At 67.1% G+C, this 112961-nt stretch carries 107 protein-coding genes, 1 pseudogene and 2 riboswitches (1 of these 110 running past the window's edge); of the genes and pseudogenes, 49 read left to right on the top strand and 59 right to left on the bottom strand.

Going from position 1 to position 112961, the window contains the following annotated elements:
- From F1609_RS15920 to F1609_RS15885, 8 genes are all read left to right on the top strand, one after another.
- Positions 1 to 284, top strand: the 3' end of a protein-coding gene (locus F1609_RS15920; RefSeq protein WP_167077384.1) for an alkaline phosphatase family protein. 1156 nt of this gene lie to the left of the window's left edge; only the last 284 of its 1440 coding nucleotides appear in the window; its start codon lies beyond the left edge, outside the window; the stop codon is at positions 282 to 284.
- A gap of 48 nt (positions 285 to 332) precedes the next feature.
- A complete protein-coding gene (locus tag F1609_RS15915) occupies positions 333 to 698 on the top strand; it encodes a DUF2946 domain-containing protein (protein WP_167077383.1) in 366 nt (121 codons plus the stop codon).
- An 88-nt stretch (positions 699 to 786) separates the two neighbouring features.
- Positions 787 to 1002 (top strand): hypothetical protein, encoded by a 216-nt coding sequence (locus F1609_RS15910; protein ID WP_167077382.1) that lies wholly within the window; start codon positions 787 to 789, stop codon positions 1000 to 1002.
- A complete protein-coding gene (locus tag F1609_RS15905) occupies positions 999 to 3089 on the top strand; it encodes a TonB-dependent receptor (protein WP_167077381.1) in 2091 nt (696 codons plus the stop codon). The genes F1609_RS15910 and F1609_RS15905 overlap by 4 nt, the downstream gene beginning before the upstream one ends.
- An 89-nt stretch (positions 3090 to 3178) precedes the next feature.
- Entirely contained in the window at positions 3179 to 4180 is a 1002-nt protein-coding gene (locus tag F1609_RS15900; protein WP_167077380.1) for an acyl-CoA dehydrogenase family protein, read from the top strand.
- Entirely contained in the window at positions 4168 to 4932 is a 765-nt protein-coding gene (locus tag F1609_RS15895; protein ID WP_167077379.1) for a PIG-L deacetylase family protein, read from the top strand. Before F1609_RS15900 ends, F1609_RS15895 begins: the two co-directional genes overlap by 13 nt.
- Entirely contained in the window at positions 4929 to 5531 is a 603-nt protein-coding gene (locus tag F1609_RS15890; protein WP_229421910.1) for an SAM-dependent methyltransferase, read from the top strand. The genes F1609_RS15895 and F1609_RS15890 overlap by 4 nt, the downstream gene beginning before the upstream one ends.
- The gene (locus F1609_RS15885) at positions 5528 to 6226 is read left to right on the top strand and encodes a glycosyltransferase family 2 protein (RefSeq protein WP_167077378.1); all 699 of its coding nucleotides are present in this window, start codon (positions 5528 to 5530) and stop codon (positions 6224 to 6226) included. The genes F1609_RS15890 and F1609_RS15885 overlap by 4 nt, the downstream gene beginning before the upstream one ends.
- Before the next feature lie 24 nt (positions 6227 to 6250).
- Here the strand turns inward: F1609_RS15885 and F1609_RS15880 are convergent, their stop codons facing one another.
- From F1609_RS15880 to F1609_RS15870, 3 genes are read right to left on the bottom strand one after another with little or no spacing between them, the layout of a single operon-like run.
- On the bottom strand, positions 6251 to 6565 hold the full coding sequence (locus tag F1609_RS15880) for a hypothetical protein (RefSeq protein ID WP_167077377.1): 315 nt from the start codon (positions 6563 to 6565) through the stop codon (positions 6251 to 6253).
- Entirely contained in the window at positions 6566 to 7006 is a 441-nt protein-coding gene (locus F1609_RS15875; protein WP_167077376.1) for an acyl-CoA thioesterase, read from the bottom strand.
- Between the two features lie 20 nt (positions 7007 to 7026).
- Positions 7027 to 8007, bottom strand: a complete 981-nt coding sequence (locus F1609_RS15870; RefSeq protein WP_167077375.1) for a GlxA family transcriptional regulator — start codon at positions 8005 to 8007, stop codon at positions 7027 to 7029.
- A 78-nt stretch (positions 8008 to 8085) separates the two neighbouring features.
- Here F1609_RS15870 and F1609_RS15865 point away from each other — a divergent pair, with 78 nt between their 5' ends.
- Together F1609_RS15865 and F1609_RS15860 are read left to right on the top strand one after the other, a co-directional pair.
- On the top strand, positions 8086 to 8688 hold the full coding sequence (locus F1609_RS15865; protein ID WP_167077374.1) for a DJ-1/PfpI family protein: 603 nt from the start codon (positions 8086 to 8088) through the stop codon (positions 8686 to 8688).
- 10 nt (positions 8689 to 8698) lie between these two features.
- The gene (locus F1609_RS15860; RefSeq protein WP_167077373.1) at positions 8699 to 9010 is read left to right on the top strand and encodes a cupin domain-containing protein; all 312 of its coding nucleotides are present in this window, start codon (positions 8699 to 8701) and stop codon (positions 9008 to 9010) included.
- Positions 9011 to 9019: 9 nt separating this feature from the next.
- Here the strand turns inward: F1609_RS15860 and F1609_RS15855 are convergent, their stop codons facing one another.
- The 7 genes and pseudogenes from F1609_RS15855 to F1609_RS15825 form a co-directional block, all read right to left on the bottom strand.
- Entirely contained in the window at positions 9020 to 9760 is a 741-nt protein-coding gene (locus tag F1609_RS15855; protein ID WP_167077372.1) for an SDR family oxidoreductase, read from the bottom strand.
- Positions 9757 to 10350: pseudogene (locus F1609_RS15850) on the bottom strand (oxidoreductase); the annotation flags it as partial. The gene F1609_RS15855 and the pseudogene F1609_RS15850, both read right to left, overlap by 4 nt.
- Before the next feature lie 76 nt (positions 10351 to 10426).
- A complete protein-coding gene (locus F1609_RS15845; RefSeq protein ID WP_167077370.1) occupies positions 10427 to 11104 on the bottom strand; it encodes a type 1 glutamine amidotransferase domain-containing protein in 678 nt (225 codons plus the stop codon).
- A gap of 98 nt (positions 11105 to 11202) precedes the next feature.
- Positions 11203 to 11811 (bottom strand): TetR/AcrR family transcriptional regulator, encoded by a 609-nt coding sequence (locus tag F1609_RS15840; protein WP_167077369.1) that lies wholly within the window; start codon positions 11809 to 11811, stop codon positions 11203 to 11205.
- A gap of 137 nt (positions 11812 to 11948) precedes the next feature.
- Entirely contained in the window at positions 11949 to 17732 is a 5784-nt protein-coding gene (locus F1609_RS15835) for a YDG domain-containing protein (protein WP_167077368.1), read from the bottom strand.
- A 15-nt stretch (positions 17733 to 17747) separates the two neighbouring features.
- Positions 17748 to 19391 (bottom strand): ShlB/FhaC/HecB family hemolysin secretion/activation protein, encoded by a 1644-nt coding sequence (locus F1609_RS15830; protein WP_229421909.1) that lies wholly within the window; start codon positions 19389 to 19391, stop codon positions 17748 to 17750.
- Between the two features lie 456 nt (positions 19392 to 19847).
- Positions 19848 to 21944 (bottom strand): TonB-dependent receptor, encoded by a 2097-nt coding sequence (locus tag F1609_RS15825; protein WP_167077366.1) that lies wholly within the window; start codon positions 21942 to 21944, stop codon positions 19848 to 19850.
- A 192-nt stretch (positions 21945 to 22136) separates the two neighbouring features.
- A riboswitch (cobalamin riboswitch) is annotated at positions 22137 to 22354 on the bottom strand.
- A gap of 246 nt (positions 22355 to 22600) precedes the next feature.
- Here F1609_RS15825 and F1609_RS15820 point away from each other — a divergent pair.
- Genes F1609_RS15820 through F1609_RS15805 form a run of 4 tightly spaced genes read left to right on the top strand, consistent with a single transcriptional unit; the run spans position 22601 to position 27413 of the window.
- The gene (locus tag F1609_RS15820) at positions 22601 to 23689 is read left to right on the top strand and encodes an SGNH/GDSL hydrolase family protein (RefSeq protein ID WP_167077365.1); all 1089 of its coding nucleotides are present in this window, start codon (positions 22601 to 22603) and stop codon (positions 23687 to 23689) included.
- Between the two features lie 14 nt (positions 23690 to 23703).
- Positions 23704 to 24378 (top strand): hypothetical protein, encoded by a 675-nt coding sequence (locus F1609_RS15815; protein WP_167077364.1) that lies wholly within the window; start codon positions 23704 to 23706, stop codon positions 24376 to 24378.
- 5 nt (positions 24379 to 24383) lie between these two features.
- Positions 24384 to 26840, top strand: coding sequence for an apolipoprotein N-acyltransferase (lnt, locus tag F1609_RS15810; RefSeq protein ID WP_167077363.1), 2457 nt, complete (start codon positions 24384 to 24386; stop codon positions 26838 to 26840).
- A 27-nt stretch (positions 26841 to 26867) separates the two neighbouring features.
- Positions 26868 to 27413, top strand: a complete 546-nt coding sequence (locus tag F1609_RS15805; protein WP_229421919.1) for a DUF4303 domain-containing protein — start codon at positions 26868 to 26870, stop codon at positions 27411 to 27413.
- Here the strand turns inward: F1609_RS15805 and F1609_RS15800 are convergent.
- Positions 27410 to 27748 (bottom strand): hypothetical protein, encoded by a 339-nt coding sequence (locus F1609_RS15800; RefSeq protein ID WP_167077361.1) that lies wholly within the window; start codon positions 27746 to 27748, stop codon positions 27410 to 27412. The genes F1609_RS15805 and F1609_RS15800 overlap by 4 nt on opposite strands.
- A 151-nt stretch (positions 27749 to 27899) precedes the next feature.
- Here F1609_RS15800 and F1609_RS15795 point away from each other — a divergent pair, with 151 nt between their 5' ends.
- Together F1609_RS15795 and F1609_RS15790 are read left to right on the top strand one after the other, a co-directional pair.
- Positions 27900 to 31979: a hypothetical protein gene (locus tag F1609_RS15795; RefSeq protein WP_167077360.1), complete on the top strand. Its 4080-nt coding sequence runs from the start codon at positions 27900 to 27902 to the stop codon at positions 31977 to 31979.
- A 142-nt stretch (positions 31980 to 32121) separates the two neighbouring features.
- The gene (locus F1609_RS15790; RefSeq protein ID WP_167077359.1) at positions 32122 to 32466 is read left to right on the top strand and encodes an RNA polymerase sigma factor; all 345 of its coding nucleotides are present in this window, start codon (positions 32122 to 32124) and stop codon (positions 32464 to 32466) included.
- 79 nt (positions 32467 to 32545) lie between these two features.
- On the opposite strand, the gene F1609_RS15785 is transcribed toward F1609_RS15790, so the two are convergent.
- Complete coding sequence (locus F1609_RS15785; protein ID WP_167077358.1) at positions 32546 to 33094, bottom strand: RNA polymerase sigma factor; 549 nt, start codon at positions 33092 to 33094, stop codon at positions 32546 to 32548.
- A gap of 190 nt (positions 33095 to 33284) precedes the next feature.
- A complete protein-coding gene (locus F1609_RS15780; protein ID WP_167077357.1) occupies positions 33285 to 33827 on the bottom strand; it encodes an RNA polymerase sigma factor in 543 nt (180 codons plus the stop codon).
- A gap of 300 nt (positions 33828 to 34127) precedes the next feature.
- On the opposite strand from F1609_RS15780, the gene F1609_RS15775 reads away from it, so the two are divergent.
- From F1609_RS15775 to F1609_RS15730, 10 genes are all read left to right on the top strand, one after another.
- The gene (locus F1609_RS15775; RefSeq protein WP_167077356.1) at positions 34128 to 35120 is read left to right on the top strand and encodes an FHA domain-containing protein; all 993 of its coding nucleotides are present in this window, start codon (positions 34128 to 34130) and stop codon (positions 35118 to 35120) included.
- Positions 35121 to 35146: 26 nt separating this feature from the next.
- Entirely contained in the window at positions 35147 to 36481 is a 1335-nt protein-coding gene (locus F1609_RS15770; protein WP_167077498.1) for a FliI/YscN family ATPase, read from the top strand.
- Positions 36478 to 36957 (top strand): hypothetical protein, encoded by a 480-nt coding sequence (locus tag F1609_RS15765; protein ID WP_167077355.1) that lies wholly within the window; start codon positions 36478 to 36480, stop codon positions 36955 to 36957. The genes F1609_RS15770 and F1609_RS15765 overlap by 4 nt, the downstream gene beginning before the upstream one ends.
- A complete protein-coding gene (locus F1609_RS15760; protein WP_167077354.1) occupies positions 36947 to 37546 on the top strand; it encodes a hypothetical protein in 600 nt (199 codons plus the stop codon). Before F1609_RS15765 ends, F1609_RS15760 begins: the two co-directional genes overlap by 11 nt.
- A 110-nt stretch (positions 37547 to 37656) precedes the next feature.
- Positions 37657 to 38604, top strand: a complete 948-nt coding sequence (locus F1609_RS35240) for a FliM/FliN family flagellar motor switch protein (RefSeq protein WP_167077353.1) — start codon at positions 37657 to 37659, stop codon at positions 38602 to 38604.
- Complete coding sequence (sctR, locus tag F1609_RS15750; RefSeq protein WP_167077352.1) at positions 38601 to 39260, top strand: type III secretion system export apparatus subunit SctR; 660 nt, start codon at positions 38601 to 38603, stop codon at positions 39258 to 39260. The genes F1609_RS35240 and sctR overlap by 4 nt, the downstream gene beginning before the upstream one ends.
- A gap of 22 nt (positions 39261 to 39282) precedes the next feature.
- A complete protein-coding gene (gene sctS / locus F1609_RS15745; protein WP_167077351.1) occupies positions 39283 to 39546 on the top strand; it encodes a type III secretion system export apparatus subunit SctS in 264 nt (87 codons plus the stop codon).
- A 1-nt stretch (position 39547) separates the two neighbouring features.
- Positions 39548 to 40333 (top strand): type III secretion system export apparatus subunit SctT, encoded by a 786-nt coding sequence (gene sctT, locus F1609_RS15740; RefSeq protein WP_167077350.1) that lies wholly within the window; start codon positions 39548 to 39550, stop codon positions 40331 to 40333.
- Positions 40330 to 41436, top strand: a complete 1107-nt coding sequence (gene sctU, locus F1609_RS15735) for a type III secretion system export apparatus subunit SctU (RefSeq protein ID WP_167077349.1) — start codon at positions 40330 to 40332, stop codon at positions 41434 to 41436. Before sctT ends, sctU begins: the two co-directional genes overlap by 4 nt.
- Positions 41426 to 41809 (top strand): hypothetical protein, encoded by a 384-nt coding sequence (locus F1609_RS15730; RefSeq protein ID WP_167077348.1) that lies wholly within the window; start codon positions 41426 to 41428, stop codon positions 41807 to 41809. The genes sctU and F1609_RS15730 overlap by 11 nt, the downstream gene beginning before the upstream one ends.
- 9 nt (positions 41810 to 41818) lie before the next feature.
- On the opposite strand, the gene F1609_RS15725 is transcribed toward F1609_RS15730, so the two are convergent.
- Positions 41819 to 42913: a type IV pilus twitching motility protein PilT gene (locus tag F1609_RS15725; RefSeq protein ID WP_167077347.1), complete on the bottom strand. Its 1095-nt coding sequence runs from the start codon at positions 42911 to 42913 to the stop codon at positions 41819 to 41821.
- A 236-nt stretch (positions 42914 to 43149) separates the two neighbouring features.
- Between F1609_RS15725 and F1609_RS15720 the strand changes: the two genes are divergently transcribed.
- The 6 genes from F1609_RS15720 to F1609_RS15695 all read left to right on the top strand — a co-directional run bounded on the left by F1609_RS15720 (position 43150) and on the right by F1609_RS15695 (position 45653).
- Positions 43150 to 43305 (top strand): hypothetical protein, encoded by a 156-nt coding sequence (locus F1609_RS15720; RefSeq protein ID WP_167077346.1) that lies wholly within the window; start codon positions 43150 to 43152, stop codon positions 43303 to 43305.
- 112 nt (positions 43306 to 43417) lie between these two features.
- The gene (locus F1609_RS15715) at positions 43418 to 43573 is read left to right on the top strand and encodes a hypothetical protein (protein ID WP_167077346.1); all 156 of its coding nucleotides are present in this window, start codon (positions 43418 to 43420) and stop codon (positions 43571 to 43573) included.
- Between the two features lie 67 nt (positions 43574 to 43640).
- On the top strand, positions 43641 to 43823 hold the full coding sequence (locus tag F1609_RS15710; protein WP_167077345.1) for a hypothetical protein: 183 nt from the start codon (positions 43641 to 43643) through the stop codon (positions 43821 to 43823).
- A 27-nt stretch (positions 43824 to 43850) separates the two neighbouring features.
- Positions 43851 to 44000 carry a hypothetical protein gene (locus F1609_RS15705; protein ID WP_167077344.1) on the top strand — a complete coding sequence of 50 codons (150 nt, stop codon included), beginning with the start codon at positions 43851 to 43853 and terminating at the stop codon, positions 43998 to 44000.
- Positions 44001 to 44442: 442 nt separating this feature from the next.
- Positions 44443 to 44868: a hypothetical protein gene (locus tag F1609_RS15700; protein ID WP_167077343.1), complete on the top strand. Its 426-nt coding sequence runs from the start codon at positions 44443 to 44445 to the stop codon at positions 44866 to 44868.
- A 329-nt stretch (positions 44869 to 45197) separates the two neighbouring features.
- The gene (locus F1609_RS15695) at positions 45198 to 45653 is read left to right on the top strand and encodes a GNAT family N-acetyltransferase (RefSeq protein ID WP_187363039.1); all 456 of its coding nucleotides are present in this window, start codon (positions 45198 to 45200) and stop codon (positions 45651 to 45653) included.
- Here the strand turns inward: F1609_RS15695 and F1609_RS15690 are convergent.
- The 12 genes from F1609_RS15690 to F1609_RS15635 form a co-directional block, all read right to left on the bottom strand.
- Positions 45647 to 45973: a type II toxin-antitoxin system RelE/ParE family toxin gene (locus tag F1609_RS15690; protein ID WP_167077497.1), complete on the bottom strand. Its 327-nt coding sequence runs from the start codon at positions 45971 to 45973 to the stop codon at positions 45647 to 45649. The two genes, F1609_RS15695 and F1609_RS15690, sit on opposite strands and share 7 nt — an antisense overlap.
- Entirely contained in the window at positions 45970 to 46254 is a 285-nt protein-coding gene (locus F1609_RS15685; protein ID WP_167077342.1) for a type II toxin-antitoxin system Phd/YefM family antitoxin, read from the bottom strand. Before F1609_RS15685 ends, F1609_RS15690 begins: the two co-directional genes overlap by 4 nt.
- 138 nt (positions 46255 to 46392) lie before the next feature.
- Positions 46393 to 46821 (bottom strand): lytic transglycosylase domain-containing protein, encoded by a 429-nt coding sequence (locus tag F1609_RS15680; RefSeq protein WP_167077341.1) that lies wholly within the window; start codon positions 46819 to 46821, stop codon positions 46393 to 46395.
- Positions 46818 to 48146, bottom strand: a complete 1329-nt coding sequence (gene pilV, locus F1609_RS15675) for a shufflon system plasmid conjugative transfer pilus tip adhesin PilV (RefSeq protein WP_167077340.1) — start codon at positions 48144 to 48146, stop codon at positions 46818 to 46820. Before pilV ends, F1609_RS15680 begins: the two co-directional genes overlap by 4 nt.
- Positions 48147 to 48157: 11 nt before the next feature.
- Positions 48158 to 48610, bottom strand: coding sequence for a type IV pilus biogenesis protein PilM (pilM, locus tag F1609_RS15670; RefSeq protein WP_167077339.1), 453 nt, complete (start codon positions 48608 to 48610; stop codon positions 48158 to 48160).
- A 29-nt stretch (positions 48611 to 48639) separates the two neighbouring features.
- Positions 48640 to 49164: a type 4 pilus major pilin gene (locus F1609_RS15665; protein WP_167077338.1), complete on the bottom strand. Its 525-nt coding sequence runs from the start codon at positions 49162 to 49164 to the stop codon at positions 48640 to 48642.
- Between the two features lie 60 nt (positions 49165 to 49224).
- Entirely contained in the window at positions 49225 to 50301 is a 1077-nt protein-coding gene (locus F1609_RS15660; protein WP_167077337.1) for a type II secretion system F family protein, read from the bottom strand.
- Positions 50291 to 51934, bottom strand: a complete 1644-nt coding sequence (locus F1609_RS15655; RefSeq protein ID WP_167077336.1) for a GspE/PulE family protein — start codon at positions 51932 to 51934, stop codon at positions 50291 to 50293. The genes F1609_RS15660 and F1609_RS15655 overlap by 11 nt, the downstream gene beginning before the upstream one ends.
- Complete coding sequence (gene pilP, locus F1609_RS15650; protein WP_167077335.1) at positions 51931 to 52500, bottom strand: type IV pilus biogenesis protein PilP; 570 nt, start codon at positions 52498 to 52500, stop codon at positions 51931 to 51933. Before pilP ends, F1609_RS15655 begins: the two co-directional genes overlap by 4 nt.
- Complete coding sequence (gene pilO2 / locus F1609_RS15645) at positions 52490 to 53776, bottom strand: type 4b pilus protein PilO2 (protein WP_167077334.1); 1287 nt, start codon at positions 53774 to 53776, stop codon at positions 52490 to 52492. Before pilO2 ends, pilP begins: the two co-directional genes overlap by 11 nt.
- A gap of 10 nt (positions 53777 to 53786) precedes the next feature.
- The gene (gene pilN, locus F1609_RS15640) at positions 53787 to 55457 is read right to left on the bottom strand and encodes a PilN family type IVB pilus formation outer membrane protein (RefSeq protein ID WP_167077333.1); all 1671 of its coding nucleotides are present in this window, start codon (positions 55455 to 55457) and stop codon (positions 53787 to 53789) included.
- The gene (locus tag F1609_RS15635) at positions 55454 to 55909 is read right to left on the bottom strand and encodes a toxin co-regulated pilus biosynthesis Q family protein (RefSeq protein WP_167077332.1); all 456 of its coding nucleotides are present in this window, start codon (positions 55907 to 55909) and stop codon (positions 55454 to 55456) included. Before F1609_RS15635 ends, pilN begins: the two co-directional genes overlap by 4 nt.
- Positions 55910 to 56184: 275 nt before the next feature.
- Between F1609_RS15635 and F1609_RS15630 the strand changes: the two genes are divergently transcribed.
- Positions 56185 to 56883 carry a response regulator transcription factor gene (locus F1609_RS15630; protein ID WP_167077331.1) on the top strand — a complete coding sequence of 233 codons (699 nt, stop codon included), beginning with the start codon at positions 56185 to 56187 and terminating at the stop codon, positions 56881 to 56883.
- 17 nt (positions 56884 to 56900) lie between these two features.
- Here F1609_RS15630 and F1609_RS15625 read toward each other — a convergent pair whose 3' ends face one another.
- The 4 genes from F1609_RS15625 to F1609_RS15610 are packed head-to-tail and all read right to left on the bottom strand — an operon-like array spanning position 56901 to position 60027.
- Positions 56901 to 57383 carry a hypothetical protein gene (locus F1609_RS15625; RefSeq protein WP_167077330.1) on the bottom strand — a complete coding sequence of 161 codons (483 nt, stop codon included), beginning with the start codon at positions 57381 to 57383 and terminating at the stop codon, positions 56901 to 56903.
- Positions 57374 to 59356: a type III secretion system outer membrane ring subunit SctC gene (sctC, locus tag F1609_RS15620; protein ID WP_196785441.1), complete on the bottom strand. Its 1983-nt coding sequence runs from the start codon at positions 59354 to 59356 to the stop codon at positions 57374 to 57376. The genes F1609_RS15625 and sctC overlap by 10 nt, the downstream gene beginning before the upstream one ends.
- On the bottom strand, positions 59353 to 59778 hold the full coding sequence (locus tag F1609_RS15615; protein WP_167077329.1) for a hypothetical protein: 426 nt from the start codon (positions 59776 to 59778) through the stop codon (positions 59353 to 59355). The genes sctC and F1609_RS15615 overlap by 4 nt, the downstream gene beginning before the upstream one ends.
- 15 nt (positions 59779 to 59793) lie before the next feature.
- Entirely contained in the window at positions 59794 to 60027 is a 234-nt protein-coding gene (locus F1609_RS15610) for a hypothetical protein (protein WP_167077328.1), read from the bottom strand.
- Positions 60028 to 60235: 208 nt separating this feature from the next.
- Between F1609_RS15610 and F1609_RS15605 the strand changes: the two genes are divergently transcribed.
- The 5 genes from F1609_RS15605 to F1609_RS15585 are packed head-to-tail and all read left to right on the top strand — an operon-like array spanning position 60236 to position 63022.
- A complete protein-coding gene (locus tag F1609_RS15605; protein WP_229421908.1) occupies positions 60236 to 60676 on the top strand; it encodes an EscF/YscF/HrpA family type III secretion system needle major subunit in 441 nt (146 codons plus the stop codon).
- Positions 60677 to 60678: 2 nt separating this feature from the next.
- On the top strand, positions 60679 to 61494 hold the full coding sequence (sctJ, locus tag F1609_RS15600) for a type III secretion system inner membrane ring lipoprotein SctJ (protein WP_229421907.1): 816 nt from the start codon (positions 60679 to 60681) through the stop codon (positions 61492 to 61494).
- A gap of 3 nt (positions 61495 to 61497) precedes the next feature.
- Entirely contained in the window at positions 61498 to 62091 is a 594-nt protein-coding gene (locus F1609_RS15595; RefSeq protein WP_167077326.1) for a hypothetical protein, read from the top strand.
- 38 nt (positions 62092 to 62129) lie between these two features.
- Complete coding sequence (locus F1609_RS15590) at positions 62130 to 62756, top strand: FliH/SctL family protein (RefSeq protein ID WP_167077325.1); 627 nt, start codon at positions 62130 to 62132, stop codon at positions 62754 to 62756.
- 29 nt (positions 62757 to 62785) lie between these two features.
- Complete coding sequence (locus F1609_RS15585) at positions 62786 to 63022, top strand: hypothetical protein (RefSeq protein WP_167077324.1); 237 nt, start codon at positions 62786 to 62788, stop codon at positions 63020 to 63022.
- Positions 63023 to 63251: 229 nt separating this feature from the next.
- Here the strand turns inward: F1609_RS15585 and sctV are convergent, their stop codons facing one another.
- The 6 genes from sctV to F1609_RS15555 all read right to left on the bottom strand — a co-directional run bounded on the left by sctV (position 63252) and on the right by F1609_RS15555 (position 68412).
- Positions 63252 to 65345: a type III secretion system export apparatus subunit SctV gene (sctV, locus tag F1609_RS15580; RefSeq protein ID WP_167077323.1), complete on the bottom strand. Its 2094-nt coding sequence runs from the start codon at positions 65343 to 65345 to the stop codon at positions 63252 to 63254.
- A gap of 58 nt (positions 65346 to 65403) precedes the next feature.
- Positions 65404 to 65688, bottom strand: coding sequence for a hypothetical protein (locus F1609_RS15575; protein ID WP_167077322.1), 285 nt, complete (start codon positions 65686 to 65688; stop codon positions 65404 to 65406).
- Positions 65685 to 66110: a hypothetical protein gene (locus tag F1609_RS15570; protein ID WP_167077321.1), complete on the bottom strand. Its 426-nt coding sequence runs from the start codon at positions 66108 to 66110 to the stop codon at positions 65685 to 65687. Before F1609_RS15570 ends, F1609_RS15575 begins: the two co-directional genes overlap by 4 nt.
- Positions 66107 to 66466: a hypothetical protein gene (locus F1609_RS15565; protein WP_167077320.1), complete on the bottom strand. Its 360-nt coding sequence runs from the start codon at positions 66464 to 66466 to the stop codon at positions 66107 to 66109. The genes F1609_RS15570 and F1609_RS15565 overlap by 4 nt, the downstream gene beginning before the upstream one ends.
- 11 nt (positions 66467 to 66477) lie before the next feature.
- Entirely contained in the window at positions 66478 to 67668 is a 1191-nt protein-coding gene (locus F1609_RS15560) for a hypothetical protein (RefSeq protein WP_167077319.1), read from the bottom strand.
- 342 nt (positions 67669 to 68010) lie between these two features.
- Positions 68011 to 68412: a hypothetical protein gene (locus F1609_RS15555; protein WP_167077318.1), complete on the bottom strand. Its 402-nt coding sequence runs from the start codon at positions 68410 to 68412 to the stop codon at positions 68011 to 68013.
- Between the two features lie 196 nt (positions 68413 to 68608).
- Here F1609_RS15555 and F1609_RS15550 point away from each other — a divergent pair, with 196 nt between their 5' ends.
- Together F1609_RS15550 and F1609_RS15545 are read left to right on the top strand one after the other, a co-directional pair.
- The gene (locus F1609_RS15550; RefSeq protein WP_167077317.1) at positions 68609 to 69463 is read left to right on the top strand and encodes a 4'-phosphopantetheinyl transferase family protein; all 855 of its coding nucleotides are present in this window, start codon (positions 68609 to 68611) and stop codon (positions 69461 to 69463) included.
- A gap of 23 nt (positions 69464 to 69486) precedes the next feature.
- Entirely contained in the window at positions 69487 to 70344 is an 858-nt protein-coding gene (locus F1609_RS15545; RefSeq protein ID WP_167077495.1) for a DMT family transporter, read from the top strand.
- 15 nt (positions 70345 to 70359) lie between these two features.
- On the opposite strand, the gene F1609_RS15540 is transcribed toward F1609_RS15545, so the two are convergent.
- The 5 genes from F1609_RS15540 to F1609_RS15520 all read right to left on the bottom strand — a co-directional run bounded on the left by F1609_RS15540 (position 70360) and on the right by F1609_RS15520 (position 75552).
- Positions 70360 to 71952, bottom strand: coding sequence for a methyl-accepting chemotaxis protein (locus tag F1609_RS15540; RefSeq protein ID WP_167077316.1), 1593 nt, complete (start codon positions 71950 to 71952; stop codon positions 70360 to 70362).
- Positions 71953 to 71980: 28 nt separating this feature from the next.
- Positions 71981 to 72742: a substrate-binding domain-containing protein gene (locus F1609_RS15535; RefSeq protein WP_167077315.1), complete on the bottom strand. Its 762-nt coding sequence runs from the start codon at positions 72740 to 72742 to the stop codon at positions 71981 to 71983.
- A 674-nt stretch (positions 72743 to 73416) separates the two neighbouring features.
- Positions 73417 to 75036: a PepSY-associated TM helix domain-containing protein gene (locus tag F1609_RS15530; RefSeq protein WP_167077314.1), complete on the bottom strand. Its 1620-nt coding sequence runs from the start codon at positions 75034 to 75036 to the stop codon at positions 73417 to 73419.
- Positions 75033 to 75302, bottom strand: coding sequence for a hypothetical protein (locus F1609_RS15525; protein WP_167077313.1), 270 nt, complete (start codon positions 75300 to 75302; stop codon positions 75033 to 75035). The genes F1609_RS15530 and F1609_RS15525 overlap by 4 nt, the downstream gene beginning before the upstream one ends.
- Complete coding sequence (locus F1609_RS15520) at positions 75292 to 75552, bottom strand: hypothetical protein (RefSeq protein ID WP_167077312.1); 261 nt, start codon at positions 75550 to 75552, stop codon at positions 75292 to 75294. The genes F1609_RS15525 and F1609_RS15520 overlap by 11 nt, the downstream gene beginning before the upstream one ends.
- A gap of 256 nt (positions 75553 to 75808) precedes the next feature.
- A riboswitch (cobalamin riboswitch) is annotated at positions 75809 to 76039 on the top strand.
- A gap of 174 nt (positions 76040 to 76213) precedes the next feature.
- On the opposite strand from F1609_RS15520, the gene F1609_RS15515 reads away from it, so the two are divergent.
- From F1609_RS15515 to F1609_RS15495, 5 genes are all read left to right on the top strand, one after another.
- Entirely contained in the window at positions 76214 to 78313 is a 2100-nt protein-coding gene (locus F1609_RS15515; RefSeq protein WP_167077311.1) for a TonB-dependent receptor, read from the top strand.
- 109 nt (positions 78314 to 78422) lie between these two features.
- Positions 78423 to 78794, top strand: a complete 372-nt coding sequence (locus F1609_RS15510) for a DUF2946 family protein (protein WP_167077310.1) — start codon at positions 78423 to 78425, stop codon at positions 78792 to 78794.
- Positions 78795 to 78946: 152 nt separating this feature from the next.
- A complete protein-coding gene (locus F1609_RS15505) occupies positions 78947 to 81100 on the top strand; it encodes a TonB-dependent receptor (protein ID WP_167077309.1) in 2154 nt (717 codons plus the stop codon).
- Between the two features lie 8 nt (positions 81101 to 81108).
- Positions 81109 to 82695, top strand: a complete 1587-nt coding sequence (locus tag F1609_RS15500; protein ID WP_167077308.1) for a PepSY domain-containing protein — start codon at positions 81109 to 81111, stop codon at positions 82693 to 82695.
- A gap of 179 nt (positions 82696 to 82874) precedes the next feature.
- Positions 82875 to 83483: a DUF8467 domain-containing protein gene (locus tag F1609_RS15495; RefSeq protein ID WP_167077307.1), complete on the top strand. Its 609-nt coding sequence runs from the start codon at positions 82875 to 82877 to the stop codon at positions 83481 to 83483.
- Positions 83484 to 83618: 135 nt separating this feature from the next.
- Here the strand turns inward: F1609_RS15495 and F1609_RS15490 are convergent, their stop codons facing one another.
- Positions 83619 to 85406, bottom strand: coding sequence for a sialidase family protein (locus F1609_RS15490; protein ID WP_167077306.1), 1788 nt, complete (start codon positions 85404 to 85406; stop codon positions 83619 to 83621).
- Positions 85407 to 85732: 326 nt separating this feature from the next.
- On the opposite strand from F1609_RS15490, the gene F1609_RS15485 reads away from it, so the two are divergent.
- Entirely contained in the window at positions 85733 to 87082 is a 1350-nt protein-coding gene (locus F1609_RS15485) for a retropepsin-like aspartic protease (protein WP_167077305.1), read from the top strand.
- Between the two features lie 66 nt (positions 87083 to 87148).
- Here the strand turns inward: F1609_RS15485 and F1609_RS15480 are convergent, their stop codons facing one another.
- Positions 87149 to 88180, bottom strand: coding sequence for a zinc-dependent alcohol dehydrogenase (locus F1609_RS15480; RefSeq protein ID WP_167077304.1), 1032 nt, complete (start codon positions 88178 to 88180; stop codon positions 87149 to 87151).
- A gap of 369 nt (positions 88181 to 88549) precedes the next feature.
- Here F1609_RS15480 and F1609_RS15475 point away from each other — a divergent pair, with 369 nt between their 5' ends.
- Together F1609_RS15475 and F1609_RS15470 are read left to right on the top strand one after the other, a co-directional pair.
- Positions 88550 to 90316, top strand: a complete 1767-nt coding sequence (locus F1609_RS15475; protein ID WP_167077303.1) for an oleate hydratase — start codon at positions 88550 to 88552, stop codon at positions 90314 to 90316.
- A gap of 171 nt (positions 90317 to 90487) precedes the next feature.
- Entirely contained in the window at positions 90488 to 91342 is an 855-nt protein-coding gene (locus F1609_RS15470; protein ID WP_167077302.1) for a Crp/Fnr family transcriptional regulator, read from the top strand.
- A 118-nt stretch (positions 91343 to 91460) separates the two neighbouring features.
- On the opposite strand, the gene tssA is transcribed toward F1609_RS15470, so the two are convergent.
- From tssA to tssE, 16 genes are read right to left on the bottom strand one after another with little or no spacing between them, the layout of a single operon-like run.
- Positions 91461 to 92576, bottom strand: coding sequence for a type VI secretion system protein TssA (gene tssA / locus F1609_RS15465; RefSeq protein WP_167077301.1), 1116 nt, complete (start codon positions 92574 to 92576; stop codon positions 91461 to 91463).
- Positions 92573 to 96706 (bottom strand): type VI secretion system protein, encoded by a 4134-nt coding sequence (locus F1609_RS15460; RefSeq protein WP_167077300.1) that lies wholly within the window; start codon positions 96704 to 96706, stop codon positions 92573 to 92575. The genes tssA and F1609_RS15460 overlap by 4 nt, the downstream gene beginning before the upstream one ends.
- Complete coding sequence (locus tag F1609_RS15455; protein ID WP_167077299.1) at positions 96703 to 97470, bottom strand: DotU family type IV/VI secretion system protein; 768 nt, start codon at positions 97468 to 97470, stop codon at positions 96703 to 96705. The genes F1609_RS15460 and F1609_RS15455 overlap by 4 nt, the downstream gene beginning before the upstream one ends.
- Positions 97467 to 98798, bottom strand: a complete 1332-nt coding sequence (gene tssK, locus F1609_RS15450; RefSeq protein ID WP_167077298.1) for a type VI secretion system baseplate subunit TssK — start codon at positions 98796 to 98798, stop codon at positions 97467 to 97469. Before tssK ends, F1609_RS15455 begins: the two co-directional genes overlap by 4 nt.
- A 16-nt stretch (positions 98799 to 98814) precedes the next feature.
- Complete coding sequence (locus F1609_RS15445) at positions 98815 to 99336, bottom strand: hypothetical protein (RefSeq protein WP_167077297.1); 522 nt, start codon at positions 99334 to 99336, stop codon at positions 98815 to 98817.
- A gap of 41 nt (positions 99337 to 99377) precedes the next feature.
- Complete coding sequence (locus tag F1609_RS15440; protein ID WP_229421906.1) at positions 99378 to 100787, bottom strand: cation:dicarboxylate symporter family transporter; 1410 nt, start codon at positions 100785 to 100787, stop codon at positions 99378 to 99380.
- Between the two features lie 9 nt (positions 100788 to 100796).
- Positions 100797 to 102092 carry a dicarboxylate/amino acid:cation symporter gene (locus F1609_RS15435; protein ID WP_187363038.1) on the bottom strand — a complete coding sequence of 432 codons (1296 nt, stop codon included), beginning with the start codon at positions 102090 to 102092 and terminating at the stop codon, positions 100797 to 100799.
- 22 nt (positions 102093 to 102114) lie between these two features.
- Positions 102115 to 102996 (bottom strand): substrate-binding periplasmic protein, encoded by an 882-nt coding sequence (locus F1609_RS15430; RefSeq protein ID WP_167077295.1) that lies wholly within the window; start codon positions 102994 to 102996, stop codon positions 102115 to 102117.
- Complete coding sequence (locus F1609_RS15425; protein ID WP_229421905.1) at positions 102993 to 103178, bottom strand: hypothetical protein; 186 nt, start codon at positions 103176 to 103178, stop codon at positions 102993 to 102995. The genes F1609_RS15430 and F1609_RS15425 overlap by 4 nt, the downstream gene beginning before the upstream one ends.
- A gap of 18 nt (positions 103179 to 103196) precedes the next feature.
- Entirely contained in the window at positions 103197 to 103583 is a 387-nt protein-coding gene (locus F1609_RS15420) for a DUF4280 domain-containing protein (RefSeq protein ID WP_167077294.1), read from the bottom strand.
- Positions 103583 to 104260: a toxin-antitoxin system YwqK family antitoxin gene (locus F1609_RS15415; RefSeq protein WP_167077293.1), complete on the bottom strand. Its 678-nt coding sequence runs from the start codon at positions 104258 to 104260 to the stop codon at positions 103583 to 103585. The genes F1609_RS15420 and F1609_RS15415 overlap by 1 nt, the downstream gene beginning before the upstream one ends.
- Positions 104261 to 106297, bottom strand: a complete 2037-nt coding sequence (locus F1609_RS15410) for a type VI secretion system Vgr family protein (protein WP_167077292.1) — start codon at positions 106295 to 106297, stop codon at positions 104261 to 104263.
- On the bottom strand, positions 106294 to 108918 hold the full coding sequence (gene tssH, locus F1609_RS15405) for a type VI secretion system ATPase TssH (RefSeq protein ID WP_167077291.1): 2625 nt from the start codon (positions 108916 to 108918) through the stop codon (positions 106294 to 106296). Before tssH ends, F1609_RS15410 begins: the two co-directional genes overlap by 4 nt.
- Complete coding sequence (tssG, locus tag F1609_RS15400) at positions 108908 to 109927, bottom strand: type VI secretion system baseplate subunit TssG (RefSeq protein WP_167077290.1); 1020 nt, start codon at positions 109925 to 109927, stop codon at positions 108908 to 108910. The genes tssH and tssG overlap by 11 nt, the downstream gene beginning before the upstream one ends.
- Complete coding sequence (gene tssF, locus F1609_RS15395; RefSeq protein ID WP_167077289.1) at positions 109915 to 111663, bottom strand: type VI secretion system baseplate subunit TssF; 1749 nt, start codon at positions 111661 to 111663, stop codon at positions 109915 to 109917. The genes tssG and tssF overlap by 13 nt, the downstream gene beginning before the upstream one ends.
- An 11-nt stretch (positions 111664 to 111674) precedes the next feature.
- Complete coding sequence (tssE, locus tag F1609_RS15390) at positions 111675 to 112130, bottom strand: type VI secretion system baseplate subunit TssE (protein WP_229421904.1); 456 nt, start codon at positions 112128 to 112130, stop codon at positions 111675 to 111677.
- A 497-nt stretch (positions 112131 to 112627) separates the two neighbouring features.
- On the opposite strand from tssE, the gene F1609_RS15385 reads away from it, so the two are divergent.
- Positions 112628 to 112927 (top strand): transposase, encoded by a 300-nt coding sequence (locus F1609_RS15385; RefSeq protein WP_167077288.1) that lies wholly within the window; start codon positions 112628 to 112630, stop codon positions 112925 to 112927.
- Positions 112928 to 112961 lie beyond the last annotated feature (34 nt).

Below are 112961 nucleotides of genomic sequence, written 5' to 3'. Positions count from 1 at the left end.
GGCTGGCGGTGCTGGCCCGCCTGCTGCGCCGCAAGCTCGGTTTGCGCACCTTGATGAACGTGATCGGCCTGGACGCGTCGATCGTCAAAGGCTCGCATGGACGTCCGGTCGACGACCCGGCCATGGGCCCCCTGATCATGACCGACGCCCCCGGCGCGCTGGCCGGCGGCGCGGTGGACGCGCGCGAGGTCAAGCAAATCGCCTTGTCGATCCTGTTCAAAGAGCCAGGCCTGGCGCAGGTGGACAGCGGCGAAGAGCTGGCGCAGGGCGCCGCAGCGATCTGAACGTTTTTGCCAGTGGGCAAACAGCACGCGCGCAGCTATAATGCCCGCATGAGCACCCTGGCAAAGCGACAAACACTGCACATCTGGATCGCCTTCCTGGCCATTCTGTTCAGTGCCTTCGCGCCCGCCATCGGCAGCGCCGCCATGGCCTCCGCGACGATGGAAGTATGTACCAGCGAAGGCGTCAGGCTGATCCAGGTCGACGCCAACGACGACGGCTCGGCGCATCACGCAATGCAGCACTGCGCCTTCTGCACCACCCACGCCGGCACGCATCTGCCGCCGGCGCCGCCCACCGGCATGCTGATGGTCGATATCGGCCGCAGCCCCTACCCATCGCTGTTCTACCGCGCGCCGCAACCGCTGCACGCCTGGTCCGCGGCCAACCCGCGCGCCCCTCCCCTCCTCGCCTGACCGTCCGTACCAGTCTGGCCACCGGCATGCCGGGGCCTTGTGCCGCCTTTTGCGCGGCAACCTGAAACCTGTGTGACGAGGATTTACCTTGAAACCGACCCCTGTCGCTTCGGCGACCACGCTCGCCATCGCGCTGCGCACGCTGCGCTGCTTTAACGCCGCCGCCTTCACCGCGCTGGCCTTCTTCTACTTTGCGTCGTACTGCCTGCCGGCGGCGCCCTTCTTCGCACTGCAACTCGTGCCGGCCGCCGCCACGCCCCTCTTCACCACGCCATCGCTTTCCGCCAGCAAGGACGCACCATGAAACACCTTCACCTTCCCACCCTGCTGGCACTGGCCGGCGCGGCCCTCAACGCCGGCGCCCAGGGCGCACCCGACGGCCCGATCGAACCACGCATGCGGGTCATCGTCTCGGCCATCGGCGAAGGCTGGCGCGCACCGCACAACGGCAGCGGCGACGCCGCCTCGCTGCTGGGCGCCACGCCCGGCTACAGCGTGGCCCAGGGCGGCGGCGTCTCCGGCCTGCCTTTCATCAACGGCCTGGGCGACGACCGCCTGAAAATCCGCATCGACGGCATGGAAATCACCTCCGCCTGCGCCAACCACATGAACGCGCCGCTGTCGTACATCGACCCGACCCAGATCGGCCACATCGAGGTGCTGGCCGGAGTCACGCCGGTCAGCGCCGGCGGCGACAGCACCGGCGGCACCCTGACCGTCAAGTCAAACGCGCCAGTCTTTGCCGACCAGGCCGAGCGCCTCGTCACCAGCGGCAAATTCACCCTGGGAGGGCGCAGCAACGGCGAGGCGGTCAACGCCGGCCTGTCGGCCAGCATCGCCAGCGAGCGCATGAGCGTCGGCTACAGCATCGCCCAGGCGCGCGGCCACAGCTACGAGGACGGCAGCGGCCAACGGGTGCTGGGCAGCCTGTACCGCAGCACCAACCAGTCGGCCGTGCTGGCCCTGCGCGGCGACGGCCAGCGCGTGACCCTGCGCGCCGGCACGCAGCGCATTCCCTACCAGGGCTTCCCCAACCAGTACATGGACATGACCGGCAACGACGTCACCTTCGCCAACCTGAACTGGCTGTCGACCTTCGGCTGGGGCGACCTGGACGCCAGCGCCTACTGGCAGTCCACCAAACACGACATGGGCTTCTTCACGCCCGAGCGCCCCGGCACCATGCCGATGCTGACCGACGGCCGCAATGCCGGCTATGTACTCAAGCTCAGCGTCCCTGCGGGCGATGCCGTCAGCGTGCGCCTCGGCCACGAACTGCACACCTTCCGGCTGGACGACTTCTGGCCCGCCGTTCCCGGTTCGATGATGATGGGACCGCACACCTATGTAAACATCAACGATGGCCGGCGCGACCGCATCGCGGTCTACGGCGAAGCCGAAACCCGCCACGGTGCGCGCTGGACCTCGCTGTTCGGCGCGCGCTGGGAATCGGTGACGATGGATGCCGGCGCCGTCCAGCCGTATTCGAGCAACATGATGAACGCGGCCGACGCGGCGGCGGCCAGGGCCTTCAACGCGCGCGCGCGGCGCCAGCGCGACGGCAACCTGGACCTGACCGCGCTGGCCCGCTTCGAAGCGGACGCCAATACCACCTACGAGCTGGCGGCGGCGCGCAAGACGCGTTCCCCAAATCTGTACGAGCGCTATTCGTGGGGCCGCGGCACGATGGCCATGACCATGACCAACTGGTTCGGCGATGGCAACGGCTATGTCGGCGACATCGCCCTCAAACCCGAAACGGCCACCACGCTGGCGTTTACCGCGCACTGGCATGGCGGCGGGGCGAACGGCTGGTTCGTCAAGCTCAACCCCTACTACAACCGGGTCAGCGACTATATCGACGCCGATACGCTGGGCCAGTTCAATCCGTACATGATCAAGAGCGCGCGCGGCGCCCTGCTGCGCTTCGCCAATCACGACGCCAGGCTGTATGGCGCCAATTTGTCATGGCGCATGCCGCTGACAGGCGCGCTGGCATTCACCGGCAACGCCGCCTACACGCGCGGCAAGCGCGCCGACGGCGGCGACCTGTATCACATCGCGCCGCCCAACGCCCTGCTCTCGCTCGACTACAGCAGCGGCGCCCTGAGCGGCCAGTTCGAGTCCAAACTGGTGGCGCGCAAGGACCACGCCGATGCGCGCCGGCTGGAGCCGCACACGGCAGGCTACGCGCTGCTCAACGCGCGCACCGGCTACCAGCTGCGCAAGAACGTGCGCCTGTCGGCCGGCGTGACCAACCTGCTCGACAAGCAGTACGCCGATCCGCTCGGCGGCGTTTATCTGTCGGGCCTGATCGCGCAGCGCGGGGCCTTGCAGGCCTTGCCCGCGCACGGCCGCTCGCTGGAACTGGGAATAAGTGTTGGTTTTTAACTCCTTCCATTGAGCAAAATGGTGCGTGAACGCACACAGCTTTGAAGGTGCCCGTGAGAACCTAGGCAGTCTTGCCACAGGACTCCTTCATGAAGCGCACCATCTTATCCGCAGCACTGGACGCAGGTAGCGGCCAAGCCGTCATAGACCAATTGCAGCGGCTGGTCCATGACCGGCTGGACCGCCTGCCCCTGCCCGGCGCAGGCGCGACGCTGGAGCGCTGGCAAGCCCTGGCGCTGGTCGGGTCGCACAACCTCAGCCTGGCCAAGCTGTACGAAGGCCACACCGACGCCCTCGCCATCCTGGCCGAGCTGGACCAAAGCGACGGCCCGGCGCACGCCATCTGGGGCGTCTGGTGCGCCGAACCGCCGCAGGCGCGCCTGGCGCTGGTCGAGGGTGGCGACGGAAGCTTCCATGTCAATGGCAGGAAATCCTGGTGCTCCGGCGCCCACGGAGTAACGCATGCCCTGGTCAGTTGCTGGAACGCCGCCGGCGAAGCCTGCCTTGCGGCGGTCGACATGCGCCACTCGGGCGTCACGGTCAGCAGCGACGGCTGGCCGGCGGTCGGCATGCGCGACAGCGCCAGTGTCGATGTGCTGTTCGAGCGCGTGCCGGCGCGCCTCATCGGCCAGCCTGGCGCCTACCTGGCGCGGCCCGGCTTCTGGCATGGCGGCGCTGGCGTGGCCGCCTGCTGGTACGGCGCGGCGACCACGCTGGCGGCGCAGTTGTGGGCAGCATGCGCCGACGCTCCCGAACACGAGTTGCGCCTGGCCCAGCTGGGCGAAATCGACGTCGCCCTGGCGTCTTGCGCGGCGCTGATCCGCAGCACCGCCGACGCGATCGACCGCGCCCCCCAAGCCGACGCCATGCGGGACGCGCTGCGCGTGCGCCTGGCCGTGGACAGCGCCGCCACGGCAGTATTGTCGCTGGCAACGCGCGCCCTGGGCGCCGGCCCCTTGTGCAAGGACGCGCGCTTCGCGCAACTGGCGGCGGACTTGCCGGTGTTCCTGCGCCAGGGCCACGACCAACGCGATTTCGCCGCACTCGGCAAACAGATCAGCCACCTGGAGCATGCACCATGGCAGTTGTGACCCAGTCCGGCTCGCGCCATATTTCCGGCGCCGGCACCACGGCCGAGGCCTGGCACGCCTGCGGCCTGCTGGCAGCGGTCCCTTTCATCGCAGCCGCCGAACTGGTGCCGCCGGGCGCGCGCGCCATCATCGTCGCGCCCCACCCCGACGACGAAACCCTTGCGTGCGGCGGCTTGATCCAGGCTTTGCACGCGGCCGGGCGCGACGTGCGGATCATGTCGGTCACCGACGGCAACGCCAGCCACCCTGGCTCGGCGCTGTGGCCGCCGGCGGCGCTGGCCGAACGGCGCGCGCAAGAGCTGCGCGCGGCGCTGGACCGCCTGGGAATGCCGGCGCTGGCGGCGCAGCGCCTGCACGTGCCCGACGGCGCCGTGGCGCAGCATGAAGCGGCGCTGCATCGCGCCATCGCCATGTGCATGCAGCCGGGCGACGTGCTGCTGACCACCTGGCGTTTCGACGGCCATCCCGACCACGAGGCGTGCGGGCGCGCCTGCGCCGCCGCTGCGGCCGCGAGCGGGAACCGGCTGATCGAGTTTCCGGTGTGGGCCTGGCATTGGGCCACGCCGGATTCGTCGGCCCTGCCCTGGCCACGCGCCAGGAAACTGCTGCTCGCGCCAGACCAGAAGGAGCGCAAACGCCGGGCCGCCGCCGCGTTTTGCAGCCAGACCGAAGAACGCGACCATGACGGCCCGGTGCTGCCCCAATCGGCCCTGGCGCGCCTTGTCACCCATCAGGAACTCTACTTTTTATGACATCGATGACGCAAGCGGGACTGGACCATTTCGAGCGCCTCTACAGTGCCAGCGACGACCCCTGGCGCGTGCGCGAGAGCTGGTACGAACAGCGCAAGCGCGCCCTGATCCTGGCCGCGCTCCCGCTCAAGCATTACCGCAACGCGTATGAACCCGGCTGCGGCAACGGCGAATTGAGCGCGGCACTGGCGCAGCGCTGCGCGCGCTTGCTGGCCAGTGACGCCAGCCCGGCGGCCGTGGCCCTGACCGAAAAGCGCCTATCCGGCCCAGGCGAAGCAAGCGTCGAGCGGCACGTGCTGCCGCGCGACTGGCCCGCACCCGAACGCGGGCCGTTCGACCTGATCGTGGTCAGCGAACTGGCGTACTACCTGGGCCCGGACGGCTTCGATCAACTGCAAGCGCGCATCCTTGCCAGCCTGGCGCCGGAAGGCACGCTGGTGTTCTGCCACTGGCGCCACCCGTTCGACGACCGCCTGCAAGGCACCGAGGCCCTGCACGACGCCATGACGGCGCTGCCCGCACTGGCGCACGCGCTGCATCATCGGGAAACCGACTTCCTGCTCGATATCTGGACGCGCGCGCCGGGAGAGGCGGCATGATCGGCATCGTCGTCCCTGCGCACAACGAAGAAGTCCTGCTCGGCGCCTGCCTCGACGCCCTGATCGCGGCGGCAGCGCACCCCGCGCTGCTCGGTGAAGCGGTCGAGATCGTGGTCGTGCTGGACGACTGCGACGATGGCTCGGCCGACGTGGTGGCGCAGCGCGCGGGCGGCGCCGGCTGCACCATCACCGCGATCGCCCTCACCTGCCGCCAGGTCGGCACCGCGCGCGCCACGGGCGCCCGCCATCTGCTAGCCGCCGATGCGCGCTGGCTGGCGTTTACCGACGCCGACACCCGCGTTACACCCGACTGGCTGGTGCAGCAGCTGGCGCTCGACGTGGACGTAGTGTGCGGCACGGTGGCGGTAGACGACTGGAGCGCGCACGCGTCGCATGCGGCGCAGTTGCAGGCGCATTTCAAGCGCACCTATCACGACCGCGACGGCCACCATCATATCCACGGCGCCAACCTGGGCGTATCGGCCGCGGCCTACCGCAGCGCGGGCGGCTTCGAGCCGGTCGCCTGCCATGAAGATGTGCTGCTGGTGGCGGCCCTGCAGCGCAGCAGCGCGCGTTTTGCGTGGAGCGCAGCGCCACGGGTGGTCACCAGCGCCAGGACCGATGCGCGGGCGCGCGGCGGCTTCGGCGACACCATGGTGGCGATCGTGGCGAGCGACTTTGCCCGCCCGGCGTAGGCGCTTGTTGGGGTGCCGCGCGGTTCAAGCCAGGTCGGCGTACCACTGCGCGTAAGGCGTATTGGCGACCATGCGCCGGTTGAAATCAAGCGCGCCATCGGTCCACCACACCGGCCCCCGTTCGCCCAGGGCGCGCTTGGCGGCATCGACCGCCGCGCGGGCGGCGCGCTCGGCGTCGGCGTCACCGGCTTTTTTGGCGGCACCGACCTGGCGCCTTGCCGTCATGAGCTGATCGACCAACTGCTGCCTTAGATCCGGCGCCAGGTCGGGATTACTGGTGCGCCACAGGCGGCCGGCAACGACAAAATAGCGGCCGTCGGGCGTGGTCGGATACTTCACTCACTCACCCGCTTGCGCCACGCTCGGCAAATAGGCGTCCAGGAACTCGGGCGGCATGCGGCGCACCTTGCCGCTGCTGATGTCGATGCACACCAGATCCCAGCGCCCGCGCAGCACGGTGGCGCCATCGCGCTCCCGGATCAGTTGAAAGCGGCGTTCCATCGCAATCTTGCCGTCGCCGCCGGTCAGCCACGTCGCCAGGGTCAACGACTCGCCCAACACCGTCGGCAACAGGTACTCGTACTCGCCGCGCCGGATCGCCATGGCCCGGTCGAGGCGGCGGTAATCGTCCAGGTCCAGGCCAAGCTGCTCCGAATGCGCCCAGCCGATCTGCTCGCACCAGCGCACATAAACGGCATTGTTGGTGTGATCGAGTCCGTCGATATCGCCCGCTTGCGGCGTGATCGCCTGCACGAATGGATTTTCATAGTCCCAGTCCAAAACAGTCCCTTTTCAAAAGATCAGCCGAAGCGCGCCTGGTAGTCGCTCGGTACCACGCCCAATTGCGCGGCGAAGGCACGCCGCAGATTGTACTCGTTGCCGAAGCCGCTCTGGCTGGCGGCGCGCTTGACCGTCATGCCGGGGCGCTCCAAGAGGCCGCAGGCCGCTTCCATGCGCAGCCGCAGCAGCAACTGCGCCGGCGACAGGCCGGCCGCCTGGCGCAGCTGGCGATGCAGGGTGCGCACCGACAGCGCGCATGCCGCCGCCATCTGCTCGACGTCGATCTGCTGGCGCAGGCGCGGGCGCAGCCAGTCGGTCAGCTGGGCGTGCACATCCTGCGGATCGGCCTGCGCCAGAAGCTGGGAACTGAACTGGCGCTGGCCGCCAGGGCGCTTGAAGTACACCACCATGCGCTTGGCGACCGCCAGGCCGGTAGCGCGGCCCTGGTCTTCTTCCACAAGACTGAGCGCCAGGTCCATGCCGGCGGCGATGCCGGCCGAGGTGTACAGCGCACCGTCCTTGATATAGATCGCGTCGTCGTGCACGTCGATGGCCGGGAACTGCGCCTGCAACAGCGCCGCGTCGCGCCAGTGGGTGACGGCGCGGCGCCCGTCCAGCAGGCCCGCGCGCGCCAGAACGAAGGCGCCGGTGCACACCGCGCAGCAGCGCGCCACCCGGCCTGCGGCGCGCGCCACCCAGCGCGCCATGGCCGGGTCGTGAGCGCCGTGGTCCGCCAATTCGACGCCGCTACCACCGGAGACAATCAGCGTGGCCCCGGCCAGGTTGCGCCCGGCCGGCGGCAGCGGCTCGGTCAGCACCGTCACCCCGCAGCTCGACGCCACCGGGCCGCCGCCGGGCGCGATCATGCGGATTTGGTAGGACTGCGGCAGCAGCGCGTCGCGCGCCTCGTCGTTGGCGCTGCCGAAGACCTGGGCGGGGCCGGTCGCGTCCAGCAGGGCGAAGCCGGGGAAGACCAGCAGCCAAATGTCGATTATGTTCATGTGGCAGATATTCCACCATCAATGTCATTTATGTCAATCGCGCCCGTGACATGATGGGTTTTCTTTCAAGGAGCGAGCATGACACGCACCATCGGTATCTATGTTTTTGACGACGTTGAAGTACTCGACTTCGCCGGGCCTTACGAAGTGTTCACCTGCGCCACGCGCATGGCCGCCAAGCTCACGCCGGATGCGGCGGCACCGTTCCGGGTGCGCACCATCGGCGCGACGACGGCGATGCTGCGCGCGCGGGCCGGCCTGAGCGTGCTGCCGGAAGCCGATTTTACCGATGCCGGCGCCATCGATGTGCTGATCGTGCCGGGCGGCGTAGTCACAAAGGAACAGTCCAAGCCTGACGTCATCGCCTGGATCGCCGCCACCGCCGCCAGGTCGGAACTGACCGCGTCGGTCTGCACCGGTGCCATCCTGCTGGCGCAGGCGGGTCTGCTCGACGGGCAGGAGGCCACCACCCACTGGGCCGACGTGGAGGAGCTGCGCGCAGGGTTCCCGCTGGTACGGGTGCTCGAGCGGCGGCGCTGGATCGACAACGGCGCCATTGTCACCTCGGGCGGCATTTCGGCCGGCATCGACATGTCGCTGCACCTGGTCGAACGGCTGGCGGGGCGCGAACTGGCGCTGCGCACGGCGCACCTGATGGAATACGATTGGAACGAGGGATGAGGGGGCGAAGATGAGAATCGTGCGCAGCAAGGACTACGTTGGCGCGCGCGCCTGGGACGCGCAGCTGATCGCCGCCATGCAAGACGCCACCGTGCGCCTGCACTGGACCGACCAGCCCTACCCCTGGCACGTCAACGACGGCCAGGAGGTGTTCGCGGTGCTCGATGGCGAAGTGGCGATGCACTACCGCGAAGATGGGCGCGAGCTGGTGGCGCACCTGGGCGCGGGCGACATTTTCTACGCCGCCGAGGGCGACGCCCACAGCGCGCACCCGCTGGGACAGGCGCGCATCCTGGTCATCGAGCGCGCCGGCAGCGTGTGACGGCCGCGCTCAGAACACCTGGATGGTCGGGCGCAGCACGATTTCGTTGATATCGACATCGGCCGGCTGCTCGATCGCAAAGGCGATCGCGCGTGCCACCGCAGAGGCGGGAATGGCCTGCTTGTAGAAGTCGAGGATCGCCTCGGCCGAGGTGCCGGAAGTGCTGTGTTTCAGCTCGCTGTCCACGGCGCCCGGCGCAATCGAGGTGACCCGGATCTTGTCGCCGACTTCCTGGCGCAGGCCTTCCGAAATCGCCGAGACGGCAAACTTGGTGCCCGAATACACCGTGCCGCCCGGTGCGAACACCTTGGTGCCCGCCACCGAGCTCAGGTTGATGATATGACCGCTCTCCTGCGCGATAAAACGCGGGAGCACAGCGGCGATGCCGTACAGGGTGCCTTTCAGGTTGACGTCGATCATCTGGTCCCACTCGTCGGTGTTCACTTCCGACATAGGACGGATCGGCATCAATCCGGCGTTGTTAATGAGGACGTCGACCTTGCCGAAATCGGCCACCGTGGCGGCAACCACCGCCTCGACCTGCTTCTTGTCGGTGACGTCCATGCTGTAAGCGCGGGCCATCCCGCCGCTGGCCTCGATGGCGGCAACCACCTCGTCGAGTTTGTCCTTGCGGCGCGCGGCGATGGCCACTTTGGCGCCCTGGCTTGCCAGCAGGCGCGCCACTTCGGCGCCGATGCCGGTGCCGCCGCCCGTGATCAGGACGACCTTGTCTTGAATACCTTTGCTCATGCTGCTTTCCTTGTGATTGCGGCAGAATCTGCCTGTGAATACGTGGGGTAGTCGGTGAAGCCTTTTTCCGTTCCGCCATAGAGCGAGCCGGCGTCGACGGCGTTGAGCGGCCAGCCGTTCGCCAGGCGAGCCGGCAGATCGGGGTTGGCGATGAAGGTGCGGCCGAAAGCGACCAGGTCGGCAACCTTGGCGTCGAGCAGCGCGGCGGCGCGTTCGGCGGTGTAGCCTCCCGCGTACATGATGCGACCGGAAAATGCCGCCCTGACCGCGCGCCGGAACGTCACCGGCATCTCGGGCGCATTTTCCCAGTCCGCCTCGGCGATCGACAGGTAGGCCACGCCGGCCTGCTCCAGTACCTTGACCGCTTCGAGGTAGGTCTGCTGAGGATCGTCTTCCACGAAGCCGAGATACACGCGTTCGTCGTCGGTACTGGTAAACAAGGGCGAAAAGCGCACGCCCATGCGCTCCGGCCCGACCACGGCGGCGACAGCGGCCACCACCTCGCGCAGGAAGCGCAGCCGGTTTTGCAGCGAGCCGCCGTATTCGTCGCTCCGCGTATTGGCGTGGTCAGAGATGAACTGATTGACCAAAGAGTGACTTGTTTTGCATGGTGTTCCTTGTTAATGACGCTGTCCACCGGCGCGGCGCCGGTGGACAGCCAGATACTTAGGCCAGTCGCTTGACCAGCACGGCGGCCCCTTCCGCCGACGACGCCGGGTTCTGGCCAGTGATCAAGAGGCCGTCGGTGACCACGTACGAGCCCCAGTCAGCGCCTTTGGAATACACGCCGCCGTTCGCCTTGAGCATGTCTTCCACCAGGAACGGCACCACATCGGTCAGGCCGACGCCGTCTTCTTCCGTGTTGGTGAAGCCGGTGACCTTTTTGCCTTCGACCAGCGGACGGCCGGCCGGGGTTTTGACATCGCGCAGCACGCCTGGCGCATGGCAGACCAGCGCCACCGGCTTGTTGGCGGCGATGAACGCTTCGATCAGGGCGATCGAATGCTTGTCCTTGGCCAGGTCCCACAGCGGGCCGTGGCCGCCCGGATAGAACACCGCGTCAAAGTCCGATTGCTGGACACTGTCTAGACGCACGGTCGCTGCCAATTGCGCGATCGCTTCGGCATCGGCCTCGAAACGGTGCGTCATCTCGGTCTGGTTGGCCGGTTCGTTGCTCTTCGGATCGAGCGGTGGCTGGCCGCCTTCGGGCGAGGCCAGCACCAGTTCGACGCCAGCATCCTTGAATGTGTAATACGGCGCGGCCAATTCTTCCAGCCAGAAGCCGGTTTTGCGGCCAGTGTTGCCAAGTTCGCTATGCGAGGTCAGTACGATCAGAACTTTCATGGTATTTCTCCTAAGTAGATCAAAATGTGGCGCCGAGTAGACCGGTCGTCTAGTTCAAGGGCGAAAAAATCGGCGGTTGAACCGCCATCAAGCTCCCCTTACTCCGGGGAGAGGTGCAACAGTTGGCGCGTGGTCGACAGCGCCCAGTCGAACGGCTGGGTATTGCGGCCGATCTTCACCATGATGCTCGCGCCCAGCCACAGCTGGTACAGGCTGTTGGCGGTTGTATCGACATCGCTGTCGATCGACAGCGATCCTTCCGCCACGCCGGCCTCGATCGCACCGGCCAGGCGGGACACGATGCCGGAGGTGCCGCGCTTGAGCGACAGGCGCATCGCCTCGGACAAGTCCGCCACTTCCGCGCCCAGCTTGACGGCCAGGCACTTGCCCTGGCATTCGAAGGACGATTGCGCGGCCTGCCAGCTTTTCCAGTAATTCATCAGGCGCTGTGCCATGTCGATGCCGGGCGCGCTGAGCGTGGCGTCGATTTGCGCGAGGTAGTCCTCGAAATAAGCTTCAAGCAAGGCTTCCCCGAACGCATCCTTCGACCCGAAGTAATGATAGAAGGAGCCTTTCGGCACCCCCGCGGCGAGCAGGATCTCGTTCAGGCCGACCGCCGAGAACCCCTTCGCGGCCATGATGCGCTGGCCGGTGGCGAGGATGTTGCCGCGCACATCGGCAGAGTCGGATGCAGTTCTTGTGTTCATGTGTTCACTATAACCGAGATTAGACCGGTCGTCTAGCTCATTCTCAACTGGGCGTTGCAGAAGAATCCCGGCGGACGAGCACGTCAAGGCCCGCCTGGAATGGCGACACGACCTTGAGTGCACGCGCAGGATTCGCGCTATTGGCCGCTCTGCGCCAGCACCATGGTCCAGCGCTGGCCGTCAATGACGATCAGAACCTCGAACGGCAGCGCGCCGGCCGGAGCGGCCGAGACATCGAAGCTTTGGGTCTGCGCGTTGTAGACCAGCCAACCCGGCAAAGGCGACGCGTCGGTGCGGGTAACCTGCACCGACGCACCGCCAACGGCCATCGCTGCGCTCAACTGTTTCGGCAAGGCGATGCTGAAGCGTTCGCCGCTGCCGATGATTTCCTTGGGAATGCCTACCGCGACCAAGCCAGCCGCCTGGCTTGATGAGGGACGCACCAGCGACACGGTGATGGCTTCTCGCGTTTGCGCACCGGCGACCCGCTGCACACCCGCGCCTGGCACGGGCGGGAGCTCCAGTTTCAACGGCGACGGTACCCTGGTCGCCACCGGGGCGACTGGCTGATTTACCGGCAACTGAGGCAACACAAGTTCGGCAACTGCCGCCGGAAGCGGCACCACCGGCGGCGGTTCCGGCGGCACTGTTGGCACGCTGGGTACTGTGGGTACTGTTGGCACGGTGGGCACTGTTGGCACGGTCGGTACTTCAGGAACCGTGGGAACCGGATCGCCCGCAGCGGGAACAATCGTGGCGGTCGTGATGGCCGAGGTCGTGAGCAGCGCATAGTTCGGCGCATCGAGCCCGGCGACGCCGATACCGTTCACGTTGATCCGTTTCGCAACGCCGGGGGCGGCGTCGACGAAATTGGCGCCGAGGCTGGCAAGCTGGAGGACGTCGCCGGCGACCCGGTCGTCGCTCAAGCGCACTGAGGCAATGGTACTGCCATCAAACACCCGATCGATCCCCGCAGCGCCGACCGTCAAGGGCCGTGCGCTGATACTTGCGGTGGTGCTTGCAGTGGTGTCCGCCGGCACATAGTTAGCGGCGTCGGGGCCGCTGACGGCAATCCCGGAAACGCGCAACTCCTTGGCCACGCCCACCCGTTTGTCCGCGAACCTGGTCGTGCCGGCAAAAGCGAGCACGTCGCCGGCGATGCGGTTGTCGGCAAAGGTCGCCGTGCCGGCCGTGGTGCCGTCGTAGACTTTGTCGTTCCCCTTCACACTGATCAGCAAACGGCGCGGCGCAATGCTCGCCGCGGCGGCCGCCGTCGTCGAGAACGCGTAATTGCTACTGTCGGGCCCGGTGAGCACGATATCGGTAATATTGACGCGTTTCGCCGTACCGGCGTTCTTGTCAATAAAATTGCCGTTACCTGTCAGGGTCAGATTGTCGCCCGCCACACGGTCGTCGGCGAACGTGACGGCATCGCGCGTGGTGCCGTCGTACTCGCGGTCGGCCGCGCTAGCGCTGATATTGAGCAAGCGGGGCGTGATCGCTCCGGTCGCCGTCGCTGTCGAACTTGGCAAGCTGTAATTGGCGCTGTCGGCACCGCTCATCGTGATCCCGCTGATGACGATCGCCTTGCCGGTGCCGACGTTCTTGTCGGCAAAGTCGCTCACGCCCCCGGCGACCACCAATTGGTCGCCAGCGATGCGGTCGTCCGCCAGCGTCGCGCCGCTGGTCGTGGTGCCGTCGTACACGCGGCTGGCGCCGCTGGCGCTCACGGTCAGCGGGCGCGGCGTAATGCTTGCAAATGCGGTGGCCACCGGATTGAAGCTGTAGTTGCCGCCATCAGGGCCGCCGAATGCATATCCGCTCACGCTGATCGGCTTGTCGACGCCGACGTTCTTGTCGTTAAAACTGCCTGTGCCCGGACTGACGCTCACCGCATCGCCATCGATCAAGCCGTCGCCGACGCTGATGGTCGCAGTGGCGGCGGTGCTGCCGTTGTACTGGCGACTGGTGCCGAGCGCGCTCACGAGCACCGGCCGCTTGGTGATGTTGGCCGTGGTGCTGGCGCTGGTGGCGACCTCGTAGTTGGCAAGGTCGGCGCCGCCGGCGCTGATGCCGCTGAGCGTGACCGTCTTGCCGTTGCCGGCATGCTTGTCGGCGAAGTTGGCGGCGGTATAGGCCAGGGTGACTTCATCGGTGCCGAGCAGCCCGCTCGGCGCGAGCGTGGCGGTCGCGATCGTGGTGCCGTTGTATTCGCGGTTGGCGGCGACAGCGCTCAATTCCAGTGTACGCTTGGTGATCGTGGCCGAGGTGTTGGCGCTGGTATTGACCAGGTAATTGCCGGCATCGGCGCCGCCGAGCGCGATGCCGGTGACCTGGACAGGCTTGCCAGTGCCCGCGTTCTTGTCGGCGAAACTGGCAGCGCCATAGGAATACGTCAGGATATCGCTCGCCACGACAGCATCGTCGGGGAGCAGCGTGACGGTGGCGGCGACCCCGCCGTCATACGGCCGGTTGATGCCGCTGGCGAAAATTTCCAGGTTGCGCGGGGTGATATTGCCGCTGGTGGTCACGCTGGTGTTCGGCGCATAATTGCCCGCGTCAGCGCCGCCGAGGGTAATGCCCGACACCGTAATGGTCTTGCCGACGCCCACGTTTTTTGTGTCGAACAGCGCGGTATTGTTGATGGTCAGCACATCGCCGTTGAGCCGATCGTCGAACAGCGACACCGTGGCGTTACGGCTGCCGTCATACACGCGGCTGTTGCCTTCCGCGCTGATCGCCAGCGCGCGCGGCGTGATCGTCGCGCTGGCATTGGCGCCGCTCAAGACATAGTTGGTATCGATGGCGCCGGCCAGCGCCAGCGTACCGAGCGCCAGCGGCTGTATTCCGGCGCTGACGTTCTTGCTCGGCACGCTGCCGCTGCCGGTCAAGCCGCACGCGGCAAGTCCGCCGGCGCAATCGCTGCCGACCAGATTGGTGGCGCCGATGGCGGCGGCATTGAACACCGTGGTGCCATCGTAGGGACGGCTGCCGGCCAGGGCCAGCGGCCGTTTCGAGATCGTGTAGGCGACCCCGGCGCCTGGCACGAAGGCGTAATTGTCGGCGTTGGCGCCGCCCAGGGTCAGCCCGGAGCTGTACACGATCTGGTACAGGCCGGCGTTCGACGTGGAGGTCGGGGCGCCGCCGAACAGCGCCGTGCCGCCGACATTGAGCCCGAGGGCGGCGAGCGCGCTGGCGTCGAGCAGGTTGGCGCCGTTAAACAGCGAATAGGTCAATGTGCCGACCGGGTCGCCATACACATTGCCGGCCTGGCTGGCGTTCACCCGCACCGACAGCGGCTGCGAACTCGGGCACGACGCGAACACCGCCAGGCAGGGATAGCCATTGTTGGCGCCCGGCTTGATTTGCCAGACCGGCGCCAGGAAATCCCATCCGGCGTCGGTGAAGGTGGCGCGCGCCTTCATTTGCGCGCTGGTCTTGCCCACCCCGCCGGCGCTAGCCGCCTGGCCGGACGTGTTGATGTCCCAAAAGCTGTTGTTGATCTCCGACGTCGTGACGCCCCCGTCCATCGTTTCGTAGCCGACCAGGCCGCCGACGCTGGTGTTGCCGTTGCCAATGGTCACTGCGCCGACCGCGTAACTGTTGGTGATCACCGAGCCGTTCTCGCCCACCAGGCCGCCCACATTGGTGTTGCCCGACACCGCGCCGAGCGCGTACGTATCGATGATATTGCTGCGCGTGCCGCCGGCGGCCTGATTGATGCCAACCAGCCCGCCCACCGACTGGCTGCCCGTCACGGCGCCGCTGGCGTAGCTGCGCCGTATGGTGCCGAAATAGTTCAATCCCGCCAGTCCGCCGATAAAGGCCGTGGTCCCGGTGACGCTGCCGGTGGCATAACTGTTTTCGATGATGCCGGTATTTTTTCCGACCAGCCCGCCCACCTGGCTGGTGCCGGACACGGCGCCGGTGGCATAGCTGTTGGTGATGATGCCGGCCCGGTTGTCGCCGACCAGCCCGCCCATCTCGTTGAACCCCGTCACCGCCATGGTCGAAAAGGCATTGCTGATGGTGCCGTAATTGATGCCGACCATGCCGGCCGCATTGGTGCCGCGATTGACCGACCCGCCCAGCATGCCCAGATTGCGCAACTGGACCGTGTTGTTGCCATACAAGCTGGTGATCATCGCCGGCCCGCTCTGGTTGATGAACATCCCGCTGATGGTATGGCCCAGGCCCTCGAACGCGCCCCATGACACGCCGAAGGGCGTGAAGCCGGTGCCGCCATTGCCATCGTTCCATCCCGCCGTGGCGGACGCATCGATATCGCTGCCGAGCGCGTAATACGCATTCTGGCTCAGTTGCGCACCCTGCAGGGTGCCGGGCGTCATGTCGCCGCGATCCGCCCCCAGGCTGTTGATGACGGTGTACAGATTGCCATTGATGGTCAGGGCACCGCTGCCGCTGAAATTGACTTTGCCGGCAAAGGTATTGTTGGCGCCGAACGCGGTGTTGACTTTCAGGCTGGCCGGCGCCAGGTCCAGGCTGGCGCTGCCGGTGGCGCTCATGACCGCCTTGATGTTGATGGCGTTGGTGGCGGTCAGGGTCAGCTTGTTGGCGCTCCAGCTGACCGCGTCATTGACGTTGATGCTGCCATCGCTGCCGCTGCCGCCGGTGCTGGCCAGCGCAACGTCGGCCAGCGCCAGGTTGCTGCTCAGGGTCGCGCCGCTGATATCGCCGCCGCTGGGCGCAATCGTGAAACCATCCGGGTCGAGCAGCCAGGTCCCGGTCTTGCCGGCCATGGCGCGCGCATCGACCCGGGCGGCCGCACCAACCGCCAGGCGGCTGCCCGAGGTTTCCACAAAGCCGCCGTTGCCGCCGTTTTCGCCGCCACGCACGCTGATCGCGCCATCGACCGTGGTCTTGCTGGCGTGGTTGCCCAGGTCGCCCATCAGAACCACCGAACCGCCGCTGCCATGCGATCCGGGGGCGGCGTCGGCGCGGATCGTGCCGGCATGATTGACCTGGCCGGACCCGCTGAGCAGAATGCGCCCGCCGTCGTTGACCAGGCCGCTCGCCTCGAGCACGCCGCTGTTGTTCACCACCCCGCCCTGCAAGCTGTTGCTGGCCTGGGCCGACAATACGATCAGGCCGCCGGGTGCGATCACCGCCTGGCGATTCTCGACCAGGGCCGCGATCACCGACGGCGTGACGCTTACCGAGGCCAGGGTATTGCTGTCGTTGAACTGCAAGGTGAGCGCTTCGCCGGCGGCGAACGCCACCGCACCCTGCTGCGCGAGCACGATGCCGCTGTTGCGCACCTCGGGGGCCAGCAGCGCGATATAGCCGCCCAGCGACGCCTGCAACCGACCCTCGTTGACGACGCTCCCGGCCGCCCCGGCGCGGGTGAACGTATTGCTTCCAGCCATGAAGTCGGCGGTCGACATCGCATGCGTGGTCGCCACCAGCCCGCCCACGTCGACCGTGGCCGAGCGGCCGAAATAGACGCCCGCCGAATTCGACAGGAACACCTGTCCGTTGGCCGTCAGTTTGCCGAAAATCTGGCTCGGGCTGGCGCCCAGGACGCGGTTGAGCGTCACCGAGCGGCTCGACGGCTGCACGAAATTGACGCTGGCGCCCTGCCCGATATTGAAGCTCTGCCACTCGATGGCGCCGCGTTCGGTACTCTGCTGGATCGACATGGCGGCGCCGGCCTGGCTCACTTGCGCGTTCCCAGCCACCACATTGGCCCCGCCCGGCAAGACGCCCGCGGCCGGCGCCGTCTGCGCCAGCGCCGCATCGGCGAACCCCGCCACCAGCCCCAGCGCGGCGAGCACGGCGGCGAGCGGCCGGCGCCCGCCCTTGCTCCGCCCTTTGGCGTGCTCGGCAACGGCAACCCAGCAGCCGTACTGGTCGCTCCAGATCAGGCGATAAAAGCGGTTCATCGAAGCATGTGCGAACATGATGACTCCCTTCATTCAAAATGGCAGACTGGCTTGCAGCCAGAAGCGGTTGCGGGTCAGCGAACCATCCTGGTCGCTACCGCTGGCGCTCGGATTGGGATTGGCGCCGATCCGGCGCGCCCAGGTGGACTTGAGGCTGACGCCTTTGGGCGCCAGCCAGCTCAAGGCAATACCGGCGCCGCGCAAGGAATAGGCATTGCGCGTTTCGGCCCCGGCGAAGCGGTTGTCGTGGTTGATCCTGACATGCCCCCAGTCGTAGAACCCGGCCAGCGACAGGCTATGCGGCAACTGGGCGCGCAGCTCGATGCTGGCCAGCTGGCCGGACGCGCCGCCGCCTTCATTGATGGGATAGGCGCGCACGCCGCTCGGGCCGCCCAGATAAAATTTTTCGGCCGAATCGAGATTCTTGCGCGCCGCCTGCCCCGCCACAGTCATGTACAGCAGCAGGGCGTCGCTCAATACCTGGGTGCGCGCGGCCGCATAGCGCAGCTTGGTGAAGCGCCCGGCCGATTTCACCGTGGCGGCGTCGGCCGCGCGCGTGGGCGAGTCATCCAGGTCGACCTCCCCGCGCACCAGGCTCAGGCTGCCGGTGTTGTTGCCGCCGCCGCCCAGCTGATCGAGCACATTGCCGTACAGCGAAGCGCTCAAGGTATCGATGCGGTAATCGCTCACGGTGGCGCCAAGGGCGTCGTTGTCGAAACGGCGGTGATCGTAATTGACCGCGAGCGACAGGTTTTTCAGGCGCGAGCGGATCAGCGGGTAGCTGCCATCGAGCCCGCTTGTCGAGGATTTGCCGCGCGCGTCGAGCGCCGCCGTGTCATCACTGACGAGCTTGTATCGCAAGGCCGACACATGGGCGCCGGCGCGCGCACCGCTGCTGCCGACGGGCATGCTGGCATCGAGCCGCGCATAATCGATTCCTTCCGAATGCTGCAGGCTTAGTCCGATCTGGTCGCCCAGGCGAAAGGGGCTGTTAAGGTAGATGTCGCCGCTCGCGCGCGCCCGTCCGGTGGAGCGCGAGCCGGCGTTATCGACGCTCACGACGCCGCTCAGCAGCGGCGCGTCTTCCACTTTCAACAGCAGATCGGTTTCGCGCTCGTTGCGGCCGGCGCTCAGGCTGCCGGTCACGGTGACGCCTGGCAGGTCGCCCAGCAGCAGCAGGGCCCGGTCGAGCGCGTCGGCATTAAGCAGCGCGCCCTTGCTTTGCGCCGCGTCGACCATGGCGACCAGGCGCTGCGGCGCGATGCGGGCCGCAGCCGCGCCGCCGTCGAGGCGGACTTCGCCGAAGATCGCTTCGACAATCTGGATCGTGACCACGCCGTCGACAATTTCCTGGTGCGGCAGATAGGCGCGCACAATCCATCCGGACTGGCGGTACAGGGCGGCGACCGCGGCCGGCGCCTGTTGCAGCTGGGTGAAGTCGAGTGGCCGTCCGCGCAGGCCGGCGAGCGCCGCGCCGAGCTGATCATTACTGAGCAGCGTATTGCCGACGAAGCGAAACGCCGTCACTGTGACGGCCGAGCCGCTCAAGGCCCGCATCGGCGGCGGCACGCCGACCGCAGGCGCGCTGGTCCTGGGCGGCGGCGGTGGACGCCCTTTTTCAATTTGCTGCAGCAGGGAGCCCGCATCCGGCGTCGTTTGGGCGTGAACGGTTTGCAAGTAAAACAGTGCAACGGCAACAAGGCATTTCCGATGTCGAACGAGTGGCATGATCTGGTCCCATGGTACGTAAAGGTACGCAACAGGCGTACCCGGACTGGCTCATCCGTGACAAGCGCGTACGCTCAGCGCGTGACGTGATATCGACGGACCAGCATGGTCAATCAGTGCTGCGATGGTGGCTGTGCTGCGGGCCGGAATTGCTCGGGCCCGACTGTAGGATGCTGGCGTTTCTGCGCGCAGCATGTTTTTGTAGTGCAGGATTTGACAATACGCAAATTCGCATTGAACGACCAGTATGTTCGTTACGTGCGCATGCATATTTACACAAATGTGCCGCCAATGACACATTTCGCCGTCGACGTTGCCGCTAAGCGAACTCTGCATTAGCGGCGGCAGCCGCACCGCTGCCGATGCCCGGCAGCGGCCGCTTGCATGAGCCGTATCAGGCCGCCATCAGTAACGCCACTGCACCGTCAGTTCCGCATGGCGGCGTGCGCCAAGCAGGTACTGGCTGCCGCCGTACGAGGTGCTGGCGTACAGTCTGTCAGCCAGGTTGCGCAGGTTCAACTGCACCAGCACGTGGCGGCTGGCCTGCCAGCCGGCGCTGGCGTCGAGCACCGTGTAGGCCGGCAGCGACTGCGTGTTGGCGTTGTCGATGAAGCGCTGGCCGACATGGCGCGCGCCGCCTCCCGCGCGCCAGTCGCCGCTGCGGTAGCTGAGCCAGAGGTTGGCCGAGGACTTGGGCGCGTCGGACGGACGGTTACCCGCGCGCGACACGTTGCCGGCTTCGAACAACTGGTCGAATTTGGCATCGAGGTAGACCGCGTTCGCTTCGACCCGCCATGCCGGCGCTAAAGCCACGCTCGCGCTCAGCTCCACCCCGCGCGACGACTGCGCCCCGCCCTGGATCGACAGCGCCGGGTTGGCCGGGTCGCGCGTGATGATGTCATCCTTGCGAATGCGGTACAGCGCGGCGGTCCACTCGGCGCGGCCGCCGGCCAGCGATTGCTTCACGCCCGTTTCGACCTGGCGCGAGCGGGTCAGCTTGTAGCGGCTGTTGGCCAGGTTCAGCGACAACAGGCTGGTTACCGGATCGCTGCCGCTGCTGGCCTGCGCGTACAGCGAGGTCGCGGGCAGCACCTTCCAGCTCAAGCCCAGGCGCGCCGCAGTCGACTGCAAGCGCGCATCAAATCCAGCCGCCCCTTGCAGGCTGGTGCGCTCGACCTTGTAGCGGTCGTGGCGCAGGCCCGCCAGCAGCAGCAGGCGCTCGCTGAATCGATACGCGTCTTCCGCGTACAGCGCATGCGTGGCGGTATCGGTGCTGAAGTTCGGGCGCAGCGGATCGGGGCTGTCGAACACGCCCGGATCAAATCCCGTCGGCGCCACGCTCGAAGCACCGCCATAAGGCGCGTTATTGGTATGGGTGAAATTGATGGTGGCCGCCTCCCAGCCGGCCACCAGCCGGTTGGCGCCGCCGTCCCAGCGCGCCTCCAGGCGGTTGCCGGCCTGCTCCTGGTCGTGCGCGATGGCGATATAGTCGCTGCGCTCGACCAGCTTGCTTGTCGGCTCATACGCATAGCTCTCCGCATTGCGCCAGTGGCGGCGCGCCTTCAGGTAAGCCAGCTCGTTGCTGATGGTGAGCGCCGGCGCCACGCGCCACGTCAGGCGGGCCAGCGCCTTGTCGTCGTCGAAGCCGATGTCGGCGTCGGCAACGTTGTAGTTCTGCCGGCGCAGCGCGCGCGCCAGGCCGCCGCCGACCAGCGGCGTGCCGAAGTAGCGCTGCGGCTTCTGTTCCAGGTGGTCCAGCTGGACATCCAGATCGAGGCCGGGCGCCAGCGCATACGCCGCGCTGGCCAGCAGCTTGCCATGGCGGGCGTCGCCGCGCTCGATCAGGCCGTCGCTACGGTCGGCGTACGCGTCGACCCGGAACGCCCCACCCTGCCCCAGCGCCCCGCTGGCGCCCACCCCGGCGCGCAAGGCGCGCCCCGCGCCAATGCCGGCCATCGCCTCGAACGCAGCAGCGCGGGTGGGCGCCTTGCGCACGGCGTTGATGGTCGCGCCCGTGGTGCCGCTGCCGTGGATCACCGAACCCGGGCCGCGCAGTACTTCGACGTATTCATAGCCCCACGGATCGGACGGATACGTCGCCGTGCCCGATCCCACCTGCGGGCGTTGGCCGTTTTCCAGGATGGCGATGGCGCTGTTGCCGCTGAAACCGCGTGCCGAATAGGCGATGCCATTGCCGGGCGAACTGATGTCGGTCAGGCCGGTGGTACGGGTGACGGCATCCTTCATCTGCACGTCGCCGCGCGCCTCGATGCTGGCCGCGCCGAGCGACTCCACGCTGGCCGGCAAGTCCTGCGCCGCCAGTGCGAGCCGGCTGGCGGTGCCATTCTCGCGCTGCAGGCCCAGGCCCTCGTGCGCCGCCTGGATGGTCACGACCGGCATCGTCGCCGGTGTCTGGGCCCAGGCGGCTGGGACGCACAGCAGTGCGATGGCGGCGGCGATGGGGCGAATGGGTGTGGAACAGGCGTGGCGGAAATGGATCATGGAAGCGTCTGACGTAGTAAATGGCCGGTTCGGCCGGCGGTTACGTTCGCGCATGCGAGCGCCAGCGCCATGGCACGCGCCGCACACGCAAAGAAAAAATGCGAACGGGGACGCGTACGCCGGCGGCGTGCGATTGCATTGGCAGAACAAAAAAGGACGACAAATAACAGGCAACCCCACACCCCGGGCGTTGCGCGTGCATCGTGACTGGCCGGTCTTCTGGCTCGCCGTCATCCTTCCCTGGTCTTGCCTTCCCATGCGATGCACAGTGGCGTTCGATCAAAGTCGTCAGGCTTACAGCAGCGGGGGCTGCGCCGGACTGGCGCAAGATGAAAATCTCGCGCGTCACCGGCTTCCCGTTTCACCCTCCAGCCGACAAGCGGGAGGGCACCATTCACGTATTGGCGCGCATTTTACATCTGGAAAAGCATTGTTGTCACATTTTTCCCGCGCCAGCCGCATGGATGGCGGGAGGATGCAGGCCTCCTGCCCCCACTGCATATTTACAACAAATCCACCGAATATTGATGTTTCCTGTACAAGACGATTGGTTAATTAGCACGCCTGTTCGTATTTGCAATACATTGGGACACCCGCGTTCAGGATCTTTTGCATGAGCAGCCTGGCAGACGGGCCAACTAAAAAGGAGACGCTTCATGAGCAACCGCTTTCGTCGTTCTTTGCACACCCTGTTACCCTTCCTCGTCCTTCTCGTCCCGGCTGCCGACATCGCCGCCAGCACCATCACCCAGAACGCCTCGTGGACCATCGACCGGGCCGGCACCAGCACCAAGTACCGCTCGGTGGCGTATGGCGATTCGATCTACGCCGGCTTTAACGGCTCCGTCACCAGCGCGGCAAAATACGCGGCGCCCACGGTCAACGCCGAATATCTCTCGGCCCAGTGGGGCGCCGACATCGAAAGCGTGCGCCGCACCAAGTCCGGGGCGATTGCCGAGGATGTGTACAACAACAAGATCGTGGCCGAGCGCTCGTACATGCAAGCGAGCAGCACGCGCGTGGTCACCTTCGAGATGTGCGGCAACGATGGCTTGCAGGCGCGCGCCAGCTTCAAGAGCCAGACCGGCACCTGCAACTACAACGTGCTGGCCGCCGCCGAGACCAGCTGCAAGAAATACGTGACGGCCGCGATGGACTACATTAACGCCAACGCCTATGCGGGGGTCAAGCTGAAGATCATCTCCAACCTGCACTACCCGGGCTATGCGGTCGACAATGTGCAAAGCACCTGCAAGGATGCGGGCACAGGCGCCACCGTCAAGATGCAGGACAAGTTCCTGCCGGCGCTGGCCCGCATGAACTTCATGATGTGCGACGTGGCGCGCCAGAAGGGCTTCCAGTGCGCGGATAATTTTGCCCAGTACATGGGCGCCGACTACGACAGCAACGGCGACGGCCGCATCGACGCCGAGGGCTTGCGCTATGTGAGCGGCGAGAGCGAAACGAGCTACGTGACGCGCCTGACCACGGGACTGCGCTCGACCATCCGCGACGCCAACACGCACTTCGTCTCGTCGGGCAGCAGCTACGACTACATCCAGTCGGACGACACCCACCCGACCTACAGCGGCAGCACCGTCAGCTCCGGCCTGTTCGGCAGCGCCACCGGCAGCGGCGCGCCGCGCTACAGCACCATCAACGGCGGCAAGAGCCCGATCTGGAACCAGTACGGGCATGAGCGCATGGGCTGGGCGGTGTCGACCTACAATCCGGCCACGCCGTAACCCCGGGCGCCGACTTGGATACGCCACCGCGTTCCAGGCCAGCGCCAGCCAGCAGCGACACAAGCGCTGCTGGCCGCGCCTGGCGACCATCGCACGGCCGCATCGCCATCGCGCTGCTGCTCGCCATTGCCGCCGGCGTGGCGCTGGCGATGCTGTGGATGCCATCCGGCCCGCCGGCCGGTCAGGCCGACGTCGCGGCCGCCCCCGCACCCGCGCCGGCGATGCCGCCGCCGGCCGCCCTGCCTGGCCAACCGGGCCAGCCCGGCCAGCTCGCGCGCGCGCAGGCAAAGCCCGACCCCGAGGTCGATGCCGACCCCACGCCCGACCTGCGCAATTACGTCGCGCGCGGCGACAATCCCAGCATGGCGCAAGTGATTGAGCGCCTTCACGAGCGCGGCATCCATTCCGGCCTGGGCGCCTTTTCGCCGCCGGGAACCAGCCCGCCGCTGGTAGGGCTGGCGGTACCGGAAGACTTCGTGCTGCCCAAGGGCTATGTGCGCCACCACCAGGCCACCGATGACGGCCAGCGCATCGAAGCGGTCCTGATGTTCGCACCTGATTTTCAACTACGCGACGCCAGCAACAAGCCGGTCGGGATGCCCAAGGATTTGGTCGTGCCGCCGGAACTGGCGCCGCCCGGCCTGCCGATCCGGCGCATTGTGGTTCCCCCCGCAAGTACGGGGCGCTGACCATCATGAACATATCGACCAACGCGACAGTGCGCAGTGCCGGGGGCATCCTCGCCAGTGGCCTCATGGTGGCGCTGTACGCGCGCGGCGGCGCCGCCTGGCTGCTCGGCTTCGTGCTGCTGGTGCCGTGGCTGCGCACGCTCGACGCCAGCCCCACCCTGGGCGCAGCGTTGGTGCGCGGCTGGCTCATGTCGGTGGCCTACACGGCGGCGGCCTTCGCCTGGTTCGGCAGCGCGCTCGGGCTGTACGCGCAGGTGGGCGCGGCCACCGGCGTGGCGCTGCTGCTGATCGCCGCCCCGCTGTTCCAGCCGCAGTTTTTGGTGTTCGCGCTGGTGCGCCACATCACCCTGCGCCACCATGGCGCGCTGCTCGGCGCGCTGGCTGGCGCGGCGGCCTGGGTGGCGAGCCAACGGCTGGCGCCCGGGCTGCTGGGCGACACGCTCGGCCACGGACTCTATCCCTCCCGCCTGCTGCGCCAGGGCGCCGACCTGGGCGGCACGGCCGGCTTGACCTTCCTGCTGCTGCTCGCCAACGAAGGCGTGGCGGCGGCGCTGGCACGGCGGGCCGATGGCTGGCGCGCCGCCGTCCGCCCGCTCGCCGCCGCCGCACTGGCCCCCTTGCTGCTGGCCGGCTACGGCCTGATGGTGCTGTCGGCCAGCCCCGGGCCTGCGGCCAAGCCGCTGCGGGTGGGCTTGATCCAGTCGAACATCGTCGCCTACGACCGCCAGCGCCAGGAACGCGGAACCCACGCGGTGGTGCGCGAAATCCTCGATACGCACTTCGCCATGAGCTACGACGCCGTCGTGCGCCAGCGCGCCGACGCGGTGCTGTGGCCGGAGACCGCCTACCCCACCACCTTCGGCAATCCGAAAAGCGAAGCCGGCGCCGATTTCGACCGCGAGATCCTGGCCATCGTCAACGCCGCCGGCGTGCCCTTCGTGTTCGGCACCTACGATCGCGACAGCGCCGGCGAATACAACGCGGCCGCGTTCGTGCAGCCGGGCACCGGCCTGATGGGTTTTTATCGCAAGACGCACCTGTTTCCGCTCACCGAAACCGTGCCGGCCTGGCTGGACGGGCCGCGCCTGCGCCGTGCCCTCCCATGGACTGGCGACTGGCGGGCCGGGAACGGCGCACGCGTGTTTCCCCTGCGCCTGGCCGATGGACGCGAGATCCCGGTGCTGCCCCTGATCTGCCTCGACGATGTGGTCCCCGCCATGGCGATCGACGGGGCGCGCCTGGGGGCGCAAGCCATTCTCACCATGTCGAACGATTCCTGGTTCAGCGCCAGCCCGTTGGGCGCACGGATGCACCAGACGGCGGCCGCATTTCGCAGTATCGAAACCCGCCTGCCGCAGTTTCGCGCCACCACCAACGGGTTCAGCGCGGTGATCGACGCCCATGGCAGCGTGCTTGCCGGCACCCGCATGGGCGAGCGCACCCTGGTCATCGCCGCCGTGCCGGTGCACACTCCCGCACCGACGCTGATGGTGCTCTGGGGCGACTGGGTCGGACTGGCCGCCGCTGCCTTTCTGGTGCTGCTGGCGGCGTGCTCGGCCATGCCGTCGTGGCGTCCGCATGCCACGCATGCGCCGGCAGCGCTCTGCGGCGTGCTGGCCCCGGCCGATGTGGCCGTACTGACGCCCCCCGCCCGTCTCGTGGCAGGCCTGCTGCGCGCGTGCGCCCGCGCCGGCCTGCTGTGGATGTGCGTGGCGCTGCTGCTCGACGACGCCTTGCGCACCAACACCTTGGCGCAAATGCGCATGTTCGCCGCCGTCTTCCTCGCCCCGGAAGCGGCTGCGTGGTGCGTGCTGTTCATCTTCTCCGCCAGGGCGTCGATCGTCGATGGCCATCTGGTCCTGCAAAGCGACGCGCGCCGGCTCGATATTGCGCTGGGCGACATCACCACCGTGCAATGCTGGCGCCTGCCGCTGCCCTGCCCCGGGATCTCGCTGCGGCTCGCTGGCGGGCAGCGTTACGCGCTGGCGCTGTCCGACCCCGGCATGCTGGCCGCGCACCTGGCGGCCGCCGCCGGTCCCGCCGTCCAGGAACGCACCCCGGCGCGCGCGGCGATGCAGGCGTATGCGCAAGCCGCCCTGGCGATCCGGCGCTCGCGGCTCGATCATCCGGCCGCCAGCTTCGTGCTGCTGCCGCTCGCGCTGGCGATTCCGGCCTTCCACCTGCACCAGCATATTTCGTACGGCGGCCCGTTCGGCGAATACTACAGTTTCGGGCTGCGGGCTTACCTGACCGCCTTTGCGCTATGGTGGGCGGCCTGGACCATCGGCGTGGTGCTGAGCGGCGCACTGTTGCGTTCGGCCATTGAGAGCGCTACCCTGCTGGCGGCGTGGCTGCGGCCCGCGCGCGCCGTCGACATCCGCCAGCGGCTCGAACGCGGCGGGCACGTTGCGCTGTTCGTCGGCCTGCCGGCATGGCTGCTGCTGACCATCTTCCGCGCTTAGCCGACAAAAAAGGAAATTGATGTGAGTATGCCTTCCGCCGCAGAGATGTCGAGTGCGATCGAAATTGCCACCCGCAGCGCGCTTGAGCAGCTTTTCAACACCGTTCCCGAATCCTTTTACTACTGCGTGCTGATCACCACCGGCGAAGGACTTGCACCCTGCCTGGCGGCATGGTCGTGGGAGGCCTTGGAGCGCGCGGCCGGCCAGTCCGACGCGCAGGCGCGCCAGTGGCTGCAATGGTCGTGGGGCGATTCCCCCTATCTCGCGTACGGAGACGAGTTTTTCGGGCCGGTCAAGGACCTGTTTTTGAAACGAGACGCCATGATGCGACTCCGCACGGATGAGGAAAGTGCGCGTGAGCTGGATGTTCGACTGGCGTGCATGGCCAAGGCGCTCGCCAATCTTGATGCACAGGGATTGTTCGGCAGCGGCGAACGGCGTTCGGCCATCCTCATCAGCGCGGAAGTGAGCCCGCCCGATTACACCAACACCGAGCGCGCCGTGCTACTCAATCCAGCCGGCGCCCTGCTGGACGACTGGCTGCGCGACTGCGCCGAACCGCCGCCAGTCTAAGCGTCCTTGAAGGCATCGTATTCATCGTAGTGGAACACCGCGTCGACCAGCTCTTCCAGGGACGCGCCGGGATGGCGTTCGAGCCAGTAGACGATGATGTCTTGCACCACGGGCGCCTCCAGCCAGGACTGATAATCCTTTCCGGCGATCTGATACGGGATGCCACCGCCGCTTTCTTCCGAGTAGCCTTCCACCTCGCGGCTGGGAACGACGACAAATTCCGCGTCCATGATCGTGCCGCGTTCAATTTTCGGCCGCGTGAAAATTCTTCCGGCCGGTGGAAACTGGTCTATCGTCTGTCTTAGAGCAAAAAAACCGTGGTGGATCGTCATCATTCAGCCTCCTGGCGGTCTCGGGTTGTCGCGCTGCCCGCTGCGGGCGGCATCCCCGATTGTACAAGCCGTGTACGCGGTTATTGATAAGAGGGAACTCCGGACGCCTGCGCCACCACACAGCTTCCAACGACCCTCATTCGCGGAGCTGATCATGTTTGGCACGAACTTAATTTCCCCTTACGTCGCCGCCGCCATGCGCCCGCACACGCCAGCGCCAGCGCCAGCGCCGGCGGCGTCGGCCGCACCGCCGCCCCCGCCCCCGCCCAACAGCACTGCCGGCGCCGCCGTCAACCCGAACGATGCGCAGGCGCCGGCGGCGCGCAACGCGCGCCGTCGCGACGGTGTCATGCGATTCCTGCACTTGCGCGCGGCGCCGGCCGCCGCCCCAGCCGCCCCGGCAGGCACCGCAGGCACCGAGATGGAGGTCCTTGCCCCGCGCCCTGCGCAAAGCCCAGCCGCCGCACCCGCGCCCGTCCCCGCACAGGAAGCGCAGCAGCCGTCCGAGCCGCCCGCGATCAAAAAAGAAGACCGCTCGGCGGGCATGCGCCGCATGCTCGAGCGCACGCCACAGGTCGATATCGATATCGGGCCGAAGGGCGAAACACGCACCGGCAACATCGCGTCGGCCGTCGCTGCCGCCAGGCTGAAGCCAGCCGCGGCCGCGCCCCCGAAGCAAAAGGAGCATGGCGTGGTCGGCAGGCACTTCGGCTCGGTCGCGCGCTCGGACGCCGCGCGCGACCGCCTGCTCAAGACACCCCCTGGCCGCGCCCAGGGCATGGTAAACGCTTCCAGCGCGGCGCGCGCGGCCATGCTCAAGTCGCTCGACCGCAGCGCGCCCATGGTGCAGGACCGCATGCTGAGCGCGCGCAGCGGCAACGCCGCCTTTCGCCAGAGCATGGACCAGCACCTGGGCGCCAGCGAAGCCACCCACGAATTGGCCGACGCCCTGCTCCAGGACCATGCCGACCTCCCCGCAGTCGGGGACGCCGCGCCGGTGCCAGTACCGGTTCCGCTGGAGTCGGTGCTGGTTGCGCAGGCGCTCACCGAGCCGACCGTGCATGACGCCGCGACCAGCGAGCGGCGCCCACCCAACGGCGCCGAAGCCCTGGCCGCAGCCGCGTACCTGACCACAGAGATGAACTGGAACGCCCTGACCGGCCCCGCCCCCACCGACCGGCCCGACGCGCAACTGGCCTGGCGCGCCGCCGAAGTACTCTCGCGCAGCGACGCCGGCTTCGGGGTCCTGATGGACTTGATGCACAAGGCGCCCGAAGCGTACAAGCGCGACAGCCTGCACACCTTCCTGCAAGCCGCCGATCAGCTGCGCCAGCAGCCCAGGCTGGCGCATAACCAGCACGTCATGCCGCACGCAATTCTGCAGAACGCCGCGCGCATGGGCAACTCGCCCGCCGGCCGCGCCTTGCAGGCCAGCGCCGCGGTCCTCAAGGACAGCGCCGCGCCCGGTTTCGCCCATGCCATGACCAGCAAGGAGTCGTTTAGCCGCCTGGCCACCGCGCAGCTGGGCGAGAGCGACGCGACCGCCACCCTGATCAACAAACTGTTGCCGGCGACCCATGCCGAGGCGCCCGACAAGCTCGGCAGCGAAGTGCTGCTGGCGCACGCCCTGACCCCGCCGCTGGTGCGCGACGGTGCGGCGCCAACGCTGCTCACCGGCGGCGATGCGCTCAAAGCCCTGGCGTACATGACCGAGACGATGGACGTGAGCCAGCTGACCACGCCGGCCAGAACGCGCCCGCCCGAGGCCGCGCGGGCCTGGCAGAGTGCCGAAGTACTGTCGCGCACCAGCCACGGTTTCGAGGTGTTGATGGACAAAATGGCGCATCCGCCGCCGCCCGGACCGACGCGCGAGGCGATGCGCTCGTTCCTGCAGGCGTCAGACACCTTGCGCAACACGCCCCAGCGTGCGACTGTGCGCCCCGACGAGCATCCCAACGCCATCATGCAACTGGCGTCGACCAACACCTTCGGCGATACCCTGGCCAGCCGCACCATCCGGGCCAGCGCCGACATCCTGTCCGGCACCGCGCCGCGCAACCAGGCCCGCGCCGAAAAGGCCAAAGGCGACCTGTTCGCATGGCGCCAAGGCTTCCGCGAAGACGGCAAGGGCAGCACCCACGCGATGCTGACGGGGCGTCTGCGCAAATTCGTGAAAACCGCCGTGCCGCGCGCGGAAACGACCGGCAAGACCAAGGCGCTGAAGAATATGGCGGGCATCAGCAATTCGGCCCTGACGCCGCTGGCCAAGGGCGTGCAGGGCACGCACCTGGCCAACCTGCCCAAGGAACTGGAAAACTACTGCGGCGCCTTCCAGGACGCTTGCGACACCTTGGGCGACGCCGTGGCGGACATGCCGGCGGCCTCGCCCGGCCTGGCTGCCGACGAGCGCGCCGCCGTGGCCGGCCTGCTCGACCAGTGGGCCGGCATGACGCCCAAGCCCAAGACGCCCGACAAATTCTCCTGCGCCGCGCTGGCCGGCGCGCCCGAGGGCTCGGCCTTGCGCGAACTGGCCGACAAGCCGGTCACGCTCGACCTGCTGACCCATCTGGCCAAGCACGTCAAGCTGCCCGCGCCCGCCATCGAGAACACCTTGGCCGGCGCGCGCGCGATGGAGCAAGCCGCCGACCTGAAACCGGCGGCCATGACGCGCGACGAGATGGCCGCGCTCATGAACACGCTGATCGGCAAGATGCAGTCCAATTCGCGTCTCAAGCTGAGCGACGGCGCCATCAAGGGCATCAGCACGGCGGGCGCCTCGGCCATCGTGTCCAAGGCGCTGGAGGGCGCCCTGATGGTGGGCGTGCGCGCCGACCTGCGCTACGACTACGGCCGCCACACCACGATGGAGCTGGCGCGCACCGGCCAGGGCTACGAGATTTTCCTCGGCACCACCGATAACCATCGGGCCCAGGGCGGCGTGGGCGTCAAACTCGGGCACGATATCAAGGTCGGTTCCAAGGACGCGGGCGTGCAGACCAAGGTGCGGGTGGGCGCCGGCGCCACGGTCACGCCGGTCGATTACGAAAACAGCCACGGGCGCGGCATCATCTTCCGGGTCGAGCGCCCGGTCACCGACGCCACGCGCCCCAATCTGGACAAGGAATGGGCCTCGGTCGCCTTCGACGACGCCCGCATGATCGACACCACGCAGCGGCTGATGGGCTTCCTGCTCGACGCCGGCAGCAGCGGCATGTCCGAAGAGGGACTGTGGAACAAGCTGGCGGCCGACTTCGGCGAGGGCGTCTCGGTCGGGTGGCAAGACAATAAAACCACGACCAACCGCCAGAAGCTGGCGATCGACTTCGGCGCCGCCGCCTCGGCAAAGTTCGGTGATGTAAGCCTGCGCGCCGGCGCCAGCATCAACCTCGCGGCCGAAAACACCTCGGGCCAGCACAACACGGTCAGCGAAGTGGGCGGCACGGGCAACCTGGAACAGCGCAAATTCGGCACCGCCGCCAACGTGACCACCGGCGTCAATATCGGCATGGGCATGGGCACTACGGTGGGGGCGAGCGATCCGAAGGCCAGTGGCAGCACCGGCGCCGTCGCCGCCGAGGCGGAAAAGAAAAGCGGCACCGCTATTTCGAGCGGCGGACTCGACCTGCTCAACGCCCAGACCGTCCTGGCGGAACAGAACCAGTCGGTCAAGGTGAGCTTGCCCACCCTGGACGGTAAACTCATCAGCCGCTCGACCTACCTCGATCACGAGTTTGTCGGCGTCGATGCCTACGTCGAGAAGCTCGAGCAGCAGCGCGAGCTGTGGGTCAGGACCATGACCAGCGTGCACGTGCGCGACCGCGGCGGCGCCGGGGTGCCGAAACCGGAAATTGGCGAGGCCATGTTCAAGGCCTTCACCACGGAAGACAAGGCCGAAGGCACGCGCCAGTTCGATGAGCTCATCGCCACCGCGCGCGCCGAGGCCAAGCCCAATTTCAAGTATCTGGTGCGCATGCGCATGAAGCCGGAAGCGGCTGAAAAATACGACCATCTGTCGGATATCGCCAAACAGGCCGGCAGCAAGTTCGGCCAGGGCGACTGCGAGGAGCAGAAACGCCTGCTGCTGGCCGACCCTAAGAGTTGGCTCCCGGCAAAACTGGCAACCAGCGAGAAAATCAGCGACAAGGATACAACCGGCCTCAAAGCCGGCCTGCGCGCCTTCGGGGTGCGCCAGGCCGAGGGTGCGCGCGAATTGCGGGCCTTCAAATGCGAGTAAGAGCGCGCCGGCGTGTCATTGCGTCGTAATGCAACTGTGTCACATTAGCGTTTCGTGGCGTATTACGGCGCCAAGGTCCGCGATGAACGCGTTCCAGACGAAAATGAATGCAAGAATGAACTCAGTGACCGATATGTTTAGTATGAGTAAGTCCGCGCCTGGCGCCAATGCCGACCTGACGAGTCTGTTTGAAAATTACCGTCACCTGCTGGTCGGCTTCATCACGCGCTATACGCGCTGTCATGCGGATGCGGAAGACGTGGTGCAGACGGCGTTTGTCGAGGCGCTCTCGAACGGGGCCGGCTGGCCGCCGCAAACCACCTTGCCGAGGTCGATGTTCGGGACCGCGCTCATGCTGGCGCGTGACGCCAGGGATGACCGCGCCCTGGAGCACGCGGCGCTGCCGGACGACGCCGCGCAGGACCCGTGTGCGCAGCCGGATCCCTTCGATCTGATCGTTTTACGGCAGTTGAAAAACACGGTCTAGACTTCGGCGTCGCTGCGGGCACCGCCGCAGCCATCGACGCCAGGGCGGCCTGCCGCAGCAGACCTGCCTGCACCCGCCCTCAGGCGTGCGCGCCGAACTGTTCGCGCACGGCGGCGCGAACCCGCGACACGCGCGAACGCACGGTGCCGACCGGCACATCCAGATAGACAGCCGCTTCCTCGTAGGTGATGTCGTGGCTGACCACGACGTCGAAGGTCTCGCGTATCTTCGGCGGAAAACTGCGTAGCAGCGCGTCCACCCTGGCGCTGAACTGGCGCGACTCGCACAGCTCGGCCGGATTGGCGCGCAGGTCCATGATCTGCTCGAAATATCCCTCTTCCACCGCGTCGTACAGGTCGGCGCTGTTGCGGCGCATCTGGTTGCGCGCCAGGTTCAGCGCAATGCCGAACAGCCAGGTCGACGCTTTCGACAGGCCAGCAAAGCGCTCCGCGCAGCGCATCGCTTCGATGAAGGTATTCTGCACCACATCCTCGGCGTCTTCCAGGCTGCGCGTGTAGCGCTGCACGAAGCGCAGCAGCTGCTGGCGGTGTGCCAGGAACAGGCGCTCGACGTTGACGGCCGGTTCGGCGGGCGATACGGCGTCGCAGGAAACTGGGGCGAACATCATCACTTTATCTCCATGGGGTGGCTGGCTGCGGCAGGGTGGCCAGGTTACTACTTGGCAGCCCTGATTCTGACCTATTTTTCCGTGGTTATTCGTTAGATTTTGAACATCGTTGAGAAGTTGCTCAACATTCTCATCAAAACAACATGCGACGAAAAAAAGAGGCACAAACAGCCATGTTGTCAGCGGCGTGTCAGGCAACGCTGCCGAACTGCTGGCGCACGGCGGCGCGCACCCGCGACACCCGCGAACGCACCGTGCCGACCGGGATCACCAGGTAGGCGGCCGCCTCTTCGTAGCTGGCGTCGCCGTTGACCACCACGTCGAAGGTTTCGCGGATTTTCGGCGGCATGCTGCGCAGCAGGGCGTCAACCTGCAAGGTGATCTGGCGCGACTCGAACAGGTCGGCCGGATTGGCATGCTGGTCGGCGATCTGTTCCATGAAACCCTCTTCCACCGTTTCATACAGGTCGGCGCTGTTGCGGCGCACCTGGTTGCGCGCCAGGTTCAGCGCAATGCCGAACAGCCAGGTCGACGGCTTCGACAGGCCCGAAAACCGGTCGGCGCAGCGCATCGCTTCGATGAAGGTGTTCTGCACCACGTCCTCCGCGTCTTCCAGGCTGCGCACGTAGCGCTGAACGAAGCGCACCAGGTGCTGCCGGTGCGCCATGAACAGGCGCCGGACGTCGATCGCGGGGGTGGTGGTGTTCAGGGTTGCGGCGGGTTGGGCGTTCATGATGCGAGCTCCGTTGGTTGGCTTCGTTGAGATGGGCAATGCGCGCCGCTGTCGGCTGGTTTCGCAGCACCATGGAACTCAAGATATCAGCAAAAAAATGGCTTTTTTTGAAACTATGAGAATTCGTGAGACTTTGAAAAACGTTGAGGAAATCGGCCAAAAATGCCGCGCCGGCGCTGGAACCTTCGGCCGGCCGGCGTCCACTGCGCGAGGTCCGCCGCATAGTTGACGAGGCGAGCGCGGAACCAATCCGTCGCCGCCGGCACTTACCGGTATCCAACCAGAAACCGGGACCACACCATGCTTGAACTGCGAATCCTCAACGGCCTGCATCGCGGCGCCACCTTGCCGCTCGATGCGCAGGCCGTCGATATTGGCGCCGGCGAGGCGGCCGACGTCGTCATGGCCGACCACGGCATCGAGGACGACCATGCGCACCTGGCGCCGCACGGCGACGGCTGGCTGCTCTCTTCCAGCGGCGGCGCCGTCTACGCGGCCGATCACAGCGACGCGCGGGAACTGGTCGAACTCCAGGCCGGCGAGTGCGCGCGGGTGGGCGACATCTGGCTGTGCATCGACTGGCAGGATGCGCCTTGGCAGCCGCCACCGCCGCTGCCCGCCCCCGAACCGCAGTTCGATGCGCGCGCCGCCGCCGAGGAAGCACCCGCCGAAACACCGGCCGATACGCCCGTGCCGCCACCCCGGCCGCGCGGGCATTGGCGCCGCCGTAGTGCGGGAGCCCTGGTCGCCGCCGTGGCGGCGATGCTGGCCGCCACCGCCTACGCGCTGACCACCCGCGCACCGCTGCCGGCGCCGGCCGCGCCCGACCTGCGGACGCTGGACCATGCGGCGCCACGTCCCGTGCCCAAGCCGGCCGCGCCGGCGGCGGCGGCGGCGCCAGTGGGCCTCGACGCGGCGGCGCTGGCCGCGCTGTTCCGCAAGCGCCTGACCGACGCCGAATTGATCAACCGCTTCGACCTGACGCTCGATCCGAACGACTGGAGCATGCAGGCGCACCTCGACGACGACGAATCGGCGCGTTTCGAACGCGTCCTGAACGCCTTCATCAAGGAACACAACATCACCTTCCCGGTGCGCGCCAAGGCGGTGACAGCCGAAGCGATGCTGCCGTTTCGCATCGGCCAGGTGATCTCGGGCGCCAACGCCGCCGTGGTCACAAACGACGGCGCGCGCCTGTACGTGGGCGACGACTATCGCGGCGTGCGTCTGGTGGCGATCGCGCCCAGCCGCGTGACCTTCTTCGGCAAGCGCAAGATCGAGGTGATCTGGTGAACCGCGACCCTGCGGCGGCGCAGCGCATGGCGGCGCTGGCCGCGCACGCGCCAGCCTGGCTGGCCGGCCTGCCGGCTACGCCGGGACTGCAACGCTACGGCCGCGTGGCGCAGGTGCTGGGCACCCTGATCGAAGCGCACATGCCGCCCGCCCGCATCGGTGAGCTATGTCACCTGCACAGCCCCGGCGCGCAGCCCATGCTGGCCGAGGTGATCGGCTTTTCCGAGCAGGCCACGCTGCTGTCGGGACTCAGTCCGCTCGAAGGCGTCTCGCGCAGCACCATCGTCGAGCCGCTTGGGCGCGTGCACACCATCGACAGCGGCGAACACCTGTTCGGCTGCGTGCTCGATGGCTTTGGCCGCGTGCTGTTTCGTTCCCCGCACGCGCCGCCGCTACGCGCCGACGGCTGGCGCGAAACGGTGCCGGTGGTGCGCGAGGCGCCCGCCGCCGTCGACCGCCCGCGCATCGCCACCGCCTTGCCGACCGGCGTGCGCGCCATCGACGGCCTGCTGACCCTGGGGCGCGGCCAACGGGTCGGCGTGTTCGCCGGCCCTGGCTGCGGCAAGACCACGCTGATGGCGGCGGTGGCGCGCGGCTGCCAAGCCGACGCCATCGTGTTCGGCCTGATCGGCGAGCGCGGGCGCGAACTGAACGAATTCCTCGAACATGAGCTGGACCCCGAACTGGTGGCCAAGACCATCATCGTCTGCGCCACGTCCGACCGCACCTCGATGGAGCGCGCCCGCGCCGCCTTTACCGCCACCGCGATTGCCGAAGGCTTTCGCGCGCGCGGCAAGCAGGTACTGCTGCTGGTCGACTCGCTCACCCGCTTCGCCCGCGCCCAGCGCGAGATCGGCCTGGCCGCGGGCGAGCCGCCGGCGCGCGGCGGCTTTACGCCCTCGGTCTACACCATGCTGCCACGCCTGGTGGAACGCGCCGGCGCCACCGCCGGCGGGGCTATTACCGCCATGTACACGGTGCTGGTGGACGGCGAGTCGGCATCGGACCCGATCGGCGACGAAGCCAAGTCGCTGCTGGACGGGCATATTGTGCTGAGCAAGAAGCTGGCGGAACAGGGCCACTACCCGGCCATCGACGTCCTCGCCAGCATCAGCCGCACCATGGGCAACGTGACCGAGGGGGCACACCGCAAGGCGGCGTTTCGCTTCCGCGCGCTGCAATCACGCTACCAGGAGATGGAATTGCTGATCCGCCTGGGCGAGTACCGCAGCGGCGGCGATCCGCTGGCCGACCAGGCGGTGGCGCTGCGCGAGGCCCAGCTCGACTTCCTGCGCCAGGACACCAGCGGCCAGACGCCGTACGCGCAGACCCTCGAACGCCTGACGGCGCTGGCCGCATGATGGCGCGCGGCGCGGCCCGGCGCGAACCGGTGGAACTGGCCGAGCCGCGCGTTCCCGACCGCACGCTCGAACGCCTGCTGGGCGTGCGCAAGCACCGGCTGGAACGGCTCGAACGCGAACAGCGCGACGCCCGCGAGCACTGGCGCGAGCGGCGCGGCGCGCTGCGCCAGGCCAAGCTGCTGTGGCGCGGCGCGCGCCTGGCGGCGGACCGGCACTGGCAGAACGCGCGCCGGCAGTTCTTTGCGATGGAAACCGACAGCCGCCAGTTCCGCGCCGACCAGGGCGGCTACGAGCGCATGAAGCGCGACACCGGCCAGCGCCTGCTGGCCTGGCGCGAAAGCGCCGTGGCCGGGCGCGCGGCCGGCGCCGTGTTCTTCGCCGCCCACCGCCAGCTGCGCGAGGCCCGCCGCCAGCAGGAAAAGCTCGACATCCTGCGCGAACACATCAAAGCCACGGAGCGCCGCCATGACGATTGAGATCCGCGCCCGCACGCCCACCCCGGCGCGCGAGGACGACCCGGCGCCGCCGGTGCGCCGGCGCCCGCCGCCGTATGCACCCAGGGCGCAGCCGCAGGCCGCCACGCCCACGCCGGCGCCCGCGCGCAGCGCCGTGCCACCAGCGCGCGCCAGAACGCGCGAGGCGCAGTCATCGCGCCAGTCCGACCAGCGCCGCGATCCGCCCGGCCACGAGCCGGCCGGCGTCAACGTGCCCACGCACGCCGCCGCCCTGCGCGAGCACTGCGCGGACAGCGGCGACGATGGCGCAGGCGCGCACGCCGGTGCGGCCGGGGCGACGGGCGCAGGCCAAGCGTGCGCTGACTTCGATGCGCAGGCCGAACTGGAAGCCGGCCTGCATGGGCTGGAGGGGCGGCAAGGCATTTTCGAGCTGCTGCTGCCAGGCGGGCAGTCAATCGGGGTGGTGGTGCAATCGGCGCCGGGCAGCATTCATTTTCTACTCAGCGCCGGCGGCGGCGCGCTTGAACAGCGCCTGCGCAAAAATAGAATGGAACTGGAACGGCGTTTACAGCAACGTATGCAGAAGGATGTGCGGATCGCCCTGCTCTAGCGGCCCACCCTTCCCCGCCATGCGGGCGCCGCCATCGCGACGCCGCCGGCCTACCCGGATCGATGACCATGCCGAGCTGCCCGATTATTCCGTTCGCAAGCACGCACCCCGTGCGAGCGCTACCCGTGGCCCGCGTCAGCGCCGCCCAGGCCGAGCTGGCGCGCCTGACCGGGCGCGGACGCCAGGCGGCGCTGCCAGAACTGGCGCCCGATGCCACCCTGACGCTGCACGCGGCCACCGGGGCGGCGCCCTCGTGGCCCGATCCGCTGACCGTGCATGGCAGCTTTGGACAAATAGAACTGGTGCGCGGGGCGCGCCTGCTGCGCGCCCTCACCGGCATCGACCTCGGCGACGACGGCCATGGCCCGCACTGGGAATGGCTGCAAGGCGCCGTGTGCGCGCGCCTGGCCGCTACGCCGCTGGCCGGCGCCGTCGGTCTGTTCCTCGAACCGGTCGACGCGGGACCTGACATGGTCACCCTGGGCCTGACCCTGCGCGGCGGCGGCCACATGATCTCCACCCACGGCCGCGCCAGCGCCGCCGACTGGCTGCAACTGCTGGCCGGCCCAGGCTGGCGGCATCTGCAAGCGCCGCTCGACACCTACGCCGGCCTGGCACCGCAATGGCCGGTACGGCTGGCGCGCCACAGCCTCCCGCACGCCATGCTGGCCGGCCTGCGTCCCGGCGACGTACTACAGCCCGACAACAGCGCCTTCGATAGCAGCGGCGAAGGCCGCCTCACCCTCGGTGGCCTGAGCGCCACCGTGCGCTACCAGGCGCCATGCAGTTTGATCATTTTAGCTTTGGAGAACCGGATGGACGCATCGCACGACATGGCGCTGGACCAGCTTCCCGCCACCCTCGACATCGAACTGGGCAAGCTCACGCTCAGCCTGGGCGCGCTGCGCAGCCTGGCCGTCGGCAGCACCCTGCTGCTGGCCGGCGCCGACCCGGGCGCGCTCGAGATCCGCTGCGGCGGCCAACTGCTCGGACGCGCCGAAGCGGTCGACGTCGACGGCCGCCTGGGCGTGCGCATTACCGAGTGGAGCGCGGCATGATGAGCAGCCAGTACGACGTCGTCTCGTTTGCGATTCTGCTCGGGATGATGTCGCTGATTCCTTTGATCGTCGTCGTCACCACTTCCTTCCTGAAAATCTCGCTGGTGCTGCTGGTGCTGCGCAACGCCATCGGCGTGCAGCAGGTGCCGCCGACCATGGCCATCTACGGCATTTCCCTGGCCATGAGCATCTTCATCATGGCCCCCACCGCGCAGCAGATCGGCGTGCGTGCGCTGGCCATCGAGGCGCGCGGCGTTTCCGGCGGCAGCGGCCAGTTGCTGTCGCAGGGACGCGAGGCGATCGAACCGCTGCGCGAGTTCATGCTCAAGTTCAGCAATCCGGAGCAGCGCGAGCTGTTCCTCGACTCGGCCAGGAAGCTGTGGCCCAAGGACATGGCGCAGGCCGCCACCTCGGGCGACCTGCTGGTGCTGGTGCCGGCGTTCGTGGTCTCGGAACTCCAGACCGGCTACCAGATCGGCTTCCTGATCTACATTCCGTTCGTCGTGATCGACCTGCTGGTGTCGAACCTGCTGATGGCGCTCGGGATGCAGCAAGTCAGCCCGCAGACCATCACGATTCCGCTCAAGCTGCTGTTGTTCGCCATGGTCGGCGGTTGGGGCAAGCTGCTCAACGCCCTGGCCATGTCGTATCTTTGATCTATCACTCTTAAGGCGCGCCATGGGCGATACCCTCCAATTCTTCCAGCAGGGCCTGTGGCTGGCGATCGTCATCTCGGCGCCGCCGCTGCTCATCGCCACCCTGTTCGGCGTGCTGGTCTCGCTGGTGCAGGCGATCACGCAGGTGCAGGACCAGACCCTGCCCTACGTGGTCAAGCTGATGTCGGTGGCGCTCACCGTCGCCGTGCTGGGGCGCTGGTTCGGCGCCGAGATCATGCAGCTGGCCGACAAGGCCTTCCTGCTGATCCCCACCATCGGACGCTGACATGCAAGCTTCGCTGGCGGTCGACATGCAAACCTTCCTGGTCGCGCTGGCGCTGACGATCCCGCGCACCGCCGTGTGCCTGGCGATCCTGCCGGGTTTTTCCGGGCGCACCTTGCAGGGCCAGATGCGCAACGCGGTGGCCGTCGCCATCGCGCTGCCGGCGGTGGCGCCGGCCTTCTTGTCGCTCCAGCAGTCCACGCCCGGCCTGCTGGTGGCCGCCGCGCTGGCGCTCAAGGAAGCCGGCATCGGCCTGATGCTGGGGGTGCTGCTGTCGATCCCGCTGTGGGTGGCGCAGTCGATCGGCTCGATCCTCGACACCCAGCGCTCGCCGATCCAGATCCAGTCCAACCTCGACCAGGACGCCAGCGCCCTGGGCAGCATGCTGCTCCAGGCCGTGGTGCTGGTCATGGTCGAAGCCGGGCTGTTCGTGGCGCTGGTGCGCGTGCTGATGGACAGCTACGGCCTGTGGCCGGCGCTGAGCCTGACGCCCCCGTTCGAGCCCGGCCACCTGGACCTGTTGATCAAGCGCTTCGGCGAATTCTTCTGGCATATCGCGGTCTACGGCGGCCCGGTGATCATTCCGCTGCTGATGATCGATTTCGGCCTGGCCGTGATCGGCATCTTCGCCGCCAACCTGCAGGTCTCGTTCCTGTCGGCGCCGCTCAAAAGCCTGGTGGGGCTGTTCATCCTGCTGGTCTACTGGCCGATCTTTTCGCACTACGTGGCGGGCGACTTTGCCCACATGCTCGACTTCATCCCGCAAATGCTGGACTACGGCCGCCAATGAGCGACGAAAAAACAGAACAACCCACCGACCAGAAGCTGCGCGAGGCCCGCGAAAAGGGCCAGATCGCGGTCAGCCGCGACCTGGCGCGGGTGGCCATGCTGATCTGCGTGGCGGAGCTCGCCCTGGCCACCGAACCGCAGTGGCGCGCCGCGATCGACGCCCTGTTCGAGCTGTCCCTGCGCCAGGCCGGCCAGCCGTTTGCCACCGCCATGCCGGTCGTGCTGACGGCCGCCGGCACCCTGCTGCTGACCGTCTTCGGCGTGTTTTTCGTGATGTGCGTCGTGGTTGCCTTTGCCGCCCACTGGGGCCAGTTCGGGGTGCTGATCGCGCCGCAATCGCTGATTCCCACGTTCGACAAGATCAACCCCGTCAACGGCGTCAAGCAGCTGTTCGCCATGAAAAAAGTGGGCGAACTGCTGATGGCGGTGGTCAAGGCAGGCACCCTGGGCCTGATGATCTGGTTCACGGTGCGCGGCCAGCTGCCGTCGATCCTGCAGATGGCAAACGGCGAGCCGAAGGATATCTATTTCGGCTTCATCGCGCTGCTGCGCATGGTGCTCCATCCGGTCGTCGGTGTGTGCCTGGTGCTCGCCATCATCGACTTCGCGCTGCAAAAATACTTCCATATCAAGTCGCTGCGCATGGACATGGAAGAAATCCGGCGCGAGTACAAGCAGGCCGAGGGCGACCCGCACGTCAAGGCGCACCGAAAGGGCATGGCGATGCAGCAGTCGATGGAGGCGCCGGCCGCGAAGACCGCCGGCGCCAACGCGGTGGTGGTCAATCCGACCCACTTCGCAGTCGCCCTGTTCTACGACGCCGCGCAGACGGCCGCGCCCATGCTGCTGGCCAAGGGCAAGGACGAAGTGGCACAGGCGATGATTCGCGAAGCGCGCGCCCGTGGCATTCCGGTCATCCGGCACGTGTGGCTGGCGCGCACCTTGTACGCGACCGGCAAGGCCGACCAGTATGTACCGAAGGCCAGTTACGAGGCGGTGGCGCATGTGTACGCGGTGGTGCAGGAACTGATGGAGCAGAACGATCCCGGCCGCGATGTCGAGCTGGAAAGCCGCGGCGAGCCGCCCCAATCCCATGCGCCCTGAGCTCGCCATTGGCATCCTGGGGGCGGCGGGAGCGCAGCAGGTCGGCGCTGGCACTCTCACGCCGCGCCGGGTGACGCGCGCCGGCGCCAATGTCGATGCCGAACGCGACGAGCGGGACGAGCAGGACGCCAAACAGGTCGACAACGAGGTCGGCAGCGGCGCCGACCGCATGCACCACCTGGCGCTGGTGGCGGTGACGCTGGTGCCGCCGCTGCGCAAGGGTTTGGTCAAACGCGAACCCACCATCAAGCCGGTCAAGGCGGCCAGCCACAGCGCCGGCCTGCGCGAGCGCGACGACGACGCGTGCGATCCGTGCCTCGAGAGCGGCTGCGGCGGCTGCGAACTGTGCCAGCCCGGCCGCGACCTGGTGTAAGGCGGCGCGTTAGCGCTTGTTCAGCATTTCATGCAGCTCCAGCCGGTTGTACGACGAGCGCATCGCGTCCTTGCTGCCGATCATCTTCTTGCCGACCAGCTGCGCCAGCACGTCGTTCAGGCTGCGCGACATATTGTCTTCCTTGCGCTTGAGGAAATCGGCGATCAGGTGCAGCTTGGACGGATCGCTGATCAGCGGCGCCACCTGCTGGTTGTGGTTGAAGATCATCTCGCTGGCCAGCACGAAGCTCTTCCCGTCTTCGCTCGGCAGCAGGTTCTGGTAGATCACGCCGATCAGCGAGTTGGCCAGCGCGGCGGCGCGCTGCGCCTGTTGATCGGCCGGAAAATACCCCAGCAGCTTGCCGATCGCGCCCAGCGCGCTGTTGGTATGCATGGTGGCCAGCACCAGGTGGCCCGATTCGCCGGCGTGCAGCACGGTGTCGGCGGTGTCGAAGTCGCGGATTTCGCCCACCATCAGCACATCCGGCTTTTGCCGCATCGCCTCGCGCAGGCCGCTCGAGAAGCTGGCGGTGTCGGTCGGCACCTCCTTTTGCGAAATGATGGCCTGGTCGCGCCGCAGGTAGTACTCGATCGGTTCTTCGATGGTGACGATGTGGGCACTGCGGGTGCGGTTGATATGGTCGAGCAGCGCGGCCATGGTGGTGGTCTTGCCGGAGCCGGTCGGGCCGGTGACCAGGATCACGCCCTTGGTCGCCTCGAGCATGGTGCGCACGTACGACGGCAGCCCGGTCTTCTCGATCGAGATCGGATCCATCGGCAGGCGCCGGATGGCGATGCCGATCGCGCGCCCGCCCGACATGCGGTACAGGTTGCAGCGCAGGCGGCAGTTGGTCAGCACGAAGGTGCGGTCGATGGCGGCGCTGAGTATCTTGTCTTCCCAGTCCTCGTCGATGGCCGCCAGGAGCGGCGTCATCTCGGCCAGCGTGACCGGCTCCTCGCCCGCCGCAGTCCAGCCGCGCGGCGTCTTGATCATGATGCGCGCGTCCTGCTCGATATGGATATCGGAGAACACCTCGCCCTTGTTGACCAGTGCAATCAGCTCCGACAGCAAATCGCGTCCCGCCAAAAATTCGTCGCCCATCATCTATCCCGAAAAATGACGCCCCGGCGGCGCCGCTGCCTGTTGCCCTGTGGCTATGCAACACCAATCATACTTGGCCTGCACCGGCGATTCCTCAACAAATCTCAGCGCCCGGCGCGCGCGACGAAAAAGCCTGTGGGACGACGGAACTTATGTTCGCGGCGAAACTACTCAATCAGGACCGCCGCAGCCGCACATGGCTGTGGCGGCGACCTCACTCAACCTTCAAGGAGCAAGTCATGGGCGCAGCAGTCACAGGAGCAGCAGCAGCAGGTACCGCAACGGGCCTGGCAACGATCACCGCGGGCATGGCCGCCAATGAGGCCCTCAGCGCGGCCGAGATGCTGGCGCAGATCCAGAAGAAGGCCAACACCGCAGCCGTGAACGCCATCTAAGAAAAAAGCAGCGGCAATGGAACTGATTGCCGCCGCAGCACGACTCAAGCAGGACCACCACCGCCGTGGATCGCCACGGCGGCAATGAACATCACCTTTCAGGGAGCACACCATGGGCGCAGCAGTCACAGGAGCAGCAGCAGCAGGTACCGCAACGGGTCTGGCAACCATCACCGCCGGTATGGCCGCCAACGAGGCGCTCAGCGCCGCCGAAATGCTGGCGCAGATCCAGAAGAAGGCCAACACCGCAGCCGTGAACGCCATCTAAGCAGCGCTGAAGGCCGGACCCCGCTCCGGCCTTCGGCATTTTATCCCTGTAGATACCGGAGGTCGCGATGACTTATCTGAATCAACGTATGCAGCAGTTGCCCGGCCAGGCCAATGGCCCCGCCCTCGAGCGCCCGGCCGCCCTCGGCAACGAAGCGGACCTGGTGCTGTGGGCTGCGGCGCAGGGTCAGGCCCTGTCCAAGCTGCAAATCTTCAGCACCATGGCCAAGCAGGTCAACGAACAACAGTAATCCCGATCACCCTTCAAGGAGAACCTCATGGGTTCAGCAGTCGCAGCGGCAGCAGCAGCGGGTACCACAGCGGGCCTGGAGAAGATCGCCAAGGCGATGGCGACCAGCGAGGCGCTCAGCGCGCAGCTGAAAAATCGCCAGCAGCAGGCGAGCACACCGGCCGGGCAGCAGAAGTAATCCAGGAGCCACCAGCTGGCGGCTCCTGTTCGTGCTGAAAATGCGCAACGCGCAGTTTTCTTGCGTTGGCCCGAGGGCCGGCGCTGGCAGTCTCCTCAAGTTCGGCTTCGGAGTCCGGGTTGCTTGCCCGCGCGCCCCGGCTGGCGACCCCGCTCGCCCCACTCCCCCTTCACCAGCATCTCCCTCCCCGGCACATGCCGCGCCAATGGCCGCCCCTGTCGACAAACCGTTGACGACAATGGGGAACGCTGCGCCGTTTTTGAACCACAGAAACAGGCGTTTGCACAATGCATCAGCACGCGTGATCGTCACAGCGCGCCAGCGCCCTCGCTACCGGGGCTGGCGGCACTGTTTGACCTTGGCGATCGGGCGCGGAAGGCGTAGCATTCGACTAACGCTCCTTGCCCTGCGCTCCGACCCATTACTTATACGACAAGGTATTATGCAGCAACACGACTATGACCCGCCGGAGCAGTTCGGTGGTTCCGCCTCAGCGGTTCTACGCTGTCTGCGCGAGCTGGTCGAACTGACCGGCCAGGACCGTACCGACGCTCCTCCGGTGCTGGAACTGCAGTTCGGCGACATCCTGACCCTGACGTCGCTGGCGTTCGATGCGCCGCAGCCGTTCTTGTGCGTGTCCGTGTACCTGCCCAGGTGCGCGCTGGTGGCGGCGGCGGCGCCGCCGCTGGCCAGCCCCGCCTATCCCGGCGCCGAATGGCTGTGGGATGCCAGCGAAGGCCGTTATATCATCCTGCACAGCATCGAAATCGCCCAACTGGCCGACGAGCCGGGCCTGCTCGACGCCATCCTGGCCGCCAAGGACCGCGCCGGCGCCTGGCTGCTGTCGGTATCGGGCCAGCGCGCCTAGGGCCGCCCGCAACAAGAAAAAATATGGCGCCGTGGCGCCACCGCATGGAACCTTGTGCCGCCGTCCACCACTCATCTGTACTCCAACCGGAGTTGTGTTCAACCTCTCACAAGGAACTACCATGCCAATGATCGTCCCCGCCCTGACCGCCCTGTCCACCGTGATGTCGATGGTTCCACCGCCACCGCCGCCACAACCACCAGCTGGCTCGGATGGCGGCGCAATCGTCTAAATCCGGCACTGGCGCGGGGCCGCACGCAAGCGGTCCTGCGCGTTTCACCCTCCGCAGTTCCCCCCAAATGTTCCCTCTTTTTCCGCACGGAGTTGCCATGGCCGACCTGCGCCTGACCGACAAGGCCGATCTGGGCCTCATGTACGACATCGAATCGCCGCGCTACGACAGCGCCGTGACCGAGCTGGTCACGCGCGAGCGCGCCGTGGCCCATTACGCCGGGTGCCCGTCGGTCGGCTACGAGATCGATGGCGTGCCCGCCGGCGGCGCCATCTTCGACGGCCGCGAATTGCACCTGGCCGTGCTGCCGCGCTTCCACGGCCGCTGGGCCTGGCTGCTCGCGCCCACGCTGGACTGGCTGTTCGCGCTGTGCGACCCGGTGCAGGTGCGCATCGAGCGCGATAACGCGCGCTGCATCCGCTTCATGGACGGCGGCGGCTGGCAGCGCATCGGCGAAGACCCGCAGTACATCACCTATCTGTTAAGCAGCACCGCGGCGCACGTGTTCCGGCGCCGCCGGGGCGGCGGCAGGGCATCGGGCCAGTCTCATTGAGCGTTGAGCAAGCGACGCCGAATCAAGGCCTCGAGGTTGCGGCTGGTATGAGCAATCAGATGAACATACACAGTATCGTTCTGTGCGTGCTCGATGATGATGCGATTCTGACCGGCCAGAAGTTGACGGTGAGCCGTCAGATGAAGGTCTTCCAGCTCTGGCACAAAAGTGCCTTTTGTTTTCCAGCCTTTGAGAGAATTAACTTCAGCCAGAATCTCTTGAGTCACCTTCATCACAAAGGCGGGGGATTCGTTCCTTTTGAGATGTTCCCGGATGTCTTGCAAGTCGTTCAGTGCATACTGAGTCCAAATGATTTTCATTTGACTAATAAGGCCTCGTTGTCTTCCGCCTCAAGAAGCGCCATAACGTCATCGTGATCAACTACCTTGCCTTCCTCAATCTGCTTTTGGCCAAGAGCAAGGATGCGAAGCATCGCAAGTTGGTCCTGCGTCTTTTGATAGCTGACATGGTCCTGGACCACTGCCTGCACCCTACCGTTCACCGTGATCGCTATCGGGTCTTGGGTTTCCAGCACTTGTTTGATCACGTCGCTCGTGTTCGTTTTCAAGTAGCTAATTGGTTGAATGTTGGAAAATTTCATAACGCCTCCCAAATTGATACAGTGATCGTAGCACGTCGCAAGCAAATTACGTACTGAATTTAGCACATTACTTCCACCTCTGGATTTCCAGGGGACGGCTGGGGGATGGCTACATCCGCTATAGGATAAATAGCCGTTTCAGCCCGCGTCGCGCGGCAGGTTGCGGTACACCTTGAGCGCATACGCCAACCGCTTCTTCGGGTCGGCGGCGTTGTAGGCCCCCACCGCGTCCCACGAATTGCCGAGCCGGCGCATGTTGTGCGCCAGGATCCACGCGCCGACGTGGATGCTGGTGCAGGCGTCGTACAGCTGGCTCTCGTCGATGCCGTGGCGGCGCAGGGTCGGCAGCCAGCCGCTGTTGATCTGCATCAGGCCGATGTCGTAGGAGCCGTTGGCGTTCATTTTGCCGCGCGCCAGCGGATTGAGGCCGGATTCGGTGCGCCCGATCGCGTACAGCAAGCTGGCGTTCACGCCAAAGCGCTCGGCGGCATCCTGCCAGCAGGCGTCAGCCTGCCCGCACAGCAGCCCGAGGGCCAGCAGCCACCGATGCGGGCGGCGCGCGCTCATTGGTTCAGCGAGCCGTCGATGTACCTCCACACGGCGTGGTCCGGATGGCTGCCGGTGCAGATCAGCGGCAGCGGCGGCGTCGAGGAATCGAGCGCGATGGTACCGATGATGTCGATGCGCTGCGGCGGCTTGGCCGTCGCCGACCATTTGTTGCAGCCCGCACCCGGCGCATACCGGCCGCCCATCGAATAGGTCATCGCCCACATGTAGTCGTCGGCGACCACGCCGTTGGCCTGGATCTTGTCGACCACGTTCAGGTCGCCCTTGATCGAGCCGTCCCTGACCGCCGTCAGATCGCGCCCGGCATTGATGTCGCCAGCGGCGTTGACGTCGGCGCCGGCCGTGAGCGTCCCCGCCATGTCCAGGTTGCCGTTCTGGTCCACCGCCAGCGGGCGCCACGCATTGGTGGCCGCGCTGTAGCTGAAGGCCAGGCCCAGGCCGGTGACCAGGCGCACGTCGCCATCCTTGCTGTTCGGCTGGAGCGCCAGGTCGGCGTAGGCGGCCACCGGGTTCTTCCAAGAACTCAGGCTGACCCGGCGCCAGCGGTCGTCAACGGTGCAGTTCATCAGGTTGCGTTCGGCGTCGATGGCGATGCCGGCGCCGCTGCACGCATCTTCGGCCGCCACCACCGTCGCCGCGCCCATGCCGATCGGCGCGTTCATCTGGTTCAGCTCCGGCATGCCCGGTACCTTGTTCCGGTACAGGAAATCGCCAGCCTGGCCGGCGCCGTCGAAGAACAGGGCCGACACCAGGCTGCCTATGCCGGCAGCCGTGCCGCTGCAGGTGGCGCCGGTGAAGCTGGCCAGGGTGGGCGAAGTGGCCGGACCGAGCGCCCAGGCGCCGGCCGCGCTCTGCGCCCGGGCCGGGTCGCGGCTGCTGATGAAACCGGCGCCGGCGCTGGCGGCGGCAAAGGCCAGCACCCGGTCCGGGATCGGCGCGCCTTCGCTCACCACCAACGCATCGAGCACGATGGTGGCCGGCGCCGCCGCCGATTTCACACGCGGGCGCACCAGCAGGCAGGCGCTCTGGCCGTAGGGATTGGCGTCGGACATCCCGGGGGGCAGCATGCCGGCCGCGTCCAGCATGGCCGGGGTGATCACCAAGGTCTTGCCCACATTGGCCGGCAGCGCCAGCGCGCCATGGTGCTCGGCCAGGTAGGCGCTTGCCGCCGCCGTCATGGCCGACTGGTATTGCGCGCTGCGCTGGGCCTTGGCGTCTTCGAGGCCGGTTTCGATCATCGACGACAGGCCAGCCACCAGCATCGCCGCGATCAACAGCGCGCCCAGGATTTCGATCATGGCGATGCCGCGCTGTTTGAAGTGCATGGCAGGTGTCCTCAGTTGGCCGCAGCCAGCCACACCGGGCCGCCGTTCGGAATCGCCACCTCTGGTGCGGCGAGCGTGCCGGACCCGGGCGACAGCGCCGGCCGGAACACGCCGCCGCTGAAGTGGCCGACCATGCGCGAGCGCTGCGACAACGCCAGCAGCTCGCCGGTCAGGCCGGGCTGCGGCGCCAGTGCGTAGACCACAATGGTGCCGTCGTCCAGGCGGTAGTTGGCAAAAGCGCCCTCGCCGGCCTGCGCCATCGGCGCGCCGGGCGCCATCAGCCCGGCGGTTGGCGCGGCCCGGTAGCGGTCCGGATGGGCGGTAAAATACGCCACCACCGCCTGGCGGTAGGCCGCCATGGCACTGGCCTGGCCGTGCTGCGCGGTGTGCACGGCCATGGCGCCGGCGTCGATCCGCGTGACGCTGTACCAGGTGGTAAGCGCCAGCAGAACGGCGATGAGCATGGCGTTGAACATGGCCGGTCGCTGATGGCTTAATTGGAGGTGAAGGTCAGCGCATTGCCGCCGGCGGCGGTGACGCTGCAGGCGGTGGCGGCGGCGGCCGGCGCGACCGGGAAGGTCGTGATAGTCGCAGCGCCGGGCGCCGAGATCTTCTGCCAGCCGCTGGCCGCTACCAGGGTGGCCAGGCATACGTCCTGCGGCAAGCCGGGGTAAGCGATGGTAAAAGTGCCGGTGGCGCCGGTGACGACGACATTGCCGCCCCAGACATTGGTCGCGGTGCCGTCCGCCGCCACAGCCAGGGTGCCGGGAAAGGCGCCGGCCTTCTTGAGCGTCTCGTTGATCGCCACGGTGCCGTAGCCCTGGCCCATGTACAGCTTGCGCACGGCGGTGCGGATCGCCGTCACTTCCTCGCCGGCCTGGTTCGATTGCGCACTGCTGAACGCGCCGGTCAGCAGCGAGACCGCGCCCAGGATGACGATGGCGGCGATGCCGAGATAGGCAATGGCTTCGAGCAGCGAAGCGCCGCATTGGCGGCGTGGGTAGCGGACTTGTTTCATGAAGTTCTCCAGTGGATGGTCAAAAAATATCAAAAATAATATCGGCAGCTGCGGCGCCGTTCAGCGTCCGGTGCGCGCCATGCTCGCGATCTCTTGCTGGATGCCGAAAAACCCGGTCACCAGCCAGGCGATTACCAGCGCCAGCGCAATCACCGAAAACCCGTTCAGTACTTTCATCTGGGCGCTCACCGTCTCCACACCCTCGGCCAGCCATTCGTCGGCCAGGATCTTGAGCGCGTCGGCAAAGCCCTTGTATTCGGCATACACGCACAAATCGTCGACCACTTCGGGCGACGGAAAACCGTAGCCGGCGTTGCGTAAGGCTTCGCCGCAATTGAGGCCCGACTTCACCCCCAGCAGCGCGCCGTCGAGCCGTTCGCGCAGCCATGGCGGGGCCTGGCCGGACAGGCGCTGCAAGGATTTTTCGACCGTGATGCCGGCGAACTGCAAGGCCGAAAACGCCATCAGGAAGCCGCTCCCGACCTGCAACCGGTAAATCGAATACGGCGCATAGCGGTCCAGCACCACGCGCACATTGCCGCGCCAGCGCGGCATCGACAGTCCGATCGCGACCAGCACCAGCAGCATGCCGGCCACGATCGGCAGCATCCACTGCTGCACCAGCTGCGACATGACGTACAGGGAGCGCGCCGACCCGCGCCACTTTTCCGGATCGACCATGCGCGCGAACTGCGGCACCACGGTCACGCCGAACACATACAGATAGGCCAGCACCATGCCGAAGATCGCCAGCGGATACGACAGCCCGCCGATGATCACGCGCTTGATTTCCTTTTGCGACTTGACCACCCCGGCCAGCACCTGCAAGGTGACCTCCAGCCGGCCGGACTGTTCGCCGGCCAGGATGATCATGCGCTCGGTGCTCGGTATCCAGTATTCCAGGCCGTCCCCGAGAAAGCGCCCGTTCTGCACCGTGCGGCGGCAGTCGGCCAGCACGATGGCGAGCGGCTCCTGCGGCTTGCGCCCGTCGAAGGACGCCCGCTCCCACAGTTCGTCGAGGATTTTCAGCAGCGGCACGCCGTTGCCCAGCATGGCGGCGATCTTGCGGTACACGCGCAGCCGCACCCCTTCGCCGAACTGGGCGCGCGCCCACCAGCGGTTCAGGTCAACCTGCATGAACCGACCCCACCACGTTCAGGCGGCGCTCGACGCGCGGCGCCTCAAGCACCACGTTCAGACGGCGCTCGACACGCGGCGCCTCAAGCGCCAGATGGCCGACGATTTTCTCGGCCATGCGCGGATCGACCAGGCCGGCCGCGACCTTGGCCAGCGTATGTTCGAGCAGGGTCTGGCCGCCCAGCTCGCGGCGCCAATACTCCAGCGCCTGGCTTTTGGCGCCGTTGCGAATGAACTCGAAAAAGCGCGCGTCCGGCGTGATGACCTCGGCCACCACGCTGCGCCCCGCCGTACCCTGCTGGCGGCAGGCCGCGCAGCCCGGGCCGGCCAGGCATACCTGGTCGACAGCGCCGCCGGTGGCCTGGCGCACCCGCGCCAGCATGGGCGCCGCCAGCGCGTCGGGCGCATCAACCAGCTTCACCTTGCAGTGCGGGCAAAGCAGCTTGACCAGGCGCTGGCTGATCAAGCCGGTCACCACCGTATGGTCGGCCACCATGTTCATCGGCAGGCCCAGGTCGAGCAGGCGGTCGACGATGGCAATGGCGCTGTTGGCGTGCACCGTGGTCCAGACCTGGTGGCCGGTCATCGAGGCCCGCAGCGCGCTCTGGGCCGAGGCCTTGTCGCGGATCTCGCCGATCATGATGGTGTCCGGGTCGAGCCGCATGGCGTTGCTGATCGCCGCCGAAAACAGGCGCGAACGCTCTTCCTCGCTGCCGGCGTTGGTCACCGAGGTCTGCACCGCGCCGTCGATCGGATACTCGACCGGGTCTTCCACGGTCAGCACGTGCAGCTTGTACTCGGCCTGCACGATGGCGCCGCTCAGCACCCGCTGCAAGGTGGTCGATTTGCCGGACCCGGTCGGGCCGCTGATGATGTTCATGCCGGTCGGCTGCTCTTTCAGGCGCTGCAAGCGCTCGGCGTGCGCTTCGCTGAAACCGAGCGGACGCAGGTCGACGGCGTCGCCGGCGTCGTTGTACAGCAGCCGCAGCACCATCAGCGTGCCCTCGCTGGTGGGCGCGGTGGCGATGCGCACGCCGTACAGCTGCGGCGGCAGCTTGTCGCGATCGGCGATGCTGGCGTCCTGGCGCTCGGTCGGTTTGTACGAGCTGTCGGAGACCGAGGTCATGGCGCCGTACAGGGTGGCCAGCAGGCGCTCGCCGTACTCGGTGGTCTGGCTGCCGATCCTGACCAGGTCGTTATGGATGCGGAAATAGGTCTCGGTGCTGCACCGGCGCACGCGGATGTGGATGTCCGAAGCCCGTTCGCGGCAGGCGTGATTGAGCAGCTCCTTGGCCGTGACCTGCATCATCGAGTGTTCGTGGCGTCGGCCGCCCTGCTCGCCCGCGCCGTTGTTGTACAGGGCGGCGATGGTTTCGATGTCGACCACGCTGACGGTGAACTCGCGCGCCATCTTCTGCAAGCGCGCGCGGTACGACAGCACGTGCGGATTGGATTGCTGGCCGTGCGCGATCAGCAGCCGCCCGTCCGACAGCAAGCACAGCAGCTTGCGTTCCTCGGCGCTGCCTTCAAAGGCGCCGGACCGGCTCAATACCTGCGGCGCGGCGGCGCTGCGCGGTGGCGCCACAGCCGCCCTGGCGTGCGCGCCGCCGCCGATGCTGATGAAGGGTTTCATCGCTCGCTCCCTTTGGCGCCGGGGTACAGCGGCGGCAGGCCCGGCGCGGGACGTGCCAGCACCGGCGCCAGCGGCGGCGGCAGCGACGGCGCCGCAGCGAACGGCGCCGGCGCGCTGCCCGCCAGGTGCAGGCGCGTGCGTTTCTTGTTCGCCGTTTCCACCGTCACCCCATCGCCATCGATGCGCACCACGCGCAGGCCGTCGGGCAGCACGTCACCGGCGCGCACTTCGGCCACGGCGCCGCTCTCGAACAGCAGCGTCGCATACTGCTGCTTGCCGATGCCTTCGAGCGACTGCACCACCGGATTGACGCTGGCCGGCACGCTGAGGCGGCGCACGCCCTCCTCCTGGCGGCCGGCGATTTCGCTCTGGCGCTGCATGATCGCCGCCTGCACCGCCAGCTGGCGCTCGCGCGCCTTGAGCACCAGCGTCTCGGACTCGATCCGGGTCAGCGCATCGGCGGCACTGGCCGTGGCCGGGGCTGAAACGGGAGCAGCGGGAGCGGCAGCGAGCGCGCCGGCCGCCGCGGACGCCAGCAGGAAAAACAGGCGCAGGCTATTTTGCATAAATGACTCCTTCCAAAGACCAGATTCCGGCGCGGTAGCGCATTTTCTCGATCCGGATGCCGGGCATCTCGAGCATCGCTGCCACTTCCAGCGGCGAGACGCCGACCGGACCGATGACATAGGTATACGTGTTCCAATCGGGCGACGCGGCTGACGCGGCGCCGTTCTCTGGCGCCGGCGCGGCTGGCGGCGCTTCCCTGCGGGCCAGCTGCATGTTCAGGTTCATCAGCTGCAAGCGCGAGCGCAAGCCCGCCACCAGCTGCTGTTGCGGCAGCAGCGCTTCGTCGACGCCGGGACCGGGCTTGAACGGGCGCGCCAGGGTCGCGGTGTCGCCGCCGATATCGACCTGTGCGTCCGGCACCCGCGCCAGCAGGAACGCGACTGTCGATTCGTTGCGCGTCCAGGTGGAGCGCTGCTCGGGCGCGCCGCAGCTGTATTCGCTCAAGGCCCAGCCGCCGGGCGTGAGCTGGGTCAGTCCGGCCATGCAGGCGCGCGCCACGCTGGTCGGACCGGCGCTGTGCGCCCACGGATGCGGGGCCGGCGTGGCTTTCGGTGCGGCCGGTTGCGCCTGGCGTACCAGCGCGGCCGCGTCGGCCAGCCGCAACGCCTGTTGCCGCTGTTGATGGTGACGCCAGCCCAGGCCCGCGCCCAGCACCAGCAAGGCGCACACGCCGGCGCCGGCCGCCATCATGCGCGGCGAGATGCGCGCAGCGGTCGGGCGCAGCAGCCAGGCTTTGTTGACCTTGATCTGGCCGCCGCCAGGTTCGCCCAGCACTTCCTCGATGCTGCGCTCGCGGAAGTTGTGAAAGCCGTAGTGTTCCAGCTCGGCGTCGCCGATCACCAGGTTCCAGCCGCCCAAGCCATAGTCGCCGTGCAGGCGGTCGAAGACTTCTTCGCGGGTGCCGGCAAAGTCGCCATTCGGCAGGAAGTTTGCATCGCGCACCGCGAAATAGGCCCAGTTACCGTCCGGCAGGCGAAACGCCGCCAGCCAGTTGTGCACCGGCTGGTTCTCGCCGTCGTAATGGGCGCCGTCGCGCGCCAGCCGGCTGGCCACCGCCGCCGCCAGCGAATACAGGGCCTGGCGCGGACCGCTGCCGCTGTGCGCGAACCCGGCTTGCGCGGTGGAGTACTCGCGCCGCAGCACCGCCAGGTCGCAATCGATCTTGCGCGCCAGGTCGGCCGCCTCGCGCGCCAGCTCGCGCGGGCGCGAGAGCGACTGCCAGAACAGGCCACAGACGAACTTGTGGCGCCCGAGCTGGATGACGGGACCGGTCATGGCACTTGCCTCACGACCCGGCCATGGCGGTCGGCGTGACCAGGATGACGATTACTTCCTTGTTGCTCTTGCGCGCCAGGCCGCCGAACAGGATGTTGGCCGGATGGCCGACGCCCTGGCGATCGAGGTCGTCGTCGGTCTGCTCGAAGCCGCTGATGATGAGCGTTTCGTTCGACTTCATCGCCACCCGCTGCAGGAAATTGCGGGTGTCGAGTTCGGGCGACTCGATGCTGGTGCTGTCGGCGCCGCCGCTGTTGACCCGGCGAATCTGGCGCAAGGCCGAGATATCGGTGGAAAACTGCAGCATCACCGTGCCGTCTTCGAGCAGATGCGGCAGGATGCTCATGTTAAAGCCCGAGGTCACCATGCCGGGGGTGAGCGTGGTGGTCGACCCGGCCAGCGGCGAGGTGGTCGTTTCCGACGACTTGAGGTAGCTGGTCTGCTTGGCCACCTGCACCGGGACCGGCTGGTTGTTCAGGGTCACCACGGTGGCGCTGGTCTGGCGCCGCACCTTGCCCTGCTGCGAGAGCGCCTGGATCATCAAGGTGCTGCCGGCGAACTTGCTCTTTGACGACGCCAGCACGCCGGCCGAAAACGCCACCGGATCGCTGCCGGGCGTGCCGGCCAGCGTATTGCGGATGCCGTAATTATGCAGCAGGTTGTTGTAGACCAGGTTCCAGTTGATGCCGTATTCGTCGGCGTCGCTCAGGGTCACCGACAGCACCGTCACATTGATCGCGACCTGGCGCGCCATGGCTTGGTTTTCACTGTCGATGAAGGCGGCAATGCGTTCCATGGCGTCCGGCGTATCGACCACGGTGATGCTGCCGGTGGCCGGCGACGCCACCACCTGCCCGTATGCGGAGAGCATGGCGCCGATCGATTTTTGCAGGTTCGAGTAGACCGACAGCTGCGAGCTGACGGCCGTATTCTGATTATTGATGGTGCTCACGCCGCCATTGCTGCCGGCGCTGCCGCCGCCGCTGCCGCTGGACACGCCGCCGCTGGAACTGGCGCCGCTGCTGACGTTGGCGCTGAAACTCGCGTCGCCCGGCAGCGCGTGGATCTGGAACGATCGCACGTCGGTATGGAAGAACAAAATGGTGCCGTTGGCGTATTTCCAGTAGACGCCGTAGCGCGCGGCCACCGTGTCGAGGAAGTTCTGGAAGGTGCCGTTACGGTACGAGATGCGCACCGGCTCGGCCCTGGACGCGCCATTCTTTGACGGCGGCGCGCCAAGCGGCGGCACCATCGGCGCGACGAGTGGCGGCACGCCGGCGACGGCCGGCGCGCTTGCGGCAGGCGCGGACGATGGCGCCTGCGTGCCGCCAGCCACCGCCAGGGCACCGGGCGTCACCTTGGTCGGAATCCCCGAGCGCATGGTGATGCGCTCGGCCAGTTCCGACAGCGACGAGACAGTGCGGTCGAAGTTGGCCTGCTCGCGAAAGACCGGCGGCAGCACCGGCTCGCTGGCCAGCTTGACCACTTTGTGGCCCAGCCAGATGCCGTCCGCATGCACCGCCGCCGGCCCGGCGGCCGGCTTGGCCGTGCCCACCTGGCGCGACAGCTCCGCAATTTTTCCGCCCGGGTCGCCGAAATCCTGGCTGCTGCGGCGCGCAATATCCGAACAAGCGGCCAGGCAGCAAAGCATCAGCAGCGCCGGGGTCAGGCCGGCCCTCATGCTGGCGTCCCTTTGACCACAATGCGCACCACCCGGTTGGCTTTGTAAAAAATGGCTTGTAACGGCGTTTCGGCGCCGGCCATGCTGTGCGCGACCGCTTCGATCGCCTGTTCAAAAGTGCCGCTGATGGCGGTGTCGCGTTCGACCGCGTAATCGACCGGCGCTTCCCACACCAGTTCCCAGGCTTCGCTGGCGGCCCAGCGCACCAGCGCCGCCTTGACAGTCTGGTCGCCGACCCGCAGATGCCAGCTTTGCGGTGCGCGGATGGGTGCTTGCGGCGCCGGCGCGGCCACCAATGCAGGGCGCATGGCCAGCGGCTCGTTCACGCAGCCGGCGGCATATATCCATTGTGCATAGCCAGGCGGCAGCGCATCGGACGTGCCGGCGGCGGCCAGAGGCGCCATGCAAGCGCCCAGCCAGAACAGCACGCCGGGCCGGGAGTGAAATATCATGAACTTAAACATAAGCAGCATCAATCAGAAGCATCACATGAAAAAATGAACCCAGCTTCACCACCGAGGCCGCCGCTTGCGGCGCCTCTGCTGCCAATGAGTGTCGGCAAAGGTGAATCGGTTCCATTAAAACGCAAATATTCTTTGCGCATACGCAGACAGGCCGTCGTTATTGGCTCTAAGCAAAAATGCCTTGCGGCGCACCATGGTTTGCTGATACAACAGCGGCTGCGACAAATACCTCTTCATCAAAGCGTTTTACGGGAACCGACTGGATGCTGATTCAATCCGAGAGCATAGGCTGCTACATACGTAGCGACAGCCTGTTCGCCAGGCTGCAGGCAACATTGCAGCAGGCCGGGTTCAGCTGCGAGCGCTTCGCTTCGGAAAACAGCCTGTCACGCATGCTGAGCCGGCGCGGGTTCGCGCTGCTGATGATCGACATCGGCAACCATCGCGAAGACAGCGAGGATTTCGTTTCGTGGCTGAACTGCCGCACCGGCGACAGCACGCCTGTCATCGCCCTGTCACATGGCACGCCGGAGATGGCGGCGCTGGCGTTGGAAGCCGGGGCCGACGACTTTATCGGCGCTCAGTTCGAGGCGGTGGAAGCGATCGCGCGGATCCGCGCCGTGATCCGGCGCCGCAACCCGACCACCGTGCGCCGTACCATCGCATTGGGGAAGTACACCCTGGACCGCGAAGCGGCCAGCGCCGCCTACGATGGCGTGGTGGTGGAATTGACGCCGCGCGAATTCACCATGGCCTGGCTGTTCTTTTCGTCGCCGGGGGTGTTTATTTCGCGCGGCACCATCGGCGCCTCGATCTGGAGCGCCGACAGCGATGTGGCGGGACGCACGATCGAGCAGCATGTCTACAAGCTGCGCAAGAAGCTGCTGTTCGGGGTGGAGCGGCGCGTGATCATCCGCACCTCGTACAGCCAGGGCTACCGGCTCGAATACACGCCGGAATAGCCAGGCAACGCGCCGCCTTAGCGAACGCGCGCCAGTTCGCGCTCCAGCGCCGCGACATCGCTGCGGCGGCGGCCGATGCTGTCGGCAGGGGCGCTGCCGGCCAGCAGGCGCGCCAGGTCGGCCTGCGCCGACATCAACTCGGTGCCGAGAATGTATTTACGCTCACTATCGAGCTCGCGCTGGCGGCGCGCGTCGATGCGCGGGAAGCTGGCTGGGCCCACCACCGCCACAGCCACCGCCGCCCGTGGGCTGGAACTGGCAAGCGCCACCGGCCTGGGCTCCCTCGGCGGCGCCACGCGGCGCGGCGCGGCTTCGCGCCGCAGCACCAGCTCGCGCAGCACCAGTTCGCGCGCGCCCCTCTGGGACGGGCGAAAGTTGGTGTAGCTGGCCACCCGCGTCACCGGATCGACATACTTGAACAGCGCCGCCTGCGCCGCCGGCATGGTTGATGCCGCCAGGAGCAGGCAGGCCAGGCGCGCCACGGCGCCGCTCAGTGCCATGCCAGCACCTGCCGTTTGTAGGGCACCGAGGGCGGTTTGACCGGCGGTTTGCTCGGCCACATGACATCGGCCAGCACGGTAGCGCGAAGCATGTGCGGCAGCACGTTGACGGCACCCGGGGTTTTCTCTTCGGTGGGCGCAGTGGTGACCGCGGCGATGGGCACGGCGACTGGTGCTTTTGCCGGCGCCGGCGCCGGCGCAGATATCGGTGCGGGTGCGGGTGCGGGTGCGGGTGCGGGAACCGCCACCGCCCCGCTCGCGCGCGCCTGCTGCCGCTGTTCGGCGGCCGCCAGCCGGCGCGCCGCCTTGTTCGCCTTCGACAGCTCGGCCGCCGCCATCCCCACGCTGGTGGTAATGCGCGGCGTGATCAGGAACAGGCGCTCGCGCGTGCTGTGGGTCTGGGTCGAGCTGCGGAACAAGCCGCCAAGCAGGGGCACGTCGCCCAGCACCGGCACCTTCTGGTTCTGGCGCGAGACCGACTCGGCGTGGTAGCCGCCGATCATCAGGGTCTGCTGGGCGTCGACGATCGCCTGGCTGCTGATGTTCGAGCGGGTCACGCTATGCTTGGGACTGTTCTTGTCCATCGACCCATCCTCGATATCGATCTCCAGCCGCACCCGCATCACCGACCCCTCCTGCACGATGCGCGGGACCACCCGCAGCATGGTGCCGACGGTGATATCGGCCAGGTCGGCCACGCGCTCGCCGACCAGCGGCACATAGGCGGTCTGGCTCAGGTCGAGCACCGCCGCCACGTTGTCGAGCGTGAGCACGGTCGGCTTGGCCAGCACGCGGGCGTCGCCGCTGCCCTCCATCGCTTTTAAGCGCGCATAAAAGCGGGCCGCGTTATTAATCAGCAGGGTGGCGCCGGGCAGCGGCAGGTCGATGCCCTGCGATTCGCCGGCGCCGGCGTTCACCGTCGTCGTCGTGTTCCCGCTCTTGATGCCCCACTCCACCCCCAGTTCGGTCAACTTGCTGCGGTCGATGTCGACAATCAGCGCCTCGATTTCAACCTGGCGCGGCTCCACGTCGAGCTCCGCGATCAGGTTCTGGTAAGTGGCGCGCTTGGCCACGTCGTCGTAGATGATGATGGCGTTGAGCGACGGGTCGGCGTCGATGCGTATCCGCTCACCGCGCGCGCCGGCTCCCTTGGCGCGGCGCTTCTCGCCTTGGCGTTCGGCCGCATCGGCGCCATCGGCGCCGTTCTCGGTGCGCTCCTGGGCGCTGCCCTTGCCGACCGGGCCACGGCGCGAGTGCTTGACGCTGCCGGCGTCGAACTCGTTGCCGGGCACGACGCTCTCTTTCGGCGTCATGTCGCTGTCGAGCACGCGGCTCAGGATGGTTTTGATGCCCGGCACCATTTCTTTCTGTCCGCGCGTGGTGATGGTACGGTCGGCGGCGCTGGCGTACTTCAGGCGGAATACCATTACCTGCCTGCCGCTGAGCGGCGCCTCCACCTTGCGATCAGGCAACAGCAGCGCGCGCACCAGGTCGACGTAGACGCGCGGCCCGCTGACCATGACCACGCCCTCGTCGGGCAGTTCGCCCCAGCCGAAGCGCGCATCGAACAGGCCCACGCCGACCAGGGCGGCCTTGGCGTCCTGCACCGCGTCCTCGCCGACCTGCAAGCGCACCGAGACCTGTTCTCCGCGCGGCACCACATACACGGTTTCGTTATAGACGAACCAGCGGAATCTGGCGCTGACGGCGAGGCGGTCGAGGAACTCGGTGCCGGTGGCGGCCTTGATCCGCATGGACGGCAGCAGCGCATCGGGCACGCGGCTGTCGACCTGGACGCCGTAGGCGGCGCCGAACTGGTCGAGCACGCGGCCCAGGCGCAGGCCATTGGCGTCAATGGCGAAGCCGGTGTCGTTCCAGCTGGCGGGGGCCACGGCGGCGGCCGGCGCGGCCTGCATCAGGCAGGCCGCCAGCAGCACGCCGCGGGCGATGAGGGACAGGCGCGGGGGCATCATGGCCGCGCTCCGGCCAGCATGGCGCGCATGCGCTGCTCGTGGCGGGCGGCGCCGCCGGCGGCTGCGCGCTGCTGCGCTGGTGGCGGCGCCAGCGCGGCGCGCCATGCGGCTAGCTGGTCGAGCAATTGCTCCAGCGCCGGGGCGGCCTCGCTCCAGCTGTGGCACGACGGCAGCCAGCAGCTCAGGAGCAGGCCACGGCCGTCGTCGGCCAGCGCGAGGCCGGCATCGAAATCGCGGGCGCTGGCGAAACCGTGCCGCAGCGCCGCCTGCACCTGCTCGCCGCTCGGATCGGACCACAGGCACGCCGCCAGTTCCGCGCCACCCTCACCCGGCCGCAGCCAGGCCGATTCGCCGTCGATGGCGACGCGCGCCCCGAACGGCTGCGCGGCAAGCCAGCCGGCCAGTTGCTTATGATCGTCCACGTGGTTGTCCATCGTTTACTTGGCCTCGGTGAGAACGGTCTTGAGCGGCTTTTCATGCAGCTTGGTTTGCGCCTCCATGGCGCGCCGGCTCACCGAATGCTGCTCCAGCATTTTCATGAAGTCGGCCGGGTCGGGCTCTTCGCCGGCGGCGTCGGCCGCTAGAAAATCGCGCATTTTCATGTCGCTCTCGTCGTAGTGTTTTTCCAGGCGCCGCAGCGCATGCGTGATGTGATTGTTATGGTGTGACATGCTTTTTCTTCCTCGTAGCGGATGATGAACGGCAGCGGCAACAGGGCGGCAATGTGGTTGAGTGGGAGCCTCCCCGCATTTGGTTCACGCCGATCGAAAAAATAGTTCCGGGCTGGCCGGAACCATCCACGCGAGGCCAACACTTATCCAGTGCATTCGCAACGATCGACCCGATCATTTCCTTCCCTCACCCTGCGCGAGTAAAGCCATGCAAATTCCAGATAGTCTGATCACCAAGATACCGGCCGCCGCCCCGGATGCCGCGCCGGCTACCGCCGGCGGCAAGGACGTGCTGCGCCTCGCCCCCGTCAGCGACACCGAATTTCGCGAGATTATGGCGCGCCATGTCGGCCAGGATGGCGGCGCCGTGCCCAAGGCCAGCGCGGCGGCGGCTGGCGCGCACCCGGGTTCCGGCCCGGTCTCGCTTGGCGAGCACGTCATGCAGCGCGCCAAAAACCTCTCCGGCGAGCTGCAAAAGGACCAGCAATACATTTCCAGGACCCTGGAGCAGGCGACCCGCTCGGGCGACTCGATGCAGCTGATGAAAGCCATGCTGTCCCTCTCCGACTACCAGACCCGGGTGCAGTTCGTCTCCAAGGCTGCCTCCAAGGCCGCCGGGGCGCTCGACCAGCTCACCAAGCTGCAATGACCATGAAACCGCTCCGTCCCCTCCTGCCACTGCTGCTGTGCGCCCTGCTGGCCGGTTGCGGCAACCGCGCCAACCTCCAGGTCGGCCTGAACGACGCCGACGCCAACGAAATCGTCACCCTGCTCAACCGCTACGGCATCGAGGCCGAGAAAGTGACCACCAAGGAGGGCGTGACCCTGACCCTGGACGCCGACGACATCGCGCGCGCCACCACGGCCATGCAGGCGGCCGGCCTGCCGCGCCGCGCGCTGTCCGACCTGGGCAAGATCTTCAAGAAAGACAGCATGATCTCGACCCCGCTGGAAGAGCGGGCGCGCTATATTCACGGGCTGTCGGCCGAACTCGAATCGACCTTGCAGCAGTTCGACAACGTGATTTCGGCGCGGGTGCACGTGGTGCTGCCCGAGCGCATCGCGCCGGGCGAGCCGATCCAGCCCTCCTCGGCCGCCGTATTCGTCAAGTACCACGGCACGGTGGACGAAGACCTGCTGCTGCCGCGCATCCGCCAGCTGGTCGCGTCGAGCATCCCCGGCCTGTCGGGCGAAGGGGGCCGCGCCAAGGTATCGGTGGTGATGGCGCCCACCACCGCCTACACCGCGCCGGATATCGAATGGACCGATGTGGGGCCGTTCCGGGTGCAGCCGGGTTCCGCCAGGGCGCTCGGCATGACCCTGCTCGGCCTGGCGCTTGCCGTGGCCCTGGCGCTGGCCGGCCTGCTGTTCGCGCTGGGGCGCTACCATCCGGCCACGGCGGCCTGGTTCAGGAGCCACTTCGGCAAGCCGCCGCCCTTCAGCGCCGACACGGCCGTGCGGGACTAGCCGATGATGCCCGCCGCGCCGCTGTGCGATGACTTTATCGACTGGTGGTTCGCGCCCTGGCGCGCTGCCGCAGGTCCGCCGCCGCATGCCGCCATGGCCGGCACGCTGTCGCTGCGCGACGGCTATCACGCGTGGTGCGCGCAGCAGGACCTGGCACCCGCACTGCCGCCCGACTTCGACGCCGCCTGGGCCGAGGCCAGCGGCACCGATCCGGCCGCCCTCGGCGCCGCCGCGCGCCTGTACGGCGGCCTGCTGGCCGCGCGCAACCAGGACGCGCCTGCGCTGGCCACGCTGCCCGCTCCCGAGCGCAGCTGGTGCCTGAGCACGGCCGCCACCCAGCCGCTGGCCTGCTACGGCCGCGTACTCTACCTCGCCAGCGACACGCTGGCACTGCGCGGCCTGTGCGAGCTGGCCTGCCATCTGCAAGCGGCGTTTCCCGGCCTGTGGCCGCGCCTGCGCTGCGGCGTTGACGGCGCCAGCGCGGCGCGCATCGACGAACTGCTGGCCGCCATGCCGCAGCCGCTGGACGGCGCCGCCGCACACCGCGTCAGGCGCTGCTGGCTGCTGTGCCGCGCGCGCGCCATGCGCGCTGCCTGAAGCGGCGCCGACTCCTTCAATCCGAACAAGGCTATTCCATGAACGACTTCTGCGTTGCCAAGATCACCACCGAGTCCCTGCTGCGCGCCGATCATGGCGTGTGGCGTGCCGAGTCGCTTACATTGACGCGCGACGCGCGCGCAGCCGCCGGGCATATCGTCAACGAGGCCAGAGGCGAAGCCGAACACCTGCGCCTGCGCGCCGCCGGCGAGGCGCTGGAAGCGGTGCGCGAGGCCGAGCAAGAGGCGCTGGCGCGCATGGCCGCGCTGCTGGCCCAGCTGGAACAGCGCCACGCGCAACTGCTGGACGGGGCGCAGACGCTTGCCGTCGACCTGGCCCTTGCCTTGTTCGAGCGCGTGCTGGCCGAGACCACCCCACGCGAGCGCGTCGCCGCCAGTTGCCGCCGCCTGTTGCAGGAAGCTCCGCGCAGCCTGGCGCAGCCGGTGCTCTACCTGCATCCCGACGACAGCGATCTGGCGCCGCCGGATGTGGCGTGGGAGCGCAAGACCGACACTACCCTGGCGCGCGGCGCCTGCCGCCTGGAAGCGGGCGGCGGCGAATGGCGCGCCGACTTCACCGCCGGCGCCGCCGCGCTCAGGGACGCCTTTCACGGCGCCGCCCTGCCGGCACTCGATTTCCCCACCGACGCATTGCAGCACGCTTGACCTCCCCCACCACTCTTACCGGAGACACCATGACTGAATCGATCGACAACGGCATCGCGCAGCGCATCAGCGAGCTCGCTGTCCTGGAACAGGAACGGGCCACCCTGGCCAGCCAGCACGAGGGCATGCTCCCCCCCTCGGCCAAACTCAAGGTCAAGGAACTCGACGTGCGCATCGCCATGCTGGCCGATAACATCCTGTCCGACCTGAACGTGAGCGCCGATATCAACAGGCGCGCCAACCGGATCGCCGTCAGAAGCATCTGATCGAGTCCGGTTGCAACGACAAACGGCCCGACGGGCCGTTTTTTTACCATCCGGGCTGTCATTCCCGCCACTGGCGTAAATGACTTCCCGCCACTGGCGTAAATGACTTCCCGCGCAGGCGGGAATCCAAGGCATCTTTGCTAAGCGACTGTGCCTTGGATTCCCGCCTGCGCGGGAATGACGGAGCTTAGTTTCGGGACAAAAGCACTTTAACTCAGGAGCGTCAGGACTACACCTCGATCATGCCCACCGGCTGCACCCGGCTGTGCTGGGTCAGTTCGGAGAATGCAAACACCGGCACCGAAAAGAACTCTTCCTCGATCAGGTTGCGCACCGCGCGGCGGATGTCGGCCGCCGTCACCAGCACCGGCGGCGCCGATGGCGTGCCGCGGGTACCGGAGAACTCCCCGAGCCGGCTCAGGATCGTCTGTTCCAGTTCCGGTTCCAGCTCCAGATAGGTGCCCTGGCTGGTCTGGCGCATCGCCGCGCGCAGTTGATCCTCGAGTTCGGGCGCGAGCAGCACCACCTCGATCAGGCCGTCGCGCGCCACCTCATGGCACAGCTGACGCTTGAAGGCCAGCCGCACATAGTCGGCGATGACGTCCGGGTCGCGCTCCTTGGGCGCCCATTCCAGCGTGGTTTCCAGCAGCAGGCGCGCGTTGCGCAGCGAGACGCCCTCGCGCGCCAGGCGCTGGATCACCTCGGTCAGGCGCGGCAGGGTCACGCTCCTGGCCAGCTCCTTGCCCAGTTCCGGAAAGCGGCGGTCGGCCCAGGCGGTGAAACGCTGCACCTCGTGCACGCCGATGAACATCTGGCAGTTGCGCAGCATTTCGACCTGGACGTCGCCCGCGAACACCTGCTCCCAGCCCACGTACTGTACGCCGGCCTCCTGCAAGGCCGCTTCGTCGGCCAGCTCCACCCAGACGCGCTGCTGGCGCGTGCCGGCCAGCTTGTCCTCGTGCGCCGCAAATCCCAGTTCACCCAGGCGCTCGACCGATTCGGCGGTGGCGGCCCAGCCGCTGCGCATCTCGACGTCGATCAGCGGAATATCGGCCATCAAAAAATGAATGCGGCCGGACGGCACCGAGTCGCGGTAGTCGAATTCGATCGGCTGCAGGTCCGGTATGCCTTTCTGGTCCAGCACATTGTTGCGCATGATGCGCAGCGCGCAGGTGACGGTATCGGCCGCCTCGGTGCCGCGCATGTCCGGCGCCATGCGCACCGCGAACGGGCGGGTGGCGGTGAAGGTGGTCAGGTCGACGATGCCGGCGTTCTGGCGCTCCACCTCGGCCGTCTGGACCATCTGCGCCGCCATCGCGCGCGGCTTGAGCATGCCGGCCGCGCCACCGCCGCCCAGCAGCAGCGCCAGCAGCATGAACACGGCGGTCGGCATCCCCGGAATCATCCCGAACAGCAGCATGATGGCGGCCGCCGTCAGCAAGGCGCGCGGTTCGCCGAACAGCTGGGCGGCGATGTCCTGGCCGATGTTACTGGGGCCGGCGTCCGGATCGTCGTCTTCCACCGGCACGCGGGTGGTGATCATGCCGGCCGCGAGCGAAATGAGCAGGGCCGGGATCTGGGCGATCAGGGCGTCGCCGATCGACAGGATGGCGTACAGGCGCACCGCCTCGCCCGCCGTCATACTGTTCTGTAACATGCCGATGGCGATCCCGCCCACCAGGTTGACCACGACAATAAAAATGCCGGCGATCGAGTCGCCCTTGACGAACTTCATGGCGCCGTCCATGGCGCCGTGCAGCTGGCTCTCCTGGCCCAGCAGCGCGCGTTTTTTCTTGGCTTCTTCGGCGGTCAGGATGCCGGCCCGCAGGTCGCTGTCGATCGACATCTGCTTGCCGGGCATGGCGTCGAGCGAAAAGCGCGCCGACACTTCGGAGACCCGCTCCGAGCCCTTGGTGATGACGATGAACTGCACCACGGTCAGGATCAGGAAGATCACCAGCCCGACCACCAGGTTGCCGCCGACGACGAAGTTACCGAAGGTTTCGACAATGTGGCCGGCATCGCCTTCGAGCAGGATCAGGCGCGTGGTGGCCACTTCCAGCGCCAGCCGGAACAGCGTGGTGAGCAGCAGCACCGTGGGAAAGGTGGAAAACGCGGTCGGTCCGGACATGTACATCGACACCACCACCATCAGGCCGGCCACGCACAGGTTGAGCGCGATCAGGATGTCGAGCAGCCAGGCCGGCATGGGCAGCACCAGCATGAAGACGATGGCGATCACCAGGCCGGCGGTCGCCAGTTCGGCGCGCTTGGCCATGCGGGCGGCGAGCGCGTTGATGGACATGACGATTTTGTTGAGCATGAGATTCCTTGCGCGGTGATCGAAGTGGAACGGGTGGGTCCGGTGCTGCGGGTTCGGCTCAGGCGCTGGCGCGGCAGCGGCGCGCCAGCACCGAAGTCCAGGATGGGCAGGCGGCGTCGCGCGCCAGCAAGCCCAGGGTGTCGTCGTCGGGGCCGTCGAACAGTTCGACCTGGGCATAGGCCACCAGCAGCGCCAGGCGTTCGTCGTCCGGCCAGATCTGCCGGCACACCCGGCCGAGGCGGTAGGCCTGGGCGAACTGGCCGGTGTTCAGGTGGCCCCACAGCAGGCCGATGGCCACGCTCAGGTCGACCTCCATGGGAACGTGGCGCTGGCGCAGTTTCATGCCGCCGCTCCCTGGTCGGCGCCATAACGGGCCAGGTCCATCTGCTGCAGGCGCAGGCGCAGGCGTACCGCGTCTTCCACCACCATGATGGCGGCCAGGCTGTCGCCGCGCTCGGCCTGATCGAGCGCCAGCGAATAGTCGACCAGGCGCTTTTGCAGCGCGCGCAGGCCGGGCAAGGGATCGCGCGACCAGGCCGGATTGGCCACCGTCAGCGCGGCGCCGAGAAAGCGCGTGAGCGGCGCCAGCGTTTCCTGGCCGGCCGGGTGCGCAGGCGGCAGCGAGGCCGTTTCTTCCCACGGCGACAGGTCGTTGCGGTTGACGGCCGGACTGCGGCGCGGCGCCAGCGGTTCGGCGATGCCGTCGTAGCCGTCGCCATGCCGTACGTCGGCGCGGCTGGCGCCAGTCGATGAGATGCGGCTCATGCCAGCAGCTCCCGCGCCGCCTGCCATTGCGCGGCGTCGGGCAGCATGGCCTCGCCGGACGACTTGTCGCGCAGGCGCCGCACCACGTACCAGCTGCCGTCGCCCAGCATGGCCGGCAGCCAGGCGCCGTAGCGCGCCGGCATGGATGCGCGCCGCTGCAGCACGCTGTGTGGCTGCACGCGGTGCGCGTGCTCGCGTGCGAAGCCGAGCGCCACCAGGGCCCCGTCCGGCAGGGGATAGGCCAGCAGGCACAGGCCATCGGCCTGCGGCTGGCGCATCACGACCTGGCCATCCCTGGCCTGGCGCACCAGCTGCGCCGCTGCTTGCGCTACTGTTTGCGCTGTTGTTTGTTCCACTGCTTGCTCCATCAGGTGCTCCCGGCGGTGTGGTGGTCATGTCGCAGGCGCGACTGCAACGCGTCGGCAGGCGCGCTTGATACGGTCGGTAACGCGGCATGCTGTTCGACGGTCATTTCGTGTAACTGGTCGAGCAGCCGTTTGCGCTGCGGCAGCGCCTCGCCGCCCCACATGGCGTCCGGGCAGCGCGCGATGACGCCGCGCAGCGCGCCGCAGGCACCGGCGCGCTGGCGCGGTGTCAGGCGCTCCATGTCGGCCAGCTGGCGCAGCAGGGGTTCGGCATGGCCGACATCCGGCTCGCCCAGGCGCAGCAGCAGCCGGGCCAGGGTGTCCTGCGCGGCCAGCGGCGTGGTGGCCGCCCGCTCCGATATCTCGCGGCGCAGTTCGCCGGCCAGCGCGTAGCTGGTGTTGACCAGCTGGAAGCAGGCGGCGTCCTGTAGCGACAGCCACAGACGCGGCCCGGCGCGCCCGCGCTGGCGCAGTTCGGCGTGCAGCTGCGCCGGCGGACGGCCCAGCGCGGCGGCGGCGCCGGCCTGGCCGGCCCGGCTGAGCAGGATGTCGAGCAGAGCGGATGGCACCAGCGGCGCGGCGCGGCCGCCATCGGCAACGGCGCCGAACTGGCGCCGCAGGGCCGACAACGAGGCATCGCTCGCGGCCGCTGGCGTGGCCGCATGGAGCGCGGCCAGCACGCCTTCGAAGGCATCGGCATGCTGACGACCCTGCGCGATGGCGGGGCCGTGGCGCGCGGTCAGGGCAGCCTGCATCGCGTCGAGTCTGGCGCCGACAGCCTCGCGCTGGCCGCTGCCATCGTCCGATTGAAGCTCCAGCATCTCGCGCGCCTGCTCCAGCAGCATCTGGCGCTGGAGCGCATCGTCCGTGTCGCGTCCGCGTTCGAGGCCATCGTCCCCATGTCCCGACAGGGACGCGATCAGCTGCGCGGCCGCTGTCTTGAGCGCCGTGTCGTGATCGTCGTGGGCGGCGGCAGGCTGCGGGGACTGGGTGCGCGACAGGCGGCGCGTCAGCGGCACGCGCACCTTGGGCAGGTGCGCCTGGACCGCGTCCATGCCGGCCAGGTCGTCGAAGCCGGCCCTGCCCTGGGCATGGCTGGCGGCGGCGGCCGTTGCGGTGGCCGATGGCGCCAGCGCGGCGTGCCTGAGCGCGGCCGCCTGGGTCTGTAGCGACGAAATCGCTAGCGTGGCCATGATGCGGCTACGGCTGGCGAGCGTCAACCGGGGCTTTGCGGCCCAGGCCGCGGTGTCGCCGCTCCGCATCCGGGGATGGATCTGGCGTGCGCGTGGCAAAGCTTGCGGGGATCGGTGACAGGTGTGGCGCGCGTGAAGACGATGGCATGGTGTCGATGTGGACGCTTCCCGCCGGCGGATGTCGTCCGCACCGGCTTTCGGCGTACCCTCCGTATGAGTGGTCAGGGATGCCGGGGCCGTCCGCGTGACGACTCCCTTGCCGTCATATGTAACGCGTGAGCGCGCTTGGTTCCATGCCAGGCAATCTGATTGGCCGACGATGCCATGTCGCGCTGACGGCAACTACGGTTCAATGTCAACCTGCGCAAAGCCCGCGTCCATCAAGAACTGCTTCACTTTGATGACAAGTGGATCAGCTTCCGACATCTTGCTTTTACCTTGGATTGCTTGCATGAGCGTGCGACGACGTTCCAGCACGACACGCCATTGACCATAGTTGGGACGACTGGGTTCATGAAGAGCATAGCCGCCGACGCAAATGAGATAAGAGGAGCCAGCGAACCTGGCCCTGTTCACCCAGCCAAAGTCTTCCATGCAGACGACCCGGGCCTCAATTCCCTCGGCACACAGCGCCGAAACTAGCCAGTAGGAAACGTCTTCACCAAAACAGCAATCATTGATGAAATTATCTCCAACCACGGACAGGTTGAATCGATCGGTCATGAATGCGACACTGACGGCCATGGAACGCCCCCTTCGATATGGCGGATTGATAGTAAGCTTATGCAATTAAGACGGCTTGGCCTTCGAAACGCAATAGCCTGGCAGCTCAAGCCACATCAGCCCCTGCTTGCACGCATCCCGCTTCTGCTAGACTTGAAGCCTTTCCCATTGTCGGGTTCGCACCAGCTTCCAAGCCCGCATAACGCCAACGCCATTGATGACACCAGACAGCTTCAGCGCTCCCGGCGCCGCCCTGCCCCTTGACGCCGGGCACATCCACATCTGGCTGGTCTTCTACCAACATCTCACCGAGCCTGCCCTGCTGTCAAGCATGCTCGCGCTGCTCAACGACCAGGAGCGCGCGCAGCAGCTGCGCTTTCACTTCGCCGACGACCGTCTGCGCTACCTCGCTACGCGCGCCCTGGTGCGCAGCGTGCTGTCGCGCTACGCTCCGCTGGCGCCGGCCGACTGGCGGTTCACCCCCAACGATTACGGACGCCCCGCCATCGCCAACGAGCACGCGCAGGCGCGCACGCTCGGCTTCAACCTCTCGCATACGCGCGGCCTGATTGCCATGGCGGTCACGCGCGACCGGGTGCTGGGGATCGATGTCGAGAACCTGACGACACGCCAGGTCTCGGAGGGCATCGCCGAACACTTTTTCTCGCCGGCGGAAGTGGCGGAACTGGCCACGGTGCCCGCCGAACGCCGCCAGGACCGTTTCTTCGAGTACTGGACCTTCAAGGAGGCGTATATCAAGGCGCGCGGCATGGGCCTGTCGATTCCACTTGACCGCTTCAGCTTCGATTTTCCCGACGAACGCCAGGTGCGACTGTCCGTCGAATCCGACCTGGGCGACGCCCCCGAACGCTGGCGTTTCTGGCAGTTCCGGCCAGCGCCAGGCTACCTGCTCGCGCTGTGCGCCGAGCGACTCGATGGCGCACCGCCGCAGCTGACTGTGCGCAGCGCCATCCCGACCGTCTCCGACGCGCCCTTTGCGTGGACGCCGCTCAAAGTTTCCGGTGCGAACGACGCCGCGCCCTCGCCCCAAGCGCAGGCGGCGCCTCCTTGACCAGCCACCGCGGCGCCCTGGCGATGGCGCATGTCGCAGCGGTCCTGTTCGGCCTGACCGGTATCTTCGGGGCGCTGATCCACGCCGACGCCACCGTCATCACGTTCGGGCGCGCCGCCTTCGCCGTGGCCGCGCTGGCGCTGTTCGCCCTTGTCCAGCAGCGCCCCCTGCTGCGCGGCCTGGACCGCTACAAGCTGTGCATGGTGATCCTCAGCGGCCTGCTGCTGGCGGCGCACTGGGTCACCTTTTTCATCGCCGTGAAAGTCGGCGGCGTGGCGGTCGCCACCCTCGGTTTCGCCAGCTTCCCGGCCTTCATCGCGCTGCTGGACATGCTGGTGTTCCGCGAGCGCATCGGCGCCCGCGAAGCGGCCCTGCTGGCCCTGGTCAGCCTGGGCCTGGTACTGGTCGCGCCGTCGTTCGACATGGGTGACCGCGGCACCGTCGGCCTGTTGTGGGGCGTGCTGTCGGGCCTGACATTCGCGCTGCTGGCCGTGGCCAACCGGCGCGGCGCGCGCGGCATGGATGCGCTGCAAGTCGCATTCTGGCAAAACCTGGTGGTGACGCTGGCGCTGGCGCCCTTCGCGGCCGCCGGCCTGGGTGCGCCGGCGCCGTTGGACTGGCTCTATCTGGCCCTGCTAGGCGTGTTCTGCACGGGCCTGGCGCAATACCTGTTCGTCAAGAGCCTGGAAGGCTTGAACGCCCGTAGCGCGGGCATGATCATCGCGCTCGAACCGGTGTACGCGATCGCCTGCGCCTGGTGGCTGTTCGCGCAACAGCCGGCGCCGCGCATGCTGGCCGGGGCGGCGCTGATCGTCATCGCCATCGTGCTGGCGGCGCGCGCCAGGGCGCCCGCGCCGCTTGCGCCAGACACTGCCGCGTGAGCGGCGCGCCCCTTCCTAACGCGGCAGCGCCAGCACGCCCGGCGCCGCCAGCGGGCGTGCATCGAGCGCGCTGAGCTTGAACGCCTGCGCCACCTGGGCCAGCGCGGCCGCGTCTTCCTGCATCGAAGCGGCGGCCGCCGCGGCCTGTTCGACCAGCGCGGCGTTTTGCTGGGTCACCTGGTCCATCTCGATGATGGCCTGGTTGATCTGCTCGATCCCGGCGGTCTGCTCCTGGCTGGCCGAGACGATGTCTTTCATGATGTCGGTCACTTTCTGGACGCTGGCCACCACATTGTTCATGGTGGTGCCGGCCTGATCGACCAGCCGGGTCCCGGCTTCGACCATGTCGACCGAATCTTCGATCAGGGTCTTGATTTCTTTCGCCGCCGCCGCCGAGCGCTGCGCCAGGTTGCGTACCTCGGATGCCACCACCGCGAAGCCGCGCCCCTGCTCCCCGGCACGCGCCGCTTCGACCGCCGCGTTCAGGGCCAGGATGTTGGTCTGGAAGGCGATGCCGTCGATGACGCTGATGATGTCGACAATACGGCGCGAGGAAGTGTTGATCGAGCGCATCGTCGAGACCACCTCCGACACCACGGCGCCGCCTTTTTCCGCCACCTCGGACGCGCTCAGCGCCAGTTGGTTGGCCTGGCGCGCGTTGTCGCCGTTGCGCCTGACCGTGTCGGTCAGTTCCATGATCGAGGCGGTGGTTTCTTCAATTGAGCTGGCCTGCTGTTCGGTGCGGCCGGACAAGTCCATATTGCCCCTGGCGATCTCGATCGAAGCGGAAAGGATCCGGTCCGAACCCGCGCGCACCTTGCCGATGGTCTTTTCCAGACTGGCATCCATGTCGCGCAGGGCCGCCAGCAACTGCCCTGTCTCATCGGTGGAGGTCACCTCGATATGCTCGCTCAGGTCGCCCGTGGCGACCCGGTTGGCCACTTCGACCGCGCGCCGCAAAGGCTTCTTGATGGAACCAATGACGATGTACGACAGAAACGCCCCCAGCACCAGGCCCAGTCCCAGGGTCGCCAGCATCAGGGTGCGTGCGGTCGCGCTCGTCTTGTCGGCGGCCGCAAAGGCGCCTTGGGCTTCGCCCTTCTGCTGCACCATGCGGGTCAGCAGGGCTGCACGCGCGGCTTCGAATTTCTTTTCGGAATCGACCTTGAGCTGGGCGCTGGCCGCCTCGTAGTCGCCGCTCTTGGCCAGGGTGACCACCTTGTCGCCGGCGGCGGCGTACTGCTCCCACGCCGCTTCGAAGACGCCGGCCTGGGCTTTCGCATCGCTCGACTGCAGGGAGCGCTTGTAGCTGTCCAGGCTCTTTTTCAACTTGGCGTTGACCAGCGCCACCTCGCGGTAGGACACCTCGGCCGCCTCCGAATTTTCGGCCCCCATGCCGCCGATCACCAGGGTGCGCGAGCGGTACATATCACCGAGCACCTCGCCCAGGCTGACCAGCGGCACGGTGCTGTCTTCATAAATGGTGCGCATGCTCTCGTTGCTGGCGGACAAGCCGCGCAAGGCGACCAGGCCCACCACGGCCAGCGCGGTGAGCAAGGTACCGGTCAGGATCATCAGGCGGGTGCTGATATTGACGTTGTATAACATGGGCGGGCGCTCGGCAAGGTTGGGGAAATTACTTCACTTTAAGGTAGTCGGCCAGCTTCTTGGCCGCGCCCGTGGGTGCGCCGATGGTGACCAGCCCAAGCGGACGCGACATGGCAGGCGCGCCGATGGTCTTGCTGTCGCCCGCTCCGGCCTTGACATGCACGTCGGCGGCCGGCCCGAAGCCGCCGGGCGTGCGCGAGACCCAGGTGATCACTTCGCGCGGCGACTGCGCTTCCAGCGCGCCCTTGGCGTACTCGGCGCCATCCATGATGGTTTTCTGGAACACCAGGCTCGGAATCATGCCCGCCTTGGTCACCACCACCTTGATCGGCAGGTCGGCGCCGCCGACTTCTTTCCAGTTGGTGATCTTGCCGGTGGCCATATCCTTGAGCTGGGCCTTGCTCAGTGCCGTGACGCCATTCGATTTGTGCACCACGACAACCAGCTCGTCTGTTCCGATTTGCGTGAATACCAGGTTGTCCGGAATCTTGATGTCCTTGCTGGCGGCCTTGGCGGCCTTTTTGCCGGCCTCGATCGAGTCGGCCAGGGTGTCCCCCACCGCCGCCACGCTGACCTTGCCTTCGGCCAGGGCGACCATGCCGTTGCCGGTCCCGACACCGTTGACCTTGATCTCGACGCCGGTGGCCTTGAGGATTTCCGCCGCGCGCGGCTCGAGCACGTCTTTCTGCGGGGTGGTGCCGCCGGAGATTTCCAGCACCTCCGCAGCGCCGGCGCCGCCGGACAGGCTGGCGATCATGAGGGAGAGCAGTACGAAGGCAGGCGCTTTCATTGTGTATCCTTTATGGGAGTCGATCATCGGGAACGGCAAGGTCATCTGACATAGTTTCCATGCGCCAACTGACAAACCAGTGTACGGCGGCTCACCGGAACACACAAGAAAATGCGAACTGGGTGGGTGCGAAATGTGTCGTGTTGTTGGAAACATGCGATAGGCGCGGCTTTCGCTTTGCTTGGAAGCATGTAATCGAACGGATGAGGAGCAAGCGCATACTGTTGAGCGCGGCGAGGACGAAACAATCAGTTTGCCAGATCGTCTACGTTGCAGACACGGCTCGCGCGGTGCTTCGCCACCCGCAGCGGCTATTCCGGCCTGTCACGCTCCGCGCGGGGACACTTGAAGTACCACTGGCAGGCACCGGTTTGCGCGCCGCCTTGGCCAGGTGCGCGGCTGCTTGCGCTTACAACGACGTTGCCTGCCCGGCACGCGGATACGCTTTTGTCAGGCTAAAGGCGGTATGGATATCGGGACGCAGCTTCTTGATATTGTCAGCAACAGCGCTCTGCAACAGGCAACGCCGGAGAATAGCGCGCCACCGTACAGGTAGAGCCCGTTCTGTTGACTCAGGACACCAACATGGAGTCTTTTCATTGGCCCACGCCGCGGACGGGAATACATGCCGCGGGCGGCGCGATCGACGCCTGCTCCGGAAAGCCTGAACGCCGTCAGGCGCTGCGCCGCTGCGCGCTCTCCACGGCGGCCGTGGCCGCGGCCGCTGCGTCGAGTATCCGCAATGACCACACGCTGTGCGGATCGCCATGGCGGCCGCGCCTGAGGGCCGCCCGCGCCATCGTCCAGAACGCCCAGCCGGCGCCCAGCGCCACCGCGTTCACGCTCACCACCACCGACTCGCCGCGCCACAGCGACAGCAGCGGATTGACGCCGCTGGCGGCCCACTGCGCCAGCGGAATGGCCAGCGTCAGCGCGGCGCACAGGGACAGCAGTTCACAGGCGGCGCGCGCCGGCGGCCGGACGAACGCCCACGCAACAGCCAACAGGAACACCGCATAGTAGCCGCGCTCTTCCCACAGCGGCAGCTCGCCCGGTGCGGCCGGGAACAGTTTATTGACCAGGAAAACCGCCGACACGCCCGCCACGCAGCCGAGGCACACGCCCAGGGTGGCCTGGGCCATCAGACGCCCGCTCAGCGGCTGGCGCTGGGCCAGGCGCTTGCGGCGTGCTTCGATCCACAGCAAGTTCCCGCTGTAGAACAGGAAGGCGCCCGCCAGTCCGAGCAGGAAATACAGCCACTGTACCGGCGCATGGCCAAAATTTCCATAGTGCAGCGTTTGCAGGCCGCGCAGGAAGGTCGTGCCGGGGCTGTACTGCTGCGGCGTGATCACCCGCAGCACCGCGCCGCTGGCCGCCTGCACCACCACCGAGGCGGAACTGGTCAGCGTGCGCTGTCCGATGTCGCCATACGCGACGACCTGCGCATTGGCGTCGCCCGCGTGCTGATAGTGCACTTGCGCCACCCTCATGCCCGGCGCCGCCTGGCGTATGCGCGCCAGCAGCTGGTCCGCGCCCAGCGGCGGCGCGGCCACGCCGGCCGCCCTGGCGGGTGCGCTGGCCGCGATATCGGGCTGGATCAATTGCAGCAGCTTGCCGTCGAACACCAGGAACTGGAACGGCGCCAGCAGCAGCACGCCCAGCGCCAGCACCGCCCCGCTCCAGGCAAACATGATATGGAACGGCAGCGACAGGATGCCGATCACGTTATGCGCATCCTGCCACATGCGCTTGAGGTTTTTGCCGACGCGCAGCGCAAACAGATCCTTGAGAAACTGCGGCGCGTACGCCACCACGCCGGACGCCAGCGCCAGACCGTACAGGATGCAGACCACGCCGAGCACGTAGATGCCCCAGCTGGCGGGCAGCCCGGCTGTGTAGTGCAGGCGGTACAGGAAATGCGACAGCTCCGATTGCGGCTTCTCGTCCTGCAGCGTGCCGTCGGACGCCAGGCGGAACTGGTGCTCGGTCTCGCCGCCGCCCTTGGCTTGCTCGTGCCAGTCGAGCGTCAGATGCGGTTCGTTCAGGCTGGGCAGATGCAGGGTGAACGATTCCTTTGCCTGCGGGTGCTGGTGCAGGACGGCGTCGATCAGCGCTTGCGCGCCCGCCTCCGACTGCATCGGCGCGCGCGTCGACGAGGGTGTCTCCCAGGTATGCAGTTGCTTGTTGAAGACGCTGATGGCGCCGGCGTAAAAGGCGATGAACAGGGCAAAGCCGGCCACCAGGCCGACCCAGGTATGCAGCGCAATGTAGGTCTTGAGGGTGGATGACTTCATGCCGCGATCCTCAGCAGGCCGGCCGCCTTGAGTGCATGGATCAGGCCGAAAACGGCCAAGGTCGCGCCGCCCATCCACAGCCAGGCACGCAGTGCGGTCTTGAAATGATAGGCCAGCGCCATCGCCCCCACCCAGGCCGGGAAGAACATCAGCAGGATCGGCAAGGTGTCGCGCTGCTGGTTGCCGCTCAGCAGTGCCAGCAAGCCCACCACGGCCACGCCGAGCGGCGGCGCGAGGAAGATGGCGGCGAATGATTTACCCCACATGGCGCCTCCGGCTCCAGGCGTCCAGGTACGGCAGCGCCACCAGCGCCAGCATCAGCGCGGACAGCGAAATGAAGACGCCGCACCAGAAACCGTAGCCATGGCTGGCCGCCAGCACCGAGGCGGCGCACAAAGGCAGCGCCAGCGCGCGCAGCGGGCGCCTGGGCGCCGCCGCCCACAGGCACTGGTGCGGCGAGGCCAGGTAAAGAGCAAGCGCGGCCAGAAAGGCCGCGCCGATGGACATCCAGATCATGTGACACCTTTTGAATGAGACTTATTCTCAATGGCAGGAATGATAACGGAATATACGTCCCGGAAACAGGAAATTTTGCCGAGATGCTACTTTTTATCGGCGACCTTGATGTGCGGCGCCTGAGCCGGGCTGGCCTCGCGACTGCATGGCGGCGCGCATCGGGGACTGGCCCGGGAGCCCGCCTGTGCGCCTGAAGCGGGAATGCGGCCCGCTGGGTCGGGGCGCATGAAAATATTGCCAAATGTCTCAGCAGGCCGTATGATCGGCCCGTTTTGGTGCTCGCGGCCTGATTCTGACGGCCGCAGTTAAACGGGAAACACGCGCTGGTTTCAGCGGCAAACGTGTGCTGTCCCCGCAACGGTAAAACAGGCGCCGCATGTCATCGATGTGCGGCTGGTTGTCTCAGTAGTCCACTGTGCCATCGGCATGGGAAGGCGAGGCGATCCGACCTGTCAGCCCGGATACCGGCCAGGACGCATGGAAGCTTAGCGACCGGGAATTGTCGTGTTTGTGGATCGCCCGGGACCGCGCGTCATGCAGCCGTCCCTCATCGCCATCGACTCACGCGCCGGTATCGGCCGCTACTTCTTTTTTCTCGGTGCACGGGGATGTGCGCCGTCCAAAAAACGGCCGGCCGGTCCGGTCTTGACAGAGAGTACCCGTGAAACATACCCCCCTTCCCCCGTCGCCATGCGGGCTGCGCCTGCTGTCGTCCATGCTGCTGGCCTTGCCCGCCTTTGCCAACGCCGCCGTCGATGGCGATACCCCCTCCCCGCTCCAGCAGGTGCGCGTCTCGGCCAGCCTGATCCCGCTCGGCGTGGCCGATTCAGCCAACCAGGGCACGGTCACCGCCCGGCAGATCGAAAACCGCCCCCTGCTGCGCACCGGCGAACTGCTCGAAGCGGTGCCGGGCCTGATCGTGACCCAGCACGCCGGCGACGGCAAGGCCAACCAGTATTTCGCGCGCGGCTTCAATCTCGATCACGGCACCGATTTCCGCACCTCGGTGATGGGCATGCCGGTCAATTTGCCGACCAATGCGCACGGCCAGGGCTATTCGGACCTGAATTTCCTGATCCCGGAACTGGTCAGCACCATCGCCTACAAAAAAGGCACCTACTATGCCGAGGAAGGCGATTTTTCGACGGCCGGCGCGGCCGCCTTCGACTACCTGCGCCAGATGGAGCAAGGCTTGCTGAGCGTGGAGGCGGGCCAGCATCGCTTCAAGCGCGTGCTGCTGGCCAACTCGAGCACGCTGGCCGGCGGCACGCTGCTGTATGCCCTCGAACGCGCCGGCCAGGACGGCCCCTGGGAGACGCCGGAAGACTACCGGCGCAGCAACGGCGTGCTGTCGTACAGCTGGCGCGGCGGCGATGACGAACTGCGCCTGACGGCGATGGGCATGCGCTCGTCGTGGACCTCGACCGACCAGGTGCCGCGGCGCGCGCTCGAGGCCGGCTTGATCGGCCGCTACGGCACGCTGGCCCCGACCGACGGCGGCGCGACCGCGCGCTACAGCCTCTCCGGCGAGTGGAGCCGCCAGTATGGCGACGGCAGCGCCAGGGTCGATGCCTACCTGATCCGATCGCGGCTCGACCTGTTCAGCGACTTTACCTACGTGCTCGACGACCCCGAGCACGGCGACCAGTTCCACCAGGCCGAACGGCGCCGCATCATCGGCCTGGACGCGCAGCGCACATGGCGCCATGCGCTGGGGCCGTTTGCGTCCGAGACGGCGCTCGGGCTGCAGGCGCGCGCCGACCGCCTGGCCCCGGTCGGCCTGTACGCGAGCCAGGCACGCCAGCGCCTGGCCACCGTGCGCGAGGACCAGGTCAGGCAGCGCAGCGGTGCGCTGTACCTGTCCAACAGCACCGTCTGGACGCCCTGGCTGCGCACCGTGGCCGGCCTGCGCGCCGACCGTTACGGATTCGACGTGCGCAGCGACACCGGCGCCAATTCCGGCAAGGTCGATGCGGGCATCACCAGTCCCAAGTTCAGCGCCATTTTCACGGCCGGAAAGCATGCCGAGATCTACCTGAACTGGGGACGCGGCTTTCACAGCAACGACGCGCGCGGCGTCACCGCCAGCATCGATCCGAAAACCGGGCTGGCGCTCGACGCCGACGGCGCGCCGATCGAGCGCGCCACGCCGCTGGTGAAGGGGACCGGCAAGGAAGCCGGCTTGCGCCTGGCCGGCCTGGTGCCCGGCATGCAGACCACCATCGCCGCCTGGCAGCTCGACCTCGATTCCGAACTGATCTTCATCGGCGACGCCGGCACCACCGAAGCGGGCCGTCCGAGCCGGCGCCACGGCATCGAGCTGGCCAATTTCTACACGCCGGCCAGGGACTGGATCGTCGACGCCAACCTGGCATGGTCGCACGCGCGCTTTCGCGACAAGGACCCGGCCGGCGCCTTCATTCCCGGTTCGATCAGCCGCACCGCCTCGCTCGGCGTGTCGGGCAGCGCCGGGGCCTGGTCGGGCGGCCTGCGGCTGCGCTATTTTGGCCCGCGCGCCCTGGTGGAAGACGATTCCGTGCGTTCACCCGGGTCCGCCCTGCTCAACATGAAGCTTGGCTACCGGCTCACACCGAGCGTGAAGCTCACCGTCGAAGTGCTCAACCTGCTGGACCGCCGCGTCAGCGATATCGACTACTACTACGAATCGCAGTTGCCGGGCGAGCCGGCGCCGGTGGCCGACATCCATACCCATCCGGGCGAAATGCGCACCTTGCGCGCCGGCCTGGCATGGCGCTTCTGACCTTGGCGCGGTTGCCGGCTGTGGGCGCGCGCTGCTACAATCGGCGCATGACCATGACCAGACCAGCGCAGCAATCGAGGGCGCGCCATGCGTGCCCGGAGTGCCAGCGATGCGCGTAAAGCGCAGGGCAAGCGCCCTGGCGTCGTGGATGGCCATGCTGGCCATGCTCATGGCCATCCTTGCGCCGGCGCTCTCGCACGCCTTCGCCGGGGACGCCACGGCGGCTTACCTGTCGGCCGACATCTGCCGGGCCGGCAGCGCGGCGGCGGCCGCCGACGCGGCTGCGCCCGGGTCGCACGAAGGGAAACCCAAGCACTGTCCGTACTGCCACCACGGCAACGGCATGCTCCTGTTGCCGCCGGCGCCGCGCGCGCTGGCGCTCGCCGTGGCCGACGCGCCACCGGCCGCGCAACTGCCCGCTGCGCCCAAAGCCCGCTCCGCGTGGACTCCGGCGCAGGCGCGCGGCCCCCCACTGGCCTGATCCGGCAGGACCCCGCTCACGCATCGGTTCAAGCAAGACCGGCAGGCGCCACGCGCCTGTGGCCTTGCCACGCCCGCTGCGTCCAGCGCTTGTGGCGCCTATGGCGCCCGTCTCCACTCGCCTGTATCCAGGCAACAGAACAAGAGCAAGACATGACGTCAACCCCCTTCCATGCGGCCGCGCTGCCATTCGCGCTGGCCCTCACCTGCACCGGCCCGGCCCGCGCCGACGAACCCTTGCCCACGGTGGAAATCACCGGCACGGCGCCGCGCGCCAACGGCAAGCTGAACCTCGACACGGCCAGCGCCACCGGCAGCCGGCTCGGCCTGACGCCGCGCGAAACGCCGGCCAGCGTTACCCTGGTCGAGCGCGCCACGATCGACGCGCGCGGCGCCCAGGATACCCAGGAAATCCTGCGCGCCATCCCCGGCGTGACCGCGCACAATGCGCCGGGCAATATCGGCGTCAGTTACCGCGGCTTCGGCAGCGGTTCGGTCAGCCAGCTGTTCAACGGCATCAACGTCCAGTATGCGATCGCGGCACGCCCGGTCGACAGCTGGATCTACGAGCGGGTCGAGGCCATCGGCGGGCCGTCCAGCTTCCTGTTCGGCGCGGGCGCGGTCGGCGGTTCCATCAATTACATTACCAGGGTGGCCGAACGGCGCAACGCCGGCCAGGCGCAGCTGCGCTTGGGGACAAATGGCTTGAAAGAAGCGTCCGTCGGCCTGAACCGGCAGATTGGCGGCGCGGCCGATGCCGGCCATTACCTGCGCATCGACCTCAACCACCGGGATGCGGACAGCTGGATCGACGGCGCCGGCGCCCGCTCGACGCAGCTGGCGGCGTCGCTGCTGTCCGGCCTCGGGCCGCGTGTAACCCACACGCTGGCCTACGAGTTGCAGGATGAAGACGTGGCGCGGCCCTACTGGGGCACGCCGCTCCTCAATCCGGTGGCCGGCCGGGCGCGCATCGACCCGGCCACCCGTTTCAAGAACTACAACAGCGCCGACGGCGTCTACGCCCAGCGCGTGCACTGGCTGCGTTCGGTCACAGAATGGCGCGCCTCGGCGCAGCTTGAACTGACCAATACAGCGTACGCCTACGATGCGGTGCGCGACTACCGCAACGTCGAAACTTACCGCTTCAACCCGGCCAACACGGCTGTGGCGCGTTCCGGCATCCTGTTGCAGCACCACCAGCAGCGCATGCTCGGCAACCGCCTCGACGCCACCTACAAAGGCACGCTCGCGGGCCGGCGCAGCGACTGGGCGCTCGGCATCGATGTCAGCGTCAACAAGCAGACCCGCTTTCCGACCAGCCTGGCGAGCACGCTGGGCGAAGTCGATCCTTACGATGTTGCGACCGAGCGCTTCTTCGACATTCCCGGCATGAGCCCGGTCTTGCGGCCCGACCGCGACAACAAGGTCAGCACGCGCGCCGCCTACCTCGAAAACCGCACCGCCGTGGCCCCATCGCTGCACCTGGTCACGGCGCTGCGCCACGAGCGCATCGCGCTCGGCCTGGTCAACCGGCGCGAGATCAGCGCCGCCAGCCCGGCCAGCTTCGCTCGCCGCTACCGTCCGACCACCGGCCGCGCCGGGCTGGTGTGGGACCTGGCGCCGGCGGCCAGCGCCTACATCCAGTACGCCACCGCCGCCGACCCGCCGTCGGGCGTGCTGTCGACCGCCTCGTTTGCCGACGTGCGCAACAACAGCGAGCTGACCACCGGGCGCCAGGGCGAGATCGGCGCCAAGCTCGACTTCTGGCAAGGCAAGGGCTCGGCCACCGTGGCCGCCTACCGCATCGAGCGCAAGAATATCGCCTCCCAGGACCCGGACAACAGCGCCCTGACCGTGCTGGTCGGGGAACAGTCGGCCAAGGGCGTCGAACTGGCGCTGGGCCTGCAGCCGACGCGCCAGTGGTCGGTCCAGGCCAACCTGACCCGGGTCGACGCGCAATACGAACACTACCGCCAGGGCGCCGTCTCGCTCGCCGGCAAGACCCCGGCGAATACGCCGCGCAGCGTGGCCAACCTGTGGCTGGGCTACGCGGTCACGCCCGGCATCAAGGCCAGCGTGGGCCTGCGCCGCGTGGGCAGCGTGTATGCGGACGCGGCCAACAGCATCGGCTGGCCGGCCTACACCCTGCTCGACCTGGGCCTGAGTTACCAGCTCAGCGGCGATGTGGCGCTGGTCGGACGGGTGCGCAATGCCGGTGACCGGGTGCACGCCGTCAATCTCGGCGCCAGCATGGCCTACCTGGGCGCGCCGCGCACGGCCGACCTTGCGCTGCGCGTGGCGTTTTGAGGCGGGCCATGGGAACGTCTTTCAAACGCCTGCTGTTCCTGGGCCACCGCTGGCTGGGCATCGTCCTGTGCGCTTTTTTCGCGATGTGGTTCGTCTCCGGCGTGGTGATGATGTACGTCGGCTATCCGAAACTGACCGAGGCCGAGCGCCTTGGCCATCTGCCGCCCTTGCAGGCCGGCGCGCCGCTGCTCGGGCCGCAGCAGGCCATGGCCCTCGCCGGCATCAAAGGGCCGCTCAAGGAGCTCAGGCTGGCGGCCGCCAGCGGCGGGAATGCGGTCTACCTGGCCCAGCCGGCTGGGTCCAAGGGCGCCGCCATCGCCGTCGATGCGCGCAGCGGCGCCCGGCTGGCGCCCACCGGCGAAGCGCGCGCCATGGCCAGCGCCGCCGCTTTCGCAGGGCCGGGTGTCGGCGCGCGCTACCTCGGCCCGGTGGACGAAGATGCGTTCACCCACTCGCGCGGCCTGGATGCCCACCGCCCGCTGCACCAGGTGCAGCTGTCCGACCCGGCGCGGACGCTGCTGTATGTGTCGGGCCGGACCGGCGAAGTGGTGCGCGACGCGCCGCGCAGCGAACGGCTGTGGAACTACGCCGGCGCGTGGCTGCACTGGCTGTATCCCTTGCGCGGCAACGCGTTCGATCCGTACTGGGGCGATATCGTCAACTGGCTCGCGCTTGCCGGCACCGTCATGGTGCTGGGGGGCATGGCCGTGGGCCTGTTGCGCTGGCGCTTCCGGGCGCCCTACCGCAGCGGTTCGCGTTCGCCCTACCCCGGCGCGCTGATGCGCTGGCACCATATTGGCGGCCTGCTGTTCGGGGCGGTGACGGCCACCTGGATCTTCAGCGGGCTGATGTCGATGAACCCGTGGCGCATTTTTGACGGCGGCGCGCCACCGCTGCGCATGCAGGCGCTCGAAGGCGCGGCGCCGCTGCCGTCCGCAGGCGACGCGGCGCCGGCGGCGCTGCTGGCCGCGGCCGGTCCGGATATCCGCGAGCTCAAGTGGACTCGCGTGCTGGGAGGCACGCTGGTGCTGGCCCAGCCGGCGACCGGCAAGCCGCTCGTGCTCGACAGCCAGACCGGCCATCCGGCGGCGCTCGACAGCGGCGCGCTGCTCGGTGCCGCGCGCACGCTGCTGCCGCATGCGGTGGCGAGCGTCGAACGGCTCGATGCGTACGATCTGTACTATTACAGCCGCGACGCCCACAGCATGACCGGCGGCGCCGGCAAGCCGCTGCCGGTGTGGCGCATCGCCTTTGCCGATCCGCACCAGAGCTGGGTGTATGTCGATCCGCATACGGGCGCGCTGGCAGGCCGCAGCGACAGTCACAAGCGAACCAGCCGCTGGCTGTTCGCCATGCTGCACAGCTGGGATTGGCTGCCCTTGCTGGAGCGCCGGCCCTTGTGGGACCTGGTGCTGCTGGCGTTGAGCCTCGGCGGCGCCGTCCTGAGCGTGAGCGGCATGGTGATCGGCTGGCGCAGGCTGGGGCGCAAGTTGGGCACCGGCGGAAACGGGCGTGCGCAGGCGGGTCGCGGGCAGCAGCTACCAAGCGGCGCTGCACCAACGAAAAAAATGGCGCTGAAGAATCAAGGCGAGTGAGCAGTAGCGCAAGAGCGGACGGCAAATCGGGAGTGACGCTCGGACCGGATAAGATGCACTGGCTCGAACTTGACCTGACGGACTATGTCAGGTCAAATCCAGTGCAGCCCTTTCCGGTGATTGACCGGGATCGTGTTTTGCGATATTTACCACGTCAGGCCACCTAAAGGAAAATTCCATTGAGAAGTCAACTTCGCTTCGTGATGCATCCTGATGATGAATCTGAATTCGCCACGTTGATGCTCGCGGATGAGCATGTACATCTGATCGACGGTCCGCGCTGGAAGAGTGCATCCCCACGGCAATTTCGTTCGCTCGACCAGGTCACGGGACGTTACTGCATTATCTGGTCTATGCAAGATTGTCCAACGCTAAGTGCTCGCTACATACCTGCATGTGATGACTGGTACTGCAACTCGGAAGAATTCACAATTCAGTTTCTACGCTCCGACACCGTTGGGGCGGTCATCACAGAAGGCCGGATCGCGGTGAGTACCCCGGCTACGGAAAGTGAGGGTACACAAAGCCTTGAGCGGCGCTTCAAGCAACTTGCTCGCTTTATTAAAAAGCACTCTACCAATTCAATAGTTCAATGGTGCAATCCAGACTTGCCATTTCTTCCTGCGGTTCCAGGCAGATCAGCGAATCCCAGCAAACCAGACCCGCAAGTCTGGATCGGGCGGCATGCGGTAAATTGGTTGCAAGAAGACAAAGAACGGCGCGTGAAACAGTTTGCTCAATCCTCGGTCGAGGCGCGCCTTATCGATTCGTTTGTTTTGCCGGCCTGACTGCCCGACCCGGCAGTACACCATTACGTCGTCCCACATATTGGCGAAATAGCAGGCGGCTCCTGCCGCCACCAGCACGGCCAGCGCAACGCCATGACCATGCGCCGGCATGAAGCGGGCCCCGTCACGCGGCGCTTACTTCGACTGGCGCTCCGCAGGGCCGCTGTCGGCAGCGGCCGGCAAGGCTTGAGGAAGCACCCGCGTGTCGCGCGTCCATGTCAGCCCGCCGTCGGCACTCGAGGAGATGCGGGCATCGCGATCGATATACAGCAATACCGATTTGGTGACGACCATGCGCATGGTTTTTACCGGCGTCTGGTCGACCAGATCGGCCCAGGTCTTGCCCCCGTCCTTCGAATGCCGGATACGCGAGCCGGTCACAAAGGCGCCACTGACATGGCAGAGCGACCATGCCTCATTCTTGTCACGCATGGCGAAGTCGTACATGAGGGTCGAAAAAAAGCCACCGCAGGCATTGCCAGGTTTGCTCCAGCTTGCCCCGTCATCCTGGGAAACGTAAGGCTTCTGGAAAAAGCCGGCGGCATACAGCGACTCGCCGGTGCTGGTGACTTCCTTGATCTCCTGCGGCACGGGTAACACTGTCCAGGTACGCTGCGCCAGATCGAAAGCGTGCATTTCCTTGCCCGGAAGGACCAAGAGATACTTTCCCTTGTGAATCGTGGCTCGGCTTGGCAAGCTTGTGTACGCCAAGGTGCCCATCCCTGCAAGATTGGCCAGTTCGCTCCATCGGCTGCCCGGCGTGTTCATGCGGCCGTGCACGTAGAGTCTGCCTTGAGCGAGACTCATCACCAGCAGCTCCCCATTGATTTCGGTCATATGCGCGATCAAGCCATTTTCGACGGGGAATGCCAGGTCCACCCAGGTCAGCCCGCCATCGGTCGACTGCTTGAGCATGCTCTCCTCGCCGCCCACGGTGATGTGCTTGCCGCTGCGCGCATACAGGGCCGTGATTTCGCGCGGGTCGTCGAGGTCGATATTGGTCCACTCGCCCGACTTGCTACGCGACAGTAATTGCCCCAGATTGCTACCGACCAGCAGCGCACCGTCAGGCAATTCTTGCGCCGCATTCAAGGAGTAGGTGCTGGCTTTAGAGAGCATGACGCGCAAGGCGGGATCTTTCGCGTCGGCCCAGGCGACGCGTTTCTCGGTTTCCGACATCTTGTCGGCTATGTGGAAAAGCACTGAACCGGTCAGGCCGTACTCAAGCGACGGAATTTCCTGGCCGGAAGCGCCCACGCTGTTCGCCGCCACCTGGCCCCAGCCAAGCACGGTGGTGTCGTTGAGGTCTTTTGCCAACGCCGGAAATTCCTTCGCCACGACACGGGCGAGAGCGGCCGGCTTGTCATCCATGACGAAGGTCGCCTTTCCTTCGCCGATCGGTTGATAAATGACCGTTCCAAGGTTGGTCAACGCGCCCTGCTTGACCGCGAACGCGAACCCCGGCCCGATCTCGGGGTTACTTTTCATGCCGATCAAGCTTTTCAGGCGATAATTTCCCTCAGGAAGATAGCCGGCAAAAATCTTCGATGTATGGCGGCTATCCGAAGCCTTGATTTCCAGCTTCAATTCCTTGTCTGTCGCGGTAAGGACAACGAGATGCGTCCAGGTATGCGGCTCCATGTCCAGAGTGTTGGCGAACACGCGCAGCGCCACGAATCCCTGGCGTTCGGTGGCATTCTTATCCCCTTCCGCTGCGGCGGCAGAGCCCGAAACGCAACAGGCAGCGATGAGCAGGAGGGTCAGCAGTTTTTTCATTCTTCTTTCTTTCAGTGGAGGATCGCCAACGCTATCGCCAGCGCGCACGGTCACGTGGCGCCGCGCCTGACCGATAAAAAAAGCCTCCGGAACCGGAGGCTTGATTGGTGCGGCATGCATGCAATGCGTTTCAAGAGCGTCAGCCATGCAGTTTACCTTGCTAGCAATTACAGTCAAGCAGGCAATCATTGTTGCTTTATCCGCAGTGTAGCGCCGGCGCCTCCCCCAATCCCGGTTAGCGGCGTCAAAGAACATGGAAGTGCGGTCAAATCGGTCACCGCGTGACTGTATTGCGACAGCCGCCCAGGGGCAAACGGCAGGCGACAGTCGGGACCGGGCAAATAAGCGCAACTGGCGCTTGCGCCGGCGAAGGACTGGCGATATATTCGCCGCATTACCGCCGGTAAAAAATGGCGCCTCACCCAAAGGCGCCTTTTTTTTGCCATCCTGGTTGCTATAAATTAAAGGTTTGCATGAAAGCATTTATTGCCCTGGCAGCACTGACGCTGCCTTCCCTTGCCGGCGCCGCCTGCACCCTGCCCAAGACCACCACCTTGCCGATTTACTACGGCGGCAGCATCATCGTCACGCCCACTGTGCGCGGCAGCATCAATGGCGCACCCGCCGCGCTGTGGGTCAACACCGGCTCGGCCTCGACAGTGCTGACCCGCACCGCTGCCGAGAAATACCAGCTGACGGTGGCAGCCGGCGCACCGGGCCGGACCAGGCTGGCCAGCTTCGAGCTGGGGCCGATGCGCGGCGCGCTCAACCTGCCGGTGGTTATCGACAGCGGCTACCCGCCCGGCTTCGATGGCATTCTCGGCGCCGACGTACTGATGCAGGCCGACCTTGAAATCGCGCTGGCCGATAAGGAAATGCGCATCGGCTGCACGCCGCCTGCCTGGACCGCCCGCGCCATCAAACTGCCGATGCTGCCCCGCCCCAGCGTCGACAAGCGCGTGCGCGTCACCGTCAAAGTCAACGGCATGGACCTCGAGGCGCAATTCGATTCGAACACGCCCCAGAGCAGGATCACCGACGATGGCGCCGCCAAGGCCGGTGTCAAGAGCACCGCCCCGGATGGCTTCTGGAGCGCGGTCTTCGCCACCGTCGCCGTCGGGCCGGACAGCGTGAAAAACGTCGACCTGCCGATCCGCGCCACCTACGGCAGCAATGCGGGCGAACCGGACGTGGTGCTCGGCGGAGACTTCTTCCGCGCTTACAAGATCTACTTCGCCAACAGCGAGCGCCAGGTCTACCTGAGCCGCACTGGCAACGGCGAGGTATTTCCCAAGCCGGCCACCAGCCCGGCAGCCTGGCTGCTCAAGGAAGGCGAAGGCGGCAATGCCGACGCCCAGCTGGCACTGGCGAACTACCGCTATGCCGATTGGAAGGTCGGACGGGCCTGGCTGGAAAAGGCTGCCAACCAGGGCCAGCAGCGTGCCCTGATCGAACTGGCGCGCATCTACCGGCGCGAGAAAAAGGCCGCCGAGATGGTCCCGCGCCTGCGCAAGGCGCCGGCCGCGCCGCGCATCGCGCTCGAATTGTTCCTTACGCAAACCGCCGCCGGCGACAAGGAAGGCGCCAAGCGCGATCTGGCGGCCGCCAACATCAAGGGCTGGCCCGCGCCGATCGCCGACTTCTACCTCGGCCGCCTCAAGATGGACCCCATGTACGATCAGGCCGAAGCGTTCCCCGCACTGGGCAAGGCGCGCCTGTGCGAAGTGCACCTCTACACGGCGCAGCTGAGTGAAGCGCAGGGCAACCATCATCATGCCCGGCAGTTGATGGAAGCCTGGCAGCGCGACTGCAGCAATTTCTGACGCCAGGCCGGCAAGGCACTCGACCGGGGCGCGCAGGCGCGCTTGCGGCCCCGGACGCCGTTGACGTCAGGCGCCGAACGCGAGCACGACACGCGACGGCACGTCGCCGCGCTTGAGGCGGTCAAACACGTCATTGATGGCCGATAATGGCTGCAACTCGATATCGGCCTTGACCTTGCCGTCCACGCCAAAGGCCAGTGCCTCGGCCATGTCGAGCCGGCTGCCGACGAACGAGCCGCGGATCGTGATGCAGTTGGCCACCACATCGAACAGCGGCGTCGGAAACTCCCCCGCAGGCAAGCCCACCAACACGCACGTGCCGAACTTGCGCGTCATCCCCACGCCCTGCCGGAACGCCACCAGCGACGGCGCCGTGATCAGCACGCCGTGCGCGCCGCCGCCGGTGATGCTTTTCACCAAGTCGATGGCGTCGGCTTTGCGCGCATCGACCACGGCGTCGGCGCCCAGCAGTGCGGCATGCGCCAGCTTGCCTTCATCGATATCGACCGCGCAGACGTGCAAACCCATGGCCTTGGCATACTGCACCGCCAGGTGTCCCAAACCGCCGATGCCGGAAATGACGATCCACTGCCCTGGCCTGGCCTGCGTTTCCTTGATGCCCTTGTAGGAGGTGATGCCGGCGCAGATGAGCGGGGCCGCGTCGCGCGCGGCCAGGCCCGCCGGGATATGCGCCACATAATTCGGATCGGCCACGATGTACTCGGCGAAACCGCCGTTTTTGCTGAAGCCGCCAAACTGGGCCTCGGCGCATACCGGCTCATGGCCGGCAAGACAGTATTCGCAGTGCCCGCATGCCGAGTAGAGCCAGGGCACGCCGACCCGGTCGCCTTGTTTGACTGCCGTTACGCCCGCACCGAGTGCGGTGACGATGCCAATGCCCTCGTGGCCCGGAATGAACGGCAGCGCAGGCTTGATCGGCCAGTCGCCGCTGGCGGCGTGCAGGTCGGTGTGGCAAACGCCGCACGCCTCGGTCTTGACCAGGATCTGGCCGGGCCCGGGTACGGGAATGGCCACTTCCCTCAACACCAGTGCTTGTCCATATTGCTCGACGAAAGCGGCCTGCATGGTTTGTGACATGAATGACTCCTGAGATAGATTGTCTTGAATGAATTCCGTTGACGCAAATGCATAGACGGTCCGGGACCAGTCGGCTCGACGACATGGCCGGGCAAGCTGCGGGCACGCGTCGATAATGCACCCGCGAGCACGATTTCTGTGTGTGGCGCCGCGCTTTGACCACTTTCTCCGGGGAAAATACCGGGCGGCCGGCCAGCACGGGTCGAAAGCGCGCAAACACACTGACAGGCCGTTTGTCCACGCGCAAGCTCTGGCGAAACCGCCGCGCCTGGTCCGATCAAAGGCGTGGTGCACAGGCGCGATCAGCGCAGCCGGGTCCGGCGAGCGTCGCCTGGCCGGCAGTGCAAACAACACGACAAGGGAACAGATATGCATTACAGCAGCGGAAATTATGAAGCCTTCGTACGTCCGCGCAAGGCTGCGGGCGCCGACAACAAATCGGCGTGGTTCGTCGGCTCCGGGCTGGCCAGCCTGGCCGGCGCCGCCTTCCTGATCCGCGACGCGGGCGTGGCCGGCCAACGCATCACCATCCTCGAACAGCAAGACATCGCCGGCGGCGCGCTCGATGGCCTGAAGGTGCCCGAGAAGGGCTTCGTCATCCGCGGCGGACGGGAAATGGAACAACATTTCGAATGCCTGTGGGACCTGTACCGCTCGATTCCCTCGCTCGAGATCGAAGGCGCCAGCGTCCTCGACGAGTTCTATCGCCTCGACAGGGACGATCCGAATGTATCGCTGCAGCGGGTCACGCAGGACTGCGGCGGCGATGTGGCCGACAAGGCGCTGCTGACCTTGAACGAGCGCGCACAAAAGAACCTGCTTTCGGTGTTCCTGGCCAGCCATGAATCCATGGAAAACAAGCGCATCGACGAGGTGTTCGGGGCGGATTTCCTGTCAAGCAATTTCTGGCTGTACTGGCGCACCATGTTCGCGTTCGAGGAGTGGCATTCCGCCCTCGAAATGAAGCTGTATCTGCACCGCTTCATCCATCATATCGGCGGCCTTGCCGATTTCTCTTCGCTTAAATTCAACCGCTACAACCAGTACGAATCGATGGTGCTGCCGCTGGTGAAATGGCTGCACGAACACGGTGTCGTGTTCCGCTACGGCGTCGAGGTCACCGATGTGCAGTTCGACATCGCGCCCGGGCGCAAGCAGGCAACCAGGATCGACTGGCGCGAGCACGGCGTGGCCGGCGGCGTCGACCTCGGCGCCGACGACCTGCTGTTCGTCACCATCGGCTCCCTGACCGAGAATTCCGACAATGGCGACCACCATACGCCAGCCAGGCTCAATGAAGGGCCGGCCCCGGCCTGGGACCTGTGGCGGCGCATCGCGGCAAAAGATGGAGCGTTCGGCCGGCCCGACGTATTCGGCGCGCACATCGCCCAGACCAAGTGGGAATCGGCCACCATCACCACGCTCGATGCGCGCATTCCTCCCTACATCGAGAAAATCGCCAAGCGCGATCCGTTCAGCGGCAAGGTCGTCACCGCCGGCATCGTCACGGTCAAGGATTCGGCCTGGCTGATGAGCTGGACCGTGAGCCGCCAGCCGCACTTCAAGCAGCAGCCGAAACACCAGCTGGTCGGCTGGCTGTACGCGCTGTTCGTCGACGTGCCGGGCGACTACGTCAAAAAGCCCATGCAAGATTGCAGCGGCGAAGAAATCACTCAGGAATGGCTGTACCACCTGGGCGTGCCGGTCGAAGATATTGCCGAGCTCGCTGCTACGGCCGCCAATACGGTGCCGGTCATGATGCCCTACATCACCGCCTTCTTCATGCCGCGCCAGGCCGGCGACCGTCCCGCCATCGTGCCGGCGGACGCCGCCAACTTCGCCTTCATCGGCCAGTTTGCCCAGACACGCGAGCGCGACTGCATTTTTACCACCGAATACTCGGTGCGCACGGCGATGGAGGCGGTCTACACCCTGCTCGATGTCGAGCGCGGGGTGCCGGAAGTGTTCAATTCGACCTATGACATCCGCACCTTGCTGGCGGCGGTGACACCGTTGCGCGACGGCAAGCAGCTCGACATTCCGGGGCCGGCCTTCGTGCGCGAGTATTTCCTGAAAAAGCTGGAGGGAACCGAAATCAGCGATCTGCTCAAGGAGTTCAAGCTGATTGCGGACTGAACCCCGGCGCGCCGGCGGCGGTTTCCGCCCGCCGGTACCGGCGCGTAAGGGACTCTGTCCAGGGCGTTGACGCGAGAATGAATGTGCGCCAGCGCACGGACTTATTGAGCGCACAAGCACAAGGTGATGGTCTGCGCACGGTCGCGTGCGCCACATATCAGGAACATTGCCATGCTTACCATACTCAGTCCGAGCAAAAATCGCCTGTTGGCGGAACTCGAGCGCGCCGAGTATCACCGCCTGTCGCCCTATCTGGAACTGATCGCCCTCGAGCGCGGCGATGTGCTGTACCAGGTCGACGGCAAAATGGACTACGTCTATTTCCCGGTCACGGCAACCATCTCGATCGACTATCTGCTGGAAAACGGCGGCACCTCCGAAATCAACCGGGTCGGCAATGAAGGCATGCTCGGCGTCCCATTATTCATGGGCGGCGACCGGTCCGCCGGGCGCGCCGTCGTGCAGAGCGCCGGCTACGCCTACCGCCTCGGCGCGGCGCGACTCATGGCGGAGTTCTACAACAAGGGGCCCCTGCTGCGCCTGCTGCTGCGCTACGCCCAGGCACGCCTGATGCAGGTTTCGCAGCTGGCGGCATGCAACAGCCACCACAGCACCAGGCAGCGCCTGTGCCGCTATTTGCTGCAAATGCTGGACCGCTCATCATCGAACGAGCTGGCCGCAACGCAGGAGGAAATCGGCGGCATCATCGGGGTGCGCCGCGAAGGCGTGACCGATGCCGCCCGCTGGCTGCAGGAACGGGGCATCATCCGCTGGCGCCGCGGCCATGTCACCGTCCTCAGCCGCAGCGGCTTGCACGCGCATGTCTGCGAATGCTATGACGTGGTGTGCCACGCCACCGCGCTGCTGCTGCCGGACCTGCCGGCCAGTTCAGCCCATCTTTCCGGCATCTGGCGCGCCAGCGGCGCCCTGCCGCCCTACCAATTCACGGACGACCGGCGCCACGCCGACGGCTGCGAGCACGCCGCAGCAAGCCATGCGGGCCAGGCCAAGCTGGCATTCTTGTAGCCGGCAAGCGGCCGACAGGGGGAGCGGCGCGCCAAACATGCCATTAACAACATCGAAAGCGATGGCTATGCATGGCTGTCCGCGGGGACCAGGCTTCCAGCGTCCCACCTTTTGCGCGCTACATCTTCAATCCAAGAACCCCCACCAGCCGGTTCAGGTCGCCCTCCTCCTTGATGATTTCGGTGATCAGTTCCGGCAAAGGCATGCTGCCCCAATGTAGCGCGCGCCGTATAAGAAACGGAACGGGACTGTGTGGTTCAAGCTCCATCAAATAGCGTGCCAGCGCGTCGAGCGTCACATAGGCTTCAGCGCGGTTGCGCCAGCCGGAGAAGGTCACGTCGGCGGCGCTGTGCGCCGGCACGGGCATCGCACCAGTGTTGGGAAGCACGGTTTCAAGTACGGGTTGGTTTTCCATGTCAGTCGCTTTCAGTTCAGGATGCAATTGCACCAGCACGCGCTCGGCAGCTTCCAGCGTCGACAGCAGGCGTGACATATTGGGCGCCTCATCCCCCAGCCGTTCATTGAGCAAGGTGCTTATCGCGGACAACGTTTCGCGGCTTTGCGCGACGGCAGAGCGCGTCGCGCAAAGCTGCGCCTGCGACTGGGCGGCACCGGCCAGGACAGCGGCCCGCGTGAGCTGGGAGTCGGGGTTGCCGTGCGCCTCGCCACGCGCTTTCTCGTCTGGACCGGTCGGATCTTGCGCCGACATGCGCTCCCAGTCCGCCAGCGTCAGGCATGGCGGCTTGCACTGGGCCAGTGGCAGCAGCACCGCGTGGATGCGCACGTCGACGCTGAGCGATTCATTGAGCCACTCCAACGGCGCCAGGCGCAGCTCGCAGTCACCCTCCTCGTCGATCATCGGATGGATCGAGTCCCAATAGCGGCGCAACAGCGCCTCAAGCATTCCCAGTCCCTGGCACAGGCCGGCAAAGCCGCGCTGGCGCATCCATGACTCAATCAGCCATGCGGCAAACTGGAGGTGTTTGGAGCGCGTGCACAGCATCTGCGTGCACAACGCATCGATCTGCGCCCAGTCGGCCACCTTGAGCGGCCGCTCCCATTGCCTCATTGGCAGGCTGGGGTCATCCTCGTCGCGCAGCAGGCGTATTTCGGTAAAGACGGGATCGAAGCGTACTTGCGCGCCGCAGGGTGCATCGGGCGCCAGCGGCGCAAGAATGTCAGCAACAAGCTGCCGGTCCACCTCGTCGACGGGAAAATCAGGTATCGCGTTCATTTGGCATTCGCTTCAAGTTGGTTGGGTAACAGCGCGGCGCTGCTGCTCAGCGCCGCGTCCTGCCAGGCTGGCACATGCGCCAGGAAGACCGTGGGCCAGGCCAGCGGCGCACGCTTGCCCGGCGCGCTCACACCCAGACGCAGGAACACGCGTGTGCGCGCCGCCAGCGGCACCACGTTCACACCCGGGCCAGTGTGCAGCACGGGAAATTCAAAGCGCAGCAGCGGACCGCGGCGATCGCCCTCGGCCACCTCGTTTTCGCGGTAAGCGCCGATAAAACTGAACAGCGCCCATGGATCGTCAAAGCGATAGTTCACGGTGCGATCAGTGACCGTCATATTGACGTGGCCCGGCTCGGCCCGGGGTTGTCCGCTGCCGTCGCGCGCCAGGCGCAGCGACAGCATTACCGGCGTGCCTGGTTCCCAGCGCAGTGCGCGTGCAGGCTCGCCAAGGCGCAGCGTACCCGCCCCGATGGCCAGGCTCCAGTCGATGATCTGGTTGGCCCCGGCATCGGGCACGCCTGCGGGGCGAAACTGCACCGTCACGTCCAGCCCGCCCGCCTGCCCCGGTTCGACCGGATACAACGGCGCCAGCACCTCGCGCATGTGGCGCAGCTGCTCGCCTGCCTCGCGCACCGGGGCGCGCGCGCCTGCCATGCCTGGCTCGCGCTCGGCCAGCGCAGCGGCCGCACGCGCCCGGTCAAACTGCTGCATCGCCGCCCCCACCGCGTCCCGGTCGGCCGGCAGCGCCACGCCGTTCGGACGCGCGTCGAACGGTGCCCGTCGCGCAAGGTCGCGGTTGTACAACCCGGCAAAGCGCTCCCACTCCTCCCGGTAGCGGCCGGCCGCCAGCTCGCGGCAGCGCGCCAGCACGCCGTTCTGCAGATTGAGCAAGCGTTCGGCAAAGACATCGGCGCCACGCCGCTGCACGCCGCGTGAACCGAGCTTGTCGGTGCAGTTGCCCAGGTCGATATCGGCACTGCCGCTGAGAATGAACTGCTCCAGCGCCATCAGCGAACTGGCCGGACTCTTGAGCCGATGGCGGCGCAAGTCCGCCACGATGGCTTGCCAGCGTGTCACCATGGGGTTGCCGGTGGCGAAACCGGCCAGCTGCGCCAGCACGCCTTCGGCCTGGCTGGCCGCTGTATCGACAAACTCATGCTGCTGGGCGACGTAGGCGGCAAGCACGGCGGCGTCGCCATTGCCAAAGGCGTCGAGCAGGACACCTTTTTCGCCGTTCCACGTCTGGAACGTGCGCTCGCGCGGCACGAACACCTCAGCCCCGCTGACGATGTCGTCCAGACGCTGAAGGCGCGACAACGCATCGGCCACCAGCACCGCGTCCAGCTCCGCGCTGACATCGCCTGCTCCGATTTCCAGCAGCCAGGCACGCACCCGCAGCACGCTGGCGCGTTCGGCATCGCTGGCGCCACTGGGCAGCTCGACCGGGGCCACGCTGAGCGCCTGCATCAACAGCCGTTGCGCATTCGCGGCCAGCGCCAGGTCGGCCAGGGCGGCGGCCGGTTGCTGGAGCCTGGCCGGCAGCGCCATGAAAGGACCGGCCTGGAAGCGCTTGCGCGCCTCGGCAAGCCCGATCGCCTGCTCCAGCAGCGCCTTGTTCCAGCTGACGGTGGCGCCGCGCGCCAGCGTCGGCAGCTGCGCCGGCCCGCCGGCGCTCATCCACGGTTGCGCCAGCAGCGCCGCCACCGACGCTTGCAACGCCTGGCGCGGCGGCGAGAATGCCCAGGCGCCGCCAGACCACACCAGGTTGTCGGCCGTGCCGTCGATCGGACTGGGCGCCGACAGCGCGGTATCCCTGGCCACGACAAAGCGTCCAAAGCCCTCCGCCACGCGCCGCCGCGTTTCCTGCACGGCGGATTTTCCCAGCAGGGAATTGGCGCCGATACGCTCCATCATGATCTCGTGCGCGGCGCCGAGGTTGACGCTGCTCTGTATCATCCAGCCACCCTTGCCCCCGGCGAGCTGACTCTGCTGAAAGTTGAGCGCGTCGCGTAGCGCGTGCCACGCCGGCAGCTGGCCAGCCAGCCCGGCGCCAGGCTGGGCGCCGGCGAACAGCGCGGCGCTGCTGGCGGCCACAAGGCGCTCCGAACGCAGCAAGCCGTTATCGTCGAACAGGCGCTGGTACAGCGCCGTGCTGGCCCGTCGCAGCGAACAGCGCGCCGCCGCCTGCATCGGTTCGAGCGCCAGCGACGGCTCGCGCTGTGCCACGGCCCGAAACAGCGCGGCGGTCCGCGCCGGAGCGCCATTGAGCTCGGCGCCAAGCAGGACCCGCACCACCAGCGCCAGATCGGTGCCCGACGCCGGCCCGGCATCGGCATGCTTGAGCCGCAGCATCGCGCCGATCACGCGATCGAGTTCGTCCAGGCGCGCCAGATACCCCAGGGTGGCCCCGAACTGCGGCAAGTCGTCGACATTGAGTGCGCTCCCGCTTTGCGCGGCCACCTGTTCGCTCCAGCCAGCGGGCATCGTGCATTCGGCGCCGCCGATCAGCGCGCCGGAGACCGGCTCGATCGGCACCCCCGTCAATTGGCCCAGCCGGCTGAACGCGGCGCGCCGCAACGGGTCAAAGGCGTTGTCGGCAAAGCCCTGCTCGAGCCGGCCAACCACGCGCTGGTGCAGATCGTCGAAGAGCGGCCATGAACCGGGCATGAAGACCGAATTGAAACGCGCGCTCCCCAGTTGCTCGATAGTGAGCAGCGCGTCGGTGGCGCGCTTCTGGCTGCGCCGGGCATCGTCCATGCCGGTGCGCGCAGTGTGCAGGCTGCGCCGGGTATCGCTATTGAGCGCGTTCAGATAGCCCACCAGGTCGCCGCCCAGTTGGTGCAGGCGTACGGTGGAGACGACCAGTGCGGCGGCCCACAGCAGCGGCAGTGCCAGCACCGCCCAGGACGCCACGCGGCTCGCGGCAGGGCGGCGCATGCGCTGCGAGCAGGACTGCACCAGCCCCGCTTCGGCAAACACCTTGCGCTCGAAAATATCGCGCATGAAGACCGGCATCGCGTCCGCCGTGGCCGCTGCCGCGGGCTCGCCCGATCCTGGCGCGGCCAGCGAAAGTGCGGCCAGCGCACCGGTGGGCGCTGCCGGCATGACGGCAAGCAGTGCGGCCGCGTCGCTGCTGTCGCCGCTCAGGTACATGCCACGCAACAGGAACGGCTCATGATAGGCGCTGGGCCGCATCAGCTCTTCGCAGAACAGCTTGAGGCCGCAGCGCAGGCGTTCAAGTTCTCCGGGCAGCATGAGGTAAGCGCTGCTGTCGGCGCCGGGCGGCTCCAGTGCGCTCAGTTCCGCGCAGTGATCGCTTGCCGCCCGCACGATGTCGTCCATGGCGCTGTCGGCCCACTGGGTGCGAAACGGCGCCACCAGTTCGTAGGGCGACGACCAGCCCAGCATCGATCTGCGCAGCGCCTCGGGCAACGCGCCGCCAAAGTTGGCAAAGCCCGGCAGCGCTTCGCATTCGGACACCACCAGATAGATCGGGAAGCGCAGCGCCAGGCGATTTTGCGCCAGCCAAAGGCGACGGTGAATCGCCTTGGCGCGCGCCATCAGGTCGAGCTGGCCTTGCGGGTCGGTTTGCAGCAGGGCCGCGCACGGCACCGCCAGCACGATGCTGTCGAACGGGCGCTGCGGCCGGTAGTTGCGGCACAGGCCCAGAAAATCGTCCCACACCCCGTTACTCGAGGCGCTGTCGGGATCGGGCGAACCGAGGTGCCCGGTCTGCAGCTGGACGATCACGCCGCTGTCGAAGAAATGCCAGTCGATGCCTTGCGCGGCCGCGCTCAGGGTACTGTCGGCGCTCAGCGCGCTGGGCAGGCCGGACTGCGCCAGCGGCAACGGGCGTTGCGCGCTGTCGTTGAGCAGCAAGGTCCACGACAGCTTGTAACGCTCGTGGCGCGCGGCCAGGTTCGATTCGATCAGTTCAACCGCGCTGCGAAAGGACTGGCGCAGCGACTCCGCGCCCAGCGTGCGCAGCTTGCTGTCGGCCGGGGCGGCGCCGCCCTGGGCCGTCCCGCGCAAGGCCGCGTTGATAATCAGACCAAGCAGGATCAGCACCAGCAGCGTCACCAGCAACAGCGTGGCGATAGCCAGGTTATCGGACAGAAACTTCATCATGGCGCCACCCCGCCCGGCGCTGGGGCAACGGCTGCGCCGACTGCCTGGCGCACCGGCCACGACTGCCAGAGCCAGGCGATCTCGGACAAGCCCAGCAACAGCAGCATCACCAGCGCCAGCGTCATGCCGCGCCGGCTCAGCTTGGACAGGCGCCGCGCACCGCCATGCGAGAGCGTACTGGCATACGCTTGTTCGGCCACGACGGCGTCGCGTCCGCCCAGGTCGGCGGCGCGCTGGTAGATGAACTGGAACAGCTCGCGCCGGTAGTCGGCAATCCGTCCCAGCGCGTCGCTGCCGCGATAGCGTCCCTGGAAACCGAGCGCCAGCAAAGACAGGTACAGACGGGCCACGCCGCGGCGTGCCGGTTCGCGCTCGCGCAGCAGCTGGTCGACGTCGGCGAACACCTGCTGGCCGGCGTGCGCCGAATTGAACAGCTTGGCCTCGAGCAGCACATGGCGCCAATGGAGCCGACCGGCCCAGTCGGTGTGCAGCAGCACTTCGTCGGCCAGCGCCGCTTTCAGGAAGCGCGCCTGCAGCTCCGCCTCCAGGCCGGCCTTGCCGCCGCGCCGCCCGGACTCCAGCGTTTGCAGTTCGATCAGTTGCGCCAGTTGGCCGCTGAGCGCCTCGGCGCCGCTGCGCGCTTCATTCTCGCCCAGCTTGGCCGCGGCCTGCGCGGCTTGAGTGAGCACTGCCGTAAAGTGGCGGAACTGGACCGACGCCAGGTCGTCGCCGCCGTCCCGGCCCGGATTGTCATGGAGTGTCATGGTGAGCCTTTGATGAACAGGACAAGTTCCTGCGGCCGATTGGCGGCCAGGTGTTCGTTGATATTGCTGATCTGGAGCGCCTGGTCGGCAACGATGAACTGGTCCGAGGTATCGACCCCGAACAAGGTGTAACCGGCGCTGGCGCGCAAGCCCAGTTCCGGGGCGTCGTCGATCCTGGTGCGCGCCGCGCCCAGCATGCGGCGCTCGCACAGCGAGGTCCAGATGGTGCGCGAGCCGATCACGGCGCCCCCCATCCACTGCCCCAGCTCGCGCTCGCCGTGGCCGCGCATGCCCACCACCAGGCGCTTGCCGAGCCACTCTGCGCGCATCGGCAGCGTGAACGCCTGGCCGTCGAAGTCGAAGGTGCAGCTCTTCCAGTCCTGGCTGACGTCGTCGACCAGATCCTGCAAGGCCAGCAGCACGGCGTCGAACGCGGCGTAGCTGTCGGCGTGGCGGTACGGCGGCGGCGCCATCGGCACCGTGCCGGGGCGCAGCGCCGCAAGCGGTCCCAACTGGGCGCACAGCGCCAGGTACAACGGTTGCGGCTGCAGTACCGGCGCGCGCAGCACCGCTTCGAGCAGTGGCAGGTGCAGCACCAGGCCAGTGAGCCGGTTTTGCTGCTCGAGCAGCGCCAGACGGTCTTCCAGGCGCGACGATGGCGCCACGTTCTGACGCGCCAGGAACAGCGCCTTGCTGCGCATGTGCGCCGCCAGCTCGCCCGCGCGGCGGCACAGGCTGGCGTCGCCCGGCACTTCCAGCTGGGCAGGCCAGAACGCGCCGCGCCGCACAATTTCGTTCTCTTTGCGCAGATTCGCCAGGTGCAGCGCGACATACGCGGCGCCGGGCGCCTTGCCTGCGATGAGCTGCAGATTGGCCGTCATGCGCGGCACCTCGCAAGCGAACGCCTGCGACACCTCGTCGTCGACGCTGCCGCCCTCAAGGCCGCGGAACATGGCGGGCCGGCCCGGCAGATTGAGCGCGCGCGCCGCGCCGACCGCCAGATAGACCGCCAGATCGCCTTGCTCCATGCGCTGCGCATACGGCGCCAGGTCCAGTTCCAGCTCGTGCTCGCAGGCCCGCGCGGCATCGAAATGGACCGCCATGCCGTTCGGGAGGATCGCTTCGAGCGCCAGGATGCGCAGCGTGCCGGTGGTCAGGCGCGCCTCGTCCAGCACCAGCCGGCGCACCCCCCAGGCAGCCGGCTGGCCCGCCAGCGACTGCCACCCGACCAGCGCATCGACGCGCGCGCTCTCCTGCTGGAACTGCTGTGGACTGAGCAGCATGCCCTCGTGCCACTGGATACGGTCGTACAGTTGTGCTTCGGCCATGACAATGCTTCCTCGGTTAACGGGCGCTGCCCGGCTTGATATCGCTGGCAATGAACGCTTGCGCGTTCAAATGCAGCACATAGCCCTGGCTGTCGAGCGGCAGGCGCAGCCTGTGCTCGCCGGGGCTGGCGTAGTTGGCAAAGACCAGGGCGCCCCAGGCGCGCTGCTTGCCGAAGCGCTGGCCGTCGATCCGGATTTGCTGTCCCGGCGTCATTTCGATCGCCAGCACGGTGAGCGCGTCGGGGAACGTGCGTTGCAGGTCGGCGCGCGCGCCGAAGTACCTCGCTGCCGACATCGCCGACAGGCTCTCGAGCAGGGCCTTGTCCTTGACCAGCACGATGTCGATCGCCAGCGCGCTGTCGGCATTGGCGTCGGCGGCGGCGGCCAGCGTCACGCTGGTCCAGCCAGGTTTGGCCGGCGCGGGCGCCAGGCCCACCAGCGCGCGCGCGCCCGCGACAGCGCCGCAAGCGGCCAGCGTTGCAACGGCGACCAGCACGGCAGCGAGGCGGTACCATCTGTGAAAAAGTATGAATCGCATGGTTTCTCCAATGTGCGGCAGATCTTGCGGTGGACCCGGTTTTACAAACCAGGCATGAGCATCTTGCGCAGGCCGAAGCCGACGCCGGCGCCGAAGAAGGCCAGCAAAGCGGCCGTGAGCAGACTGGCGCTCAGCCAGGCCTGGCGCCGCGACAGCACCATCGGCCACACGGGCGCCGGCTCGGCCGCACGCAGCACCGCCGTTTGCAGCGGGCGCGCGGTCGACACCAGCGCCACCAGCACGGCGGCGCTCAGGTAGGTCACCAGGTTGCGCGGTCCGGCGCACAGCACCTCGACCGCGGCCAGCGACGGCAGCAGCGCTTCCATCGGCAAGCCCAGCGACGCTTGCAGCACGCCCGACCACAGGACCGTCTTGACCCCGACCGTGCCGATCGAGCACAGCGCGCTCCAGCACGCCAGCAGCACCACCATGCCGCACTCGCCCAGCGTCAAGGGCCGCCCGTACAAATTGGCGATGAACACGGCCAGCACCGCAAAAAACAGCGCTTCGCCGCAGCGCACGAACACGGGCGCCACCGGCATCACCAGCTCCGACGCGCCGCGCCGCAAGCCGAGCCGCACGCTCAGCGCGGCGATAAATTCCGGCAGCGCCGCTGCCCCGGCCGGCGTAAACAGGCACACCGTGACCGGTTCGCGCAAGGCCGTCAGCACCGTCCACGGGTGCGCCTTCAGACGCCAGCAGAGCAGCGCGCCCGCCGCCAGGCTGGCTAGCAGCACCGCGGCCAGCCAGGTGGCAAGAAAGCCGATCAGCAGGCCGCTCGATCCCTTCCCCGCGCCCGCACTGGCCGCGGCGGCAAGCACAAAGGCGATCAGCGGCAGGCCGGCATTGAGCGAGCCGATGGCCGTTTCCAGTGCCCGATACACCGCTTCCAGAATGATACTCAGCTGATTGCTTGCGTCGCGCCGCTGCACCGCCACGGCCGCCCCGAACAGCAGCACGCCGATCAGCACCGAAGGCAGCGCGCCGGCCGCCAGCACCGCGTACAGGTTGCGCGGCACGAATTGCGCGATCTGCGACGTTGCCGCCAGTGGCGGGTCGGCGCCGTACAAGCTCATTGCCGCGTCGCCCGCGCCCAGCGCCATGCGTCCCAGGGCGGTCTGCTGCGGCAGGTCCAGGCCGGTGCCGGCCGCACTGACCCCGGCCAGCAGCACACCGCCGAGCGCGCACAGCGGCATCGCCAGCAGCGCCGGCACCGTCAGCGCCAGCCAGCGCCGCCAGCGGGCGCCGGCGGCCGGCATGCGCTGTAGTCCGAAATACACGGCCAGCACGATGTACGGCAGCGCGAAGGCTTGCAGCAGCGCCAGATAAATGCCCGACAAGGCGGCGAACAGCCCGGCGCCGCCCGGCCACAGCGCGCCCACCCAGAGCCCCAGCAGCAATGTACCGAGCAAGGCGGCCGGATGCCGTCTCATGTGCGTCAACAGTTTCATGCTCATCTCCTATAACTGAACCGGGCGCGCGCACACCAGCGACACCGCTGCGCAATCGACGATCACGGTCACCGCCGTACGCGCCATGGCGCAGATCGGATCGACCGCCATGAACAGCACAAAGGCTGCCTCGAACGGCAGCGACAGGCCGGTGCACACGGCGCCCATCAGCGACACCGTCACCAGACCGGCCATGCCGGACGAGGCAAACCCCGCCAGCGCGGCCAGCACCACCAGCAAAACCAGGTCCGCGGGGCTCAGGGCGCGTCCGTACAGCGCCGCAATGAACAGGGAACCGCAAGCGAAGTAGGCGACCGGACCGGCACGCAGCAGTGCGACGCTGAGCGGCACCAGCAGTTCGACCCGGTTGCGCGCAAAACCGAGGCGCTCGACCATGGCCGCGACCATGGCCGGCATGCAGGCGGCGCTGTTATTGGTCGCCACGCCCAGCGCAAAAGGTTCGCGCAGCGCCGCGGCGACGGCGCCGACGGTGCCGCCCGCGCGATGGCGCACCAGCAACAGCGCCAGCACGATGACCAGCACGCTGACCGCCAGAAAGCCGATCACGAAGCCGGCCATGGCGGCCAGCGGTCCGACACCGGTGCGCGCCACCTGGCCGGCCGTCATGCACACCAGGATCAGCGGCAACGGCAGATTGATCCAGCGGGTCAGCGTCTGGCAGGCGCTGTAGACGGTCTCCAGCGCGTCCTGCAGGCCGGTCGCAAGGCGGGTCGGGACTTGCCCGACCGCGAAGCCGAACAGCAGGGCGAACACCAGCGCCTTGAGCGTTTCGCCATTGGCCAGGGCGGCGAAGATGTTCGACGGGATCAGCATGCGCAGGATGTCCTGTCCGCTCGCGCCGGGCGGCAAGGGTTCCGGTGTGAGCAGATACATGGGCATGTTGCCGTGATCGATGTCGCCGCCGACGATCTGCCCCAGCGTGGCGCGCAGGTCGTCGGTCATGCCCCCGCCCGGGTGAAACAGCAGCGTGGCGGCCGTCGCGACCAGCGCGGCGCCCAGGGCCAACAGCGCAAATACCAGCACCACGCGCTGGACGATCCGGGCCGCCCCGCCCTCGCGGTACAGGTTTTGCAGGCTCATGATGACGGCCGACATCATGAACGGCAGCACCACCATGGTCAGCAGGTCAACGTACACCGCCCCGACCAGGGCGAGCGGACCGGCCGCGCCGGGCGCCGCCCAGCCGATCGCGGCCCCCAGCATGACGCACGCCAGCACCATCCATGGATTGATGGCCAGGGCCTGGAAGCGGCGCACGGCGGGAATGATTCCGGTCTGGTTCATGGCAACACCTTCAATGGAGGTACTACTTGATCAAGGTGAGCGCTGCGCTCACGCTGGGCTTGTCGGTACGCGATGCAATGACTTCGTTGACGAAGGCCAGCAAGGACGTGTCGCGCACGCCGGTCATCACACTGAGCGCGGACTGTGCGTCGTTGAAGGTGACCGTGCGCAGCGTCAGCGCCAGGCCCGGGTCGCGCTGCAGCACCGCGCGCACCTCCAGTTCGTCGCGATAGGCCGCGGCGACCTGTCCGCGCCGCACCGCGTCGACCACCGCCGGCCAGTCCGGAAACGTGACGATGGTGGCCTGCGGGAAGTGGCGCCTGCCGTATTCTTCCCACGATGTATTGGCGATCACGCCGATGCGGCCCTTGAATGTGCGCACCACCTGGGCCACGGGCCGGTCGCCGGACATCTCGGCCATCCGCAAGCGGTTGATCAGCATGGCGTGGCCCAGCATCAGGTACGGCGTGGAGAACAGCACGATCTGGCTGCGCTTGACCGTGCGGCCAAGGCGGCTGATGGCCAGGTCGGCGCGGCCGCTGCCGACCATGTCGACCACGCCGTCCACCGTGGCGCTGCTGCGGTCGAAGCGCACCGCCACCCCCAGTTCCTTGCCGATCAGGCGCGCCAGGTCGACGTCTATCCCGCTCAGCACGCCGTTCCGTTCCACGAAAAACGGCGGACTGTCGGTCTTGAACATGGCCACCACCAGTTCACCATGCTCGATGATGCGCGCGATATCGGGCGCCATCAGGCGGCCGTCGGCCATCACCACCAATGGCGACGCAGCACTTGCCCGGACCTGGCACGCGGCCGGGGCGCCGGCCAGCAGGCCGGCCGCCAGGACGGCGGCGTGCATCCAGGCCAGGGGCCGCAGACCCTTTAACGTCGCAGCGGCGCTCATGGCGCGGCCTTGGGCGCCGCTGCGACGCGTTCGTGCGCGACGGGTGCGGGCGCGGGCGACTCTGCAGCCATGCGTACGCCCAGCTGGAAACCCAGCGAGAACAGTAGCACCAACAGCGCCACGCCGGTGAACAGCCCCAGCGCCACCAGGCGCGGTGTAAAGTTGAATCGGTATTCCATCATTGGCCTCGCCAGACGAAGTTAAGGAACCGCCACGGTCACCTGACCGGGCACACAGATCTCGATCACGCCGCCGGCCATGCACATCAGCTTCGACGCGTTGTTCAGCGCGGGCATGCCGCCCACCAGGACCGTGGGCGAGCCGGGGACCCACGGCGCCGTGGTCAGCGGAATGCACGGCATTGGCACCAGCACGCCCAGCGCCGCCGCGGTCGCCGCCGCGACCAGCGGGTTGGCCAGCGAGGTGCACATCCCGAACGGCATGACATTGACCATCGGCTTGTTGTCCATGATGCTGGCGTCCGGCATGGCGGTCATCACCTGGCTCAGCGGCAGTACATTGAGCACGCCGGGCGCCAGGCCGAACGAGCACTTGAGCACGGCCCCGCTGCAAACTTGTTGTCCCATCATTCCCCCCTTAACAGTTGTTTGACACGATCGAGCAGCGCCGGCGCCGCAGCGGCGTTGCCCAGCCGCTTGCCGCGCTGGCTGAAGCGGCTTGGTTCACCATCGGGCACGCCGTCGCGATACAGCGTTTCTTCCATCAGCGCCCCGCCGGGCCAGTAGCGCCGCACCGGCCCATGCAGCACATTGGCGCGGTAGGTGCAACGCTGGACCACGTCGCCGCGCGCGTCATGGTCGACCGATTCGCCATCGAGCAGGCCGGCGCGGTAGTGGGCGCTGCGCACATGGCGGCCCTCGTGATAGAAGCGCGCTTCCCCTTCCAGCCTGCCGTCCGCCAGCGCCAGCTGCGCCGTCATGTGGCCGGCTTCGTCGAACGACAGCGACACGCCGCTGGCCACACCGCCGGCCATGCACTGGGCCGCCACCCTGCGCCCGTTGACGAAGGTCTCCATCAAACCGTCTGCGATTCCGTGGCAATAGACGCTGCGCTGCAGCAGCGCGCCGTCGGCGCCATACACCGCCATCGCGCCATGCAGCTTGCCGTGCTCGAAGTTGGCCGTCAGCGCGGGAAGGCCGGAAGGGCCGAACTCCTCGAGCGGGCCATGCAGCACGCCGCCGGCCATGACGCAGCGCAGCAGCAAGCGGCCGTTGTCGTCGTGTTCCTCGATCGTCGTGTTCATCTAGTTCACCTTGGTCATGGCGCCCTTGAGCGTCAGGCTGGCGCCGGCTTCCACCGTCTGCGTGGCATCGGCCTTGCTATTGATGATGGGTGCCTTGCTCTCGATTTTCATGCCGGCGCTTTGCAGCAGCGCCTTGCCGGCCTTGCTGGTCAGGTCGGTGCCGGCATCGCAAGTGAGCGCGGTGCCTGCCTTGCTGGTCAACTCGGTCCCCGCCTTGTTGGTCAGCTCTTTACCGGCTTCGTTGGTCAGCGCCTCGCCCGCCTTGGCCAGCAGCGTTTTGGCCGCCTCCAGCGACAGCGCATCCTCCGTGACCACCTTGATCGCTCCCTTGACCGTGATGGTCAGGCTGCCGTCGACGGTCAGCGCGTAGTCGCCCTTGACGGTGTGCGTAAATTTGGCCTCGTTGGCATGGGTTTCGTCGCCCGTCGCGGTCAGCGCGCGCGTGCCGGCCACTTTATGGATCTCGTTGCCCTTCTTGAGCTCGAGCGTGCGGTCGCCCTCTTCCAGGGTATGCATCTCGGCGCCCTTCCTGACCGTGGTGGTGAGCGCGTCTTCGATCTCGACCAGCATGTCCTTCTGCGCGTGCAGGTACAGCTGCTCGGCGTCCTTCTTGTCTTCGAAGCGCAGCTCATTGCCGGCGCTACCCTGCTTGATCGAGCGCGTGCGCAGGATCGACTGGGTCTGGTTGGCAGGCAGCTCGGCCGGCGTGACGTTGTTGCCGTTGTAGACGCTGCCGGTGATCAGCGGCCGGTCCGGGTCGCCGTTCAGGTAGCTGATCACCACCTCGTGCCCGATTCGCGGCAGGAACAAGGCGCCGAAGCCCTTGCCGGCCGAGGCCTGGGCTACCCGCACCCACGGCGCCCGCTCATGGTTCGTCGGGCCCCGGTCCCACGCAAAACGCACCTTGACGCGGCCGTATTGGTCGGTCCAGATTTCCTCGCCCGCAGGCCCGACCACCAGCGCTGTTTCGCAGCCTGCCGCATGCGGCCGCGCGGTGCGCATCGCGGGCCGAAACGGCAGCGCCGCCGGAAACGCCTCGAAGGTATTCGCATAGCTGTCGGCGCGCGCAGTGTGGCGCACGCGGCGCAGCACGTAGGCTGCGTTCAGCGTTGGCACGAAATGGCCCGACAGCGTGAATCTGGCGCCTGCGCTGAAGGCATGACAATGGCTGTCGCCGTGCAGCAGGCGCGCGCCCGCCTGCCCCGCTTCCACCCGCAGCCGGGCCAGCGCCCTGGCGGCATCGACGCTCGGCTGGCCGCTGGCGAATTCATAGGTCGCGCCCTTGCCCGCCGCTGCCGAAAAACTGCCTTCCAGCGAGGTGTCCGGCGTGCGGAACTCGTAGTCGCTCACGGTTGCTTTCTGGAGCGCGATGCTCTGTTCATGGGCGAAGCGCGTTACCGCGTCGACCGGCTTGCTCATCCCGGTGGCGGGCCAGAAGCGGATCGCCGACCCGCCTTCGCACTCGGCGAACTGCGCCGGCGCATCGGCAAGGACCATGCGGTGACCGCTGCTACTGAAAGTAAAGAAGTAGCAAATGCCGGCCTGCTCCATCAGCCGCGAGATGAAGTCGAACGCGGATTCGTCATACTGCACGCAATAGTCACGCTTGGGATAAACGCCGCTTAACTTCGAGTCGAACGAGAGGCCGAACAGGGTCAGCACATCGCCCACGATGGCGTCGACACTCATGTTGGAGAACACCTTGCGGTCGCGCGACAGGGTCAGCAACCATAAAGCGGGCACGAGCTGCGCCTGGTAGACGGCAAAGTCCCGGTCCTGCCCGGTCTGGATGAAGCGCGCCACCATGCCGCTGAAGTGGCGCGTCGCGGCGCCGGGGACTTTGAGCGTCACGGTCATGTACTTGCCGACCACCGACTCCGCACTGAGCGAGGTACTGCCCGAGCGCATGTGCAGATCGAACTGGAACAGCTCGGACAAGCCTTCGCTGCCTTCCATGCTGTCGAGCAGCAGCTCGTCCGGTCCCAGCGGGGAACTCAGTTGCAGCAGGGCCCTCGCCTGGGTGAAACTGGTTTTCATGCCGCACCCCGCGCCAGGCTGTCGCGAAAGCGGTACGCGAACTGGCCGCCATCGACGTGCATGTGGACCGCGCTGAAGGCCGACGCGGTGGCCATGCGCTCCAGGACCTGCGACGCCAATTGGGGCAGTACGGTCTGGGTCAGGATGAAGTCGATATTGCGCGCGCCGCTATCGACCTCGGTGCAACGCGCGGCAATGGCGGCGCTGACGCTGTCGTCCCAGCTCAAGCGCGCCTGGTAATTGGCGCTGAAGCGTTCGGCCAGCCTGGCGAGCTTCATGTCGACGATGACGCCGATGTCGGCGTCGCCCAGCGGGTAGTACGGCACCAGCACCACGCGCCCCAGGAATGCAGGGCTGAACTGGCGCAGCAGCGCCGGACGCAGCCGCTCAACCAGGGATGGCGCGTCGGGCCGCGCTACCCGGCAAGCGTCGGCGATGACGTTCTGCGCCGTGTTCGATGTCAGCAGGATCAGCGTGTTCTTGAAATCGATCGACACGCCCTCGCCATCATCCATGGTGCCCTTGTCGAACACCTGGAAGAACAGTTCAAGCACGTCCGGGTGGGCTTTTTCCATCTCGTCGAGCAGCACCACGCTGTAGGGCCGGCGCCGCACGGCCTCGGTCAACACGCCGCCTTTACCATAGCCGACGTAGCCCGGCGGCGCGCCTTTCAGGCTGGAGATGGCATGCGGCTCCTGGAACTCGGACATGTTGATGGTGATCAGATTGCGCTCGCCACCGTAGAGCATGTCGGCCAGCGCGCACGCGGTTTCGGTCTTGCCGACGCCGCTGGGGCCGACCAGCATGAATACGCCCACCGGCTTGCCCGGATCGTCCAGCGCCGCGCGGAAGGTGCGCACGCGGCTGGCGATGGCGTCGAGCGCCTGGTCCTGCCCGACCACGCGCTCGCACAGACGCTCGTGCAGCTGCAACACGGTGTGGATGTCATCGGCCAGCATTTTGCCGACCGGGATACCGGTCCAGCCCGAAATCACCTGCGCAACCGTGGCCGAATCCACGCACACCGGCACCAGCGCTTCGCCGTCCTGGATCGTTTCCAGGCCCTTTTGCAGGCGTTGCAGCTGGGCCGCGTCGGCTTGCCGGTCGTCGGCGGCGCCGCTGCGCCCGGCGATGCGGCGGCGCAGGGCCAGGATCTCGTCGACCGCGCGCCGTTCATCGGCGAGCTTGTCGCGCAGCTGTGCGCGGCGTGCGTGCAGCCGGCCCAGCGCGGCATCGGCCTGGTCGGCCGGGGCACACCCGCCCTCGCCGCGCGCCATTTGCTGGCGCAGGATGCGCAACTCTTCCGCCGCCAGCATGATGTCGTGCTCGACCGACTCGAGCTGCGGCGGCGTGCCCGCCAGCGCCAGCGCGACGCGCGCGCAGGCGGTATCGAGCACGCTGATCGCCTTGTCGGGCAGCTGGCGCCCGGTGATGTAGCGATGCGACAGGCGCACCGCGTCGCGCACGGCTTCGTCGAGGATTTCCACCTGATGATGGCGGGTCAGGACGTTCACCATGCCGCGCAACATGCCGATGGCCGCTTCCGGCGTCGGCTCGTCCACCTTCACCACCTGGAAACGGCGCGCCAGTGCCGGATCACGTTCCACATGCTTTTTGTATTCCGCCCAGGTGGTGGCGGCGATGGTCCGCAATTCGCCGCGTGCCAGGGCCGGCTTGAGCAGGTTGGCGGCATCGCCCTGCCCTTCGGCGCCGCCGGCGCCGATCAGCTGATGCGCTTCATCGATAAACAGGATGACCGGCGCGGCCGACGCGTGCACCTCGGCGATAACGGATTTGAGGCGATGTTCGAACTCCCCGCGCACGCCGGCCCCGGCCTGCAACAGCGCCAGGTCGAGCGAGCAGACCCGCACATCGGCCAGCGCCGGCGGCACGCTGCCCTCCGCCACGCGCAAGGCGAAGCCCTCGACCACGGCGGTCTTGCCGACCCCGGCCTCGCCGGTGAGGATGGGATTGTTCTGGCGGCGGCGCAGCAGGATGTCGATGATCTGGCGGATTTCGGCATTGCGCCCGCGCACCGGATCGATGCGTCCGGCGCGTGCCAGCGCGGTCATGTCAACGGTGTACTGGTCCAGCGCCGGCGATGCGCCGGCTGGCGCCGCGGGCGGGCCCGATGCGGGGCCGGCGTCTTCGGGTGATGCGGCCAGCAGTTGCGCCAGGTCGGCTTTCAGGCGGTCGCGCCCAAGCTTGAGCAGGGCCGGGGCGGTTTCGATCAAGGCGCCGCGCAGGCTGTCAAGCTCCAGCAGGGCGAGCAGCACGGTGCCGGAACGGATCTGCTGCACGCCCAGCTGCATGGAGCCGACCAGCCAGGCTTCCTGGAACAGCGCAGTGAAATTGGGCGACATGGCTGGGGTGCGGCTGTTACCGCGCTTGAAGCCGTCAAGGCTGGCCTGGGTTTGGGTGCGCACCGCCTCCATGTCGACGCCGAAGTGCGCGAGCACCAGCGTCAGGTCCGGCGCGCCCGCATCGATAAGGGCCAACAGAAGGTGCTCCAGTTCGACGTTGAAATGGGTCTGCTGCACGCACAGTTCGGCGGCGCGGCCCATCGCGCGCTTGCATTCGGGGTTCAGCTTGGCCATGAGCGTGCGGATATCAACTTGCATGGCTGTCGGCTCCAGTCGGTGTGCATTGGGCGCGCAGGTCGAAGCGCGGTTGCTGATACGCGCGCGCGCTGCTGGCGGCGCTGCACAGCCAGGCGCTTTGGCCCAGGCGCGGCGCCAGCGCCTGCGCGCGGCCAAGGCGCGTGGCCGGCTGGGCGGCCAGCGCCGGTTGCAGGCTCACGCTGATGTCCTGCTGCAGGTGGCGCGCCACCAGTTTGCCAAGCAGGCCATACAGCTCGCCTGACGGCAGCAGCGCGGCAAACTGCGCGCTCGCCAGCGGCGGTGTGGTGAGCGCCATCGCCGCCGCCTGGTCCCAGGCGCGCGCACCGAGACTGGCGCCCATGCCGAGCCGTTGTTGGCCGAGGCGGGCATGCTCGGGCGGCACAAGCGCATGCCAGCGGCCGACCATCTGCTCCCCGGCAAAGGCGATGCCGATGCGCTCGCGCAGCAGTGCGAGCAAGGTCGCCATGGAGCGCGGCGCGGCGCTTTGCAGGCCTGCGTGGCGCAGCCAGGCTTGTTCACCGGCCGGACCGGGAGTCCCTTGTGCACGGCCTGACTCCGACAGGGCATCGAGTGCCCGCACCAGCGAAGTGCTGTTCTGCGCCAGCGGGCGCAGCGACAAATGCTGCTTGCAGCGGGCGCGGTACCAGAAGCCGATCAGGCGTTGATTAAAGATGTCGAGAAAATCGAGACCCGCGTGATCGCGCTGGCGGCGCTGCTCCAGCAGCATTTCCGCGAACGGCGCGGCGATCGGACCATGGCCGCCCGCCAGGGTCAGCGCGGCGGTGCGCAGCATCAGGGGTGGTCCGGGCCGGGCGCTCTCGCCCAGGCTGGCAATGTCGCTCGCCGGGAAGGCAAAGTCGGTCTGCCCGGCCAGGCGCACGGCTTCATCGATACCATGGGCGGTGCCGACCGGCGCACGCGATGGTTCGCTCCGTTCGAGCAGGCTGATGGCCTGGAACAGGTTGAAGTCGTGCGGCGCGCGGCGCAGCTGTGCGATCAGATCAGGCATTGTCGTCCCACCATGGCTGGCCATTGTTTCCAGGGTTCGCCACGCCGCACAACAGAGAGGCGCACGAACGAGTTGGCGCTTGTGTAGAGCGCGAAAAAGCGTGCCAGCACCGCGGCCAGCACCAGCGGCGACGTTCCGGCAAAGGCATCGGCATCGAATTCGAGTTCAATGTCGGTGCCGCGGCAGTGTCCGCGCCAGGTGTCGCTGCCGATGCGCGCCATGGTGCCGGTCGTGTGCAGGCGCTTGATGCCGCAGATTTGCACCTGGTCGCGCGCGCTGCCGCCGGCAAACAGCATCAGCATTCGTTGCAAGGTCGGTGCGGTGCCATGGACCAGCGAGTGGTGATTCAGTCGCATCAAGGACACCAGTGACCACAAGGCTCTGGTGGAGGCAACCGGGGCACGCTGGGCGCTTGGCTGGTACAGGGCGCGAATGACAGTGGAAGCGGCGATGCCGTCGCCGTAGAAGCGGGTGCCCGGTCCGATCTGGTCGGCCAGCTGGCGGTTGGTGCACAGCAGTTCCGCGTACATGACCTGCTCGGGCAAGGCGCTGCGCACGTTGGCGCTGTCGATGAAGCTGAGATAGGCGTCGGTGCCGTGAATACCCTTGCGCAGGCTGCTTTCGCGCCGCATGGTCCAGCTCAATGGCAGGCCCTCGCCTTGCGTATCAGCCTCGGCGAAGGCATTGGGAAGCTGCACGCTACGCTCACCGTGCGGATCGGACGCGGTCACCGAGACGATCGAGTGCACCTCCATGACGGCGTCGCGGCGGCGATCCGGCACGATCAGGTATTCATAATGGCGGCGGTTGAAGGCGATCGGCTCGCTGGTGACCGGGAACAGGTTCACCGCCGGCACGCAGTTGAGCAGCACATTGTCGTGCGTTAGCAGCGACAGCACGGGCGCACTGTGGGTGAACACCAGGCGCAGCGAAAAGCCGGCACCGCTGCCCAGGCGCCCGCGCAAGCCGGTCAGTTTGAAGAACTGGAACTTGCGCGGGAAGGCGAAATACTCCTGCAACAGGCCGTAGGCGGGATGGGCATGGCCCGGCTTGCACAAAATGGCCTCGTGTTCGGCGAAACCGACTTCCGTCAACTGGCATGGCGCCGGGCGGTGCACGCCGCTGCTGCCCGCCAGCTCCACGCTTTCCAGGGAGCCGAGCAGCATTTCGTGCAGGGGCATGGTGGTCATCATGTCCCCCGCCAGGTGCAGGCACAGACTGTCCAGTTCCAGGTCGGCGACATCCGTGCCGGCGTCGGCCTGGATGTCCAGGCGCAGCGTGCGCGGGCCGTCCTGCGCGATACTGGCCACGCGCAGCGGCCACAAGGTCGTCTCCCACGCCACCTGGAAGCGGCACTGCTCGCCCGTTGCGGCACTGGCCGACAGCATGCTCGCGCGCCGCACCGGCATGCCGGCAGTGACCTTGCCTTCGGCAGGATCGAGCGCCATTTGCACGACCGTCATGGCGGGCACCGGCTGGGTCAGATGCGGACACAGATTGTCGAGCAAGGCGACGGCTGCGGCGGGAAGATCGCGATCGAGGTCCCGGTGCAGGCGCGCGGCGACGAAGGCGACCGATTCGATCATGTGCTCGGTGTGCGGGTCGGCTGACTCGGCGCCGGTGAGCACCAGGTGCCTGGCGACCTTGGGATAGCGCGCGGCGAAATCGGCCGACTGCGTGCGCAGGTAGCTCAATTCGCGGCGGTAGTATTCGAGCAGCTCATCCTGGGTGTTCATGGTCATGGTCCTCACGCAGCCGCAGGCAGGTGCGTGCTGCCGTCGTTGAGGACGACGTGAAAATACACGCGGCACACGTGCCATCCGAGGGCGACGGCCGCGTCGATGTCGATGCGGGCTGCCGTCGGGTGCCTGGCGTCCTGCGTGATGTGCACGTGTACCTGCGACAGGCGCGGTTCGTACAGTTTGATGGCGCGGGTGACTACCAGCTCCCAGCGCGCGAGGTCCGCTTCCGATTGGGGCGACAGTCCCAGGGTATCGGGCAGGCCGTAGTGGAGCGCGGTTGGCGAGTCGCTCAAGAACTGCTCGATGGTCAGGCCATTGCGGACGTTGAAGAGGCGGACCATGTCTTGCCGCAGCGAGTGTTGAAGGCTGTCTGAATCAGGCGTCTCATCATCCGTTGCCAGCAGTTTTCCGCACAGGCGGTCGAACAGGGGCATCGGCGGGCTGGCTGGCATAGCATTCATGGGATCACCTCGTCCAAGGTTGCTTGTAATGGAAAAACGGCGCTTCGTAGATCGGGTAGTTCGAAGTGAATGGTAGGCGGCGGCGCGCGCGTAACACTAGTAACACGTGCGTATCTGATGATCGCGGGGCTGAGCGCGCAAAGGTGTGCGTCGAAAAACGCCACATTGTAGTGTTGGCTTAACGAATGAAACTGTGCGGCGTCGCTAGCCTAATCGAAAAAAATTCGTGTAACCGCCTTGTTACTTGTGTTACGAGCCCAACGCGACCTACCTTCCAGTCATATTGAATTTTCGCACCGTGGTTTCGCCCCCGTTGCGCCGCTTCCTCAGATGCATAGTTACGCAGAAATTTCCCATGAAGACGAAGCGCACCTTACAACGTGACATGGAGTGGGAAGGGGATGTCTAGGCATGCGCCACAGACAGCAAGGTATGCTGTGGTCTAATTTGCTCGGACACCTCAATAGGTGGAAAATCCACCATCTGAGGAGTAATACATGGCAACAAGAAAGCGGAAGACATTCGATCCCAGCCTGAAGCTGGAAGTGGTTCGAATGATCAAAGAGCAGGGACAGAGCATCCAAAACGTCAGCGAGAGCATGAGCATCGGTCAGACCGCAATCCGCCGCTGGCTGACCCAGTACGGGGCTGAGCAGAGCGGCCAGCGGGGCATCGGCAAGCCACTCACTGCCGAGCAGCAGAGGATCCGGCAATTGGAGGCGGAAAATGTGCAGCTTAGACAGGATGTGACTATCTTAAAAAAGGCCTCGGCCTTCTTTGCCCGCGAAATGAAATGATGTATCAGCTCATTGTTCAACTGCAAAAGGAGGC

The sequence above is a fragment of the Massilia aquatica genome, assembly GCF_011682045.1.
GTDB lineage: Bacteria > Pseudomonadota > Gammaproteobacteria > Burkholderiales > Burkholderiaceae_D > Telluria_A > Telluria_A aquatica.
Note: the sequence above shows the minus strand (reverse complement) of the source record. Positions and strands in the feature narration are given on the sequence as shown.

Excerpts from the sequence above, each read along its gene's own strand:
- F1609_RS15915 (WP_167077383.1), top strand. The coding sequence starts at position 333 with ATGAGCACCCTGGCAAAGCGACAAACACTGCACATCTGGATCGCCTTC.
- F1609_RS15905 (WP_167077381.1), top strand. The coding sequence starts at position 999 with ATGAAACACCTTCACCTTCCCACCCTGCTGGCACTGGCCGGCGCGGCC.
- F1609_RS15900 (WP_167077380.1), top strand. The coding sequence starts at position 3,179 with ATGAAGCGCACCATCTTATCCGCAGCACTGGACGCAGGTAGCGGCCAA.
- F1609_RS15895 (WP_167077379.1), top strand. The coding sequence starts at position 4,168 with ATGGCAGTTGTGACCCAGTCCGGCTCGCGCCATATTTCCGGCGCCGGC.
- F1609_RS15890 (WP_229421910.1), top strand. The coding sequence starts at position 4,929 with ATGACATCGATGACGCAAGCGGGACTGGACCATTTCGAGCGCCTCTAC.
- F1609_RS15885 (WP_167077378.1), top strand. The coding sequence starts at position 5,528 with ATGATCGGCATCGTCGTCCCTGCGCACAACGAAGAAGTCCTGCTCGGC.
- F1609_RS15870 (WP_167077375.1), bottom strand. The coding sequence starts at position 8,007 with ATGAACATAATCGACATTTGGCTGCTGGTCTTCCCCGGCTTCGCCCTG.
- F1609_RS15865 (WP_167077374.1), top strand. The coding sequence starts at position 8,086 with ATGACACGCACCATCGGTATCTATGTTTTTGACGACGTTGAAGTACTC.
- F1609_RS15860 (WP_167077373.1), top strand. The coding sequence starts at position 8,699 with ATGAGAATCGTGCGCAGCAAGGACTACGTTGGCGCGCGCGCCTGGGAC.
- F1609_RS15855 (WP_167077372.1), bottom strand. The coding sequence starts at position 9,760 with ATGAGCAAAGGTATTCAAGACAAGGTCGTCCTGATCACGGGCGGCGGC.
- F1609_RS15845 (WP_167077370.1), bottom strand. The coding sequence starts at position 11,104 with ATGAAAGTTCTGATCGTACTGACCTCGCATAGCGAACTTGGCAACACT.
- F1609_RS15840 (WP_167077369.1), bottom strand. The coding sequence starts at position 11,811 with ATGAACACAAGAACTGCATCCGACTCTGCCGATGTGCGCGGCAACATC.
- F1609_RS15835 (WP_167077368.1), bottom strand. The coding sequence starts at position 17,732 with ATGTTCGCACATGCTTCGATGAACCGCTTTTATCGCCTGATCTGGAGC.
- F1609_RS15825 (WP_167077366.1), bottom strand. The coding sequence starts at position 21,944 with ATGATCCATTTCCGCCACGCCTGTTCCACACCCATTCGCCCCATCGCC.
- F1609_RS15820 (WP_167077365.1), top strand. The coding sequence starts at position 22,601 with ATGAGCAACCGCTTTCGTCGTTCTTTGCACACCCTGTTACCCTTCCTC.
- lnt (WP_167077363.1), top strand. The coding sequence starts at position 24,384 with ATGAACATATCGACCAACGCGACAGTGCGCAGTGCCGGGGGCATCCTC.
- F1609_RS15805 (WP_229421919.1), top strand. The coding sequence starts at position 26,868 with ATGCCTTCCGCCGCAGAGATGTCGAGTGCGATCGAAATTGCCACCCGC.
- F1609_RS15800 (WP_167077361.1), bottom strand. The coding sequence starts at position 27,748 with ATGATGACGATCCACCACGGTTTTTTTGCTCTAAGACAGACGATAGAC.
- F1609_RS15795 (WP_167077360.1), top strand. The coding sequence starts at position 27,900 with ATGTTTGGCACGAACTTAATTTCCCCTTACGTCGCCGCCGCCATGCGC.
- F1609_RS15790 (WP_167077359.1), top strand. The coding sequence starts at position 32,122 with ATGAGTAAGTCCGCGCCTGGCGCCAATGCCGACCTGACGAGTCTGTTT.
- F1609_RS15785 (WP_167077358.1), bottom strand. The coding sequence starts at position 33,094 with ATGATGTTCGCCCCAGTTTCCTGCGACGCCGTATCGCCCGCCGAACCG.
- F1609_RS15780 (WP_167077357.1), bottom strand. The coding sequence starts at position 33,827 with ATGAACGCCCAACCCGCCGCAACCCTGAACACCACCACCCCCGCGATC.
- F1609_RS15775 (WP_167077356.1), top strand. The coding sequence starts at position 34,128 with ATGCTTGAACTGCGAATCCTCAACGGCCTGCATCGCGGCGCCACCTTG.
- F1609_RS15770 (WP_167077498.1), top strand. The coding sequence starts at position 35,147 with ATGGCGGCGCTGGCCGCGCACGCGCCAGCCTGGCTGGCCGGCCTGCCG.
- F1609_RS15765 (WP_167077355.1), top strand. The coding sequence starts at position 36,478 with ATGATGGCGCGCGGCGCGGCCCGGCGCGAACCGGTGGAACTGGCCGAG.
- F1609_RS15760 (WP_167077354.1), top strand. The coding sequence starts at position 36,947 with ATGACGATTGAGATCCGCGCCCGCACGCCCACCCCGGCGCGCGAGGAC.
- sctR (WP_167077352.1), top strand. The coding sequence starts at position 38,601 with ATGATGAGCAGCCAGTACGACGTCGTCTCGTTTGCGATTCTGCTCGGG.
- sctS (WP_167077351.1), top strand. The coding sequence starts at position 39,283 with ATGGGCGATACCCTCCAATTCTTCCAGCAGGGCCTGTGGCTGGCGATC.
- sctT (WP_167077350.1), top strand. The coding sequence starts at position 39,548 with ATGCAAGCTTCGCTGGCGGTCGACATGCAAACCTTCCTGGTCGCGCTG.
- sctU (WP_167077349.1), top strand. The coding sequence starts at position 40,330 with ATGAGCGACGAAAAAACAGAACAACCCACCGACCAGAAGCTGCGCGAG.
- F1609_RS15730 (WP_167077348.1), top strand. The coding sequence starts at position 41,426 with ATGCGCCCTGAGCTCGCCATTGGCATCCTGGGGGCGGCGGGAGCGCAG.
- F1609_RS15725 (WP_167077347.1), bottom strand. The coding sequence starts at position 42,913 with ATGATGGGCGACGAATTTTTGGCGGGACGCGATTTGCTGTCGGAGCTG.
- F1609_RS15720 (WP_167077346.1), top strand. The coding sequence starts at position 43,150 with ATGGGCGCAGCAGTCACAGGAGCAGCAGCAGCAGGTACCGCAACGGGC.
- F1609_RS15715 (WP_167077346.1), top strand. The coding sequence starts at position 43,418 with ATGGGCGCAGCAGTCACAGGAGCAGCAGCAGCAGGTACCGCAACGGGT.
- F1609_RS15710 (WP_167077345.1), top strand. The coding sequence starts at position 43,641 with ATGACTTATCTGAATCAACGTATGCAGCAGTTGCCCGGCCAGGCCAAT.
- F1609_RS15705 (WP_167077344.1), top strand. The coding sequence starts at position 43,851 with ATGGGTTCAGCAGTCGCAGCGGCAGCAGCAGCGGGTACCACAGCGGGC.
- F1609_RS15700 (WP_167077343.1), top strand. The coding sequence starts at position 44,443 with ATGCAGCAACACGACTATGACCCGCCGGAGCAGTTCGGTGGTTCCGCC.
- F1609_RS15695 (WP_187363039.1), top strand. The coding sequence starts at position 45,198 with ATGGCCGACCTGCGCCTGACCGACAAGGCCGATCTGGGCCTCATGTAC.
- F1609_RS15690 (WP_167077497.1), bottom strand. The coding sequence starts at position 45,973 with ATGAAAATCATTTGGACTCAGTATGCACTGAACGACTTGCAAGACATC.
- F1609_RS15685 (WP_167077342.1), bottom strand. The coding sequence starts at position 46,254 with ATGAAATTTTCCAACATTCAACCAATTAGCTACTTGAAAACGAACACG.
- F1609_RS15680 (WP_167077341.1), bottom strand. The coding sequence starts at position 46,821 with ATGAGCGCGCGCCGCCCGCATCGGTGGCTGCTGGCCCTCGGGCTGCTG.
- pilV (WP_167077340.1), bottom strand. The coding sequence starts at position 48,146 with ATGCACTTCAAACAGCGCGGCATCGCCATGATCGAAATCCTGGGCGCG.
- pilM (WP_167077339.1), bottom strand. The coding sequence starts at position 48,610 with ATGCTCATCGCCGTTCTGCTGGCGCTTACCACCTGGTACAGCGTCACG.
- F1609_RS15665 (WP_167077338.1), bottom strand. The coding sequence starts at position 49,164 with ATGAAACAAGTCCGCTACCCACGCCGCCAATGCGGCGCTTCGCTGCTC.
- F1609_RS15660 (WP_167077337.1), bottom strand. The coding sequence starts at position 50,301 with ATGCAGGTTGACCTGAACCGCTGGTGGGCGCGCGCCCAGTTCGGCGAA.
- F1609_RS15655 (WP_167077336.1), bottom strand. The coding sequence starts at position 51,934 with ATGAAACCCTTCATCAGCATCGGCGGCGGCGCGCACGCCAGGGCGGCT.
- pilP (WP_167077335.1), bottom strand. The coding sequence starts at position 52,500 with ATGCAAAATAGCCTGCGCCTGTTTTTCCTGCTGGCGTCCGCGGCGGCC.
- pilO2 (WP_167077334.1), bottom strand. The coding sequence starts at position 53,776 with ATGACCGGTCCCGTCATCCAGCTCGGGCGCCACAAGTTCGTCTGTGGC.
- pilN (WP_167077333.1), bottom strand. The coding sequence starts at position 55,457 with ATGAGGGCCGGCCTGACCCCGGCGCTGCTGATGCTTTGCTGCCTGGCC.
- F1609_RS15635 (WP_167077332.1), bottom strand. The coding sequence starts at position 55,909 with ATGATATTTCACTCCCGGCCCGGCGTGCTGTTCTGGCTGGGCGCTTGC.
- F1609_RS15630 (WP_167077331.1), top strand. The coding sequence starts at position 56,185 with ATGCTGATTCAATCCGAGAGCATAGGCTGCTACATACGTAGCGACAGC.
- F1609_RS15625 (WP_167077330.1), bottom strand. The coding sequence starts at position 57,383 with ATGGCACTGAGCGGCGCCGTGGCGCGCCTGGCCTGCCTGCTCCTGGCG.
- sctC (WP_196785441.1), bottom strand. The coding sequence starts at position 59,356 with ATGATGCCCCCGCGCCTGTCCCTCATCGCCCGCGGCGTGCTGCTGGCG.
- F1609_RS15610 (WP_167077328.1), bottom strand. The coding sequence starts at position 60,027 with ATGTCACACCATAACAATCACATCACGCATGCGCTGCGGCGCCTGGAA.
- F1609_RS15605 (WP_229421908.1), top strand. The coding sequence starts at position 60,236 with ATGCAAATTCCAGATAGTCTGATCACCAAGATACCGGCCGCCGCCCCG.
- sctJ (WP_229421907.1), top strand. The coding sequence starts at position 60,679 with ATGAAACCGCTCCGTCCCCTCCTGCCACTGCTGCTGTGCGCCCTGCTG.
- F1609_RS15595 (WP_167077326.1), top strand. The coding sequence starts at position 61,498 with ATGATGCCCGCCGCGCCGCTGTGCGATGACTTTATCGACTGGTGGTTC.
- F1609_RS15590 (WP_167077325.1), top strand. The coding sequence starts at position 62,130 with ATGAACGACTTCTGCGTTGCCAAGATCACCACCGAGTCCCTGCTGCGC.
- F1609_RS15585 (WP_167077324.1), top strand. The coding sequence starts at position 62,786 with ATGACTGAATCGATCGACAACGGCATCGCGCAGCGCATCAGCGAGCTC.
- sctV (WP_167077323.1), bottom strand. The coding sequence starts at position 65,345 with ATGCTCAACAAAATCGTCATGTCCATCAACGCGCTCGCCGCCCGCATG.
- F1609_RS15575 (WP_167077322.1), bottom strand. The coding sequence starts at position 65,688 with ATGAAACTGCGCCAGCGCCACGTTCCCATGGAGGTCGACCTGAGCGTG.
- F1609_RS15570 (WP_167077321.1), bottom strand. The coding sequence starts at position 66,110 with ATGAGCCGCATCTCATCGACTGGCGCCAGCCGCGCCGACGTACGGCAT.
- F1609_RS15560 (WP_167077319.1), bottom strand. The coding sequence starts at position 67,668 with ATGGCCACGCTAGCGATTTCGTCGCTACAGACCCAGGCGGCCGCGCTC.
- F1609_RS15555 (WP_167077318.1), bottom strand. The coding sequence starts at position 68,412 with ATGGCCGTCAGTGTCGCATTCATGACCGATCGATTCAACCTGTCCGTG.
- F1609_RS15550 (WP_167077317.1), top strand. The coding sequence starts at position 68,609 with ATGACACCAGACAGCTTCAGCGCTCCCGGCGCCGCCCTGCCCCTTGAC.
- F1609_RS15545 (WP_167077495.1), top strand. The coding sequence starts at position 69,487 with ATGGCGCATGTCGCAGCGGTCCTGTTCGGCCTGACCGGTATCTTCGGG.
- F1609_RS15540 (WP_167077316.1), bottom strand. The coding sequence starts at position 71,952 with ATGTTATACAACGTCAATATCAGCACCCGCCTGATGATCCTGACCGGT.
- F1609_RS15535 (WP_167077315.1), bottom strand. The coding sequence starts at position 72,742 with ATGAAAGCGCCTGCCTTCGTACTGCTCTCCCTCATGATCGCCAGCCTG.
- F1609_RS15530 (WP_167077314.1), bottom strand. The coding sequence starts at position 75,036 with ATGAAGTCATCCACCCTCAAGACCTACATTGCGCTGCATACCTGGGTC.
- F1609_RS15525 (WP_167077313.1), bottom strand. The coding sequence starts at position 75,302 with ATGTGGGGTAAATCATTCGCCGCCATCTTCCTCGCGCCGCCGCTCGGC.
- F1609_RS15520 (WP_167077312.1), bottom strand. The coding sequence starts at position 75,552 with ATGATCTGGATGTCCATCGGCGCGGCCTTTCTGGCCGCGCTTGCTCTT.
- F1609_RS15510 (WP_167077310.1), top strand. The coding sequence starts at position 78,423 with ATGCGCGTAAAGCGCAGGGCAAGCGCCCTGGCGTCGTGGATGGCCATG.
- F1609_RS15505 (WP_167077309.1), top strand. The coding sequence starts at position 78,947 with ATGACGTCAACCCCCTTCCATGCGGCCGCGCTGCCATTCGCGCTGGCC.
- F1609_RS15500 (WP_167077308.1), top strand. The coding sequence starts at position 81,109 with ATGGGAACGTCTTTCAAACGCCTGCTGTTCCTGGGCCACCGCTGGCTG.
- F1609_RS15490 (WP_167077306.1), bottom strand. The coding sequence starts at position 85,406 with ATGGCTGACGCTCTTGAAACGCATTGCATGCATGCCGCACCAATCAAG.
- F1609_RS15485 (WP_167077305.1), top strand. The coding sequence starts at position 85,733 with ATGAAAGCATTTATTGCCCTGGCAGCACTGACGCTGCCTTCCCTTGCC.
- F1609_RS15480 (WP_167077304.1), bottom strand. The coding sequence starts at position 88,180 with ATGTCACAAACCATGCAGGCCGCTTTCGTCGAGCAATATGGACAAGCA.
- F1609_RS15475 (WP_167077303.1), top strand. The coding sequence starts at position 88,550 with ATGCATTACAGCAGCGGAAATTATGAAGCCTTCGTACGTCCGCGCAAG.
- F1609_RS15470 (WP_167077302.1), top strand. The coding sequence starts at position 90,488 with ATGCTTACCATACTCAGTCCGAGCAAAAATCGCCTGTTGGCGGAACTC.
- tssA (WP_167077301.1), bottom strand. The coding sequence starts at position 92,576 with ATGAACGCGATACCTGATTTTCCCGTCGACGAGGTGGACCGGCAGCTT.
- F1609_RS15460 (WP_167077300.1), bottom strand. The coding sequence starts at position 96,706 with ATGATGAAGTTTCTGTCCGATAACCTGGCTATCGCCACGCTGTTGCTG.
- F1609_RS15455 (WP_167077299.1), bottom strand. The coding sequence starts at position 97,470 with ATGACACTCCATGACAATCCGGGCCGGGACGGCGGCGACGACCTGGCG.
- tssK (WP_167077298.1), bottom strand. The coding sequence starts at position 98,798 with ATGGCCGAAGCACAACTGTACGACCGTATCCAGTGGCACGAGGGCATG.
- F1609_RS15445 (WP_167077297.1), bottom strand. The coding sequence starts at position 99,336 with ATGCGATTCATACTTTTTCACAGATGGTACCGCCTCGCTGCCGTGCTG.
- F1609_RS15440 (WP_229421906.1), bottom strand. The coding sequence starts at position 100,787 with ATGAAACTGTTGACGCACATGAGACGGCATCCGGCCGCCTTGCTCGGT.
- F1609_RS15435 (WP_187363038.1), bottom strand. The coding sequence starts at position 102,092 with ATGAACCAGACCGGAATCATTCCCGCCGTGCGCCGCTTCCAGGCCCTG.
- F1609_RS15430 (WP_167077295.1), bottom strand. The coding sequence starts at position 102,996 with ATGAGCGCCGCTGCGACGTTAAAGGGTCTGCGGCCCCTGGCCTGGATG.
- F1609_RS15425 (WP_229421905.1), bottom strand. The coding sequence starts at position 103,178 with ATGATGGAATACCGATTCAACTTTACACCGCGCCTGGTGGCGCTGGGG.
- F1609_RS15420 (WP_167077294.1), bottom strand. The coding sequence starts at position 103,583 with ATGGGACAACAAGTTTGCAGCGGGGCCGTGCTCAAGTGCTCGTTCGGC.
- F1609_RS15415 (WP_167077293.1), bottom strand. The coding sequence starts at position 104,260 with ATGAACACGACGATCGAGGAACACGACGACAACGGCCGCTTGCTGCTG.
- F1609_RS15410 (WP_167077292.1), bottom strand. The coding sequence starts at position 106,297 with ATGAAAACCAGTTTCACCCAGGCGAGGGCCCTGCTGCAACTGAGTTCC.
- tssH (WP_167077291.1), bottom strand. The coding sequence starts at position 108,918 with ATGCAAGTTGATATCCGCACGCTCATGGCCAAGCTGAACCCCGAATGC.
- tssG (WP_167077290.1), bottom strand. The coding sequence starts at position 109,927 with ATGCCTGATCTGATCGCACAGCTGCGCCGCGCGCCGCACGACTTCAAC.
- tssF (WP_167077289.1), bottom strand. The coding sequence starts at position 111,663 with ATGAACACCCAGGATGAGCTGCTCGAATACTACCGCCGCGAATTGAGC.
- tssE (WP_229421904.1), bottom strand. The coding sequence starts at position 112,130 with ATGAATGCTATGCCAGCCAGCCCGCCGATGCCCCTGTTCGACCGCCTG.
- F1609_RS15385 (WP_167077288.1), top strand. The coding sequence starts at position 112,628 with ATGGCAACAAGAAAGCGGAAGACATTCGATCCCAGCCTGAAGCTGGAA.